The sequence below is a fragment of the Pseudomonas sp. B707 genome (genome assembly GCF_022496685.1).
Taxonomy (GTDB): Bacteria; Pseudomonadota; Gammaproteobacteria; order Pseudomonadales; family Pseudomonadaceae; genus Aquipseudomonas; species Aquipseudomonas paraglycinae.
The window spans coordinates 1-111,595 of the sequence record NZ_WTVE01000036.1 but is presented as its reverse complement, the minus strand read 5'-3'; the positions used below and the strand labels follow the sequence as shown (position 1 = coordinate 111,595).

Below are 111,595 nucleotides of genomic sequence, written 5' to 3'. Positions count from 1 at the left end.
GGGAGCCGATCTTCGTGCTCTTCAAATCCTGAGTTCGACCCGGTATTTCAGGTCGGTGTAACTTGCCCAAACACCTCGGTCAGCCCCGTCCATAGGGGAAATGGGAGCCGATCTTCGTGCTCTTCAAGTCCTGAGTTCGACCCGGTATTTCAGGTCGGTGTAACTTGCCCAAACACCTCGGTCAGTCCCCTCTCCCTCCGGGAGAGGGTTAGGGTGAGGGCGGGGCCAGTGAGTCAAAAGGTGTAGTCAGCCGTGACAAAGAACGAACGAGGCTCACCCAGAATCCACTGCTGGCCCTCATTGTATTGGCTTTGCGCGTACGTCCGGTCAAACAGATTGTTCACCTGCAATCCCAGCGTGGTGTTGCGCAGGGCTTTCCACGACAGCGTCGCATCGATCACGGTGTAGCTCGGCAGCTCGTTACGGTTGGCCATGTCGGCGTAGCGCGCATCGACGTAACGCACACCGGCACCGGCTTTCAGGTCATCGGTCAGCGCCTTGCTCAGCCAAAGATTGGCGGTGCGCCGTGGTACGTCCACCGGGCGATTGCCGTTGCGCGACACGGGGACGCCACCGACCACTTCTTCGAAATCGTCGTACTTGGCTTTGACGATGGCGGCGTTGGCCTGCAGCTGCCAGGCGTTCGGCAATTGCAGATCGAGGCTGGCTTCCAGGCCGTTCGACGATTGCTGGCCGACCTGCTGCTTGAGCGTCGGGTTGCCCGGATCGTCGGTCAGCAGCTTCTTCTTCACGATGCGATACGCCGCCAGGGTGAACTCGCCGCGCTGATCCCAGAACAGCTGCTTCAAGCCGATCTCGGTTTGCCGCGCGGTGGATAGATCATATTGCTGCTGACTCGGGCTCAGGGAAATCAGACCGCCGATGCCATCGGTGCTGGTGGCGACCTGGCCATAGAACGAAGTGTCCTGCGTCAGTGCGAACACCAGGCCGGCCTTCCAGTTGTTGCCGGTCAGGGTCTTGTCACTCTGGCTGCCGTCGACCAGGTTGTTGCGATCCACATGCACGTAGTCGCGGCGCACACCGGTTACCAACGACCAGCGTTCGCTCAGTTGCGTGCGGTTTTCGGCGAACACCGACATCTGTTTGGTGGTGCTGTCGAATTGATCGCGATACGGGTCGGCGCTCTCGAAATAACCGGTTTGCGGGTGATAGCGATCCAGCGGCTGACCGTTCGGCAATACGTCATTGAATGGCGAGTTGCTGTCGAGCTGGAAGCGTATGCGGTTGTAGTCGACGCCGGTCACGGTCTGGCTGTCGAGGCCGAACAGCGAATGCTTGAAGGTGAAGGTCTGGCGGTCGCCGACCTGTTCCTGTTTGTGGCCGATGCCGAAGTAACCGCTGCGGCTGAGTTGTTGGCTGCCAGCGTCGAAGTTGTAGTTCTCGGCGTTCTGCCAGCGGCGTTGGGCCTTCAGGTAGTACAGCTCGTTGCTGGCGCTGACCGTATCGTTGATCTGCCAGTCGGTGGTCAGGCGCGTCCATTGATCGTTGTAGTGCTGCTTGTCGTCGCGCACGTTGTAGTTTTTGTTGCGCAGGCCGTCTTTCAACTGGCCGTTGATCAGCGGCGTGCCGAAGTAGTTCTGCGGGCGCTGGTCGCCGTAATCGTGAGCGAGGGTGAAGGTCAGGTCGTCATTGGCCTGCCAGCGCAGGGCGGCGCAGATGAAGTCGCTGAATGAATCACCGCGATCGACCCAGCCATTGCTGCGCAGGCGGTTGAGGTTGAGGCGATAGCTCAGGGTGTCGGTCAGCGAACCGCCGCTGTCGAACGCCTGTTGCTGGCGGTCGAACGAGCCGTAGCCGACGCGCACGTGGTTTTCGATTTCGCCTTCGAACGGTTTCTTCGGGATCACGTTGACCACCGCACCGGTCGCGCCTTCGCCGTACAGCACCGAGGCCGGGCCGCGCAGGACATCGACGCGCTCCACCGACCAAGTGTCGACCGGGAACGTCACGGTGCCCATGCCGGTGTACATGCGGTTACCGTCATACAACTGCATCACCGAACTCTGCCCAGTAAAACCCCGAGCCTGCAACGAGGTGCCGCCATCGCCCGGCGTGCCGGTGCGGCTGATGCCGGTGCTGCGCGACACCGCGTCCTGCACGCTGCGATCGCCACGGGCGCGGACTTGCTCGCCGCTGAGGCTTTCGACGCTGGCCGGGGTTTCCATCGCGCTGAGGTTGAGACGCGAGCCGGCACTGGTCGGCGTGGTCAGGCTGACGGTCTGGTCGTCATTGGCCGGGGCGGTGATGGTGCCGGTGGGCAGCGTCAGCGGGGCGTTGTCGGCGTGGGCGCTGTTGTTCAAGGCGAACAGACAGAGGCTGGACAAGAGGTACTTGTTCATCGGGGCGGTGAATCACTTCTTCAAAAGAAAAGCCCGCAGGCTCATGACGGTGCATGGCTGCGGGCGGAGCAGCAAAAATTTGCGTTATACAGTAACACTAAAAAATGCCGGAGTTTAAGCCCCGGCAGTTTAAAGATCTGTCTAAATCGCGCATCTCGCCTGTTTCATGATGAAGTTGAGGCAGATTCAGCTTGTCGGCCCAGACGCGACACCAGCAGCCGATCCAGCAACCACACCACCACCAGCGAAGCCCCCACCAGCGGAAACACCACCGCCAGAACCAGCATGATCGCCACCCCGGTTTTCCACTTCGGCAGATCGTGGCGCAGCGGCGGCACGCCGAACTTGCCGTGTGGCCGGCGCTTCCACCAGATCACCACGCCGCTGACAGCGCTGAGCAGGATCATCAGGCAGATCAGCAACACGATGATCTGGTTGAAGGTGCCGAACATCTTGCCTTCGTGGAGCATCACGCCGATCTCGGTAGCCCGGGCAACAGCGCCGTACTGCTCGAAGCGCACGTCGGCCAAAACTTTGCCGGTGTACTGATCGACGTGCAGGGTCGCATCGTTACGCGGGTCGTCGGCGAATACCGCGATGGTGAACACGCCGGTGGCAGTGGTCGGCAGGGTGATGCTGTAGCCCGGCTCGACCTTGCGCTCGATGGCGATGTTTTGCACATCCTGCAGGCGGATGGTCGGTGCAGCGGGGCCGTGTTGCATGCCGCCGTGGGCCATGTGTTCGGCGTGGTCGCCGGACATCGGCATCGGGGTGTTTTCCATCGCCCACGGTATGGTCTGGCGGGCGGCGTTGTTGAGGCTGCCAGCCTCGACGTCGGAGGTCGGCACGTTGTCCCACATCGCCGCCGGGAACACGTTCCACACCTGCGCGTACTGCTTGCCCCAGAAGCCGGTCCAGGTCATGCCGCTGAGCAGCATCACCAGCAGCAAGGCCGCGCCCCAGAATCCGGTCACGGCATGCAGGTCACGCCACAGCACGCGGCCGCGACTGCTCAGGCGTGGCCACAAAATTCCCGCTGCCTGACCTCGCGGCCACCACAGGAAAACCCCGGACACCACCAGCACCACGCCCCAGCCGGCGGCCATTTCGATCAGTCGGTCACCGACGGTGCCGATCATCAGTTCGCCGTGAATCGCCCGGGCGATGGCTTGCAGGTTCTGCTTGGCATCCTGCTCGCCGAGGATGTCGCCGTGGTACGGATCGACGAATACGTTCAGTTCATGGCCGGCATTGGCCACGACAAACTGCGCGCTGCGCTCGGCATTCGCCGGTGGCAGGTACTGGGTGACCTGGCCCTGTGGATAAGCGCTTTTGACCTTTTGCAGCAAGTCATCGGCCGGCACGGTGTGATGCCCGGCGGGGACGTTCAGCAGGCTGCTGTACATCAGCGAATCGAGCTGCGGCTTGAACAGGTAAATGATGCCGGTCAGGGCCAGCATCACCATGAATGGCGCGACGAACAATCCGGCATAGAAATGCCAACGCCAGGCCAGGTTGTAGAAATTCGGTTTGGGCTGTTTCATCACGTGTGCTCCGCTTGGCTTGGATCTTCTCGTTGTCTGTTGCCGCCCGCTCCCTCAAGGGAGCGAGCGCCCTTGAGGGTTAGAAACTCATGTCCACCTTGGTCCAGAGCGTGCGCCCCGGTTCATTGATCGCTTGCGGGTCGTTGGCCGGGTAGCCGAACCCGGCGTTGCCCGCCAGGTTCAGGTGTTCGGCGTAAGCCTTGCCGAACAGGTTGTCGACGCCGGTACTGACCTTCCAGTGTTTGTTGATCCGGTAGGCGCCGTTGAGCGAGAACACGCCGAAGCCCGAACTCTTGTCGTAATCCTTGCCGACCACGTTGCCCTTGTTCTGGTCGATACGGTTTTGCGCGGCAACCACCCTCCACAGTGCGCCGGCGCTCCAGTTGTCTTCGGTATAGGTCAGACCGAAGCGCGCATCCAGCGGCGGCATCTGCGGCAGAGCCTTGCCGTCGCTGCTGTTCTTGCCCCAGGCGTAGGCCAGGGTCGCATCGGCTTTCCAGTTGTCGGTGAGTTTGTAGGCGGCACCGAGTTCGCCGCCCATGATCCGCGCGTCGATGTTCTCGGCGCGGGACGTGCTCATGCCCATCATCCCGGGGGTGTAATCGAAGAGGATGTAATCGCGCACCTGGCCGATGTAGCCGGAGGCCCAGGCTTCGAGGTCGGCGTCCTTGTAGTTCACGCCGAAGTCGAGCTGAGTGGTCTTTTCCGGTTTGATCGAATCGAACGCATTGACCGAACCCGCCGGGCCGGACTTGGGCGAAAACAGCTCCCAGTAATCCGGAAACCGTTGGGCGTGACCGAGGCCGGCGTAGAGCGTGGTCGGGCTGTCGGCCAGCTCATGCTCGTAACGGACGAAGCCGCTCGGCAGGGTGTCGGCGCGGGTATCGCCGGCAGTCGGGTTCGGGCGCGACATCATTCCCGAACCGGTGGTCTGCCGGAAATCCCTGGCCGAGGCACGGTCGACCCGGGCGCCGGTGATCAGCCGGTCGCGGTCGGCGGCGTACCAGGTCATTTCGCTGAACACCCCGTAGTTATGGAAGTCGGCGTCCTTGGTGAACGGCTGATCCTTGTAGGTATCGATGCCCATGCCGCTGCGCTGCCGGTGTTCGTTGGTCTGCGCGTCGAGGCCGGTGATCAGCTGGATATCGGCCCAGCGCCAGGTGGCCTTGATCCGTGCGCCGAGGGTGCGGCGGTCGACGTTGGACGCCATGGGACCGGCCATCATCCCCGTGCCGGACGGCGTGCGCAGGGTGTAGTTGTCCATCACGTGGTCGGCGTAGTTGTAGTAGACCTGGGCTTCGAGCTTCTCCAGCACATCGGTGATGTTGGATTTCTCGACGCGCAGACCGAGGCTTTCACGCAGGAATTGCGAGCCGTCCATGCCGCGTCCGGCGTAGCGTGCTTCGCCGTCGCCCTTGCCGGCGGTGAGTTCGATCAGGGTGTCGGCATCCGGGGTCCAGCCCAGCGCCACATCGCCGTTCCACTTGTCATAACGCGAGGCAACGATGTCGTTGTTGCCGTCGCGGTAGTCGTCGGAGTGCGCGGTGTTGCCGATCACCCGCACATAGCCGAGCGAGCCGCCGGCCGCTGCATCGACGACTTTGTCGAAGCGTCCGTGGGAGCCGGCCAGCAGGCTGGCGTTCACCCGGGTGCCGAGTTCGCCGAAACTTTCCGGTTCGCGGTCGAACAGGATCGTGCCGGCCGAGGCGCCCGGCCCGTAGAGCACGGTTTGCGGGCCTTTGATCACGGTGAGTTTGTCGTAGGTCTCGGGCGAGATGTACGAGGTCGGCGCGTCCATCCGGCCGGGGCAGGCGCCGAGCATCATGCTGCCGTTGGTGAGGATGTTCAGGCGCGAACCGAACATGCCGCGCAGCACCGGGTCCCCGTTGGTGCCGCCGTTGCGCACCAGGGCGAAGCCGGGAATGGTCTTCAGGTAGTCGCCGCCGTCGCTGGCCGGCACTGGTTGGCGCGGGTCTTTCGGGTTGGTGACGATGGTCAGCGGCGAGCTCGGGGCGATGGCGGTGATCACCGTCGGGCTCAGCTCATCAGCGTGGCCGGCATGTTCGTCGGCGTGGACCAGCGGGGACAGCAGGACGCCGCAAAGGACGGCGGTAGCGTGCCTGAAACGAACGCGGGATTCGTTCAGGGCAAAGGACGCCGGGGCAGAAGCCGGGCGCGGGACAGCAGAAAACCTGGACATGACAATTTCCATCAAACAGTCGTAAACGACACGGCCGGCAGCCTGAGGCTGTCTTCTCAACCGTGTGCAATTAGAGGTGGGTGTTTACGCTGCGACGGGCGGGGCGCGGGTGCGGGCGCCGGGGAAGAAGGTCTGCCGGGCATGGCCCAGACGCGGGGAGGGCGGGGTGAAGGTGTTGACGAGTGGAATGCTGAAAGTGGCGAAGCTGCCGCCACCGGTCAGCGCTGGGCAGTTGAACAGCAGGCTGCAATAGCCGCACTTTTCCCACAGCACATGGTGCGAGGATTGCGGTGGGCAGTGTTCGGTGGAGGGCTGTGCACTGTGCCCGGAATGATCCATGCCCGGCATGTCCATCGACATGTCCATGCTCATCGGCATGGAGGTCGAGGCGTGCTGATCCATCGGCATCGACTGGGAAATCAGCGGGCCGATGAAGATCATCAACATGGCGAACAGGGCGATCCTGCTGCCGCGGGTCAGGTGTTCAGTCTGACGGCGTTGCAGGGAGGGCCTGGCGCTCAGGGGGCGCATGGGCGGAGTCTGCCGGAACGGTTACTGGGCGTGCGCGTGGGCTTGCGTGGCTTCCGGCGGCTTCTTCTGCACGGCCACTTCGACGGTCACGTCACCGGCCTTTTCGAAATGCAGGGTCAGGGGAAAGCGCTTGCCGTCGGTCAGCAGACTGCGGTCGGTCGGATTCATCAGCATCACGTGATAGGCCATCGGCGCGAAGGTCACGTTTCCACCGGCCGGGATGGCCACGTTCGACACCTGTTGCATCTTCATCAGATCACCCTGCATCACGTGCTCGTGCAGTTCCGCTGTCGGGGCGATCGGCGAGTCGACGCTGAGCAGGCGGTCAGCCGTCTTGCCACCGTTGTGAATGATGAAATACGCGGCAACCGTCGGCGCGTTCGGCGGCAGTTCCTGCGACCACGGGTGGGCGATTTCCAGCTCGCCGGCCTTGTATTCGTGGGCATGGGCGAAGCACGCAGGCAGCAACAGCGCAGCGATGACGATGAGTTTGTTCAACATGGCAGTTCTCCAGAACGATTTGAAACGCAGGTCAAATGCGGGAACAAATCAAACCAGAGGGGAAGCGCGGGGATTGAGGCTCGGCCATTGCTGGCGCGGTGTCGGAGTTTGCAGCACGGCGGGCGCCACGCTGCGATTGCTTTCGTATCGAGCGAAATACAGCTGCGGCGATTGCCCCGGCAACGCCACCACCGGCGCCGATCCGGAACAGCACCAGCAATGCTGCATGGTCGAATGACTGTCACCACTCTGCGGCGCTTTCTGATCGAGGCTGCCGATGTCGATCGCCACCATCTTCGTCCCGCTGCCGGTGCAGAAACTGCTCCACAGCAACTGCTCGGCCGGCGTCTGCGCCGCCTGCGCCATCGCTCCCGTCAACGGCATGGCGAGCATGTTGAACAGCACTGCAAAGCAGGCGATCCAGGCAAATGCGAGCCGGTGTCGGTTCATGGGACAGATCCGTAGGGTGGGCGATCAGGCGCGGCTATTTAGCCTGATCAGGGCCGATAAGTAAAAAAGCGTCGTGCGGTTTGGTGTCGCAGAGGATTCAGCCTGCTACGGCATGCAGCCGCAAACCCAGCGCCTTCATGACTTTCATGATAGTCGCGAATTCCGGATTTCCAGTGCTGCTCAGCGCTTTATAAAGGCTTTCACGACCCAGACCTGCATCCCGCGCAACCTGAGTCATGCCTTGGGCGCGGGCAATGTCATTAAGCGCTGCACGGATGAGAACGCCATCGCCAGCATCTTCGTCAAAACAGGCGTCCAGGTAAGCCGCCATTTCCTCCGGCGTTTTAAGAAACTCTGCAGCGTCGAAGCGGGTGAATTTTTCGGTCATGACTTACTCCTCATTACCGATGCTTTGCGCCATCCGGATGGCGCGTTTGATATCTCGTTTTTGTGTCGACTTGTCGCCCCCCAGCAGTAGCAGATAAATCACGTTACCTTTACGTGTGAAGTACATCCTGTAACCGGGACCGTAATGAACGCGCATTTCATAAACGGCACTGCCAACGAACTCGCAATCACCCATATTTCCATGCTCTGCACCTCGAATTCTGGCGATGATGCGAGCTTTGCCGTTGGTGTCTTTCATCGAGTCGAGCCAATCGGCAAATGCAGGGGATCGTTCAAATTCGATCATGTCGAAATCGTATTCCTTGGGATACAGACTGACAAGCCGCATTTTTCTTGAAGGCAGCAGTGCGCTTCAAGAATTTGCTCGCTGCAAATCTGTGTGGATTAAAGGAATCGAAATCTTGGCGTGAGGTGGCAGGGGCGAACAGTCGGCTGGTTCCTGAAATTTTGCCGGTCAAATCAAGGATTAGCTCGAAATCAGGAATTATCTGACGTAGAGAGGGCTTCCAGGACTTCAGACGTACTCTTGAACTCCCGATCAACCCCCGCCAACACCGGCCGCTTCAACACCAGCACCGGCACCCCAAGCTCCCGCGCCACTTCCAGTTTCGGCTCGGTTGCGGTGCTGCCGCTGTTCTTGCTGATCAGCACGTCGATCTGCCGGCGTTCGAACAGTGCCCGCTCATCTTCCAGCAGAAACGGCCCACGGGCGCCGATGACTTCGCAGCGTTCGTTGCCGGGGTAGACGTCGAGGGCGCGCAGGGTCCAGAACTGGTGCGCGGGGATTTCGTCGAGGTGTTGCAGCGGTTCGCGGCCAAGGGTGAACAGTGGGCGGCGGAAGGGTTCGAGGGCGGTGATCAGTTCGGCCCAGTCGGCGACTTCGCGCCAGTCATCGCCGGGTTGCGGTTGCCACGCGGGGCGGCGCAGGGCCCAGCAGGGGGTGCCGGTGAGTTGCGCAGCGGTGGCGGCGTTCTGGCTGATCTGTGCGGCGTAGGGGTGGGTCGCGTCGAGCAAAAGTGTGATGCCTTCGTCGCGAATGAACTGCGCCAGACCTTCGGCGCCACCGTAGCCGCCGACGCGCACCTGACACGTCAGATCGGTCGGCACCCGGCCGACCCCGGCCAGGCTGTAAATGTGTTCCGGCCCCAACGTGCGCGCGATGGCCAGCGCTTCAGTCACGCCGCCGAGCAACAAGATTCGCTTCATACAAAGGCTCCCGCATGGCCAACGATGCCGCCCTGACGATCAATCGCAAACACCTCGACCTGAACCTGCGCCGGCACCACGCTACGGGCGAACTCCAAAGCATGGCGGCAGACTTCATCGCCCAGCGCAACGCCCGCCGCACTGGCCATCGCCAATGCCTGCTGACTGGTGTTCGCCCCGCGAATGGCTTGCTGCAAATCGTCGTCGGCACCAATCGCCGCCGCCCATTCGGCCAGTTGCGGCAAGTCGATGCTCGAATGGCGCGAGTGCAGATCCATGTGCCCGGCCGCCAGTTTGCTGATCTTGCCGAAGCCGCCGCACAGGCTGAGTTTATCCACAGGCACTTTGCGCAGGTGCTTGAGCACGGCGCCGACGAAGTCGCCCATTTCGATCAGGGCGATTTCCGGCAGGTTGTAGACCCGGCGCATGGTGTCCTCGCTGGCGTTGCCGGTACAGGCGGCGATGTGCAGGTAGCCGTTGGTTTTCGCGACGTCGATGCCTTGATGGATCGAGGCAATGTATGCCGCGCAGGAAAACGGCCTGACGATGCCGCTGGTGCCGAGGATCGACAGGCCGCCGAGAATGCCCAGACGCGGGTTCATGGTTTTCAGCGCCAGGGCTTCGCCACCCTCGACATTGACCGTCACCTCGAAGCCGCCGCGATAGCCGGTTTCTTCGGCGAGCAGCGTCAGGTGATCGCTGATCATCTTGCGCGGCACTGGATTGATCGCCGGCTCGCCGACGCCCAGCACCAGCCCCGGCCGAGTGACGGTGCCGACGCCTTTGCCGGCAATGAAGCGGATTCCCGGCTCGGCCATCAGCCGCACTCGCGAATAAAGCAGGGCACCGTGAGTCACGTCCGGGTCGTCGCCCGCATCTTTGATCGTCCCGGCTTCAGCGCCGTCTTCGGTCAGCCGGCAGAACTCCAGACGCATCTGCACCTGCTTGCCCTTGGGCAACACGATCTGCACGGCGTCCGCCACCGCTCCGCCGAGCAGCAGGCGCGCCGCGGCGAGGCTGGTGGCCGTGGCGCAGCTGCCGGTGGTCAGGCCGCTGCGCAAGGGCGCGGGTTGTTCGGCGGTTTCGTCACGCATCGAGGGGTTTGACCAGATCGAGCAGGGTGATCGGCAGGGCCTGGCGCCAGGTGTCGAACTCGCCCAGCGGCTGCGCCTGGGCAATGTGGATGCGGGTCAGTTCGCCGCCGTGGCGTTCGCGCCAGCTCATCAAGGTCATTTCGCTTTGCAGGGTCACGGCGTTGGCGACCAGTCGGCCGCCGGGTTTGAGTTGTTCCCAGCAGGTGTCGAGCACGCCTTCGCGGGTCACGCCGCCGCCGATGAAAATCGCGTCCGGGCGCTCCAGCCCGGCGAGAGCTTGCGGGGCACTGCCGCGAACCAATTGCAGACCGGGAACGCCCAGCGCATCGCGGTTGTGTTCAATCAACTGTTGTCGGCCATCATCGGCCTCGATGGCCAGAGCGCGGCAGCTCGGGTGAGCGCGCATCCACTCGATGCCGATCGAACCGCTGCCGGCGCCGACGTCCCACAGCAGTTCGCCCGGTGTCGGGGCGAGGCGGGCGAGGGTGATTGCGCGCACGTCGCGTTTGGTCAGTTGGCCGTCATGCTGGAAAGCCGAGTCCGGGAGGCCGGCGAGGCGCGACAGACGTGGTGTATCTGGATCGCCCAGGCACTCGATGGCGATCACGTTGAGGTCGGCAATGAGCGGATCATTCCAGTCGTTGGCGGTGCCGTCGATGCGGCGCTCGTCGCTGCCGCCCAGATGTTCCAGGATGCTCAGGCGACTGGCGCCGAATCCGCGCTCACGCAGTAACGCGGCAACAGCCGCCGGACTTTGTCCGTCATTGCTCAGCAACAACAGGCGCACGCCGCTGAATAGTTGTGCGTTGAGGGCCGCAAGCGGGCGAGCCACCAGCGACAGCACACTGACATCCTGCAACGGCCAGCCCAGTCGGGCCGCCGCCAGCGAGCAGGACGACGGCGCCGGCAGAACCAGCATCTCGGCCCCCGGCACCTGCCGCGCCAGGCTTGCGCCAACGCCGTAGAACATCGGATCACCGCTGGCCAGCACGCACACCGCTTCACCGCGATGCTCGAGCACCGGGGCCAGGGAAAACGGGCTCGGCCACAACTGGCGCTCGCCACGGATGCACACCGGCAACAGATCCAGCTGACGCTGACCGCCGATGATCCGCGAAGCGCCCATCAAGGCGCGCCGGGCATTCTTGCCCAGGCCCTTGAAGCCGTCTTCACCGATTCCTACTACTGTCAGCCAGGGTGACATCTGTAGCCCCTCAAAAAAGTGTCCGCAAACGCGCCGTTCCGACGGGCAGACTTTTCATGCCGTCGGACAAAGCAGGCATAATACCGCGCCTTCGCCCGCGAAGCGCCTTTCCCACAGAGCTGCCAGCCCTTGAACGAACGTCCGATGTCCAACGCCATACGCCCCTCGGCCTGTCCGGGGTTGCTGCGTATCGTCCAGGCGCTGGACGGCGGGATCTGCCGGATCAAGCTCGATGGCGGTTCGATCACGGCCGATCAGGCCGATGCGGTGGCCAATGCCGCCGAGCGGTTTGCCGGCGGGGCGATCGAGGCGACCAACCGGGGCAATCTGCAGATTCGCGGGATCGGCGAGCAGTCCGCCGCGCTGATCGAAAGCCTGCTGGCCGCCGGTCTCGGGCCGCGAACCGCCGCCGGCGACGACGTGCGCAACCTGATGCTCAGCCCCGTCGCCGGCATTGACCGACAGATGCGCTTCGATACCCGTCCATTGGCCGGGCAGATCCTCGAGACCCTGCAAAGCCATCCGCGCTTCCACGAGCTGAGCGCCAAGTTCGCCGTGCAACTGGACGGCGGTGAAGCGCTGGCGATGCTCGAACATCCCCATGACCTGTGGTTGTCGGCATTCGAAGATCGCGGCGACACGCTGCTGGCGTTCGGCCTGGCGGGTTGTCCGACGGATCGACCGCTGGCTGCCGTGGCGCTTGCGCACGGACATGCGCTGGTGGTCGCGGTGCTGGAACTGTTCCTCAATCTGGCCCGACCGGAGCAGACGCGAATGCGCCATCTGCTGGATGAATGCCCGGCGCCGGTGTTCCTGGAAAAACTCGGTCAGCGGATCAGCCTGAAAGCCGCTGCTGATTGGCAGCGCGAAGCCGGACCGGAGGGTTTGCACCTCGGCATCCACCCTCAGCAATCGGCCGGTCAGGTCTATGTCGGTGCTGCCCCGGCGCTTGGCCGCCTTGATCCGGACATGCTGCGTGGCGCCGCACACCTGGCCAGAACCTTTGGTGACGGCAGCCTGCGTTTCACCCCTTGGCAGAGTCTGTTGCTGCCCAATGTGCAGGAAACCGATGCGGTTCAAGTGCTCGACAAATTGAGCAAGCTGAACCTGCTGACCCGCATCGAAGACCCCCTGTCACACCTGATCGCCTGCACCGGCGCCAACGGCTGCGGCAAAGGCCTGGCCGACACCAAACACGATGCCCGCCTGCTGGCTGCGCTGTTGCCACACGCCGTTGATGTGCACCTGTCCGGTTGCCCGCGTTCCTGCGCCGCCGCACATCGGGCAGCGGTGACTCTGCTGGCGGTCGGCCCCGGCCACTACGATCTCTATTTTCGCGATGCAGCCCTGCCGGGTTTCGGCGCGCTGCACGCTCACAACCTTACTATCGAAGCGGCCGCGACCCTGCTCGCCGCCCGCTCACGGAGCCCCCTTGATGCTTGATTACATCCGCGACGGTCAGGAGATCTATCGCAACTCCTTCGCGATCATTCGCAGCGAGGCCAACCTGGCTCGCATCCCGGCCGACCTGGAAAAACTCGCGGTGCGGGTGATCCACGCCTGCGGCATGGTCGAGGCCATCGACGGGTTGCAATTCTCCGAAGGCGCCGGCAAGGCCGGGCGCGATGCGCTGGCCGCTGGCGCGCCGATCCTGTGCGATGCGCGGATGGTTTCCGAGGGCGTGACCCGTGCGCGCCTTCCGGCCAACAACCAAGTGATCTGCACCCTGCGCGATGACAGCGTGCCGGAGCTGGCGCGCGAGCTGGGCAACACTCGCTCGGCAGCGGCACTGGAACTGTGGCGTCCGCATCTGGAAGGCAGCGTGGTGGTGATCGGCAACGCGCCGACCGCGCTGTTTTATCTGCTGGAAATGCTCGACGCCGGCGCCCCGAAACCGGCGCTGATCCTCGGCTTCCCGGTGGGCTTCGTCGGCGCCGCCGAATCCAAGGCCGAACTGGCCGCCAACAGCCGTGGCGTGCCGTTCGTGATCATGCAGGGCCGCCTCGGCGGCAGCGCCATGGCCGCCGCTGCGGTCAATGCCCTCGCCACGGAGATCGAATGATGCAGGCTCAAGGACGTTTGATTGGCCTGGGCGTCGGCCCCGGTGATCCGGAACTGATTACCGTCAAGGCCTTGCGCCTGCTGCGCGAATCGCCGGTGGTGGCGTACTTCGTGGCCAAGGGCAAGAAGGGCAACGCGTTCGGCATCATCGAAGCGCATCTGCAGGACGCGCAGAATCTGCTGCCGCTGGTGTACCCGGTAACCACCGAAGTGCTGCCGGCGCCGCTGTCCTACGAGCAAGTGATCAGCGATTTCTACGATGACGCGGCAGAAGAAGTGGCCGCGCATCTGGAGGCCGGCCGCGACGTGGCGGTGATCTGCGAAGGTGATCCGTTCTTCTACGGCTCCTACATGTACCTGCACGATCGCCTCGCCAGCCGTTACGAAGCCGAAGTGGTGCCGGGCGTCTGCTCGATGCTCGGCGGCGCTTCGGTGCTGGGTGCGCCGCTGGTGTATCGCAATCAGAGCCTGTCGGTGCTGTCCGGCGTGCTGCCTCACGATGAACTCAAGCGTCGCCTGGCGGATGCCGATGCGGCGGTGATCATGAAACTGGGGCGCAACTTCCCGAAGGTGCGCGACGTGTTGGCAGAGCTGGGTCTGGCCGAGCGTGCGCTGTACGTCGAGCGCGCGACCATGGCCAACCAGAAGATCGTACCGCTGGATGAGGTCGAGCCGATGTCGTCGCCGTACTTCTCGCTGATCATTGTGCCCGGCGAACGGTGGCAAGGCTGATGACCCATTCCACACCGGCCATCGTCATTCTCGGTCAGGGCGCACTGGGCACGGCCCGTCGTCTTCAGCAGGTCTATCCGGCCGCGCAGATTCATGGACTAAAAGGGCGCGTCGAAGGCGCGGAGCTGACTTACAGCGACTTCGGCGCAACCCTGCGCGAGCTGTATCAACAGGACACGCCGATCATTGCCCTGTGCGCGGCCGGCATTGTCATTCGCACCCTGGCGCCGCTGTTGCTGGAAAAAGGCGTCGAGCCAGCGGTGCTCGCCGTGGCTGAAGACGGCAGCGCCGTGGTGCCGCTGCTCGGTGGCCTCGGCGGGGTGAATGTCATGGCCCGCGAGATCGCGGCTGCGCTTGAAGTGGCAGCGGCGATCACCACCAGCGGCGAATTGCGTTTCGGCACCTGCCTGCTCAACCCGCCCGGCGGTTATGCCCTTGGCGATCTGGAGCAAGGCAAGCGTTTTGTCTCCGACTTGCTCGCCGGCCACAGCGTACGCATCGACGGTGCTGCGCCGTGGCTTGAGCAGGCGCAACTGCCGGAAGATCCACAGGCGCAGCGCTCGATTCATGTGGGCAGCGATGCCCGCGCGGCGAACGCCAGTGAGTTGCTGATTTATCCGCGTAGCGTGGCGGTGGCGGTCGATATAGATGTGGCCGATCTACCGGATGTAATTCGCGATGCGTTACTTCAGGCCGGTGTGGCAATTCAATCGCTGGCCTGTCTGGTGGCGGCTGACGTTCAGATGGCCAGCCCGGCATTGCGTGAAGCCGCGCTTGAACTGGCTGTGCCGTTGCGTTTTGCCGCGCCGGCGAGTGACATCGGTGAACTGGCCCGCGATGCAGTCCCCGGCGCCCGAATCATCACAACATCCCGCGACCTTGCCATCGCCGTGGCCGAACAGCCGCTGGATGTTTCGCAGATCGGTCGTCCGCGTGGTCGCCTTGCTGTCATTGGCCTTGGCCCGGGTGCGGCAGAGTTGATGGTGCCGGCGGTGAAAGCCGAACTGGCCCGCGCCACTGACGTGCTGGGTTACGAAACCTATGTGCGCATGGCCGGCCCGTTCCGCGACGATCAGGTGCAGCATTGCACCGACAACCGCGAAGAAATGCAGCGTGCCCGTCACGCCTTCCGGTTGGCCGCTGAGGGTCGTTCGGTGATCGTGGTTTCGTCCGGCGATCCGGGCGTGTTCGCCATGGCGGCGGCGGTGCTTGAAGCATTGCACGAGTCGACGGATCCGGCGTGGCACAGCGTCGATCTGGAAATCCTGCCGGGTGTTTCGGCGTCGCTCGCCACCGCCGCTCAGGCCGGTGCGCCGCTGGGCCATGACTTCTGCGTGATGTCGCTGTCGGACAACCTCAAACCGTGGTCGATCATCGAGAAGCGTCTGGATCTGGCCGCCGAGGCGGATCTGGCATTGGCCTTCTACAACGCGATCTCCCGTGCCCGTCCGTGGCAACTGGGGCGAGCACTGGAAATCGTCGCGCAACACCGCACACCGCAAACACCGGTGGTGCTGGGCCGCGATATCGGTCGGCCGGGGCAGACGCTGCGCGTCACGACACTGGGCGCGCTGACTCCGGAGCAAGTGGACATGCGCACCATGGTGCTGATCGGTTCTTCCACTACCTGCACTTTCCCTCGAGCCGAGGGCGGGGAGTGGGTTTATACGCCGCGCTGGTACGGGGAAAAACCGGCCGGCTGATATCCCCGCACTGTCGAGTGGCAATGATCGATAAAACAAACAAGGCCGCGAATTCGCCATTCGCGGCCTTGTTTTTTTTATGTGTTTTTTTAATGGCTTGTTTATTTCGATAGTTGGCTCGATGTTATTGAATATTTCCCTGGACATTGTTTGAAGTGTTTTGTGTGTGTTGTTGGTTTTTGTTTTGTACTAGTTTCAATTTTGTGAAGCTTGCTCAAGTTTTTATATTGATGATTTTTAAGTGTTGCAAGTCTTGTTACTTGCAGTGCAGACGTGTGCCAGCCGATTGGCAGTGCACATGATTCACCACTCAGGGAAGTATTAAAATGCAGGATGCTAATGTTGATGTTGTCGATGGCGGCTATGTGAAGTTCGTCAATCTGTTCAAGTTGTCTGATCTTGAACAGGCGCTGTTGCCCTACAAGAATACTGTTCGTCATGACGAAGTGATCCGTTACTACTTTGCTTGTGTCGGTTTGCTTGATTCGCCAAGGCTTCTGCAACCGCTCGCGCTATTCAAGCGGGCGCTTGCAGAGTTCGATGGCCTGCGGGTACGACGTGAAGTGGAACAGGCGCCTGCTCCGGGCCTGGACAGCAAGAAGACACCTGATCTTTCAGAAATCGGCGCCAGGGTCGCCGATTTTGAGTCGCGTCTGAGTTACAGCGTCGAACTGATGAAAACGCCCGCTACGCAAGTGCCGAATATCCTGCACTTCATCTGGCTGGGTGGCGGCATCGGCGAGATTCAGCGCGACTACATCAATGTCTGGAAGCAGGTATTGGCTGGTCAGGGTTATCAGATCAACGTCTGGTATGACAGTGATGCGCTGCTGGCCTGGCAGGCCAATCGCTTGATGGTCGAGGTGGCGAAGGCGGACGCCATGGAGCACGGGGGCGTCGATAGCACTTCCGATAAGATATTGGGCGAAATGTATGTGGCCCGCGCTATTGCGTTGAAGCAACAAATGAGCGAACACATTGATGCGGCAGTTGCGAAGGGCGAATCAGCCGATGAAGCAAGGGTGCAGTTGTTGAGCCTTGCTTATGGTCAGAATTCTCAGGACTTACGGGTGTTGAAGGCAAAGAACCGGGAAAGTATTGATGCGCTGGTCGGAGGTGACGTTCGCGTGCGCGATCTGGCGGGTTCGGAAATACCTTTGAAGTTGCGGGATATTTACCAGCGGGAAATGCGCATGCGGGGCAACCTGGCGGCGGCATCGGATATCGTAAGAGCAGAGGTCTTGTACTTTGAGGGCGGCAGTTACACCGATGTCGATAACTTGCCGCCGTTGCTGAAGGAAATTGCAGGTGTCGATATAAGCGACTTTGGTGAGGATGCTCGACTTGGTGTTTTGCAGTTGATGCTGGATCAGAACCCTGACTGGATGCCAGGTCGACAAGCGTTGCGGGGGCAATACAGAGACAAGCTGTTGCAAATACCCGAAGAGCATCGCACGGTACTGCAAGCGTTTGCCAAAAGCCGGCCGCCTTTGACCCAGGTGTTTCAGCCTCCACAGGATCTGCTTGTCCGTCCCTACGCATTGCGCGCGGTGGCAAAGGGAAACACGATCAGCAATGCCTACATGATGGCGCATGCCGGCTCGGCGGTACTTGAGTCCGTGCTCCAGCGCTTCAGGTTCAACTATGAATTGATCGATGACACCGCACGGTTGGCCACTGACAGAGGTATCAGTCTTCAAGAGCATGAAGCCATGGATACACTGGCTGGTGAAGTGCTGGAAAAGTCTTACGGGCCTTTGTTTGATTTGCCCGGAATGGAAGCCATCTTTGCGTCTTATCTGGCAAATGCCGCAGCCGGATACCACAACGAAGGTATCCGACCAAAAAATGAGGGGACCATTTATTTGACCGGACCGGTCGCGATCAAGGATGGCACCGGCGATTTCGAAAAGGCATTTTTAACGCCCGAGGGCGCGCAGGCGTCACGGCGGGAAATGGCCATCGCACCTCTGCAGACGGTCAATCAACTCACTGAAGAGGAACTGGATCACTCCTGGAAGGAAAACGAAACCGATACTCAGAAGTGGCTCGAGACTGAGCAGCAACGCTGGCGCGATGGCCAATTCAAGACCCGCTACGCCGGGAACATCGCTGAGTTGTTGAAACAGACGACCGTCGAATTCGAACTCGGCTGGCCGCTCATCGAAGGACGTCATGTCCTGAATACCGAGCTGTTGCAGCGGATGGCTGATCACCTCGGCGAGCCGTTCACCAAGGCGATGACGAACGGTCACGACGGCACCCTTGTGTTCGCTGAAAGGTTGCCGCTGAGCTTCGATGATCGTCAGGCCATCCGCAATCAGGACACTCGCCTGCGGCCACCGGCATTCCCGAAAAATCCGGTTGCCCAGAGCCTCGCACTGGATGAGCTGTTGATCGGGTTGGGCGCCGGTTCCTGGCAACTCGAACAGCTCACCCCGTTGCAGCGTTTGACCATCGGAGCATTGCTGGGCGCTGATTCACTGGACGCTCAAAGCTTTTCCGCCTTGCGCAGTACGCTGGACAATCTGATCAACAGCCTCAGTGAGCGCGGTACGGCAGGGCGCTATGCGGCGATTGAACAGCATCTCTATCAGCACCGCGCACCTGCGTTCATGGCAGGCATGTCCAGTGTGGGTGATGAATTGCCCGCGCATCCGGTCACCGCACTTGGCCTGAAAAAGAATGCCTTGGCCAACACTGCGACACTGTTTGACTGGGGGCGTCAGGTGGCGCAGATCCAGCGGCTCGCCACTCAGGAACACCGCGAACAGGTTCTGGAGCGGCTGGAACAGGTGCTCAGTCAGTTCGAGGCCGGCACTGTCAAAATGGTGCCTCAGGATTTGTTGATGCACGGGCCGGGTGACACTGCGGCCGGCCGCTGTTTTCCGCTGGCGCTGGCGATGGGGGCCGCCCTCACACAGGGCGAGGGAGCGACCCGGCAATTGCGCGAGCGATTCTTTCTGGCGGTGCTTGAGCCGGAGCACCCGGACTCGAAGGCGTTTCTGGCCGCGCTGGAGGAAATGCGTGGCGTGAACGCAGCCGATGTGGGCACGGCGCTGGGGCGGGGCGATCTGGACAAGATGGTCGCGACACTCGAGGCGTCCGTGGGGCCGCGAACCCTGATGCTCAACTCGGATAACCACTCGATGCTGGTGGCTCGGACTGTACACGGGAGTACGGTCATTTATCACTTCTACGATCCGAACTTCGGCCTGTTCCAGTTCGACAGCTCCGTAACCTTCAGAATGGCCCTTGGGCAATTTTTCAAGCAGGCACAGATCGCCCGTCATTACGCCGTGTACGGCAAACCTGGCCGGCCACAGTTCGATCTGATCGATGTACATGGGGAAAAAGTCGCCGATCTGAACCTGTCGAACGGCAGCAAGGTAAGTCAATTGCTCAGGGACGAGCCGCTGCCGGACAAACCGTTCAGGTCGGTTCGCCAGAGGATGAACAGTGCTCACGGACGAACGCTGATGGAGAACTCGCGGCTGGGCAAGGCACTGTTGTCTTCAGACAATGACTGGTGGGGCGGGGAGATTGCCGACATGACGGCGCGGTTGCAGGAGGGCCATGACTCGGTGACGCCTCTTGTGCCGTTGTTCGACTCGCTGGAAGTGACGCCCGAGGGCAGTTATCGGGTGGGCATGATCGATCCACAGACCGGCGAGTTGGTCGCCACGGTCGTCAGCCGGGATGATCGCCTGCTGCGAATCAAAAATTACCTGACTGACCTGTTTTCGAGCCTGGGGCGCAAGCGTCCGGTCGGTGATGCTGTGGATCCGACCGAGGCAGCGGCAGTGCATACGCTCAATGCCGGTTTCGCGGTGCAGGCCTTGATGAATGCTTTGCGTGGTCGCGAAGGCGAAGACCGCACACTGACAACGGCGGTGCAGTGGCATGCCTACGTCAATTACGCACAACTGGTGCATGGCAATGTGGTCGATGTGGCGGGACTGATCGGTCTGGTGCAGGCCGCGCTGCGCGATGAAAAACTGATCGCCCGCACCACTGCGAAGGTGGTCGGCGAAGCGCTCGAGCCGTTGACCGGCAGATCCCTCGGCGCTGTGGCCGGGCATTTGGGCAACGAAGGCGTCGGCGCGGTGTTGGGTCTGGCCAATGTCGGTTTCGATATCTATCAGTTGGCGACGGCACGTAATGATGTGGAGACAGCCACCTACGCCACCCAGCTGACCTTCGATGCCAGCAGTCTGGCCCTCACCGGCGCGGGGCTTGGCGCAGCGTTTGCCGGTGCGGGTACGGCAGCAGCGGTGCTGGGAGGCGCCGGGGTGATTCTGGGTGGCCTTGCGGTTGGCGTGACTGCGCTGGCGCAGAGCTTTGCCACCATCGCTGAAGAAGCGAAGGCGGTCGGGCTGTTTTTTGCGGAACTGGAGCAGGCGCATCACGGGGACGGATTTCACTACAGCGGCGAGCAAGGTGCCTGGTTGCCACGACCGTCGCTGATCATCAATGGTCTGGACCTGAGCACCGGCAAACTGCTGCTCGACAGCACCCGTCTTTACCCGCTGCGCGATCATTTCGGCGTGCCGGAGTTCGAGGTCGATTACCCGCGAGCGATCCACCTCAGCAAAGAACTGGGCTATCCAGCCGAGATGAAGTTCTCACCGTCCGCCGAGCAGGCCATTGTCTTGCCGTGCACGCCGCTTACCTGCTATCGCTACGAGTACCAGATCCTGCCGTTCGCATCACAGCGCCACGACAAGGGTTTCGACATCGCCCGGCGTCTGGAGAAGAAAAAAGCGGACGGTCAGTGGCTGTTCCTGTTTTCGTTCTACTCGTTCCCCAGCCATTACATTGTCCATCGGATGTACCCCGATTATCGCCCGACCGAGATCCGGGTCACGCTGGATGCGCAGGCGCGCAAACTGGTTGTGCCGGTGATCCCCGAGCCTTGGCGCGAGCAGGTCAGCTATCGGATTCAGGGTGGTGGAGGCACATGCACACTCGTGCTCAACCCCGGCGTCAATGTCGGACTGACGTCAGTGGGCAAACAAAAGGACCGCTGGATCATTGTCGCGCCGTGGGCCGTCGAGAAGGACATCGTGCTGGGCAGCAACGGGCAGTTCGGTATCAAAGGTTGCGAGTTCAAGGTGACGGCGGACATTGCCCCGGAGATTTCCCTGCTGATCGAAAATGGCCGGCTCTTCCGGATTGCCGGCAATAAACGGACTGAACTGGATCTTCTGGAAGAACAGGCGCCCAGAGGCCTGAACGGCCAGGTCCTGCAGGATCATCTGCAAGACCTGGCGCGAGCCCATCGATTGGGGCTGCGCTATACGCCGATCCACGACTATCTGATTCCGTTCGAGAACATCAAGGCGCCGCGTTACACCAATGGCTGGTATGACGCTGTGCAGGACCGGATCCTCTATATCCGCAACGACGAGGTGTTCGACGATGAAGGGCTGTTGTCGGTGGTGGCCGGCGATTCGGCATTTTTCCATGATCCGATTGGCTACGATATCTGTCAGGTCGATGCCGGCACCGGCCTGCTCAGTCATCGCTTTCGTTTGATGTTTCGACGCACCGGCGTCAGCACGATTCGTAGCGTCGAAGCCGATGGGCAGGGTGTCGTCCATGTGGTGCAGGAATACGCGTATGAGGACGGTACGCGTGAGCGCCTCAACTACCTGATTCATGAAGGTGAACTGTGGCTGAGCTCGGTTACCCGTGGACTTGAGCCGGGTTTCCAGACGTTGCTCGATGACGGCACGCCGTTGCCTGCCTGGACATCGGTACTGGGTGATTGGGTATCGCTCAAACCGGTCGATGCAGACAAAGGCTACGCCACGGTCGACTGGCAGTTCGCTGCTTACGTTTCGGTCTGCTGGAAGATCGAAGACAACGCTCGGGACATGGCCTGGGTCCGTACTCGTGACAACCTGATCGTGCGCCCGGTACCGCGCCGCCACCATGCCCGCGCCTGGCCCGACTCGATCCAGAACCTGAACGAGCTGATGCTGCTGACGCCCAGTGATGACGGCGACGTGTTTGTCATCTACGACCGGCAGTTCCAGAGCCTGTGCCGGGTGCAGCGCACCGTGACGCTGGAACAGATTCAGTGGTCGCACCGCTGGGTGCAGCCCGAGCGCCTGAAGCAGGTGACGGCTGAACACAATGGCTATCAGGCCCGCACCGAGGACGGATTGTCATTCGAAATCGGCGCTGACGGTGAAGTGCGTTTTGCGGGTCTGACCGAGTCCTGGCTCAAGGGGCGCAAACAATGGTGGCTGGCGCTCGACGCCATCGCCCGACAATACGCAGTCGAGCAGTTCCCGATTGTCGGCATTGCCAATACTGCCGGGGATGCGCGCTTGCACGCCTGGTACGTGGACAACCGCTTGTTGTTGTGTGACGCGCAACCAACACAGCTCCGGTTGCTGGGCATGACACCGGACAATCAATCGGCGTGGCTGTTCGAGCCCGAAAGTGGCGAGGTCTGGCGCCAGACGTTTATCGATCCGCATCAACTGCAGGCGGCATTCGGAGACGGCTCGCAGTTGTTGCAAAGCTGGATGCTGCCAAAACCAGAGCAGCAGTGGACGGCGTGGCGCTTTGCCGATGTACGGGTCGACGGTGCCGGTCTCTTGGGCACGACGCGCGAAGGCGTGGTGCTGCAACTGGAGCATCAGGAACCACCGCAGATCATTGGCGTGCAACACGATTGGCTGGCGGCCCATGGCGAGCATCTGATCAGAGACTTGCAAGCCTTGCTGGCGAACGCAGCGCATCGTCCATTCATCTCTATCGCTTCTCAGGAGGCCAGTGTGCAGTGGTATATCGCTGACAGTGCACGGCTGATCCAGATTCCCGCTGTCGACCTGCCGGAGGATTACGAGCTACTTGGAACCCGAAAGTACGCTGAAGTCTTGTTGCATGAATCGCGCGAGCGGGTCGTTCAGGGTTATCCGAGCATGCGCCAGATCAAGCCGCTGGATTACGTCCAGCGCACGGGTGACGTGCTGGTGCTCGAGGGACGGGTGGATGCCTACGATCTTCTGCCGGTGATCCCGGACGATGTGCGCACGCTGGTTCTGCGGGTAGGGCGCGGTTGGATGAAGTGGCATCTGTCCGAGGCGCTGATGCGCAAGCTCGATTCGTTGGTGGTTGATTGCCGTTATCCGCTGGTGGGTTTTCCCGCGGTCATGAGTCGCTTGATCCTGACCATGGCCGATCCACACAAGCTCGAAGTGGGGATGGTCGACGATCACCTGGTGGTGATCGATCCCGACAGTGAGCACTGTGTGCTGATACGCAATGCGGATGCATCAGATCCCTCGCTGCGGGGCGATGCCATGCTTGAGGTCAAGGGCCTGCGTCCGTGCCAGGTGTCGACGCTGGTGCGCTGGCTGAAGGTGCGCAAGGAGGGCGCCGAGGGCGTGACGCTGAAAGCATTGATCGATCAGGCGGATGCGAAGAAGACCGTCGAGTCTGCGGGTTGACGGTACGCGGGCGCTGACGAAAAAAGACCGCCGACGTTGCCGTCGGCGGTCTTTTCGTTTGAGGGTTCAAGGCACCAGATAGCCTTTGACCCCGGTGAAGATGATCTGCGCCGCCAGTGCGCACACGAACAGCCCCATCAGGCGGCTGACTATCTGCAAACCCTGATCGCCGAGAATGCGTTCGATGCGGTTCGACAGGTACAACACCACGCCAACCGTGAAACTGGCGAGGGCGATGCTCATGATCGCGAACAGCTTGTCGTCCCAGTGCGGCTGGCTGACGCCCATCACCAGCAAAGCACCGATGGTGCCGGGGCCGACGGTCAGCGGAATGGTCAGCGGAACGATCGTCACGTCCTGCTGCACGTTGTCGGTCTGCACGGCCGACTTGCCCTGCGCCATGCCCAGAGCGGAAATGAACAGCACGCTGCCGGCGCCGATGCGGAAGGCGTCCACCGTGATGCCGAATACATCGAAAATCACCCGCCCGAACAGGTACAGCAACACGCTCGAAACCAGGGTGGCGACCGCCACTTTCCAGGCCAGACGGCGTTGCTCCTTGCGCGAGTAACCGCGGGTCAGGCTGATGAAGCAGGACAACACGAAGAACGGGCTGTAGAGCACCAGCATCTTCAGGTAAACACTGAATAACACGTGGAGCATGGCGCGGGCTCGCTGGCGGGGAAAGTCGGGGGGAGTCTAACAGGCGATATCGTGTCTGTCGGCTCACGACGGTTGTGTCGTCGCACGGTTCTGCTGATCACGCTGGGCCACCCAGTGCTCGATCAGCTCACGCAGTTGCGACAGCTCCACCGGTTTGGCCATGTGCCCGTCCATCCCGGCCTGGCGCGCACGCTCCTTGTGTTCGGCGAGGATGTGCGCGGTCAGCGCCACGATCGGCGTGCGGATGCGCTGATTGCCGACTTCCCAGGCCCGCAGTTGCTGGGTGGCGGAGAAGCCGTCGAGGATCGGCATTTCGCAGTCCATCAGCACCAGGTCGTAGCGCTGGGCTTTCATCGCCTGCAAGGCTTCTTCGCCATTGCTGGCGGTGTCCGGTTGCAGGTTGAGTTTGCCGAGCATGCCCCGGATTACCTTGGTCGAAATGGTGTTGTCTTCGGCCACCAGAATGCGGAAATCGCTCGGCACCTTGACCGGCGCCGCAGTGCTCGCAACCTGTGGCTGGAACACCACCTGGCCACGATTGCGCTGGTTCAGTTCGTCAGCCAGCGTGGTCTTGAGGGTGTAGCCGGCCACCGGTTTGGCCAGGATGCGCTTGATCCCCGAGTTGCGCGCGATGATCTTGCTCGGCGCATTGCTGATACCGGTGAGCATGATCAGCAGGATGTCGTGGTTCAGGCTCGGGTCTTCCTTGATCTTGGCGGCCAGTTGCATGCCGGTCATGCCGGGCATGTTCTGGTCGAGCAGGACCACGTCGAAGTAATCACGCAAATGCGCCTTGGTGCGCAGCAGGGCCAGGGCTTCCTTGCCCGACGGCACGGCGCTGACGTTCAGGCCCCAGGCGCTGCATTGCTGCACCAGCACTTTGCGGCAGGTGTCGTTGTCGTCGACCACCAGCACGCGTGCGCCTTGCAGCGGGCTGTCGAGGTCCGAGGTCGGATGCTCCAGGCGATCAGGGTCCAGCGGCAGGGTCAGCCACAGCGTGCTGCCCTGGCTGGCGCCGCTCTTGATGCCGAACTCGCCCTGCATCAGACGGATCAATTGGCGGGCGATCACCAGACCGAGGTTGCCGCCCAGGCGGTTGGCCGACAGGAAGTGCTTGCTGTGCAACTCGGCGTGCATCAGCGCGTCGCGTTCTTCCTGATCCATCGGCTGGCCGCTGTCCTGCACGGCAATGCGCAGGCGGGGGCCGGCGCTACGCTCGTCGAGGGCGACGACCACCAGCACTTCGCCTTCTTCGGTTTTCTTCAGCGCGTTTTCCAGCAGGCTCAGCAACGTCTGGCGCAGGCGCGTCGGATCACCACTGATGACCCGTGGCACTTGCGGCTGGATAAAGCTGATCAGCTCGACGTTCTGTTGTTCGGCCTTGGCGCGGTAGATGCTCAGGCAATCGTCGATCAGCGCGTTGAGGTCGAACTGCACGTCGTCGAGTTCGATCTGCCCGGACTCGAGCCGCGAGATGTCGAGGATCTCGTTGATCAGCGTCAGCAGTTCGTTACCGGCGCTGTGGATGGTTTGCACGTAATCGCGCTGTTTCACCGACAGCGGCGTGCCAAGCAGCAGTTCGGTCATGCCCAGTACGCCGTTCATCGGCGTGCGGATCTCGTGGCTGATCTTGGCCAGGAACTCGGCCTTGGCGTTGATCTCGGCGTTGCTCGCGGCCAGGTCGCGGCTGATGCTGAAACGGCTTTCGGTGATGCTGCGCTGACGCTCGCCGAGGGCGATGCTCATCAGCAGGCCACTGATGCAGATGAAACCCATCAGGGTCATGATCAGGCCTTGCGGCGCGACCAGGGTCAGCCCCAGCAAGGCCGGGAGGATGATCAGCGTGCCGATGTTGAACACCACCATCGCGGCGACGAACAAGCGGGCAGGGCGGTAGCCTTTCTGCCAGTGATAGAACGCCACCAGCAACATGCTCAGCCCGGCCAGGGCCACCAGCGCATAGGTGATGATGTTCAGCGGCAGGGTGTTGACGAACAACAGCAACAGGCTGCAGATCACGATGAACAGGATGTCGCCGATCAGCAGCTTGTTCAGCGGATGCGGGCCGAGCGGGGCGAAGAAACGGTAGGCGAACATCAGGCCCGCCGGAGCGGTCAGCAGCAGGGCCAGATAGGCGCCGGGGGTCTGGATCGCATGCCAGTTCGGCAGCCACGGACCGGCGAGGTTGAGCAACAGCAACAGGCTCAGGCTCAACAGGCCTTCACACACTGCGAGCCACAGGCTGCTGCGCGAGCGGGTGTAGGCGTAGCGGATCAGGTTATGCAGGATCAGCATCGCCAGACAGCCGAACAGCAGGCCGTAGATCAGCGTCTGGTTGTGATTGGCCGCGGCCATCACCGCCGATTGCAAGGTGATGTAAGGGCGCAACTGGTGATCGGAAACCAGTCGCAGGTAGACGTCGAGGGGTTTGTCGCTCTGCGGCAACGGCAGCATGAAGTCGCTGCTGGGCAGCGGCCGCTCCACCTGGGGCTGGGTGGTGCCGGTGTCGCGTTGCTCGATCAGGCGATCGCCGTCGAGGACATACAGATTGAGGTGCGACAGGTCGGGGGCGAAGATCCGCAGCACTTGTTCGTGCTTGCCGGGCGCCAGCCTGAAGCGCAGCCACAGGGCGCCATCGGGTTCGGCCGCGGTCAGGCGGTCAAGTTCGATAGGGCTGAATTGATTGGTGTAGCGGGCGGAGCGGATGTCGCTCAGCTGGAGGTTGCCCTGATCGTCAAGCAATACCGACCAGCCACTGCCTTGCGCGGCCTGGGCCGGGAGCATGCAGAGCAAGGTCAACAGCGTGACGGTGAAGCCTATGGCAATCCTGAGCCAGCGCACGGCGAAATCCCTTCGTAGGTTGATGCCAGAATATAACGATGCGCAGCGTCGGAACAGTCCGGCAAGGGCGATGAGCCCCTGCCGGAAACACAGCGTAGCTTATTACTGAGACTCACCGCGTTCACGGGCAATGGCGCGGTAGCCAATGTCGGTGCGGTAGAAGCAGCCTTCCCAGTCGATGGCCTTGGCCAGTTTGTAGGCCTGCTCCTGGGCGGCGCCGACGCTGGCGCCCATGGCGGTGGCGCACAGCACCCGACCACCGGCCGTCACGACGTTGCCGTCCTTGAGCGCGGTACCGGCGTGGAAGACCTTGCCTTCCAGTGCGGCGGCGGCGTCCAGACCGTTGATCGGCGCGCCCTTGGCGTAGTCGCCCGGGTAACCGCCGGCGGCCAGCACGATGCCGACGCTCGGGCGTGGATCCCACTGCGCTTCAACCTTGTCCAGTGCCTGGGCCAGTGCGGCTTCGACCAGCAGTACCAGGCTCGATTGCAGACGCAGCATCACCGGTTGGGTTTCCGGATCGCCGAAACGGCAGTTGAACTCGATGACCTTCGGATTGCCGGCCTTGTCGATCATCAGACCGGCGTACAGGAAACCGGTGTAGACGTTGCCTTCGTCGGCCATGCCGCGCACGGTCGGCCAGATCACCTGGTCCATGACGCGCTGGTGCACGTCGGCGGTGACAACCGGAGCCGGGGAGTAAGCACCCATGCCGCCGGTGTTCGGGCCGCTGTCGCCGTCGCCGACGCGTTTGTGGTCCTGGCTGGTGGCCATCGGCAGAACGTTCTTGCCGTCGACCATGACGATGAAGCTGGCTTCTTCGCCGTCGAGGAATTCTTCGATGACAACGCGCGAACCGGCGTCGCCAAAGGAATTGCCGGCGAGCATGTCGCGCACGGCGTCTTCGGCTTCGGCCAGGGTCATGGCAACGATCACGCCTTTACCGGCGGCCAGGCCGTCGGCCTTGATCACGATCGGTGCGCCTTTTTCACGCAGATAAGCCAGGGCCGGCTCGATCTCGGTGAAGTTCTGGTAGTCGGCAGTCGGGATCTTGTGACGTGCCAGGAAATCCTTGGTGAAGGCTTTCGAGCCTTCCAGCTGCGCGGCGCCGGCGGTCGGACCGAAGCAGTCCAGGCCACGGGAGCGGAACAGGTCGACGACGCCGGCCACCAATGGCACTTCCGGACCGACGATGGTCAGGGAAACGTTTTTCTCGGCGAAGTCAGCGAGCTGCTCGAGGGCCAGCACGTCGATGGCGACGTTTTCGCACTTGGCCTCAATCGCGGTGCCGGCGTTGCCCGGTGCCACGAAAACTTTCTGCACACGCGGATCCTGAGCCACTTTCCAGGCCAGGGCGTGTTCGCGGCCACCGCTGCCAATGATCAAAACGTTCAAAGAGAGACTCCTTCGGAGAAAGCTGCAAGCTACAAGCTGCAAGCAAGAGCGAGTGTGTGACTCTCGATTACAGCTTATGGCTCTGAATTAATGAGGCTGCAACTGCAAGAAGGAGCGATACCTGACTGCTCTTTCTTGCAGCTTGCAGCTTGAGGCTTGTAGCTGCCGTGTATCAGTGACGGAAATGACGCATTCCCGTGAACACCATCGCGATGCCGGCTTCATCAGCAGCAGCAATCACTTCAGCATCACGCATCGAGCCACCTGGCTGGATCACCGCCGTGATACCGACCTTGGCCGCATTGTCCAGACCGTCGCGGAACGGGAAGAACGCGTCCGATGCCATTACCGAACCCGCCACTTGCAGACCGGCGTGCTCAGCCTTGATCGCGGCGATACGCGCCGAGTTCACGCGGCTCATCTGGCCGGCGCCGACACCGATGGTCTGACGGTTCTTGGCGTAGACGATGGCGTTGGATTTGACGAACTTGGCCACTTTCCAGGCGAAGATCAGGTCGTGGACTTCCTGTTCGGTCGGGGCGCGCTTGGTCACCACTTTCAGGTCGTCGGCGCCGATCATGCCGATGTCGCGGCTCTGTACCAGCAGCCCGCCGTTGACGCGCTTGTAGTCCCAGGCCGGAACGCGATCGGCCGACCACTCGCCGCAGGCCAGCAGGCGTACGTTGGCCTTGGCTGCAACAATAGCGCGGGCTTCTTCGCTGACGCTTGGGGCGATGATCACTTCAACGAACTGACGCTCGACGATCGCCTTGGCGGTCTCGGCATCCAGTTCACGGTTGAAGGCGATGATGCCGCCGAACGCCGATTCGGTGTCAGTGGCGTAGGCCAGTTCGTAGGCCTGACGGATGCCGCCTTCGGCGTCCGGGCTCACGGCCACGCCGCACGGGTTGGCGTGCTTGACGATTACGCAGGCCGGTTTGACGAAGCTCTTCACGCATTCCAGCGCGGCGTCGGTGTCGGCCACGTTGTTGTACGACAGTTCCTTGCCTTGCAACTGGGTGGCGGTGGCGATGCCGACTTCGGCAGGCTTGGCCTCAACGTAGAACGCCGCGCTCTGGTGCGGGTTCTCGCCGTAGCGCATTTCCTGAGCCTTGATGAACTGGCTGTTGAAGGTGCGCGGGAATTCGCTGCGACCTTCAGTGCTGAGGGTGTCAGCAGCCTGATTCACGGTGCCCATGTAGTTGGCGATCATGCCGTCGTAGGCGGCGGTGTGTTCGAACGCCTTGAGCATCAGGTCGAAACGCTGAGCGTAGGTCAGGCCGCCGGCCTTGAGGTTTTCCAGGATGTTGGCGTAATCGCTGGCATTCACCACGATGGCCACGTCTTTGTGGTTTTTCGCCGCCGAACGGACCATGGTCGGGCCGCCGATGTCGATGTTCTCGATGGCGGTCGGCAGGTCGCAGCCTGGCTTGCTGATGGTGGCTTCGAACGGGTACAGGTTGACGGCTACCAGATCGATCGGCTTGATGCCGTGCTCGTTCATGATCGCGTCGTCGATACCGCGACGACCGAGGATCCCGCCGTGGATTTTCGGGTGCAGGGTTTTCACCCGACCGTCCATCATCTCTGCGAAACCGGTGTAATCCGCGACTTCCACTGCGGCCACGCCGTTGTCCTGCAGCAGTTTGAAGGTCCCGCCGGTGGAAAGGATTTCCACGCCCAGGGCTTCCAGCTCCCTGGCGAATTCGAGGATCCCGGTCTTGTCGGAAACACTGATCAAGGCGCGGCGGATCGGCAGGCGGGTAGTCTGGTCGGTCATCTCAATTTCCATCAAAAGCAAGGGAAGTCAGCAAAAAAGGCGACCGGTTTTACGCGGGCGCCTTTCTGGTTTGATTGAATGCTTACAGCAGATCGTACTGCTTGAGTTTCTTGCGCAGCGTGCCGCGGTTCAGTCCGAGCAGCTCGCTGGCCTTGGTCTGGTTGCCCTTGACGTAGTTCATCACGCTTTCGAGCAGGGGAGCCTCGACTTCGGAGAGCACCAGGTTGTACACGTCCGTGACGGACGCGCCCTCAAGGTGGGCGAAATAATTGTGCAGCGCCTTCTCGACACTCCCGCGAAGGGTCTGGCCTTCTTCGCTCGGGGTATTGAGGTGCTGTTTCAAATTCACGTTGTCGCTCACGGGTGTTGTTCCACTCACTAAAGTCTCGGTCATCATCGTCATGCGGCCACCCCTTCTCCGTCCCCTGTCAGGCTCTTGTAACGTTCGGCGAAGAACTCCCGAACGTTGGCGCATTGTGTTTCCGTACCATCCAAACGATTGAAGTGGGCGCGAAATTCCCTGGCGCCCGGCAAGGTTGCGAGATACCAGCCCACATGCTTGCGGGCAATTCGCACGCCCATCACGTCCCCATAGAAGGCGTGAAGGGCGGCCAGATGCTCAAGCAGAATGCGTTCCACCTCGATCAGCTCCGGCGCCGGCAGTTTTTCGCCGGTACGCAGGAAGTGTTCGATCTCGCGAAAAATCCATGGCCGCCCCTGGGCAGCCCGGCCGATCAACAGGCCATCGGCACCGGTCGCGTCGAGCACGTAGCGGGCCTTTTCCGGCGATACGATGTCGCCGTTGGCAAAGACCGGAATCGACACTGCCTGCTTGATCGCGGCAATGGTGTCGTACTCGGCTTCGCCGGTGTACAGGTCGGCGCGGGTGCGGCCATGCACCGCCAGCGCCGTGATCCCGGCCTGCTCGGCGATCTTCGCCACGGTCAGGCCGTTCTTGTTGTCGCGATCCCATCCGGTGCGGATCTTCAGGGTCACCGGCACATCAACTGCCGCCACGACGGCATGCAGGATCTCGGTAACCAGTGCCTCATCCTTCAACAACGCGGAGCCGGCGGCCTTGTTGCAGACCTTCTTCGCCGGGCAACCCATGTTGATATCAATAATCTGTGCGCCCAGTTCGACGTTGGCCCGGGCCGCATCCGCCAGCATCTGCGCATCGCCACCGGCGATCTGCACCGAGCGTGGCTCGGGATCGCCTTCGTGGATCATGCGCAGGCGCGACTTGCGGGTGTTCCACAGGCTCATGTCGCTGGTGACCATTTCCGAGACTACAAGCCCTGCGCCCAAACGCTTGCACAGCTGACGAAAGGGCTGGTCGGTGACACCCGCCATCGGGGCGAGGATCAAGCCGTTCTGCAATGTATATGGGCCGATGCGTACCGCCGACATAGGACTTCCCTGAAGTGGGGCCGGATCATGAGAGTTCGAAAAAGGGTTGGCATGATACCCGCTCTCGATGACTGGATAAAGGCTGAATTGAACAAAATCTGAACAGTTATTCTGTTATTACCGGCGGTTTGGTCGCGCGCTGCGCAGTCAGAAAACTGCCGTCAATCCGGGAGCGGTGAAGCGTTTCACTCGGGCGAGTGGAAACTCAGGCTGTAGTTCACGGCTTTCGGGCCTGGATCGAGGATGTCCAGGGCGATGTGGATCGGCGTCTGCGGCGGCATTTCCGCCATGCCTTCGAGGTCGCCGTTGAGGTATTCGCCGGGCTTGAAGCGACGACTGGCGATCAGGTGACCGTTAAGGTCGGCGAAGCGCAGCTCCAGCAGCGGAAACGGCTGCGAAAACGGCGCGCGGTTATAAATGATCGCGTCCACCACCAGCGCACCGCTGAATTCCGGGTGGCTGCGCACCACCAGGTTGCTGCTCTTGATCTTGGCGATATCCACCTTGGACGGCACCGTGCAGCCGACTTGCGGACACAGTTGCTGGAACCACGGCCGGTATTGATCCTGGCGCGCCAGTTCATCGAAGTGATAGGCGATGTACTGTCCGCCCAGACCGGCGGCGGCCAGCACGATCAGCAACAGCCAGAGCAGGCGGCGGCCCCAGGGCGAGCGGCGTTTTTGCCAGTCCAGTTGCAGCGGATCGTCGGTCAGATCCTGCAAGGCTTCGGCGCGAACGCTGGATTCGACGCGTTCGCGCTTTTTGCGCGGGGCTTCGATCAGTGGCAGTTCGTCGTCGACGTCATCGCTGGCCGACAGGCGTTCGCGGCGGGCATTCGGGTCGATCGGATCGTGCAGACGCAGTTGCGGGATCGGCGGTTCGTCGTCGAGATCCACCGGCTCCAGCGACAGCGAAGGCTCGGTGCGCTCCGGTTTGATTGGCTCGGGCTCAACGGCGTCGGGTTCCTCTTCGACTTCGGGTGCGCGCTCTTCTGCCGGTTCGCTGAACAGGCTGTCCGGCCACGTCGTGTCTTCCGGTTCGTGGCTGTCGCGGCGGGCGCTCAGAGCGTCTTCGCGCGGGCGGCCGAACTCGGTGGTCGGCTGGATTTCCCGTTGCTCGAGGCGGGCCAGTTCTTCGTCCAGATCCAGGCTGTCCAGATCCAGCTCGGCGGCGCTCCATTGCTTCTGGCTGATGGCGCGCGGCTCGGGCGTTTCGACGATGGCCGGCGGCTCGACAGGCGCAGGCTCGCTGATCGGCGGTGGTTCGCTGATCAACGGCGCCACTGGCGTGACCGCTTCCTTGCCTGCGTGTTGCTCCAGCAATTGCTTGGCGGCATTGAACACTTGCAGGCAGGAGCCGCAACGAACCACCCCGCGGGCCACGCTCAACTGAGCGTGGCTGACACGGAAACTGGTTTGGCAATGCGGGCACTGGGTGACGAAGCTGTCGGTCATGCGGCGATCCGGATTGAGCAGGCGGTCATTCTAGCGCCGACGGCCGGTGATGCGCACCCAGCCATCACGATTGGCGATCGGGTCGAGATCGAAGTCCTGCGCGTAGGCGGCAGCGACTTCGTCACCTTGTTCGGCGAGGATCCCGGACAGCGCCAGGCGCCCGCCGGACTTGACCAGACCGGACAGTTGCGGCGCCAGGGAAACCAGCGGACCGGCCAGAATGTTGGCCACCAGTACGTCGGCTTTGACCTGCGGCAAGTCTTCCGGCAGGTACAGCGGGAAGAGTTCGTCAGCGATGTTGTTGCGGCCGGCGTTGTCACGGGAGGCTTCGAGTGCCTGCACGTCGATGTCGGTGCCCACGGCTTCTTTCGCGCCGAGCAGCAGGGCGGCAATCGCCAGAATCCCCGAGCCGCAGCCGAAATCCAGCACGTTGCAGTCTTTCAGGTCCTGGCCGTCCAGCCATTCCAGGCACAGGGCGGTGGTCGGGTGGGTGCCGGTGCCGAATGCCAGGCCCGGGTCCAGCAGCAGGTTGACCGCGTCCGGCTCCGGTGCGGCATGCCAGCTCGGCACGATCCACAGGCGCTGGCCGAAGCGCATCGGCTGGAAACCGTCCATCCAGCTGCGTTCCCAGTCCTGGTCTTCGATTACTTCGCTGTGGTGCTCGGGCAGCGGGCTGCCGGTCAGCAGTTCCAGGTGGGCCAGTACCGGGGCGGCTTCGGTGCCGCCCTCGAACAGGGCCAGCAGGTGGGTGTGCGCCCACAGCGGGGTGGTATTGAGTTCCGGTTCGAAGATCGGCTGATCTTCGGCGTCCATGAAGGTCACCGAAACGGCGCCCACTTCAAGGAAAGCGTCTTCGTAGGTTTCGGCTTGTTCCGGGCTGATGGCGAGTCTTACTTGCAGCCAAGGCATGGCGGGCACCTGTGAAAAAGATTGATTGCAGCCTAGCGGCCTGCGAGAAGCGCGCAAGTTTACGCGAGCGCGACGGTTTTGTGGGAGCGGGGAATGTGTGAGCAGATGAAACCTTCGGAAACAACAAAGCCGCCCGAAGGCGGCCTTGTCTGGTGCGGGCTGAAGCTTAGTGCTTCTCGCCAGCCAGCTTGTGCTCGAGGTAGTGAATGTTCACGCCCCCTTTGCAGAAGCCTTCGTCACGGGTCAGATCACGGTGCAGCGGGATGTTGGTCTTGATCCCGTCAACCACGATTTCGTCCAAGGCATTGCGCATGCGGGCCATGGCTTCGTCGCGGGTCGCGCCGTAAGTGATCAGCTTGCCGATCAGCGAGTCGTAGTTCGGCGGAACGGCATAACCGCTGTACAGGTGCGAATCGACGCGAACGCCGTTGCCGCCTGGAGCGTGGAAATGCTTGACCGTACCCGGGCTCGGCATGAAGGTTTTCGGGTCTTCGGCGTTGATCCGGCATTCCAGCGAGTGACCGCGGATGACCACATCATCCTGGGTATACGACAGCTTGTTGCCAGCGGCGATGCTGAGCATCTCCTTGACGATGTCGATACCGGTGACCATCTCCGAAACCGGGTGCTCCACCTGAACACGGGTGTTCATTTCGATGAAGTAGAAACGACCGTTCTCGTACAGGAACTCGAAGGTGCCGGCGCCACGGTAGCCGATGTCGGTGCACGCCTTGACGCAGCGGGCCAGGACTTCCTTGCGCGCGTTCTCGTCGATGCCCGGTGCCGGCGCTTCTTCGAGAACCTTCTGGTGACGGCGTTGCAGCGAGCAATCGCGGTCGCCCAGATGGATGGCGTTGCCCTGGCCGTCGGACAGAACCTGCACTTCGACGTGACGCGGGTTGGTCAAGAATTTTTCCAGATAGACCATCGGGTTGCCGAACGCCGCGCCTGCTTCGGAGCGGGTCAGTTTCGCCGAGGCGATCAGGTCTTCTTCCTTGTGCACCACGCGCATGCCGCGACCACCACCGCCGCCGGCGGCCTTGATGATCACCGGGTAGCCGACTTCACGACCGATGCGCAGTGCCGTTTCCTCGTCTTCCGGCAGCGGGCCGTCGGAACCTGGAACGGTTGGCACGCCCGCTTCGATCATCGCGTGCTTGGCCGATACCTTGTCGCCCATCAGGCGAATGGTTTCGGCTTTCGGGCCGATGAAGGCGAAGCCGGAGTTCTCGACCTGCTCGGCGAAATCAGCGTTTTCCGCGAGGAAACCGTAGCCTGGGTGAATGGCGGTAGCGCCAGTCACTTCAGCGGCCGCAATGATTGCCGGGATGTGCAGGTAGGACTGAGCGGCAGAAGCCGGGCCGATGCAGACGGATTCGTCTGCCAGACCCAGGTGCATCAGCTCTTTGTCGGCCTTGGAGTAAACGGCGACGGTCTTGATGCCCATCTCTTTGCAGGCACGCAGAATCCGCAGGGCGATCTCACCGCGGTTAGCGATCAGAACTTTTTCCAACTTCGCAGTCATCAAAGGCTCTCCGCAGTTCAAACGATGGTGAACAGCGGTTGGTCGTACTCAACCGGCTGGCCGTCTTCGACGAGGATGGACTCGATCACACCGCTGGTTTCAGCTTCGATGTGGTTCATCATCTTCATGGCTTCGACGATGCACAGGGTGTCGCCTTTCTTCACGGTCTGGCCGACTTCAACGAAGGACGGCGAGGTTGGCGAAGATTTGCGATAGAAGGTGCCGACCATCGGCGAACGGGCAACGGTGCCGTTCAGCGCTGGAGCAGCAGCGGCAGCTGGAGCTGCGGCAGCAGCAACCGGAGCGGCAGCGGCGGCAGGTGCAGCGGCCGGAGCCTGCATCGGAGCCGGAGCGTAGTACTGCTGCGCCGGGGTCTTGCTGTGACGGCTGATGCGTACGGACTCTTCGCCTTCCTTGATCTCGAGCTCGTCGATGCCGGACTCTTCCAGCAATTCGATCAGTTTCTTAACTTTACGGATATCCATGAATCATCAACTCCCAAGGGTCGGTCAGGGGCGTATAGCTTGTTGTTCAAGCTGCTCTAGTGCAGCCTCCAGGGCCAGTCGATAACCGCTGGCGCCAAGGCCGCAGATCACTCCTACCGCTACATCGGAGAAGTAAGAGTGATGGCGGAAAGGTTCGCGTTTGTGCACGTTGGACAAATGCACTTCGATGAATGGGATGCTCACTCCCAGCAGCGCGTCACGTAATGCGACACTTGTGTGTGTAAATGCTGCCGGGTTGATCAGAATGAAGTCCACGCCCTCGCCGCGTGCGGCGTGGATGCGGTCGATCAATTCGTACTCGGCGTTGCTTTGCAGATACAGCAGATGATGGCCGGCTTCACGGGCGCGGCGTTCCAGATCCTGATTGATCTGCGCCAGGGTGGTCGACCCGTAGGTCCCGGGTTCCCGGGTGCCGAGCAGGTTCAGGTTGGGGCCGTGCAGCACCAGTAGCGTTGCCATCTGCGTGTTCCTTGTTATGGGTGAGCCTTCGTCAGAACCCGGCGACTATGCCGCAAAGACTTTGTGACTGTCCAGTTCTCTGCAATAGCCAGCACGATGACCGATGTTTGCGCAAAATATGTGACTGACTGATTAAATCCGGTCATTCGCTTTGGCAACACGTTCGGCGAAGTCGCTGGCGTTGATCTCGCCGATCACCCGCACATCGCGACGTTCCGCCCCGTCCTTGCCGAAGAACATCAGCGCCGGTGGGCCAAACAGGCTGTAGCGGTCGAGCAGGGTGCGCTGTTCGGCATTGCTTGCGGTGATATCGAAGCGTATCAGCCGATAGCCCTTGAGCCGATCGACGACCGTGGCGTCATTGAGTACTTCGTGTTCGATGACTTTGCAGCTGATGCACCAGTCGGCGTACCAGTCGAGCAGCATCGGGGTGCCGGCGGTTTTCGCTTCGAGGAGCACTCGATCCAGTTCCGCCGGGGTGCTGACGGTCTGCCACGAACCACTGTTTTGCGCAGTCGAGCCGCTGTCGGCAAGGCGTGCCGGGGCTATCGGATTCAAAGGATCGGTCTGCCCGCTGAACGCGCCGTACCAGCAGGCCAGCGCATAAAACAGCAGGAACAGGCCCAGCAGTTGGCCGAGGCGTTTGCGCGGCGGTTTGTAGACGAATTCCAGAGCGCCGAGGAACAGGCCGACGCCACCGGCCAGCAGGCCGATCAGCAGCAACGTGATCTGCCCCGGCAACACCCGGCTGAGCAAACCGATCGCCAGCCCGAGCAGCAACACGCCGATGCCGTTCTTCACGTACATCATCCACGGCCCGCTTTTCGGCAGCCACGCTGCGCCGCCGGTGGCCACCAACAGCAGCGGCGCGCCCATGCCGAGGCCGAGCATGAACAGCTTCAGGCCGCCGCCCAGCGCATCGCCGCTGGCGCTTATATAAAGCAGCGCGCCGGCCAGCGGGGCGGAAACGCATGGCGATACCAGCAGACTCGACACCACACCCAATACCGCGGCACCCCACAGCGAGCCGCCTTCAGTGCGGCCGGCGATCCGGTCGAGACGGCTGCTGATGAAGTGCGGCAGTTTCAGCTCGAATACGCCGAACATCGCCAGCGCGAACACCGCAAAGAACATCGCGAACGGCACAAGCACCCACGCTGATTGCAGCCGCGCCTGCAAATTCAGTTGCGCGCCGAACAGCCCCATCAGCGCCCCAAGCAGCGCGAAGCACGCAGCCATCGGCAGCACATAAGCGAGGGACAGATTGAAGCCACGCAAACCACCGACCTGACCGCGTAACACCACGCCGGACAGGATCGGCAGCATCGGCAATACACAAGGCGTGAAGGTCAGGCCCAGGCCTGCCAGGAAAAACAGCGCCAGATCACGCCAGTCCCAACCCGTCACCGGAGCGGGCGCGTCATTCGCCGCTGCGTTGCCCTCGATGCTCAGGCGTTCGGTTTCCGGTGGGTAGCACAAACCCTTGTCGGCGCAGCCCTGATAGGTGACGGCCAGCGTGAAAGCCCGGGGATCATTGCGCGGCAGTTCTACATCGAGGATGCCGTGATAGACCTCGACGTCGCCGAAGTACTCGTCGTGTTTCTGTTCGCCTTGGGGCAATTGTGCGGCGCCAAGTTTTACCTCGGCAGGCTCGGCACGAAACTGGAAACGATGGCGGTAGAGGTAATAGCCTTCGGTGGCGACGAAGCGCAGTTTGACCGATTGCGGCGTGCTCTCGACCAGGCTCAGTTGAAAGGCTTCACGCACCGGCAGGAAATCGGCGCTGTTGTTGACCGAGCCCAGTGTGGCGCTGGGTTTGCTGTCGAACAGACCGGCGGCGCCGGCCGGCAGGGCGAAGACGAAAAACAGCAGGCAGAGCAGACGGCGCATGACAATCTCGCGAATCAAAGGTGCGGGAATGATAGCGGACTTGGCCCTGCGCTGTGTGTCACACGCGGAACGCCTGCACGGCGGTGTGCAGCTGGCCGCCCAGCAACAGCAGGTTCTCGCCTTGCTCGCGGCCCTGGCCGATGCGCAGCAGATTGTCTCCGCCCAACTGGTGAATCCGCTCGCTGTGATCGCGGATCTCGCTGACCGCGCCGCTCTGTTGCGCGGTGATGTCGGCGATGCGGATCGCGGTGTCGGAGATGGTCTGGATCGCGCCGACAATCTTGTCCAGCGCACCGTCCGCCGATTGCGCCTGATTGGCCGTGGCCTCGGCGTGTTCGACCTGCGCGCGCATGCCCTCGACCGATTGCCGGGCGGCGGTTTGCAGGCCGGCGATCAGGGTCTGGATTTCGGCGGTGGCGCCGGCGGTGCGTTGCGCCAGCGAGCGCACTTCCTCGGCCACCACGGCAAATCCACGGCCCATTTCCCCGGCCCGAGCGGCTTCGATCGCCGCGTTGAGCGCCAGCAGGTTGGTCTGGTCGGCAATCGAGCGGATCACCGTCAGCACGCCGCCGATGGTTGCCGATTCTTCGGCCAGGTGTTCGATCATCTGCGCGTTGCCTTGCACTTCGCCGACCAGCGCGTGCAAGCCGGTGAGGCTCTGGCCGATCACTTGTTGCCCGTGTTCGACGGCCAGCCCGGCATGGCGACTGGCGTCGGCGGCCTGGCGCGCATCGCCGGCCACTTGCTGGATGGTCGCTTCCAGTTCGCCGAGGGAGTCACGGATCAGCGCGGTATCGCCGGCCTGATGTTCGGCGCCGCTGTGCAAGTCATTGCTCAGCTCGGCGAGGGTGCGGCTGCTGCCGGCCACTTGCTCGGCATTGCCGCGAATCGTCCCGACCAGATCCACCAGATAGGCGCGCAGGCGATTGAGCGAGGCTTCGATGTCGTGCAGTTCGCGGTTGGTCTTGCCCAGATGAATGTCGCGGCTGAAGTCGCCTTCGGCCCAGGTCGACAGCGCCGGCGCGAGGTTGGTCAGGGTGCGGGCGAGGCGTCGCTGCAGGGTGTCGATCAGCAGCGCGATCAGCAGAATCAGGCCGATCATCACGCCTTGCATCAGCCGCACTTCGCCCTGGATCTGCCCGTGCTGGGCGCGCACCACGGGTTCGAGACCGGCGATGGCCTGCTGCACGGCGGCGATTTTCTGGTGGGTCGCGGTGCTCAGGTCGGTGCGTTTCTGGATCTGCTCGCGGGTGCGCGCCAGTTCCGCCGGGTATCGGCCGAGCAAACTGTTGAGTTCGCGTTTGAGGCCGACACCGGCATCTTCGGCAGCGGCTTTTTCCGTGCTTTCGATGCCCATCATCGCGGCGAAATCGTCGCTGCCGGATTCACTGCTGGCGACCACGCCGAGCAAGGGCAGGGCATCGATCGTCTGGGCCTGGGCGCGGATGTTGCTGACTTCGCGCTCGACATCGGCGGCCAGTTCACTGCGCCCGCTGCTGACCAGTTTGTCTCGGGCCAGCGACAGTTTGCCCAGATGTTGAGAGGCAACCAGCAGAGGCGTGAGATAGGTCGCGTTGCCGCCTGCATAAGTGCTGAGCTGATCGAGGCTGGCGCTCAATTCGCGCTCGGCCTGCAACAGCAGGGCCTGCGGATCGCCGGCCAGTTTGCCGGCGGCCAGCAGGTCGGTCTTGCTGAATTCATCGAGGCCGGTGAGGCTCGGGCGCAAGGTATCGGCCAGCGCCGGCGGCAGCTCGTCGAGCTCCTTCTGCAACTGATCGATGGCCTGGCTGGCGCTGCTCAGGCGCAGGGCGTCGCCGCTGGCGAGGTAATCCTCGACGTTGCGTGCCACGTCATTCTGAAATTGCTGCGACAGCCCCAGGTATCGCTCCATCAACAGATACGGGCGCTCCAAGGCTTTCTGCGACCACCACAGCGTGGCGCCGAGGGCCACGCAGACGGCGACCAGCAACAGAGTATTGAGATTGGTGAGCAACTTCAGGCGCATGACGGCTACCAACGGCAGAATGGTAAGCGCCTGAATTTATTGCGGTTCTGTTACAGGGTTATGACCGATTGGGTCGAATCCGATGAAAAAGTGGCACTTTGCTTTGAGTCGCGCGCGGTCTGCACCCGATTGCGTCCTTCGCCCTTGGCACGGTACAGCGCCTCGTCGGCCTGGCTGGCCATCATCAGGCTGTCGGAGTCGTCGTGCATTTCCACCACGCCGGCGCTGAAGGTGCACCACAGATCCTGCGGTTGGGCCGGATAGTGGATCTCGGCAAAGCGCTGGCGGATTTCGTCGAGCACTTTGTGCGCGGCTTCTATATCGGTGTCGGGCATGACGATGGCGAATTCCTCGCCGCCGTAACGGCCGATGAAATCGGTCTTGCGCAGACGCTGCTTGAGGAACAGCGCCAGGCTCTTGATCACCCGGTCGCCCATGGGGTGGCCGTGGCTGTCGTTGACCCGTTTGAAGTGGTCGATGTCGAGCATGGCAAAGCTCAACGGCTTGTTCTCGCGGCGGGCGCGGAACGAGCAGTCTTCGAGCAATTGCAGAATGTGCGTGTGGTTGTACAGGCCAGTGAGGCTGTCGCGGACCATCCGTGCTTTCAGGTTACGCGCACGGGCGGCGCGGTTGCGCACGGTAGTGATCAGGTGGCGCGGCTTGATCGGCTTGGTCAGGAAGTCATCGCCGCCTTCGCTCATGGCGTCGAGCTGTTTGTCCAGATCGTCCTCGGCGGACAGGTAAATGATCGGCACGCTGACATAGCGGTCGTTGTGACGGATGACCTTGGCCAGCTCGGTGCCGGTGCAGGCCGGCATGTACATGTCGAGGATGATCAGGTCCGGCTGGAAGTCCGCCAGCTCGGCCATGGCCTGGATCGGTTCGATCAGGGTGCGGGTGACGATCCCGGCGCTGTTGAGCAGGCGTTCGGTGTGCAGGGCCTGGGCGCGGGAGTCGTCGATGATCAGCACTTTATAGGGCTCGTACTGGGCGACGCAGGTCAGGACTTCGATCTTCTCCAGCAGGCTCGAGGCTTCGAGGGTGCCGGTGAGGAATTCCTGGCCACCGGCGCGCACTGCGGCGAGGCGGGTCGGGGTGTCGGTTTCGTGCAGGCTGAAGAAAAGCAGCGGCAGTGGTTCTTCCAGACCTTGCTGGGCTTCGGCGGCGAGTTTCAGGCCGACGCCGACGCCGCTGAAATCCACGTCCATGACGATCGCGGCCGGCAGGCGCTCGACCATCGACGAGCGAAACGCCGACACGCTGTCCAGCGCCTGGGCGCTCAGACCGAAAAACTCCAGCTGTTTGGCCAGCCGCTCGGCGCGGTCGTGATCCTGCAGCATCACGTAGATCGGTTTGCGCAGGGGCGGCAGGAAGGTTTGATCAAGCTGATCGCCATGGCGCAGGCCGGTGCGCGACAGACGCTGCATCAAACGGTTGAGATCGGTGATCAGGCCGCTGCTCAGGCGTCCGCGATTGGCGTCCACCGCGTCCAGCGACTGGCTGATGTGGCGGGCCAGCTGCGTGTGCTCGGGCTGTTCGAAACGCTCGGCAAAACGCAGCAGGCGCAAATTGGCCTCGCTCAGTTCGGCGAGATCGGCAGTGGACCACTCACTGCGTTGCAGGCGCTGCCATATCTCAAGAATCTGACGTGCCTGATGAATTACCCGCTGGGCAAAGTGGTGCTTGAGGCGCTCACGGCTGGGGTCTTCTGGCTCGGTCATATCCTGACTACTAGTTAGGGTGCATGCTGAGATCGACTGGTGGCTCTATGCTAGCACCTCTTTTCCCTTACATGAGTGTCGTACGTCAATAATCTGCGGTACGACATCATTCAGTTTCTGACTGCCGGGTTTCAATTTGAACCTGATCGTCGGGGAAGTCCCCATCTACTGGGCATTTTCCGATCTGCACGCCGGTGAATTTATCGGAGTATGAGAAAGGTGGGGCAGGGTGTTTGTGCTGTCGCGTTGCGGGTATCGGCATCGAATTGGTGGTGAATCCGCTATCGGGGAATCCCTTAGGGCGGTCTGTACAGGCCTCGTGTCGGGTAGCGAGATAACGCCTGTCAATATTGACGGGTGCCCGGTCGAGGCACGTTGTTGTATGGTTGTGGTCGAACCGTTGAACCCAAGATTGAAAGGATATCGCCATGCTGGACTGGAAGAACCGCGCGGGCAGCGCGCCTGAACGTGCCGCCGAGCCCAAGTCGGCCACCCGCAGCTATGTCGGCGGGCTGTTGTTCAGCCGGGCGCTGGCCACGCTGGTCGCCATTTACCTGTTGGTGACTATTGCCCTTGGCTGGTACTGGAGCCAGGAGCCGGCGCTGTTTCCCGTGGCGCAGAACGCTCAGGTTGCCGCCGAGAAAGAGGGCAAGCAGATGGTGGTCGGCTACACCACCGTCGAAACCCTGAAAACCGTTGCCGGCACGTTGCTCGACAAGCCGGGCGGCTACATTTCCAACGACCGTTTCCCGCCGGGCCTGTGGATGGACAACATGCCGAGCTGGGAATACGGCGTGCTGGTGCAGGTTCGCGATTTGACCCGCGCCCTGCGCAAGGACTTCGCCCGCTCGCAGTCGCAATCGGCTGAAGACGCCGACCTGGCCAAGGCCGAGCCGCGCTTCAACTTCGACAACAAGAGTTGGATCCTGCCGTCCAGCGAGTCGGAATATCAGGAAGGCATCAATTCCCTGAGTCGTTATCAGGCGCGCCTGTCCGACCCGACCCAGAAAAACGCGCTGTTCTACGCCCGCGCCGACAACCTGAACAACTGGCTGGGCGATGTTGGCACCCGTCTCGGGTCGCTGTCGCAACGGCTGTCGGCCAGCGTTGGCCGGGTCAAGCTCAACACCGCGCTGAAAACCGAGGTGCCGGCGGTGGGTGAAGTGCCGCAGGTCGACGAGGAAGTCGTCGAGACTCCGTGGATGCAGATCGACAACGTGTTCTACGAAGCCCGCGGCCAGGCCTGGGCGCTGTCGCACCTGCTGCGCGCAATCGAGGTCGATTTCGCCGACGTGCTGGCGAAGAAGAACGCGACCGTCAGCGTGCGTCAGATCATTCGAGAGCTGGAAGCCTCCCAGGAGCCGGTCTGGAGCCCGATGATCCTCAATGGCAGCGGCTTCGGTGTGCTGGCCAACCACTCGCTGGTGATGGCCAACTACATTTCCCGGGCCAACGCCGCCGTGATCGATTTGCGTCAACTGCTCAATCAGGGCTGAGTCATGGACGAGAGCGCCAGAGAGGCGGCCCACCGCGCCGCCTCGGATGCCGAGCAGATTGCGTGGGTCGACGAGCAGGACAACCTGCTCGGTTCCCTGGTGCGCGCCGACCTGCGCGAGCGCGGGCTGATCGGCCGTGGCACCTACATCATGCTGTTCAACTCCGCCGGTGAACTTTGCGTGCATCGGCGCACGTTGAGCAAAGCCATTTATCCCGGATACTGGGACGTGGCGGCAGGCGGCATGGTGCAGGCGAACGAGACGTACGCCGAGTCGGCGGCCCGTGAACTGGAGGAAGAGTTGGGGGTGAGCGGCGTCGAGCTGACGGCCCACGACCATTTCTACTTCGAAGACACCGGCAATCGCCTGTGGTGTTCGGCATTTTCGGCGGTGTGGGACGGGCCGCTGATCCTGCAGCCCGAAGAAGTGCTCGAAGCGCGCTTCATTCCGGTCGCGCAGGTCATGCTGGAAATCCAGCAAAAGCCTTATTGCCCGGACTCTCTGGCCGCGTTGAAACGCTATCTGAAGGCTCAGCAAAGCGACGTCGCAAAGAACACATAAATTGGCGCCGATTGGCACTTAGCAATCGGCGTTTTTGCCGTTACACTGCGCGACCTTTTCAAGCTGTGCCGGCCCGCTTTCACGAGCCGATGGCACAGTAGCGCTGCCCCTGCCTGAGTGGGGCTTCGCGGTCGATAGCCTTGCCCAAGGCTGCGATCAGTCTTTGTCCTCCCGAGAGGATTGCCGGTGGCCAAAAAAGCCGCATCCTTCGCCGCCCTGGGCGGCCTGGTATTTTCCACCGACGCAGGTCGTCATTGCCCGGAATGCAGCAAGCCGGTGGACGCCTGTATCTGCAAACAAACCGTGATCCCGGCCGGCGACGGCATTGCCCGCGTGCGCCGCGAGAGCAAGGGCCGTGGCGGCAAGACGGTGACCACCATCACCGGCGTGCCCCTGGCCGAAGACGCACTCAAGGAGCTGGCGACAACGTTGAAGAAACGTTGCGGCACCGGCGGCGCGTTGAAAGACGGGATCATCGAGATTCAGGGCGACCATGTCGAGCTGCTCCTGGCCGAGTTGGTCAAGCACGGTTTCAAGGCGAAGAAGTCCGGCGGCTAGCAGCCTCTGTGAAACCCACCGGCGGCTTGATTCAGCTCCAGCGTTTCTGGGCCTGACGTCGTTTCCATGGTTTTCACAGAGCCTGTTCATGACCGGTTTCTAAACTCAACGCTGTCAGCGCGGTCTACCGCCCCGCTGACGAACCGTCATTTTCATTCTTTAGACTGCGCCGGCCTGAGATCAGGCGACGCACTATGACTTCTTTATAGGGGACTTCGATGTCCGTACGACGCACACGCAAAGACGATGGCAGCCAATGGACAGTTGCGGACAGCCGCAGTGTTTACGGGATTCGCCATTGGGGGGCCGGGTATTTCGCGATCAATGACGCCGGTCGCGTCGAAGTTCGTCCGAACGGCCCAAGCAGCTCGCCTATCGATCTGTTCGAACAAGTCGACCAGTTGCGCAAGAGTGGCTTGTCCCTGCCGCTGCTGGTGCGTTTCCCCGACATCCTGCAAGACCGCGTCCGTCAGCTGACCGGCGCTTTCGATGCGAACATCGAGCGTCTGGAATACCAGAGCAAATACACCGCGCTGTACCCGATCAAGGTTAACCAGCAGGAAGCGGTGATCGAGAACATCATCGCCACCCAGAACGTTTCCATCGGTCTGGAAGCCGGCTCCAAGCCTGAGCTGCTGGCGGTGCTGGCACTGGCGCCGAAGGGCGGCACCATCGTCTGCAACGGTTACAAGGACCGCGAGTTCATCCGTCTGGCGCTGATGGGCCAGAAGCTCGGCCACAACGTGTTCATCGTGATCGAGAAAGAATCCGAAGTCGGACTGGTGATCGAAGAAGCCGCCTCGCTGAAGGTCAAGCCACAGGTCGGCCTGCGCGTGCGTCTGTCGTCGCTGGCGTCGTCGAAGTGGGCGGACACCGGTGGCGAGAAATCCAAGTTCGGCCTGTCGGCGGCGCAACTGCTGTCGGTGGTCGAGCGCTTCCGCGCGGCGGGCCTGGATCAAGGCATTCGTCTGCTGCACTTCCACATGGGTTCGCAGATCGCCAATCTCGCTGACTACCAGCACGGCTTCAAGGAAGCGATCCGTTACTACGGCGAACTGCGCAACCTCGGTCTGCCGGTCGATCACATCGACGTCGGCGGTGGTCTGGGTGTGGACTACGACGGTACGCACTCGCGCAACGCCAGTTCGATCAACTACGACATGGACGACTACGCCGGTGTCGTGGTCGGCATGCTCAAAGAGTTCTGCGACGCGCAGGCTCTGCCGCATCCGCACATTTTCTCCGAAAGCGGCCGCTCGCTGACCGCCCACCACGCGATGCTGGTGGTGCAGGTGACCGACGTCGAGAAGCACAACGACGACGTGCCACAGATCGAGAACAAGGAAGCGCTGCCGGAAACCGTGCAGTGGCTGGTTGACCTGCTGGGCCCGACCGACATCGAAATGGTCACCGAAACCTACTGGCGCGCCACCCACTACATGAGCGACGTGGCCGCCCAGTACGCCGACGGCAAACTGACCCTGGCCGAGAAAGCACTGGCCGAGCAGTGCTACTTCGCCGTGTGCCGTCGCCTGCACAACTCGCTGAAAGCGCGTCAGCGTTCGCACCGTCAGGTGCTGGACGAACTCAACGACAAGCTGGCCGACAAGTACATCTGCAATTTCTCGGTGTTCCAGAGCCTGCCGGACACCTGGGCGATCGATCAGGTCCTGCCGATCATCCCGCTGCACCGTCTCGACGAAGAGCCGCTGCGTCGTGCCGTTCTGCAAGACCTGACCTGCGACTCCGACGGCAAGATCAACCAGTACGTCGACGAGCAGAGCATCGAGACCAGCCTGCCGGTGCACGCGCTGAACGAAGGTGAAGATTACTTGCTGGGCGTATTCCTGGTCGGCGCCTATCAGGAAATCCTCGGCGACATGCACAACCTGTTCGGTGACACCGACTCGGTGAACATCTACCAGAACGCCGACGGCAGCGTGTACCACGCCGGTATTGAAACCCACGACACCATCGAAGACATGCTGCGCTACGTGCACCTGTCGCCGGAAGAGCTGATGACCCACTACCGCGACAAGTGCGCCAGTGCCCGCATCAGCGCCAGCGAGCGCACTCAGTTTCTCGATGCATTGCGTCTGGGTCTGACCCGCTCCTCTTACCTGTCTTCCTGAGGCCAGGTTCCGCTTTCATCTGGTTGTCTGAAATTGTTCCGCTTACTGCGGACGTTTCAGACAACTGGGTGAGACGCTTCTTTTTCTCTTCGCGAAAATGCTTTCGTCCAGACGAGCAAAGTGATGTCGTCTGCTTTTCGCGTAGGTCATTTCCGAATTTGTACTTCGGCTCTCTACTCGGCCATGGCTCTCGGCGAGAATCCCCGCCCGCCCCCCCTGTAGAGAATTCCCCATGTTCGATCCAGCCGACGAGCCGTTGTTTCGTCTCGATGTAGCGGGCCTGTCCGACTCGCTTGAAGTCCTGGCATTCACGGGTTGCGAAGCCATCAGCGAGCCTTTTGCGTTTGAGATCGACTTGCTGGTCGATGATCCGCATCTGGACCTTGCCGGGCTGATGTATCGTTCGGCGCGCCTGTGTTTCGGGCCTTGCGGCAATGGTGTTCACGGGCAGTTGCACAGTCTTGTCCAGCATGAACAGGGGCGCGAGGCCCGGTTGTGCCGGGCGCGGCTGGGGCCTCGGTTGAGTTGTCTGGGCCTGCGCTACAGCCAGCGCATTTTCAGCGACCGCTCCGTGCCGCAGATTCTGGATCAGGTGCTCAGGGAGCACGGTATCAGTGGCACCCGGCGCCGATTTGACCTGCAAGGCGCGTATCCGCCCCGGACGTTCTGCACCCAGTACGGCGAGTCGGATCTGCAACTGGTACAGCGGTTGTGCGGGCAGGCACGCATTCACTATCACTTCGAACATGGGAACCGTGGACATTGCCTGGTGTTCGGGGACGATCCCGCCAGGCTGCCACACGCCGCGAACCTGCGATTCGATTGCGGGGATGGGGAACCGTCGCCAACAGTGCGCCGCTGGCAACTGGGCGAGCATGCCGGCCTGAACGCAGAAGGCTCGCGGCGGACACGTACGGCGCGGGGGCATTCCGATTCGCCAACCCTGCGCAGTGGTCACTGGTTGACGATTACCGGCCAGCCCCTTGCAGAAGCCAATGGGCACTGGCTGGTGAGCCGAATCGAGCATCGAGCCGATCAGTTGCTCGAACCGCCTTACAGCAACCGGATTTTTGCCGCTGACCGGTTGCCGGTGTTCCGATCACCCATTGAACACCTGGGGGCGCGCATGCGCAGCCCGCAACGTGCCTGGGTGGTATCGGTCGAGGAGGCGCAACCGGATGCGGTGCGCCCGGTGGCCGTTCAGTTCGACTGGCTCTATCAGGGGGAAGGGGCCCGCCCCAGCCACTGCTGGCTGCCGCTGGCTCCGGCGTTGGCCGATACGCCGATGACATCATTGCAGGACGGAGCAGAGGTGGTGGTGAGCTTTCTGGAAGGCAACCTTGAACAGCCGGTGATCAGCGGTGTCTTGCAGATCCCGGCACTCACCAAAGCCATCGAGGATGACGCATCGCCGCCACTGCCCGAGCGTCTGGCGAGCGCGGGCCTGCCTCAATGGCTGAAAGCGGCCGAGCCGTTATTGTTGTTGTGCCTGATACCGGGTGGCGGCAGTTATCGCCATTGCGCGGCGTCATTGTGCAGCTGTCGATTGGTCGGCGGGCTCAAGACGAGCGACGCAAGATGAGTGTTTCGACCCCCGGACAGCGTGCGCAGTGGTTGTTGCTGGACATCGCACAGGCGCCGCAGGCAGTGCAGACGCTGCGCCAGGGTTTCGCCGGTGTGCACAGCCTGAAGCTGTTCGACGGGACGGAGTTTCAACCGGTCAGTGACCAGGGCCCGTGGCTGATCGACCTGCGTGACAGCCCGGCGCTGTCGGCGCTCTGCCACGCCGATCCGCTGACCTGGCAAGGGCTGCTGCTTGGCAGCGAGGCCTCGGCGTCGTTGTTGCGCGAACACTTGCAGCGGATGCTGACCGTGTCCGTCGGTCTGAATCACCGGGCACTGCTCAATTTCTACAATCGCCAGACCGCCAGCTACTTTTTCGATGCCTGCAATGCCCGGCAATTGAGCTGCTGGCTTGGGCCGATCGCATGGCTGCGCTGGTTCGGCGGGACCTGGGCCGATCTGGCCGGCGGCAGTCAGGGCTGGCAGCAACTGCGCAATCCGGGGCTGGCCGTGGAGCCGCTGCGTATCGAGCAAAGCCTGACCCGCCAGCAGCGTGAACGCCTGCACCGTTGCCTGCTGGATCAGCATGTCTGGCGCTGGAGTCAGGCGACAGGGAACGACTATCGGCTGATGTCTTCCTTTCAGGAGCAAGGCCTGGAACTGGGGTTCAGCGAGCAGGCGTTGCTGGACGACTGGTTGTGGCTGCGTTTGCAGCATCCACGTGCCGAACTGACGCCGCTGCCGCAAGGATTGCCCCCACGGGAACGGCTCGAACTGTTGCGTCGGCGTTGGCTCAACGACCCGTCGTGAAGCGCCGCTTCAGTGAGCGGCCCCGTTGAACCAGCCATCGGTGCGCCGCAGCCACCACGCCAGCCCTCCGAGCGTCAGGCTGCGCAGCACCATGAACAACAGGAATGAAATCCACAGGCCGTGATTGCCCAGACCTTGCAGCGCCCAGGCGACCGGCAGCAGCAGGATCACGGTCGCCAGCATGCCGTTGCGCATTTCCCGGGCGCGGGTGGCACCGATGAACAGGCCGTCGAGCAAGTAGCTCCAGACCGCGATCAACGGCAGGACGGCCAGGTAGGGCAGGTAGATGAAGGCGGTGTCGCGCACGCTCTGGATGTCGGTCTGCATTTCGATGAATAAGTGGCCGGCCAACAGAAACAGTGCTGCAAAGCCCAGGCTGGCCAGCAACGACCAGCCACCGGCAACCACCAGCGACCGGCGCAGGGCCAGACGATCACGGGCGCCGATGGCGTGGCCGCACAGGGCTTCGACGGCGTGGGCCAGACCGTCCAGTGCGTGGGCGGTCAGCAGCAGGCCGTTGAGCAGCAGCGCGTTGGCCGCGACCGTGGCATCGCCGAGTCGCGCGCCCTGCACGGTGATCAGGAAAAACACCGATTGCAGGGCCAGGCTGCGGATGAAAATGTCGCGGTTGACGGCCAGCAGCGGGCGCCAGCTCTGCCAGACTTTCAGGGCGGCCCAGGCGATGTGACCGGGATAGGCGCGCAATGCCTTGCGAGTCATATACAGGCCGAGCAGGGCGCCGCTCCATTCGGCGATCACCGAGGCCCGGGCCGAACCGACCACGCCCCAGTCCAGGCCAATCACGAACCATAGGTTGAGCATGATGTTGATCAGGTTGGTGCTCAGCAGAATCGCCAGCGGTGCCCGGGCGTTCTGGGTGCCGAGGAACCAGCCGACCAGCGCATAACTGGCCAGCGCCGCCGGCAGCCCGAACAGCCGGGTGTGGAAGAAGTCGCGGGTCAGTTGATCCAGCTCCGCCGACGGTTGCATGAAGTGCAGCGCGACCCCGCTCAACGGTACGCCCAGGGTGCCGAGCAGCAGCGCCAGCCCCATCGCCAGCAGCAGGCCCTGAAGCAGAATCTGCCGCAAGGCCGCACCGTCGCTGCGCCCGGCGGCCTGGGCGGCGAAGCCGGTGGTGCCCATGCGCAGAAAACCCATGGCCCAGGCCAGAAAGGTGTACAGGCTGGCACCTACCGCCACCGCGCCCAGTTGATGGGCGTGGGGCAGATGCCCGATGACGGTGCTGTCGACCAACGCCACCAGCGGCACGGAAATGTTGGAGAGGATCATGGGGGCGGCGAGGGCCCAGACCCGGCGATGGGTCGGGCGGTCGCGCCAGTCGGCGATCAGGTTGGACATGCGGGCTCCTTGGGGAGCGGCATTGTAGCGGGAGGTGTCAGTGAATGATCCAGCTCAGCAGCCACAATCCCAGCAGCAACCAGATAATCCCGGCAATGATTGAGGCATTCATGAACGCGCGGATCGCCGACCACAGCAGCATCAGGCCGACGATCAGCGCGATGATGCTGATGATCGACGTGTCCATGCCCAGCGCCTTCGACAGCCCGTCGACAAAGTTGCCGCCGGCGTTGCCCAGCAGATTGAACAGGCCGCTGAGGCCATCGACGATGAAGCGGATGATCGAGCCGAGCGCCTGGCCCAGCCATTCGAAAAAGCTTTCTACCTGCATGTCTGTTTCCTGATGAAAGAGCTGAGCCTTGGGCCGCAGCGGGTGCGGTCGAGTTCCCTGCAAGCATAGAGGGTTTTAACGGGCGACTGGCGCTTGCCTTCGCCCAGCTTCCCCCCGAAGCTATACGCCTTCAGGAGAGCCCGATGAACCTTGTTGAACTGACCGAACGCCTGCACGCCATTCGCGACCGCAATGACTGGCGGCAATTTCACAGCCCGAAAAACCTGGCCATGGCCGCCAGCGTGGAAATGTCCGAACTGGTGGAAATCTTCCAGTGGCTGACCGAAGACCAGTCCCGCGAACTGCCGGCGGACAAACTCGCCCACGCCGGGCAGGAAGTCGGCGACATCGTTCTCTATCTGTTGCTGCTGTGCAGCGAACTGGGGCTGGACATGAATGAAGTGGTGCGCAGCAAACTCGCCGACAGCGAACGGCGGTTCAGCTGATGAGCGACCGTCATTTCGATCAGTTGGCGACCCGTTTCGCCGAAAAAATCTACGGCGGTGCCAAAGGCGCGATCCGCCTGGCGGTGCTGCAAGCCGACCTCGCCGAAACCCTGCCGGATCGTCCGTTGCGGGTGCTGGACATCGGTGGCGGCCTGGGCCACATGTCGCTGTGGCTGGCCGAGCGCGGGCACGAGGTGACCTTCACCGAGCCGGCCGAGCCGATGCTTGAAGGCGCACGCCAGCGCTTTGCCGACGCCGGGCAAACCGCGACGTTCATTCAGGCGCGTTGGCAGGAACTGCTTGGCCAGCTCACCGAGCCTTACGATCTGGTGCTGTGCCACGCGGTGCTGGAGTGGCTGGCCGAGCCGCACGCGATACTGCCGGTTCTGCATCAGTTGACCAAGCCCGGCGGCTGGCTGTCGCTGGCGTTCTACAACCGCGATGCGCTGATTTACCGGAACCTGCTCAAAGGCCATTTCAAGAAAATGCGCAAGAACGACCTGGCCGGCGAAAAGCAGAGCCTGACCCCGCAGCAGCCACTCGATCCACGGGAACTGGCAACGCAACTCGGCGGGTTGTGGCAGGTCGAAACCCAGAGCGGGGTGCGGGTTTTCCACGATTACATGCCGGTGGAATTCCAGGCCCGCGCCGAATTGATTGATTTGCTCGAGATGGAGCTTGCCCACCGTCGTCACCCAAGCTTCGCCGGGCTTGGGCGCTACTTGCACTGGATCTGCCGGCCGATCTGATCGGAGCGAGATATGAAAGGTCATTCAGGGTTACTGCTGATCTGTCTGGGGTTGGCCGCCTGCCAGGGCAGCAACCCTTACGTGGCGCAGTCGCGGCCGTTGCCGCCGGCGCCACCACAAGCGGCAACCACCTTCGACCGCAGCGCTTATCCCGCGCCCCCTCGTGATTACGGGCGCTATCGCAGCTGGGCGTGGCTCAACGGTCAGCTGCCGCCGGGCACCGCCTGGGCGGACTCGGCGCAAGTGGCAGAAGCCGTGAGCAGTGCGCTGGATCAGCGCGGTCTGCGCCCGTTGCATGACAATCGCCCGGCCGACCTGCTGGTCAGTGCCAACCTGAGCCTGGAAACCCGCCTGCGTCAGGTGCAGGACGATTACGGTTACTACGGCGGCGGATACGGTGGTTATGACCGTTACGGCCGCGGTTACGGGATGTACAACACGGTGCCGATCGTTCGTACCTATCAGGAACAGGTCGTGGTGGTGCGGGTCGATCTGTTCGACGCCGGCAGTGGTCAGCCGGTCTGGAGCGCCAGCGCCGAAACCGGCACTCAAGGCAAGCAAAGTGATCGCACCGACGCGATTCGCGAGGCTGTCGAAAAGGCCATGTCGGCGTATCCTCCCAGTTAGCTTCCTGCAATTGAGAAGCTCCCTCAGGTTCATGTCTTCCACCGGAGAAAAACCATGTTCCGCCGTCTCGCTTTACTGGCCGTGGCCGCACTGCTCAGTGCCTGCGCCGCCAACCAGGTCAATCATGACTTCGACGCCAGCCGCGACTTTGCCGCGTACCGCAGCTGGAGCTGGAAAGCCCCCGCCCTGCAATACCGCCCAGACGATCCACGGATCAAGAGCGACCTGACCGAACAACGCATTCGGCAAGCCGTCGCCGATCAACTGGATCAGCGTGGTCTGCGCCCGGCCGCCTCGGGCGCCCGAGGCGATCTGTTTGTGCAGACTTACCTGATCGTCGAGGACCGGCAGCAACAGGTGACCACCAACTACGGCGGCGGTTGGGGTGGCCCGTGGAACGGTTATTGGGGCGCACCGATGTACAACGAAACCCGCAACATCACCTACAAGGTGGCGACCATCCAGGTCGATCTGCTCGACGGCAAGGACGGCAAACTGGTGTGGCGCGGCAGCGACGAGCAAATGCTCAGCCGCACGCCGAACCCGGCGGATCGCAGCAATGCCATCCGCGAGACGGTGGCGCGGATCCTGTCGAATTACCCTCCGCGCTGAGCCTGCGCAAACAAAACGGGAGTCCATGGCTCCCGTTTTTTATGGGCGGGTGAAACTGGCGCGTTGCCAGCAGTGTCGGTGCAGCGCGTCTACACTCAAATCCACCAATGGAGGTTGCGCCCGGCAGTGCGCCGGCAAAGGAGTGCGCCATGTCGCGTCATCCGCAATGCGGCGGGCCAGCCCGGCAGCGGGGGGCGATCGGCCTGATGGCGGCCGCCACCCTCAGCCTGGCGCTGGTGTTGATGCTGCTGGTGGTGGATACCGGCCGTCTGTATATGGAACAACGCAAACTGCAGCGCCTGGTGGACACCGCCGCCCTGGAAGCCGTCAGCCGTGGCGGCAATTGCCTGCCAGGCCTCACCGCTGCCAGTTACGCGGGGCAAAGCGCGACGCGCAACGGGTTTGTCGCCGATGCCACCAACGTCCTTGTGATCGATTGCGGAAAGTTGGCGACAGCCGCTACCGGCCTGCGCACATTTACGGTGGACGCGACACAATCGGAGGCGGTCAAGGTTGCGGCCAACCGTACCGTCACCACCAGTTTTGCCGGCGGCGTGCAGGCGTTGTTCAGTGGCACACCGGTCAGTCTCAACACCGTGCTTTATGCTTCGGCGGTGGCGGCAAAACCCAAGCCGACCGTCGCTCAGTTGAACATCCGCAGTAACCTGGCCAGCATCAACACCGCGCAATCGAACATCCTCAACCCGCTGTTTTCCGGGCTGCTTGGCGGTAACGTCAACCTGACGGCCGTGGGGTGGAATGGCTTGCTCAACACCGATATCAACCTGCTCAGTTATCTGAACCAACTGGCGATCAACCTCAACGTCGCCGCCGGCAATTACACCCAGTTGCTCAATACCCAGGCCACGGTGACCCAACTGATCCAGGCCGCGATTACGGCGGTGCAGCTCAATGGCGCCACCGCTGAAGTGATTACCGCGCTGGGCCAGCTGCAAGTGGCGGCGATCAATGCCGCACCGGTAAAACTCGGCGACATCCTGCAATTGCAGACCGGCACCACGGCCGCCGGGCTGGATGCCAATCTGCAGTTGCTGCAACTGGTTCAGGGTGTGATTCAACTGGCCAACAGCAAAAGTGCGGTGGCCGCGACCCTGCCGATCAACGTGCTGGGGCTGGCGAATGTCACAGTGCGGGTCAAGGTCATCGAGCCGCCGCAATTCTCGGCGATCGGCGATCCGGCGCTGGCCAGGGCCAACCCCACCGGGCCGAACCGGATTTATGTGCGCACTGCGCAGATTCGCACGCTGCTTTCGGTAAATCTGCCGGTACTGTCCGGGGTAACCGGGTTGGCCAATGCGGTACTCGGACTGGTTGGCACGCTGACACCGACGCTCAATGCGCTGTTGAGCCTCAATCTGGTCGCTACACTGAATTCGGTCGGCTGCCTGCTCGGCGCCGGTTGTGAACAACTGGACCCGAAGCTGCTGCCCTCGCCGCAGATCGACATCAGCCTGGATGCCGGCGGCGCCATCAGTTATGTCACCGATTACAGTTGCCCGACTGACAACACCGGCACCAAAAGCCTGACGGCCCGCACCATCACCTCGGTTGCCGATCTCAAGGTGGGCAAGATCGATCCGACCAACGCCTTTTCATCTGCCGCCCAACCCACCGTCACACCGTTGCCGCTGGTGGATCTGGGCACGGTGACCTGCCACAAGATTCTGGGGATCGGCAGCTGTGACCCGAGCACTCACGTGCCATACGGCGCCGGCGGCATCGCGATCATGGTCAACACCAGCGTGGCGCAGAACACCCAGAACCTGGTGTTTTCCAGCACCACACCATTCGCCACACCGCCCAACCTGAAACTGCCGCCGAGCGTGATTGCCGCCGCGCCCTCAAGCAACATCGTCAACAGCCTGGCAAGCACCCTCGCCGGGATCAATCTGATCGTCTACAAACCCCAGGGCAGCAACCCGCTGGGGGCGATTGTCACAGGCGTCGCCAGCCTGATCAGCGATGTTACGACGATCCTGCAACCGGTGATCACCGACCTGGTGAGTCCGTTGCTGGATCCGTTGCTGAACAATTTGCTCAAGGGGCTGGGGATCAATCTGATGGATGTCGACGTCGGCGCCAACATGACCTGCGGCCAGACCGGCAAGGCGTATCTGGTGATCTAGTCGTCGGGGGCGATCGGCAGTTCGATGCAGAACCGTGCACCGTCCGCCGAGTTGCGCACGCTCAAGTGGCCGCCCATGTTCTCGATGATCCCGTAACTCACCGACAACCCAAGGCCGGTACCGACGCCTATCGGTTTGGTGGTGAAGAACGGTTCGAAAATCCGCTCCAGCAGACGCGGGTCGATACCGCCGCCGTTGTCCTCGACCCACAGTCGCACCTTCTGCTCGTCGCGCTCGGCGTAGATCGCAATCCACGGCTTGAACGTTGGGTCGCACTCGCGTTTGCCCAGCAGCGCATCCCGGGCGTTGACCATCAGGTTGATCAGCACCTGTTCAAGCTGATCGACGTACCCGCGTACCTGAACCTCGAACGCGGTCTCGCTGATGCGCAAATCCACGCCTTTGCCGCGCATGCCTTCGGCCAGCAGTGACAACGTGCCTTCGATGGCGCTGGCCGGGTTGAACAGCTGCTGCTCGATCTCGGAGCGGCGACCGAACACCCGCATGTGATCCACCACTTTGGCGGCGCGCTGCACCTGAGCGTCGATGCGATTGAGTTTGTCGGTCAGGTAATCGATCTGCACATCGCCGTTGCTCAGGCGCTTCTGCACGTTGACGATGGCCATGCGCATGACGTTCAGCGGCTGATTGATTTCGTGGGCCAGACCGGTGGCCATTTCGCCAAGGGTGGCCATTTTTGCGCTTTGCGTGAGTTGCTGCTGGGAGCGGCGCACTTCGGTGTTGTCGCGGCCAACGGCTTGGACTTCGATCAGTTTGCCGTGCTCATCGAACACGCCGCGATCCGACCACACCCACCACGCATGTTCGCGCCCCGGCAATTGCAGATTGATTTCGGCGGTGCTGACGGGAGATTGCGGAGTCAACTGCGCCAGGCGCTCAACGAAGGCCGCGCGCTGAACCTCGGACATCCAGCTGCCCAGGTCGACCCCGGCCAGGTCTTCGGGAGCGCATTCCAGATAGGTCGCCAGCGGCCGGTTGCCGAACGTCAGGATCAGGTCCGGGCGATAGCGGCAGATCATCGCCGGCGAGTCCTCGACCAGAATCCGGTAGCGTTCTTCACTCTGCTTGACCTGCTCGGCGGCCAGCGTCGCTTCGGTGACATCCAGCCACAAGCCGACAGCCTCCACCGGCAGCCCGAGGTCATTGCGCAACAGCCGGGCTTCGTCAAGCAGCCAGTGATAGTCGCCGCGACTGTCGCGCATCCGATAGCGGGCGCGCACCGAGCCTTCGCGCAGCAGTTGCCGGGTGCGTTCGAAATACAGGGTGCGGTCATCCGGGTGAATCCGCTCTGCCAGCGCACTGGCATCGCAGTCTTCCAGGCTCCAGCCCAGCAGCGGTTGCAGGCTGGCGCTGAAAAACGCCGGCAGCAAGGCGCCTTCGACGTAGTGCTGGACGTAAATCACCGCTGGTGAACTGGCGATCAGGTTGTCCAGCCGCGCATGGGCGGCGGCGGCCAGTTGCTGCTGGTTCTTGATGTCGCTGATGTCGAGCATGAAACCCACCAGCCGCCGATGCTCGCCGGTGCCGGTGACTTGCCCCTGAAGGCGATACCACGCCGGCGTCTGGCTCGCGTCGCGAGCATGCAGGCGCACGCACAGGTCGAGGATTTCCCCGTGCATTTGCAATGCTTGCAGGCGGCTGCGGACCTCTTCGCGATCGGCGGGATGGATCAGTGTCAGCCAGGTGTCGAGCGTCAGCGTCGAGCTGTCCTGTTGCAGAGTGGCGGCCAGCGTCGGGGCCAGTTGAATCTGCTCGCTACTGCTGATTTCCCACCAGCCTGTGCCGAGCAGCGACTGCAATGACTCCAGCCGTTCCAGCTGCAGTTGATGCTGTTGTTCGCGCAAGCGACCGAGCAGGGGCCCGGCCAGTGCACCCGCCAGCATCAGCCAGTCGCGGTCGGTCAGGTACGGCGCGGTCTTGTCCACCGCGTAAAAACCGCAGAGCAGCCACGCCATCACGCCTCGATCATCGCTGTAAGGTACGGCGAAGCCTTCGGCATTGCCGAACAGGCCCTGGACCCGCGAGTGTTCGTACTGGCCGTAATGTTCACCCAGGCGTTGCGGGCCGGTGCCATTGAGGCTGTCGAGCGGCGTGCCCAGACGCTGGCCGTCATGCCACAGCGCCGGGGCGTCATGGGCGTGGAATTGCTGATGGATCTGCCAGCCCTGTTCCTGTTCATCGAGCAGGGCAAGTGCCAGGCACGGGATCTGCCAGCGCTGGGCGATCACTTGCAATTGTTCGCTGACGAGCATCGGCAATCGTCCCAGGCTGCAGCTTCGCAACTGCTTGCTGATCTGCTCGGCGATCATGTGGCACGCCTCGCGCTGATGCGCTTGCTGGCGTTCGGACAACAGGTCGGCGATGTCGATCAGTTGCAGCAGCCAGCCATTGCCCAGCGGCTGAACCCAGCCGCGCAGTTGCAAGGTCTGCTCGCCGAGGCCGGGGAAGTCCAAATCCAGCAGGTGGCCTTGCCAGTCCTGCGGCCGACCCTCGATGGCCAGCGTGCTGTGCGCCAGCAGGTAGTCGCGCAACGGCAACGGTTTGTCACGGGGCGTCTGTTGCGTCAGCAGCAGGCGTAACGGGCCAGCCATTTGCAATACGCCGCCTTCGCTGTCGAGGTGGATGTGCAGGCCCGTCAGCGGGGTGCCGAGTGCGTCTGGCAAATCGCTGGCGACCATGCCCCGCTTGAGCAGGCGGCCGAGCAGGTTGTCACCCGGGGTCAAAATTTCAGGCTCGAAATGGCGGTCAGGTTGGTGGGCAGGCTGGGGACCGCGCCGATGCCCGGCAACACCAGAAACGGAATGACCTGATTGAGTTTGCTCACCGGGTAATTGACGCTGACGGTGAGCGTGCCCGCCGTCGGGTCATAGACCGTTGACGTATCAGTGCCGACCACTACATTCAGAGAAGGCAGCGTTGACGACAATTGTTGGCTCAGCGCGGCATTGGCGGTGCTGACCACCACGGTTGAATAGTTGGGAATTGTCGGGTCAACCGCCACGGCGCGGCGTATGGCTTCGGCTGTGGCCTGGTTGAACGTCTGCATCAGCACGAACGGCAGGGCATAGCTGACCAGACCGTAAAACACCGCGAAAAAGATCACGAACACCAGGGCGAACTCGATCGCCACCGCACCTTTTTGCGCCTTCCGAGAGCCGGTTTTCATCCGTGCGTCTACCCTGACAGTCACTGCGTAGTATCAGCATAGAATCATTCAGCAAAAACGGACGGTTTTTACCGCATGCAGAGCCTTGTCCTTCTGATCTGGTTGACGGCTTGCGCGGCCCAGGACGCCCGGCAACGAAGGATTGCCAACGTCCTGACGCTGGGTGTCGGGACCCTTGCGCTGGTCTATCTGCTGTCTTTCGGTACCACCTGGATGGGCGCCGAAGCCGGGCAGGGAGGCTGGGCTTGTGTCGTGGCCCTGGCATTCACGTTGCCCGGGTATTTTCTGGGCCGAATGGGCGCCGGTGATGTGAAACTAATGACAGCTCTTGGTCTTGCGACGGACGGCGTCTCGCTGCTCGGGATTTTTATCGGTGCGGGTGCGGCGAGCCTGATCTGGATTCTGCTTGCGCCAAGAGTCTGGCTGCATATGAGTCAAGGGCTTAGGCATCAACTTCGATGTATGGCGCCATCCATGTCAAAAAAGCTGCCATTTGCGCCGTTCGTGCTGATCGGATTTGTGCTTGCACTACCTTGGATCCATTAGTCGCCAAGCGCCACTAGTCTTATGTACATAGTCGGAAAGTGGGTCTACCTTCAAAGTAACGAGTTATACAGCCAGTGGCTGACAGTACAGGAATGGTCAGCTTTGGCCCGGGCATGGAGCAGCACGTGAACAAGCTTACATCTGCGGTAAAAGTCATCGTTGTCGATGATCAGCCTCTGATCGTCGAAGAACTCTGTGAATTTCTCGAGAGCAGCGGCTACCGTTGTGTTCCGTGCGAGTCCAGCAAGGAGGCGATCGAGCGTTTTACGGCTGACACCGCGATCGGACTGGTGCTGTGCGATCTGCACATGCCGGACATGGATGGCATTCAACTGGTGCAGGAACTGCAACGGCTGGCCGGCAAACACCGGGCGTTCGAAGCCATCATGCTCACCGGTCGGGCGGACAAGCAGGACGTGATCAAGGCCCTGCGCGCCGGGATTGCCGACTATTACCAGAAACCGGTCAATCTGGATGAACTGCTCGAAGGCCTGCAACGCCAGGAAGCGGTGTTGCAGGAACGGCAGAAAACCCTGCAACTTGGCCATCTGAATCAAAAGCTTCAGGACCTTTCGTCGTCCATCGATGATCTCTATCAGGATCTGGACAAGGTGCGTCGCGGCCCGGCTCCTGTCAGTGACGAAGCCACCCGTGGGGCCGGTGAACTGGAGATTCCCGAGATCTTCAATCAGCTGTCGCCACGGCAACTGGACGTGGCGCGCCTGGTGGGCAAGGGTCAAACCAATTATCAGATTGCCTGTGAGCTGGGCATTACCGAAAACACTGTGAAGCTCTACGTTTCGCAAGTGTTGCGTCTGACTCACATGCACAACCGCACGCAACTGGCGTTGGCCTTGTCGCCGAGTGCGGCGGCTCTGCGGCAGCGAGTTACGGCGCACTGATTGATGTCCCCGGCGGCCCTTGGGTCGACCGGGACAGTCGCCAAGGCGTCTTCCTCGAATCAGTTTTTTGTCTCGATTTTGCCCCCGGCATCCGGGTCATAGAAGTCGGGGATTTCGTACTGGTACTTCTTCAGCCAGCGCTGCATCGCCAGCTCACGCTCGGTGGCCGTGGCCGCCTGCGGATCGGGGGACGCGGCCTTGTTGCGGCTTTGCAGCAACAGCCAGCCTTCGGTTTCCTGCTGCTGGGCCGAGGCCGGGCCGGCGTCGATGGCCAGCGCGCCGAGCGGCAGACTCAGCAGGCTCAGGCAGCACAGCGTTTTTAACGTGTTCATGGCACCTCCTTGAGGCTCACTTGATCGTCGCCGGTTGCGCGTCAGCCGCCACCGCGACCTGATTGCCAGCGACGGGTCTGGCCTTGACCGGCGACTTGAGTTTCTCCGCGCGTTCCTGGGCATCGGTGAACTGCTCCGGGGTCAGGTGCGCGCGGCTGACCACTTCCGCGGCCTGCTGCCAGTTGTTCTGATAGAGCAACAGGGTGACCAGATTCAGCGTCGCCAATTGATTGTTCTGCTTCAACTCGATGGCCGTCAGAAACTCGAAACGAGCGTCTTCGAGCCGCAGCTGATTGAGGTACACCACGCCCAGATCGTTGCGGATGTTTTCATTGGTCGGCGCCAGCCGCGCCGCCCGTTGCAGGTGGGCCTGTGCCTGTCCGTTGTCGCCACGGGCGGCATACAGCTGGCCCAGGCCATGTTCGGCGTCGGCGTTCAGGCACGTGCCGAGCAGGCTGCGATACAGCGGCTCGGCTTCGCTGCGCCCCAGCAGGCGATAGACCTTGGCCTTGCGCAGTCGCACTTCGACGAGGTTGTCGGGCAGGCCCTGCAGGTTGGCCAGGCTGGCGTGCAGCTTGCCGTCGTTGACCAGGTCATCGGCCAGGTTCAGCGACAGCTCCTGTTCGGAACTCAACTTGCTGCAACTGGCCGGCGCCAGCATCGTCGTCCACGGCGCCTGACCGTCCGTTGCGCAGCCGCCGAGCAGCAACAGACTTGCCACGACCATCAGTGCTTTCATCCATCGCTCTCCATCGCCATTGTCATTCTCAGGACGCAAACGCCCGGGTGATTGCGGTAAAACCGGGGCCCGCCAAAACGATCAGCAAGGCCGGAAACAGCAGCAGCATCATGACTACCGACATCTTCGCCGACATCTTCGAGATGTATTCCTGCAAGCGTGTCAGGCGCCGGTCATCCAGCAGTTGCTTGAGCGCCAGCAGCGATTTCATCGCACCGCCGCCCTGTTGAATCAGTTGTTGCAGGATCACGCAGGTGTCGGTGAACTCATCCACCGCCAGCATCACGGCCGCTTTGTTCAGCTCTTGCCCGAGTTCCAGGCCCGAGTCGACACGGGCCAGAATCAGGCGCAGTTCGCTGGTCAGCTCCGGCAGTAGTTTTTGCCCTTCGGTGCTGAGCACGCGCAGGGCCTGCTCGACGGCCATGCCGGACTCGAACAGGATCCGCAGCAGCGGAATGAACGTCGACACTTCCACCGAAATGATTTTCTGCCGACGGGCAGCGGCATACGCCAACAGACGTTTGGGCAGCAGATAGCCGACGCCGGTGGCGATCATCGGCACCAGCCAGCCGTTGGGTGCGAGGGGGAAAAATACTTCCTTCAGAAACAGCCCCAGCCCCAGTGTCAGCAGCGGCGTGCCGATCTGGCAGGCGGCAAACAACGAGCGCTCACTGGCGCGGCGCCAGCCGAGACGGCTGAGCAGGGTCTGGGTTTCGCTGTCGATGCTCACCGAGCGCTGGCCGAACCGGCTGCTGCCGAGCGCCCGTAACCAGTTGCCGAAACGGTTCTCGCGCACCAGGTGCCCCTGCAGACGCTGGTTGACCTGACGCACCCGACGCCGCTCGGTCAGCAGGTGATTGCCGACCAGCAACAGTGCCCCGAGCAACAACATGAGACTGGCCAGCATCACCATGTCAGACACTCCTCAACATGCGCCACAGCGCCAGGCAACCGGAGACCTGCAACACCACCGCAACGATCAACATGGTCCGACCGCCCGAGTCGTTCCACATGCCGAGCATGTAGCCGGGATTGGTCAGCATGAAGTAGCTGACCAGAATCACCGGCAGCGATCCGAGTACCCACGCGGTCATCCGGGTTTCGCCGGTCAGGGCGCGCAGTTGGCGGGCACCTTGGTCGCGCTCGCGAATCAGTTTGATCAGGTTCTCCAGCAACTCGCTGGCGTTGCCGCCGTAGCGATGGTTGACCTTCAGGCCCAGGGCGAACATGCGCAGTTCGTCCTGCTCGTAGAGCTCGGCAAAATCACTGACCGCATCCGGCAGGTTCACCCCCAACTGCACGTTGCGCTGCACCCGGCCCATTGCGGTTTTCAACGGATCCTCACTGGTTTCGATGCCGCCCATCACTGCATCGGTCAGGGTCCGGCCGGACTTGAGACTGCGCACGGTGTGGTCGAGCAACTGCGGCAACTGTTCGATCATCCGATTGAGCCGGCGACGATATCGCCACGCGATGTACAACCGCAAAATCAGCGGCGGCGCCAGTATCAGCACCAGCAGACCGATCCAGTCGGCCAGCAGGTAACCCAGCATCATGGCCACGACCCACAACGACAGCCAAAGCCCAAAGTGCTCGTTCGGCCGGCCGAGGCCGGCGCGCAGGAACATCCGCTCCAGCCCGGTCCACGAGGATTTTTCGGCGGCTGCTTGCGGCTGCCCGGCGGCGAGGCGAGAGAGCACCCGCTCGTTGGCAGTCTTGCGCACGCCCTGCAGGAACAGGCGAATCGACAGCCCCAGCAACAGCAGGCAGAGGACGATCAGGATCACCGGTCCGATCATGACGAAGGCTCCATGCGCTCAGCCCAGACTCGACTCGTGCCGCAACTTGTCGCCGGCCGGGTTGACCGCTTCGCGCAGGAAGCCGAAACCGGTGCGTCGATCCAGACGGAACAAGGTGTTGGTGACGTACACGTCTTCACGCACGCCGACTACTTCCACCACTTCACTGACACAGCGGCGGCCGTCGGGCATGCGGGTCAACTGAATGATTACGTCGAGTGCCGCGCAGATCATCTGCCGCAGCGTGCGTTCGGCCACGGAGCGCCCGGTCAGGCCGACCAGGGTTTCCAGGCGCAGCAACGCATCCTGGGCGTTGTTGGCGTGGACCGTGCTCATTGAACCGTCGTGACCGGTGTTCATCGCCGTGAGCACATCGAGCACTTCGACGCCACGGATCTCGCCGAGAATGATCCGGTCCGGACGCATCCGCAGGGCGTTGCGGATCAGGTCGCTGGCCTTGACCTCGCCATGGCCCTCGGCATTGGGCGGGCGGGTTTCCAGACGCACCACGTGGGGATGGCCGAGTTGCAGCTCGGCGACGTCTTCGATGGTCACCAATCGTTCGTGGGGGTTGATCAATTGGCTGAGGATATTCAGCAGCGTGGTCTTGCCGGTGCCCGTGCCGCCGCTGATCAGGATGTTGCAGCGCTTGCCCACGGCCTCCTGGAAGCACTCGAAAATCGGCAGGTCGATGGTCTGCATCGCGATCAGGTCGCTGCTCTTGAGCATGTCCTTGCGGAATTTCCGAATCGACAGGCACGGGCCGTCGAGGGCGATCGGGGGGATGATCGCGTTGACCCGGCTGCCGTCCGGCAGACGTGCATCGACCATCGGCGAAGACTCGTCCAGCCGCCGACCGAGTGGCGCGAGAATGCGCTGCATGACCCGTTCGACGTGGTGCGCATCGATGAAGCGCAGGTCACTCTGATGCAGTACACCGTCGCGCTCGACGAACACCCGGTGCGGGCCATTGACCAGAATTTCGGTTACGGCGGTGTCGCGCAGCAGCACCTCCAGCGGGCCGAATCCGGTCAGTTCATCGACGATTTCTTCCGCCAGCCGCTCCATCTCGTAGCGCGAAATCGCCAGATGCAGACGGGCGATGTATTCGGCGACCTTGTCGGTGACGAATTGCGCCAGCAACTGCCGCGAACCTTCCAGCAGGTTTTTTCCGGACTCCTCGATGGCATCGATGATGTAGCGATGCAGGACCAGTTTCAGGCCTTCGTGATCGGTGTTGCCCGACTGGCCCCGCGCCGGTGCACCGAAGAGTTTTTCCGGGCTCATGAGGTGCCTCGCAACCGGTCGAACCAGGTGACCTTGGGTTTGGCCAGGCCTTCGGAGCGTTTGGCCAGCCGTTCGCCGAGCACCCGCAGGCTCTGGGTGAGTTTCTCCCGGGGCGCCAGTTCAAACAGGCTGACGCCCTGGTTCTTGGCATTCATGCGCAGCTCCGGACTCAAGGCCAGCACCGCGATCACTTCCAGGTTGAAGGTCTTGCCGAGGGTGTCCGCATCCGGCGCGACGTTGCTCAGATAGCGATCGACCAGCAGCCGCCCGTGGTCGAGCTTCATGCCTTTTTCCCGCCACAGATTGAACACCGCCAGGTTGCGCCGGCAATCGAGAACATTCTGGTCGGTGTACCAGATCAGCTTGTCGCAATGGCTGACAAAGGTGCGCAGGGCTTCGCTGTCGGGCTGGCCGGTGAGGTTCACGACAATGTGCTGGAAGTGCTGGCGCAACGCGCTGAGCAACATGAACAGCTCGGCGGCACTGGTGCTCTCCAGCGGTTCGTCATTGTCGGCGTACGCCAGAATCCGCAGCCCCGCTTCGGTGCTGGTGAATGCACTGTCGATCAGTGTGGCGTCGAGCCTGCGCAGGTGGCGCAAGGCATCGCCGAAGTGGAACGAACTCTCCAGCCCCAGCAACGCCAGGCTGTCGCCACGGGGAAGACCGAGATCCAGCAGCAGCGTCTGCTGCCCGCTCTTTTGCACCACCAGCGCCATATGGTTAGCCAGTAACGCGCCGTCGGAACTGCTCTGCACCCCGTACAGAACCGTCAGGCCACCCAGTTGCGTGTTGTGGGGCGCTGGCGGCAGACGCTTGCTCAAGCGGCGCACCAGCCCGGCCACTTCGCTGGAGCGCGAACCATAGGCGACGAAATCCCTTGCCCCGGCGCGCATCGCGTTGAGTACCAACTGGTTGTCCATGCCGTCGCCGAGGGCAACGATCGCCAGCATCGGCTTGGCCTCCAGCGCGCCCTCGATCAGCGCGCTCTGGGCCACCACGTGTTCGCGGTCGAGGCCGACGAACACCAGACTGGCGAAGGTGACGTCCACCAGAGCGAGCAATTCGTCGAGACTGCCGCCACCGGCACTGACCACCTGGCCCAACGGTGCAAGCGCGCTTTGCAGCCATTCCAGATCGGTGCTGTTGCGGGTGATGGCGAGGAAGGTCTGACTCAGGCTCTGGCTCATTGGGACAACCCGCTGCGCTTGTCGAAGTTACCGTTTTCCAGGAAGAACATGCGGTAGAAATTCGGGTCGTAGTTGCGCAGTTTTTCACCCGGCAACGACGGCAGTTGCGCCTCCGCCGAGAGCGGACGCACCAGGTGCGGGGTGACGATCATCAGCAACTCTCGCTCTTCGCGCTTGATCTGCGAGCTTTTGAAAAAGGCCCCGAGCACCGGGATATCGCCCAGCCCGGGAAACTTGTCGACCTGGGAACTGTTACTGGTACTGATCAAACCGCTGATGACAAAACTCTCGCCATCGGCGAGGGAAATGCTGGTGTCGGTGCGGCGAATGGTCAGGGCGGGCACCGTGGTGCCGGCGATGTTCACCGCGTTGCTGAAATCCAGTTCGCTGACTTCCGGCGCGACCTTCAGGGCGATGCGATCGTGGCTGATGATGGTGGGCGTCAGGGTCAGGCGGATGCCGAATTCCTTGTATTCGATCGATACGTTGTCACTGCCGGAACTGGGCACCGGTATCGGAATCTGCCCGCCTGCGAGGAAGCTTGCGCTTTGCCCATTGAGAGCCACCAGGCTTGGCCGCGCCAGGGTGTAGGCGAACCCACTGCCTTCCAGGGCATTGATGATCGCCATGGTCTTGCCGCCGATCCACGAGAAGTTGAACAGCGAGTTGTCCACCGGCAATCGCGGTTGCGGAACGCCGTCGATGGGCGGCAGGGTGCCGGGGGAACCGAACAGGAAATTACCGCGGGTGCCGATCAGCGAAGCCGAGGCCTGCTTTAGCTTGGTGCGGCTGACTTCGACGAAACGAATGTCGGTCTGCACCTGCGAGGGCAACAGCGCATCATCCGACGGCAGCGCACTGGTGTTGGTGAGGGCCGAGGTGGCGGCGCCCTTGACGAACACCATGCTCTGGCGCGGCTCGCTGGAGCAGCCGGTCCAGACCATGAGACTGGTCGCGCCCGGCGCCACGGCGGTCAGAAGGAACGAGGAATTGCCATTGGCATGCACGTCGGCGATTTTCGGATCGCCGATGGCCAGGCGTGTGATCGCCACCGGTGACTGCATGTCCTGTTGCCAGCCTTCGTTGATTTCGATCACCGGCGGCAAGCGTCCGAGGGCCGCGCAGTTGCCGGTGGCCGCGTGCGCAGCATTGATTGAAAGTCCCATCAGCAGCAAGGCCCGGAGCACGGGATTGAAGGTCGGCCAGGAACGACTCTGCATGCACTTGGATCCTTGCTCAGTCATGGGTTTTGTTGGTTGGTCTGATTGCCGCGAATCACTTCCACTGCGGGTCGTGCCGCCACAGCTTGGTCGCCGCTCGACGACGCTTTCGGCGTTGTCCCCAGCGCCAGCTGCGTGAACTGGAAGAGTTGACTGTTGGCGGCGACCAGCTTTTCCGGTGCCTGACTTTCGCCGGCCCAATACTTGGCCAGGCGCTGTTCCTCACTGCTGCGTACGGCCAGGCGCAACGTCCCGACCTGGGTGGCGAGCATCATTCGACTCAACAATTGTTCAGGCACCGCCAGCACCACGGTGCGCGCGGTAAGCCGGCGCTGGTCCTGTTTGATCTTGTCGTCGGCACTCAACGCAGGGGCGGACGGTTGGCCGTCATTGGTCAGGCCGTATTGCTCGCCGACACCGAGCACGCGCATGGCTGGCACAACGATCTGCGCCGACTGCTGCGGATTGGCGGCGTCCTGGCGCAGGAACAACAACACGTCGACGTAATCCCCGGGGATCAACTGCCCGGCTGCGCCGATCACTTCATCGACCGACACGGCCAGCGCGCGCTCGTCTTTATGGATCATGCGCGCCAGTGTGCCGCCGGCCTCGAAGCTTTCTTCGTTGAGCCAGGTGCCGGCGCTCAGGTGGCGCCACGGAGTGCGGCCCACGGCCTGTTCGATTGTGCCGAGGCTGCCGGCAGGGGCGCTGAGCAGTTTTTCAACGGCCAGGTCGGCGGCAGCAAGAGGGGTGAATGGCGGGACGTCACGCACCAGCACCACGACAGGTTGACGGGTCTGGTCTTCGGCGGCAGCGACGGTTGTTTCGACGGTGACCACCGTCGGCGCGGGAGACTCGGCCACCGGAGCGGGTTGGCGGCTGAGCACCAGGCCCCAATATCCGACAACGATGGCGCCCAGTAAAAGCAACGCTGCAAGGCCCATGGTCACACGACTGTTCATGACGGCTCTCCCTTTCCTGCTGCACTACCAGCCCGCACTTCCTACCAAGGGAACATCGCAATCAGGCAGCTATGAACATCCAACTATTTCGCTATTTCCACGCTAGCTGAAACAAGCCAAAACGCCATTTCTGACAGGCAAATAACCCACGAAAGTATGGGTGTTGGCCAATTAGCAGTCGAAAAGCAGGGGGATGACGAAGCGATTAATCCTTTGTGATTAATCCGTTCTTACAGTTGTTGGGAGGGGGTTTGTTGACAATGCTCAAATGGCACGGTGGAACCTTGCCGCTGTAGCGTGACATCGGCGCCAAAGGCGCGAAGGAGTTGACGTATGTTTCGTATGAGTCTCGACTATCTGGCGGCCAAAGTGCGGCTGTTCCTCAACAGTGAAGAAGGTGCTTCGGCGATCGAGTACGCGATTGTGGTGGCGATGGTGGCGGTGGTGGTCGTAGTGTTCGTGACCCCGATCGGCGCCAAGGTTCTGAACATCTTCAACTCCGTTCTGGTTTCACTCGGTGGTACTGCGGTCACCCGCCCCGTACCTTGATCGCGTTCATCCCGTTGACCTTCGAATCCTGCCTGCAGATTTTCCGTTCCGCGTCCCGGACCGGAGAATCGCAGGCGACTCTGGATGCGGCAGTCTGAGTGCCCCGGCACGAAGGAGAACCTCCATGCTATTTGAATACTTGCTGTTGCGCGCCCGCCGGTTTCTGCACAGCAGCGAAGGGGCGTCAGCCATCGAATATGCAATTGTGGTGGCGATGGTAGCAGTGGTGGTCGTGGTGTTCGTGACGCCGGTCGGCGCCAAGGTACTGGCCATCTTCAACAACATTCTGGTGGCACTGGGCGGTACGGCCCAGACCGCACCGGTACAGACACCCTGACTCGATGGCTCGCCAATCTCGCACTACACTCGGTTCCACCATCAGTTTCTCAGGGATTGTCCAATGACTGCTTCTTCACAGCCCCGCCAACAGTTGCTTCTGGTTGACGACGAAGAGGACGCGTTGCTGGAGCTGGCGGAGTTGCTGGAGGGCGAAGGCTTCGCCTGTCATACCGCGACTTCAGTGAAGCTCGCCCTGCATCATCTGACCCGCCATCCCGATATCGCCCTGGTGATCACCGATCTGCGCATGCCGGAGGAAAGCGGCATGTCGCTGATCAAGCGCCTGCGCGAACACACCTCGCGCCAGCATCTGCCGGTGATCGTGACGTCGGGGCATGCGGACATGGAGGATGTCAGCGACATGCTGCGGTTGCAGGTGCTGGACCTGTTCCGCAAGCCGATCTATCACGTGCGGCTGCTGGAGACCCTGGACAATCTGTTTCCCAAGCCAAAGGTCAATGTCTCCTGAGTGCTCACGCAGCTTCTACTTCGAATACGCCGATCTTGAAATTGACGCCATCCCTTTGACATTTTGATGGTGTCGAAATGATGGCTCGTGTACATTCCCCGCGCCCAAACCGGACGACCTGGTGGGTTCGGTAGGGATGCCTGAGTGAATTTGATACCCCCTGCTGAAACTGTTTTTCATGTTTTGGAAGGGAATCTCGATTGAACACTGATCGCTTGTGCCGCTCGTTACTGGCGCTGTCTGTTGCTGCAACTTCGCTGCACGCGGGCGTTGTTGCCGCTGCCGGCGCCAATTTGAGCTACGACCTGAGCGGCGGGCCATTGAACAGCAACCTGCAGAACTATGGTCTGATCGACCTGCGTGGCAACGGGACGATTGCTCCCGGCGCGCCTTCGACGCTGACCTATGGCGCTCAGTTTTTGGGGCTGACGGCAGACCAGTTGCGTAACAACGACAGTATCCGCATTGACGGGGCCAAGTTTGGTGTGGGCATTGCGCTGGGGGCTTCCGGTGTGACGCCCAGCAAAATAGCCGGGAACCTGATCAACAAGGGTTCGATCTCGGTCAATGGACTGGCTGGATCGGGCACCTCCACCGGGATTTCGGATATGGGCAGTGAGCTGAACGGCTCGCTCAGCAACGATGGGCTGATCGAGGCCAGCGGGGCGAGTTCCAGCGGTGTGATGCTGGTGCAAACCAAACTGAATGGCATCGGCAACAACGGCACGATCAGCGCCAGCGGGTCGGACGCGCTGGGGTTGTTTCTTGACGGTGCCACGCTCAAGGGGAGCGTCAATAACTTCGGGACTATTCGCGCCACCGGGGCGAACGCTGAGGCGGTGACGTTTGAAGGCGTGAACTTCAATACCTCTGCCAGTACAGCGATCTTGAACCTGTCCAACTACGGCACGATTTCCGGCGAGTCCATTGGCGTGCACGTCAGCGGTCAGGCAGTGGGTGCGAGTCCTTTCACCATTTATCAACTGTTCGGTTCGATCGAGGGTGGCACGGCGGCAATCCAGGTCGATGACGGCGAAAGCTATTTCGACTTTTTCGGCGGTACGGTCAAAGGGGATCTGATCGGTCTGTCCGGCGTGATCATCGACGGCGATGCGGTTTTCGACGGTTCGACCATCAAGTCCGGTTACGTGACCATCGAGGACGGGACGCTGACGCTGGTGAAGCCGCACACCACGATCATCGGTGACTTCGACATGGAAGAGTCCGATTCGGTGCTGGAAATGTACCTGGGCAATGACACCAATCCGGCGTTGCCGGTGTTGAAGGTCACGGGCACTACCGATATCGCGCCGGGCGCGACGTTGCGGTTGCTGGCGCGTTCCAGTGATTTCCGGGTGACGCCAGGCGGCACGAAATACACGCTGATCAGTTCGGGTAGTCTCGTCGGCGGTAATAACCTCACCGTGACGTCTTCCTCTGCGTTGCTGGATGTGAAGAGTTTCGGGGTCGTGGGCAATGACATCACGTCGGTGGTGACCAACAAGTCCGAAGAGGTGCTGGCGCAAAATACCCTTGTGGCGGGCGGCAGTCGCAATGCGGCAACGGCAGTGGGCCGCGTGTCGAGTCTGTTGTCGCGGCTCGATGAGCAGGATCCCGTGTTCCAGGCGTTCGCCAACGCCAGCACCGATGCGCAACTGGCGCGGTTGTCGGAAACCCTCAGCCCGGATGTCAGCCGTGGGGTGATTCACGCGGCCACCAACAGTCAGACGCTGGTGTCGGGTGTCATCAATGAGCGTTCCAGCCGCGCCCGTAACGCCGGCGTGCCGACAGACAAAGGTGTCTGGCTGCAAGCCTTGAGCAGCGATGCCAACCAGGATGAGCGTCGTGGTGTCAGTGGTTACGATGCCGACAGCCATGGCATCGCCGTGGGTGCCGATGGTCAGTTGAATGCCGATCTGGCGGTCGGTCTGGCGTACAGCTACCTCGACACCGATGTGAAATCCGATCGCGGCAACAAGACCCAGGTCACCGGCCATGCGCTGACCCTGTACGGCAACTGGACCCACGACAACTGGTTCGTCGATTCGTCGCTGACGTATGGCTGGAACGACAACGAGTCCAAGCGCTACATCGCCGGTACCCGCGCCAAGGGTGATTACGACAGCAACGTGTTCGGCGTCAGCGCGCTGGCCGGTTACACCGTGCACCTGATGCCGGATGTGGTGCTGGAGCCGCAGGTCGGGGCGCGTTACGCCAACGTGGGCATGGATAGCTATCGCGAGAAGGGCAGTTCGGCTTCGCTGAATGTCGGCAGTCAGCGTTATGAAGTGGGCGAAATGGGTGTCGGTGCACGTCTGGCCGCTGCGTTCGGTGTGGGCACCGGCAGCCTTGAGCCCGAAGCGAAGCTGATGGCCTGGCATGACGTCATTGGCGACAAGACCGGCACCACGTCGTCGTTCGTGCTGGGTGGCGATTCGTTCACCAGCCGTGGCACCACCCCGGTGCGTGACAGCTATGAACTGGGTCTGGGCGCCAACTACCGGATGGGCGCGTGGAGTGTCGGCGGGTCGTACAACTACGTGACCGCCAGCGGTTTTGACGCTGACGGTTTCACGGCAAAAGTGCGCTACGCCTTCTGATTCAGCGGTCGGTCGTGCTACAGCTGATAGCTGAAACTGATGCTGTAGCGCGGCCGACGGTTGAAGGTGTCCAGCGCTTCATCCGACATCGCCTTGGCCGCTTCCAGGGCGATGTTGTAGTACTTCGCATCGCCGAATCTCAGGCCGACCGCCGCCGATGACAGGTTGTTGGCCTGCACCGGCAATTCATTGAACCAGCTGCGCGAGCGGTCGAGCACGAAGTACGGTTGCAGGATGCGCACCCAGTTGCCGTCGCGGTTGAAGCTGTAGTTGATCTCGTAAGCCACGCCCCAGCCCTTGTCGCCGGATGCCTGATCGTCGGGATAACCGCGACCGAAATTCTGCCCGCCGAACACCGCGCGCTCGCTGTCGGGCAGGGTATCGCGGCTCCAGTACAACGCGGCCGACAGTACCCCTTGCCAGTTGTCGAGGAACTTGTCGCTCTGCACCCCGGAAAGGCGCACCCGGAAGAAGTCGAGGTCGATGGCGCTGTTGTTGGTGTGTGCACCCAGGCTGTCGAAGCCCTGATAGACGCCGCCACTGAGGATCCGCAGTTGTCGGGCATCGGCCTTGCGCCAGTCGCTTTCGAAGGCGAGGGCGCGGATGTCGGTGCGCTCTTCGACGCTCAGCGGGTAGCCGATCACGTTGTAGCGGGTCTTGTCGTTGACCGCGTACAGGCGCGATCCGGCGGTCAGCAGTTCATCCGAGGCGGCAATCAGCGGCAGGGTGAAACCGAGCGAATAACGGTCGTTTTCACGGTGCGGCTTGAGTTCCAGTCCGTTGTTCAATAGCACATTGGTGCCGGGGTCCGCGCGATAGCGTGAGGCCGAAAGGCTCAATTGCGCGCCTTCGTCGTTGATGAACTGGTTGTAGTCCAGCCGGTAGTAATGCTCGTGATCATCCCCCGGTGGAAACAGTCCGCTGAGGCTCAACTGTTCGCCCATCGACGTTTGTGAATTGCTGCTGACGCCGAGCAACGCCTGGGTGCCATTGCGGTTGTCTTCGGTGGTGCTCAGGGTGCTGGTGAACGGCTTGCGACTGGCCTGGGCCACCAGCGTCGTTGCACCGTCGGTGGTGCCGGGCGGCGGCACCTGGGCCTGGATCGTCACGCCGGGAATGCGGGTCATCAGCGTGGTGTAGCGCTCGAACGTCTTGCGTGTCAGCGGGCGTTCGGCCTGGAGCTTGGCGGCCAACCGGTCGAGCAGGGCTTTGACCCGTCCGACGTCGCCCGCGATCTGCACGTCGCGCACGTAACCTTCCACGAGCACGACACGCGCTACGCCGTCGTCGAAGGTCTGTTGTGGCAGGAAAGCGTAGGACAGCAGATAACCGTCCTGCTGATAGCGACGGGTGATCGTGCGGGTGGCTTCGATCAGGTCGGCGAGGCTGCTCTCGCGGCCGATCAGGGGTTTGTAGATTTCGGCCAGTTCGTTCAGCGGATAGAGTGTGCCGCCTTCGATCTGCACGGTCCTGAGGTTGATCTTCGTACTCATCAGCAACGGTTGGGCGGCCGTGGCGCCGGGCTCCGGCACTTGCAGCGGCGCGGCGTTCGGCCGGTAGGCGTCGGCAGGCAGGTTCGGCACCGGCAGGTTGCGGATGGTTTCGTTGCTGTTGAGAAAGCTGGGCAGGGTGTCGGCGAGGGCGGTGGAACTGAGACTGAGCAACAGCAGGGATGCCATGACGCGCATAGGACACTCCATGTTCAAACCCGCAGCACGGGGCAGGGTTTCTCCTAAGAAAAAAGCGGAAGACTCGTGGGAATCTTCCGCCCTCAACCAAGCGTAGGCGCTGTAGGTAAGGCCGTCGAATCGGCCAGGTGCAAATCAGCGATTGCGACCGCCCAGGGCGCCGGTGAGGCCGCCGAGGACGCCACCCAGTCCGCCGCCGGTCCCGGTGGTAGTGCCACCGTTGACCAGTCCGCCGACTGCTGTGACCGTGTTGCCCACCGTGGTGACTGTATTGCCGACCGCGGTGACGACAGGGTTGGCATTGGTGCCGGCGATGGTGTTGCCCAGATTGCTGACCGCGCCGCCGGCTTGACCGGTGAGGCCGGCGAGTGGAGCGCCGAGCCCGGTGGCGGCACCGACATTCTGGGTCACACTGGCGACGGCGGTGGTGACCGGTGCAAGCCCTGCACCGACGTTGTTGCCCAGAGTTGCCAGGGGAGTGGTCGGGCTGGTAATCGGCGAGCCCGAGCCGCCCACCAAGGTGTTCAGCGAGGCGACGGTATTGCCCGCCGCTGCCAGCACACCACCCGGTGCGGCGAGGCTGCCATTGCCGCTGCTCAACCCGGCGCCGACGTTCACGACTGCGCCGCCGACGGTTTGCAGCAAGCCATTGTTGCCCAGACCGCCACCGACGCCCGTTCCCGAACCGGTGCCGTTGGCGACCAATCCACCGGCCTTGCCGACAGCGGTGCCGACATTGCTCAAGGCACCGCCGACGGTGTTGGTCAGGGCGTTGCCGTTGCCGGCGTCGGTGACTTTGTCGCCTACTCCATCGACGGTGCTGCCGACTTTCTGCAGCAGGCCGTTCACGGGAGCACCCAGGCCCGTAGCACTGCCGAGTTTGTCCGTGGTGCTTTCGACCATGGCAATCACCGGCACCAGTTTGCTGCCCACTTCTTTGGTAACCGAGCCGAGCGGGCCGGTGGTGGTCGCGGTGCTGAGCGTGTCGCCGAGCATGGTGACTTTTTCACCGACTCCGTTGAGCAGTGGAGCGACTTTGGTCACCACACCGCCGACCACTGGAACGCTGCCGGTGGCAGTCGCCAGTTTGCCGCTCAGGTCGGACACGCCGTTGCCCACATCCTGGACCACGCCGCCGACAGCCGAAGCGGTGACGCCCAGGCCGTTGTCGGTGGTCGCCAGTTTGCCGATGCCGTTGGCTACACCGTCGCCCAGTGTGGTCACCACGTTGCCGGCGGTTTTCGCTGCGCTTTGCACCACGCCGCCAACGACCGGCACGCCGCTCAGGGAATCACCGACCTGGCCGACACCATCACCCACTCCGCTGACGGTATTGCCGACGTCCTGCACCAGTGTGGTGGTAACCAGAGGCGTCGGAGTGCCCGGATTGGTGGGGTTGGTCGGGTCCGTCGGGTCGGTGGGATTGGTCGGATTGGTTGGATCCGTCGGGGTCGTCGTGCCGCCCGTTCCGCCGGTGCCACCAGTGCCCGCCGTGTCACCGGTGCCTCCGGTACCGCCCGTGCCGCCAGTACCCGCAGTCGAACTGTCGGGGGAAGAGCTGCCGGAGCTGCTGTGATGACCGCCGCCGCCACTGCTGCAACCGGCCAGACCGAGGGAGAGAATAAGGGCCAGTGCTGTTGCCGATTTGCACCACGCCTGGGCTTTCATGTGGGTTTTCATGAGGGTTATTCCTTGCACCTGTCACAACGTTCGTTGACTTCGACGGCTCGCCGGTTCTGTTGCCGGCAATGCCTTCGTCCGTTGTGTTCATATCAATCGCAAGGCTGGATCCACGCCATTCTCAAGTTGGTATTAACGCCTTTATGCAGGTGGCTGCGAGTGCCGCCTAACGACTAATACCGAGGATATAGGCGCGCAAAAAAAAGCCTTGAAAATCAAGGCTGGGTGTCGGCGAAGAAGCTGTTCGCGGCGCGGGAAAACTTAAGTGATATATACACAATTGATCAGGTTTTCCCGGCCTCGATGTCAGGCCACCGGCTGCCAGTTGCCTACCATGTGCTCCAGATCGCCGGCACCGATCAGGCGCAACTCACCACTGGAACCGGCCGCGCTGGCGAACAGGCTCACCTCGCTCGGCAGGCGCACCGGTTTGCGAAAGTGCACGGTGACCTCAAGGTTGGCCTTGGGCAGGTGATCCGCCAGCGCCGCCAGCGTGCGGGCCTTGTTCCACAAACCGTGAGCGATGGCGGTTGGGAACCCGAACAGTTTGGCGCTGGGCGCACTCAAGTGAATCGGGTTGTAGTCGCCGGAGACTTTCGCGTACTGCCGGCCGATGTCCACTGGCGCCTTCCATTGCGCCACTTGCGCGAGGGGCAGCGTCGGCTCCCAGGTCTGCTCGACCGGTTCGCCTTCGAGCTTCACGCCACGACAGAGCATCCGGCTTTCGGCTTCCCACAACGGCCCGAGTTGATCGTCGAGAGTGGTCAGCAGATCGAAGGTCGCGCCCTTCGGATGAGGTTGCAGGTTATGCACCTGGACGCTGACTTGCGCGCGACTGATCCCGCCCATCGGCCGCAATACGCGGATGCGGTTGCTCAGATGAATCAACCCCAGCAGCGGGAACGGAAACTCCTTGGCCGTCAGCAATTGCATCTGCAGGGCGAACGCCAGGATATGCGGATAGGTCGGCGGCAGCAGGCCGTCATCGGCGAAACCGCAGACCTTGCGATACGCCGCCAGACGTTTGCCATCCACCTCGACGGCGCAGCGCAAGCCGCTGTCGGGCAGGGTGGTGCCGGTGATCTTGCGTCGGGTCGCCGCCCGGGCATACAGCCCCGGCAGGCTCGGCTCGTGGTGCAGCGTTTGCCATTCGATGGTCATGTTCAGGCCCCCAGCACGCTTTGGCCGCACACTCGCAAGGCTTGCCCGGTGAACGCGCCAGTGCCCGGTTGGGCCAGCCAGGCCACGGCTTCGGCGACGTCCTGCGGCAGGCCGCCCTGGCCCAGCGAACTCATGCGGCGCCCGGCTTCACGCAGGCCGAACGGGATGTGCGCGGTCATCTGGGTTTCGATGAACCCCGGCGCCACGGCGTTGATGCTGATGCCGCGTTCCAGCAACGTCGGCGCCCAGGCCTGGGCCAGTCCGATCAGCCCGGCCTTGCTCGCCGCGTAATTGGTCTGCCCGCGATTGCCGGCGATGCCGCTGATCGAGGCCAGCAGAATCACCCGGGCGTTATCGCGCAAGGTGCCGCTGTCGAGCAGGGCCTTGGTCAGCACTTGCGGCGCGTTGAGGTTGACCGCCAGCACCGCGTCCCAGAACTCGGGCGTCATGTTGGCCAGGGTCTTGTCGCGGGTGATGCCGGCGTTATGCACCAGAATGTCGAGGCCGTCCGGCAACTGTTCAATCAGTTGCGCAGCGGCGTCTTCGGAGCAGATATCGAGGGTGATGGCGCGCCCGCCGAGACGAGCGGCCAGGGCTTCGAGATCGGTTTTCGCGGGCGGCACGTCGAGCAGGATCACCTCGGCGCCGTCACGGGCCAGGGTTTCAGCGATGGAGGCACCGATGCCGCGCGCCGCGCCGGTGACCAGCGCCTTGCGTCCGGCCAATGGGCGCGTCCAGTCGGTGACCTGAGTGGCGCAGGCCGTCAGACGAATCACCTGTCCGGAGACGAAAGCGCTTTTCGGCGAGAGGAAAAACCGCAGCGGCCCTTCGAGCTGATCCTCGGCACCTTCGCCGACGTAGATCAGTTGCAGCGTGCCGCCGCTGCGCAGCTCCTTGGCCAGCGAGCGGGAGAAGCCTTCGAGCGCGCGCTGCGCACTGGCGGCGAACGGTTCGCGCAGGGTTTCCGGGGCGCGACCGAGGATCACCAGATGTGCGCTGCTGTCGAGGTTCTTCATCAGCGGCTGGAAAAATTCGCGCAGTTGCTTGAGCTGATCGGTGTGCTGCAAATCGCTGGCGTCGAACACCACGGCCTTGAGTTTCGGGCCGTGGCCGGGAATCCATTGGGTGGCGGTCGCCGGCTGCTCGCCGTAGCGGTAGATCGCGTCGGTCAGGCGATTGGCGAAGGTGCTGACCCGCTCGGCCAGCGGCCCGCCGCCGATCAGCAGCGCACCTTCCACCGGCCGCAGGCGCCCGGCCTGCCAGCGTTCCAGCCGCACCGGCGACGGCAGGCCAAGGGCCCCGACCAGACGGTGGCCGATGGACGAGTTGGCGAAGTCGATATAGCGGTCAGACATGGAACGCTCTCCAGAAGATGGGGTTCAAAGTGTGGACTGCGAAGGGCAATCAATCGTTCGATCCACGCAATAAGGCCTACGCTAGAACAGCAGAGTAGTTTGCCCTCGGCGCTTTTGTGGCCCGACCGGGTTTTCAGCGCTCGATTTTCAGACCGGATATTTCACAAGGAGCATTTCATGAGTCAGCTGCGCCGCGTCGCGATCATTGGTGGCAACCGCATTCCGTTCGCCCGTTCCAACGGGCCGTATGCCACCGCGAGCAATCAGGTGATGCTCACCGCCGCCCTCGAAGGCCTGATCGAACGCTACAACCTGCACGGCCAGCGCATCGGCGAAGTGGTCGCGGGGGCGGTGCTGAAATTGTCACGGGATATGAACCTGACTCGCGAATGCGTGCTCGGCTCGCGCCTGTCACCGGCCACTCCGGCCTACGACATTCAGCAGGCCTGCGGCACCGGCCTGGAAGCGGCGCTGCTGGTGGCAAACAAGATCGCCCTCGGCCAGATCGATTGCGGCATTGCCGGCGGCGTCGATACCACGTCGGACGCGCCGATCAGCGTCAGCGAAGGCCTGCGCAAAATCCTTCTGCAAGCCAACCGCGCCAAGACCACCGGCGACAAGCTCAAGACCTTCCTGCAATTGCGCCCGAAACACCTGATCCCCGAATTCCCGCGCAACGGCGAACCGCGCACCGGTCTGTCGATGGGCGAGCACTGCGAATTGATGGCGCAGACCTGGAACATCCCCCGCGAGGAACAGGATCAACTGGCCTTCGAAAGCCACTACAAACTGGCGGCGTCCTACAGCGAAGGCTGGCACAACGACCTGATGACCCCGTTCCTCGGCCTGACCCGCGACAACAACCTGCGCCCCGACCTGACCCTGGAAAAACTCGCGACCCTGAAACCGGCCTTCGAAAAAAGCGCCAAGGGCACCCTGACCGCCGGCAACTCCACACCGCTGACCGATGGCGCTTCGGTGGTGTTGCTGGGCAGTGAGGAGTGGGCCAAGGAACGTGGTCTGCCGATCCTTGCGTACCTGCGGGACGGTGAAGCGGCGGCGGTGGATTTCGTCAACGGCGCCGAAGGGCTTTTGATGGCTCCGGTGTACGCGGTGCCACGGTTGCTGGCGCGCAATGGCCTGACCTTGCAGGACTTCGACTACTACGAAATCCACGAAGCGTTTGCCGCGCAAGTGTTGTGCACGTTGAAGGCCTGGGAGGATCCGGAGTACTGCAAGACCCGGTTGGGACTGGACGCGCCGTTGGGCTCGATTGATCGCAGCCGCTTGAACGTCAAGGGCAGCTCGCTGGCGGCGGGGCATCCGTTTGCTGCGACGGGCGGGCGGATCGTGGCGAACCTGGCGAAGTTGCTGGATGCGGCGGGGCAGGGGCGGGGGTTGATTTCGATTTGTGCGGCGGGGGGGCAGGGTGTGACGGCGATCATCGAGCGCTAGAGGAGCAAAAGCTTGCCCTCACCCTAACCCTCTCCCGGAGGGAGAGGGGACTGATTGGGGGATATTGGAGAGGTTCACCGACGTGAGAGATTGGCTGTGAATCCATAATCGACACTTTTTTTCAGGTCGATGTATGACGCAAGACAACTCGGTCGGCTCCCTCTCCCCCCGGGCGGTCCGACGTTTCGGGAGGGCTGGGGTGAGGGGGCTTTTAAGGTTGCCCCCAATCTCAAGTCCGGAACCTGCGCACCAACCCATCCAGCTCATTCGACAACCCCGCCAGACTCTGCGAATCCAGCCGCGCCGAATTCGCCAGCTCCGCCACCAACTGCGCATCACCATGAATCTGGCTGATGTGCCGATTGATGTCCTCAGCCACCTGATGCTGCTCTTCCGCCGCCGTCGCAATCTGCGTGTTCATGTCACGAATCACATCCACCGACTCACGGATCTGCCCAAAGCTCTCCCGCGCCTCGCCAATCCGCGCTACCGATTGCTGCGACACATCAAGACTGGCACGCATCTGCTGGGTCACCGCGCTGGTGCGTTTGGCCAGGTTGCCCAGCAACCCGTCGATTTCCGCTGTCGAATCCGCCGTGCGTTTGGCTAGTGCGCGAACCTCATCGGCCACCACCGCGAAACCACGCCCTTGCTCACCGGCCCGTGCCGCCTCGATGGCCGCGTTGAGCGCCAGCAGGTTGGTCTGTTCGGCGATGGAGCGGATGGTGCCGAGGATCGACTGGATGTCGTTGCTGTCGCGTTCCAGTTGCTGCATCGACTGCGCGGACTGCTCCAGTTCCTGGCTCAGTTGATCGACACTGTGCACCGCTGCATCAATCTGTTGCTGACCTTCGCGGGCCTGACGCTGGCCGCTGTCGGCCGACTCCGCTGCCTGGCTGCACGAGCGGGCGACTTCGTTGGCGGTGGCGACCATTTCGTGGAACGCGGTCGAGACCATGTCTACCGCTTCGCGCTGGCGCCCGGCGGCTTCAGCCATGTCGCCGGAAACCCGGGTCGAACTCTGCGAAGTGGCGAGGATTTTCCCGGCCGCGCCGCCGATGTGCTGGATCAGGCTGCGGATCGCGGTGAGGAACTGGTTGAACCAGTTGGCCAGTTGCGCAGTTTCGTCGCTGCCACGGATGTCGAGGTTCTTGGTCAGGTCGCCTTCGCCCTGGGCGATGCCTTCCAGACCGCTGGCCACGCTGCGGATCGGCCGCACGATCAGGCTGGCGAAACTGGCGCCGACCACCGCGAAAAACACCGCCAGCACGGCCGCAATGATCGCGATAAGCCAGGTCAGTTGGGTGGCGGAACTCATCACTTCGTTCTGTTTGATCAGGCCGATGAAGGTCCAGCCCAGTTGTTCCGACGGCCAGACATTGGCCATGTAACGCTCGCCGTTGAGCTCGATGTCAACCAGGCCTTTGCCGGCCTTGGCCAGTTGCGCGTAGCCGTCGCCGAGGCTGTCGAGTCGCTTGAAGTTGTGCTCCGGTTGCTTAGGATCGACCAGCACCGTGCCGGTGTTTTCCATCAGCATCAGGTAACCGCTTTCACCGAGCTTGATCTGTTTGACGATCTCGGTCAGTTGCTTGAGCGACACGTCAATGTTGACCACGCCACCCTGGGCGCCCAACTGGTTGGCGACCGCGCGCACGGTGCTGACCAGAACCGCGTCGTCGCCGGCCCAGTAATAGGCCTCGGTGCGCAGGGTCTTGCCCGGGTTGGCCATGGCCGTCTTGTACCAGGGGCGGGTGCGCGGGTCGTAGTTGGCCATCTTCGGATCGCCCGGCCAGAAGGCATAGCCGCCGCTGTTCAATCCATAGGACACGTAGGAGTAGGCCGGGTGGGATTTGGCCAGCCCCTCGAACAGTGCAAACAGTTGCTTGTCGATCTCGCCATCGGAGGTATCGGCGGCGTTGGCGCTCATGCGGCTGCGAACGCTGCCGTCGGCGTTCTTCACCAGCGGCTGCGCCGCCAGGTAATCGACGTTCTGGCTGATGCCGTCGAAAAACAGCTGCATGGCATTGCTGACCTGACGGATCTCGCGCCCGCTGCTGTCGACAAAATCGTCCCGGGCATCGCTGCGCAGGTTCAGTACCACCAGCGTGGCGACCAGCACCACGGGCAAGCAGGCGATGATTGCAAACGCCCAGGTCAACTTCTGTTTGATGTTCATCCGCGCTCCAGATTTTCTTGTAGGCCCACGCAGTGCAGATGACTCGCGGTTATTGGCAGCCGAAAAACGTTGTTTTCCACCCGTTTCCTTGAGTGCGACATCGAAGTTTTTTTTGGAACGATTGTCGGACAAATTCCTCTGTCTCTGAGGAATTCGGCTGCCGGAGGGGGAAATTGAGGCTGGAATGGAAAATTCTTACGAGCTGCATGCGGCGGGATGTCAGATTCTGTCGCAAATGCCCTCAAGTCCTGTCGCCAACAACTTCGGCAGCCTCGGCTATGATTCGCAGCGGTCGATAAAGAGGCGGATCGGCCCGGTTTATCCGGCACGGTGTGTGCATCCACAGGTTCACAGGTCGGCAACCCCTCCCCGTGATGCGAGGATTGCCGTATAACGAATGACATTCGCGTGTTTGGTAATAAAGGACCCACAATAAAAGCTGATGAAGACTCCAAAACGCATTGAACCCCTGATCGAGGACGGTCTGGTCGACGAAGTGCTGCGTCCACTCATGAGTGGCAAAGAAGCAGCTGTTTATGTGGTGCGCTGCGGCAATCAGTTACGTTGCGCAAAGGTCTACAAGGAGGCGAACAAACGCAGTTTCCGCCAGGCGGCCGAGTATCAGGAAGGCCGCAAGGTTCGCAACAGCCGACAGGCCCGGGCGATGGCCAAGGGTTCCAAGTTCGGGCGCAAGGAAGCCGAAGACGCCTGGCAGAACGCCGAAGTCGCGGCGCTGTTCCGCCTGGCCAACGCCGGTGTGCGTGTGCCCAAGCCGTACGACTTCCTCGAAGGCGTGCTGCTGATGGAGCTGGTGGCCGATGAATACGGCGATGCCGCGCCGCGTCTGAACGATGTGGTGCTGGAGCCGGATCAGGCCCGCGAGTATCACGCGTTCCTGATTTCGCAGATCGTGCTGATGTTGTGTACCGGTCTGGTGCACGGTGACCTCTCGGAGTTCAACGTGCTGCTGACGCCGACCGGCCCGGTCATCATCGACCTGCCGCAAGCGGTGGACGCCGCCGGCAACAACCACGCGTTCAGCATGCTCGAGCGTGACGTCGGCAACATGGCTTCGTACTTCGGTCGCTTTGCCCCGGAGTTGAAGAAGACCAAATACGCCAAGGAAATGTGGGCGCTGTACGAAGCGGGTACGTTGCACCCGGCCAGCGTGCTGACCGGCGAGTTCGACGATCCCGAGGACCTGGCCGATGTCGGCGGGGTGCTGCGCGAGATCGAAGCGGCGCGTCTGGATGAGGAGCGCAAGCAAGCCATCCGTGCGGCGGACGACGAGCCCAAGGGCAAGTCCGACGAACCGCCTCCGCCACCGTGGATGCAGTGAGCATCTGAAAAACAAAACCCGGCTTCGGCCGGGTTTTACACATTCAAGGATTGATTGTGATCAGCACTTCCCGCAATGCCCGGCTGATCATCACGGCGCGGCTGATCTCCGATTTCGGCGCGTTCCTCAACATGGTTGCGCTGGCCACTTATGTCTACCTGCTGAGCAACAGCGCGATGAGCGTGGGGATCTTTCTCGCCAGTCGCGTGGGCGGCGGGATTTTCGCCAGCCTGATCGGCACCGCGTTTTATCGTCGATGCAGCGGTCGCGTGCCGTTGATTGCCTTCGACCTGCTGCGCGCCGCTGTGCTTGGGCTGTTGCTCATCGTGCCGGTCAGTCAGCAGGCGTTGTTGCTGCCGCTGATCGCGTTCGGTCTGGGCTTTGGTAATTCGATGTTCGCCATCGGCCTCAACAGCCAGTTGCCGCGCTTGATCGAGCCGGCGCAGTTGCTCAAGACCAATGCCTGGATCACGTCCGCCTCGTCCATGGCGATGGTCGGCGGCAGTCTGGTGTCCGGGCTGCTGGTCGCGGGATTTGGTTTTGAAACGGTGTTTGCGCTGAATGCGCTGACCTATCTGTTGGCAGCAGTGTTGATTGCGCCGCTGCGGTTCAGCGCACCGGAGCCGGTGGTCGAATCCAGCGCTAAACAGGGTGAATGGTCGGCTTTGCTGCAAGGCCTGCGCAGCGCTCCGGTGGTGGCCGCGATGCTGGCGGTGACCATGGCTGACACCCTTGGCAGCGCTGCTCACAACGTCGGTTTCCCGATCATTTCCAGACTGCTCACGCCGGACTCAGCCAGCACCACGCTGGGCCTGATGCTCGCGGTCTGGGCCGCCGGCAAGCTGCTTGGCGCGCGGATCGCCAGTCGCCTCAACGGCTCGGAAAACATCCATCTGGAGCGCCGCTATTTCGGCGGCGTGTTGCTGATGTCCTGCGGCTTCATCCTGATGTTCCAGCAGCACAGCGTCGTTGGTCTGTTGCTGTTTTCGCTGCCGGCCGGACTGGGTGACGGTTTCTCGGAAGTCGGCCTGATGTCACGGCTGCAACGGGAACCGGAGCCCCTGCGCCTGCCGATCTTCAGCTTCCTGACGCTGTTGCAGATGACCGGGTTCGGCGTCGGCATGCTGATCGCCGCACCGTTCTATGAGTGGTGGGCGCCGGGTGCCGTGGTGCTGTTGTTCCACGGCATTCCCCTCGCCACAGTGCTGTCGATGAAAGTCCTGCTGCTCAGGCGCGGGCGGGTTGCGCGCAGCAGCCCGACGCCAGTTCCTTGAGGATCGGGCAGTCCGGGCGATGGTCGCCGTGGCAGTGTTCGACCAGATCCTGCAGGGTGTCGCGCAGTTCGCCGAGTTCGCGGATCTTCTGATTCAGCTCGTCGATGTGCTGGCGGGCCAGGGCCTTCACATCGGCGCTGGCGCGTTGGCGATCCTGCCAGAGCGTCAGCAGCTTGCCGACTTCCTCCAGCGAAAAGCCCAGGTCCCGCGAGCGCTTGATGAACGCCAGCGTGTGCAGGTCATCGTCGCCGTAGACGCGATATCCGCTGTCGGTGCGATGGGCAGCCTTGAGCAGACCGATCGACTCGTAGTAACGGATCATCTTTGCGCTCAGGCCACTGTGGCGGGCCGCTTGGCCGATGTTCATCGGTTGTCCTCCAGATCCTCGGGTTTCCAGGTTTTCAACAGTAGCGCATTGCTCACCACGCTGACGCTCGACAGGGCCATCGCCGCGCCGGCCAGCACCGGATTGAGGAAGCCGAACGCCGCCAGCGGAATGCCGATCAGGTTATAGACGAAGGCCCAGAACAGGTTCTGGCGGATCTTCGCGTAGGTCTTGCGGCTGATCTCCAGCGCCGCCGGCACCAGCCGAGGATCGCCGCGCATCAGGGTGATGCCGGCGGCGTGCATGGCCACGTCGGTGCCGCCGCCCATGGCGATGCCGATGTCTGCGGCGGCCAGCGCCGGTGCGTCGTTGATGCCGTCGCCGACCATGGCCACGACCCCGGTTTTCTTCAGCTCGGCGACAGTGGCGGCTTTCTCCGCCGGCAGCACTTCGGCGTGGACGTTTTCGATGCCCAGCGCATCGGCGACCACCCGGGCGCTGCCGCGGTTGTCGCCGGTCAGCAGGTGGCTGTGGATGTGCTGGGCGGCCAGTTGTTGCACCGCGTGCAGCGCGCCGGGCTTGAGGGTGTCGCCGAAGGCGAACAGGCCGAGTACGCGGGGCGTCGGACTTTGCTCGATCAGCCACGACAGCGTGCGACCCTCGGTTTCCCAGGCCTTGGCAGATTCGCTCAGGTTTCCGGCGTTCAGACCGCTTTCTTCCAGCAAGCGCCGGTTGCCCAGCGCCAGGCGCCGGCCGTCGAGGCTGCCGGCGATGCCGCGCCCGGTCAGGGACTGGCTGTCGCTGACATCCGGTACGTTCAGGCTACGTTCGGCACAGGCATCCAGCACCGCTTTGGCCAGCGGATGCTCGCTGCCGCGTTGCAGCGCGCCGGCCGCTGTCAGCAGGGCGTTTTCGTCACCGTCGATCGCACTGAAATGCGCAATGCGCGGCGTGCCGGAGGTCAGGGTGCCGGTCTTGTCGAACACCACGGCGCTGACTTCATGGGCACGTTCCAGTGCTTCGGCATCCTTGATCAGAATCCCGTGCCGCGCGGCCACGCCGGTGCCAGCCATGATCGCGGTCGGTGTCGCCAGGCCGAGGGCGCAGGGGCAGGCGATCACCAGCACTGCGACGGCATTGATCAACGCGGTTTCCAGCGGCGCGCCGTACAGCCACCAGCCGATCAGCGTGGCCAGGGCCAGCAGCAACACGGTCGGCACGAACACCTGACTGACTTTATCCACCAGTTTCTGGATCGGTGCTTTCGCGGCCTGGGCGTCCTCCACCAGGCGGATGATCCGCGCCAGCACGCTTTCCGCGCCGAGCGCCGTGGTGCTCACCAGCAAGCGACCTTCGCCATTGATTGCCCCGCCGGTAACCTTGTCGCCCGGTTGTTTGGGTACCGGCAGGCTTTCGCCACTGATCAACGCTTCGTCAGCGTGGCTCTGGCCTTCCAGCACTTCGCCGTCCACCGGGAAGCGTTCACCGGGTTTGACCAATACGAGGTCACCGAGGCGCAGGGCGCTGATGGCGACGTCCTGTTCGCGGCCATCGATGACTTGAATCGCCCGCTCCGGGCGCAACGCTTCCAGTGCGCGGATGGCGCTGGCGGTCTGGCGTTTGGCGCGGCTTTCCAGGTATTTGCCGAGCAGCACCAGAGCGATGACCACCGCCGAGGCTTCGAAATACAGGTGCGGCATGCGTCCGTCAGCAGTCGCCCATTCATAGAGACTCAGGCCATAACCGGCGCTGGTGCCCAGCGCGACCAGCAAGTCCATGTTGCCGGCGCCGGCGCGTACGGCTTTCCACGCCGCCACATAAAAACGCGCACCGAAGATGAATTGCACCGGAGTGGCGAGGGCGAACTGCGCCCAGGCCGGGAGCATCCAGTGAATGCCGAACGGTTGCAGCAGCATCGGCAACACCAGCGGCAAGGCGAGGGCGATGGCGCAGATCAGCGCCCAGCGCTCGTGGTTCAGGCGTTGCTGGCGATTGTCGGATTGTGGATGTTCGAGTTCGAAGAGGCTGGCGGAATAACCGGCCTTGCTCACGGCGGCGATCAGGGTTTGCGGGTCGACCGCGCCGAGCAATTCGAGGTGGGCGCGTTCATTGGCGAGGTTGACGCTGACGCTTTTCACCCCCGGCACTTTATTCAGGGCACGTTCGATACGACCGACGCAGGACGCGCAGGTCATGCCGTCGATGTTCAATTCCACGGTTTGCTGCGGCACGCTGTAACCGGCGCGTTCGACCGCCTCCATCAGCGCCGGCAGGCTGTCGCCGGGGGCCTGCACCCGGGCCTGTTCGGTGGCGAGGTTGACGCTGACGGCGGTGGCGCCGCTGACTTTGCTCAACGCCCGCTCGACACGACCGGCGCAACTGGCGCAGGTCATGCCGCTGATGGGCAGATCGAACGTGATGGAATCGGACATCGGTCGTACTCCCTGTAGTGGATGCCTACAGGATCAACCTTGCCATGCTGGCAAGGTCAAGCGCCAGTTTCCGCTACCGGCTGCTCGCTTGTTCGCCTGATCGTTCCCACGCTCCGCGTGGGAATGCAGCCGGGGACGCTCTGCGTCCCAAAGCGTGACGCAGAGCGTCACAAGAGGCATTCCCACGCAGAGCGTGGGAACGAGCGGCAGGCCTTAGTAACCGAGGCCGGTCGGCTTGAGGTACATGCCTTCCTGGTTCATCGCGATGCGGAATTTCAGGATGTCGCCGGCATGCAGTCTGATCTCCTGCGAACCCGGCGCGAGCATGCCCGGGTTGCAGCCCGGCATTTGTCCCGGCAGCAGTTTCAGGCGCAGCGAGACATTGCCCGGCGGCAGGTTGAACGACGTGCTTTGCTCCTGGAACAGGCGCGCCGACAGTTGATCCTGGATGTACACGCCGATTTCGCACGAGGTCGCGACTTCCAGGCGCTCGCGGGAAATGATCAGCACCCCGTAATCTTCCCCGGCGGCATGCACCGAAGGGATTGCGGCAAAGAGGCTGAGAAAGCCAAACAGGCTGAAAGCTGACCAGCGCATGGCTGAATCTCCTGAATTCATGTCATTGATGCATGCAGCTTGGCCGAGCGCGGCGACGATTGCCAGCCCGGCAGTTTTTTGCAGAACTTGACCTTGCCATCGTGGCAAGCCCGAAACTGCCGGCAACCTCACTCAAAGGAGTCATTCCATGCAAGTGTTCACTGTTGAAGGCATGTCCTGCGGTCACTGTGTCAAAGCCGTCACCCAGGCGGTGCAGAGCAAGGATCCGGCCGCCAGCGTGCGGGTCGATCTGGCGGCGAAGGAAGTCGGCGTCGAAAGTGCGCTGAGTGCCGAGCAGGTGATCGAGGCGATCAGCGAAGAAGGCTACGCCATCAAACTCGCCTGATCTTTTTAATAGTTAGCGAGCTACCGGAATGTTCAAGGCGTCCTCGCGCGGCTAGACTGTCGGGCTGAACTCAACTCAACTCCCCGCCCGACCTGGACGCCTGATGAACTTCCGTACCCTTCTGATTCTCGGTGCCCTGACCGCTTTCGGTCCGTTGGCGATCGACTTCTATCTACCCGCGTTTCCCACCATGGCGCTGGCGTTCGGCACCGACGAGAAACACGTCCAGCTGACGCTGTCGGCTTACTTCTTCGGCCTGTCCATCGGTCAACTGGCTTACGGGCCGTTGGCGGATCGCTTCGGCCGGCGGATTCCGTTGCTGATCGGTCTCACGCTGTTCACGCTGGCGTCAGTGGCCTGCGCCTATGCGCCTAATCTGGAATGGCTGATCGGCGCGCGGCTCGTGCAGGCGCTGGGTGGTTGTGCGGGGATGGTGATTGCCCGGGCGGTGGTCAGCGACAAGTGCGACGCGGTGGGTTCGGCGAAAGTCTTCTCGCAGTTGATGCTGGTGATGGGGCTGGCCCCGATTCTGGCGCCGATGCTCGGCGGTCTGCTGGTCAACACGACGGGGTGGCAGTCGATCTTCCTGGTGCTGACGGTGTTCAGTGCCCTCGCTGGATTGGCGGTGGCCCTCGGCCTGCCGGAAAGCCTGCCGGCGCATGTTCCGCGTCAGCCGTTGTCCGGCGCGCTGCGTCAGTACGGTCGGCTACTGGCGGACCCGGTCTACATGGGCCATGCCCTGACCGGCGGCATCGCCATCGCCGGGATGTTTGCCTACATCGCCGGCTCGCCGTTCATTTTCATCAAGTTGTATGGCGTACCGGCCGAGCATTTCGGCTGGCTGTTCGGCACCAATGCGGCCGGGTTCATTCTGGTGGCGCAGGTCAATGCGCGACTGTTGGCCAAGCGTGGCCCAGCGTTTCTGCTATCGCGAGCGGTCTGGGTTTACTTCGGTGCCGGGCTGACGCTTCTTGCGGTCAGCTCTTTGCACACCGAGGCGCTGTGGCCATTGCTGATTCCATTGTTCATCTGCGTGGCCAGCCTGGGCTGCATCAGCCCCAATGCGGCGGCGTGTGCGATGAACGGGCAGGGTGGTCGCGCCGGCAGTGCTTCAGCGTTGCTCGGCAGCATGCAGTTCAGCGTCGCCGCCGGGGCTTCGGCGCTGGTGGGGATCCTGCACGATGGCACCGCCGTGCCGATGGCCATCGTCATCAGCTTGTGTGGTTTGCTGGTGGTGTGCACAGCGACGCTCACCCGGCGCATGCAGAATGCCCGGGCGCTGGCAAAGGCACAGACCGAAGTCTGAACGGAAGAACTCAGCCGACAGCGCGTTGCTGGCCGAGGTCGGGAATCTGGTGGGGCGCGCAGATACGCGCTTCGAGGGTGCGGGTGAAGGCTCGAGCTTCGGCCTCACTGCGGAAGGTCACGGCGTGTTGGTCGAGACGAACTTGCCACTGGGACTTTGCCACTTCTTTTATCAGGATCTTCATTGCTGACCTCCCGTACGTAAAAGATTGCATCGCAGAGGACTCGATTGTAGTCCTGAATACGATCGCAATTGTGACAAAGGTCAAGCATCTGACTGACGGCAAAAAAACACCGCAGCCCCCGAGCCAGCCACATCGGAGGCTGGAGAAGGCTGCGGTCTTGCGAGTTTTAGAAACCTTCTAAAACAATTTTCCCCTTGGCCTTGCCACTTTCCAGCAGTTCATGGGCGCGGCGCAGGTTGCTCGCGTTGATCGTGCCGAAGTGCTCGCCGACCGTGGTTTTCAACGTCCCGCTGTCGATCAGCCCGGCCACCCGGTTGAGCAGTTTGTGCTGCTCGATCATGTCCGGCGTTTCGAACAGCGAGCGGGTGTACATGAACTCCCAGTGCAGCGACAGGCTCTTGCGCTTGAGCTTGGTCACGTCCAGCGCCTTCGGATCGTCGATCAGCGCCAGTTTGCCTTGCGGCGCCAGGGCTTCGACCAGTTGGTCCAGGTGCTGGTCGGTCTGGGTCAGGCTGGCAACGTGGGTCACGTGGGTGACACCGGCGCGTTTCAGTTCTTCGCTCAACGGTTGGCTGTGATCAATCACCAGGTCAGCACCCAGCTCGGTCACCCAGTTGCGGGTCTCCGGGCGGGAGGCGGTGCCGATCACTTTGAGCCCGGTCAACTGGCTGGCGAGTTGGGTGAGGATCGAACCGACGCCGCCCGCCGCACCGACGACCAGCAGGCTCTGGCCTTCATCGGTATTGCCTTCGCGAATCTGCAGGCGTTCGAACAGCAATTCCCAAGCGGTAATCGCGGTCAGCGGCAGAGCAGCGGCTTCGGCGAAACCGAGGGTTTTTGGCATATGGCCGACGATCCGCTCATCCACCACGTGCAGTTCGCTGTTGCCACCGGCCCGGGCGATGGAGCCGGCGTAGAACACCTTGTCGCCGGCCTTGAACAATGTCACTTCACTGCCGACCGACTTGACCACACCGGCCACGTCCCAGCCCAGCACCTTGGCTGCGCCGCCTTCCGGCGCGACGTTCTGGCGAACCTTGGTGTCCACCGGGTTGACCGAAATCGCTTTGACTTCCACCAGCAGGTCGCGCGGGCCGGCTACCGGCTCTGGCAGTTCGATGTCTTGCAGGGATTTTTCGTCGCTGATCGGGAGCGAGGCGTAATAGACGATGGCTTTCATGGCGAACTCCGAAAGTGAATAAAGGAAGGTTTCAGGCGATGACGCGCAGGCGCTTGAGTTCGAAGTGTTCGAGGAACGCCTCGGCCTTGCTGCGGAAATGCTGGATATGGGCGCTGGCATCATGGGCTTGCAGGGCTTCGTCGCTGGCCCACTGCTCGATCATGTAGAAGGCCAGCGGGTTGGCCAGATCCTGGTGCAGTTCGTATTGACCGCAACCGGCTTCGGCGCGGGTCGGTTCGATCAGGGCACGCAGGTGCTGTTCGAGGGCGTTCTGCTGGCCAGGTCGGGCAATCAGGGTGGCGATGGCGGTGAAAGGCTGGGACATGTTCGACTCCGGGACGGGATGAATTCGATGGATGGCATGATTGGCTATTTCTGCCGGAGATAAAACCGGCTAAAAGAGCAGTCTCTTTCAATATTTTTTTGATAATCGGGGCTGACGATGCTGCGTTTCGATGACTTGCAGTTGTTTGTCCGGGCGGCGGATCTGGGCAGCCTGTCGGCGGCGGCGCGGGTAATGGACATGTCCGCCGCCGTGGCCAGTGCCGCGCTCAAGCGGATCGAGCAACAACTGGGCGCACGGCTGTTGGCACGCTCCACTCGCAGTTTGCGGCTGACGGCTGAAGGTGAAGGGTTTCTCGAATACGCCCGGGCGGCGCTGAGCAACCTTGATGAGGGTCGCCGCCTGCTGGCCAGCGGGCAGGATCAGGTCAGCGGAATTCTGCAGCTGTCGGCGCCCTCGGATTTCGGGCGCAACTTGCTGTTGCCGTGGCTCGATGATTTTCAGCGCGAACACCCGAAACTGACGGTGCGCCTGCTGCTGGGTGACCGCATCGCCGACCTGTTTCGCCAGCCGGTGGACATCGCCTTGCGCTACGGCGAGCCGGAGGATTCCAGTCTGGTGGCGTTGCCGATTGCCCCGCACAACCGACGGGTGCTGTGTGCATCACCGGCCTACCTGGCCCGGCACGGCGAACCGCTGCATCTGGAACAGCTCGCACAGCACAACTGCCTGCTTTATATGCTCGGAGGCCGGGTGCACGACCATTGGAGTTTCCACGACGGCAAGCGCGAGGTCGGCCTGACCGTCAGTGGCGACCGCTTCAGTGACGACGCCGATGTGGTGCGCCTTTGGGCTGTGGCGGGAGCCGGCATCGCTTACAAGTCGTGGCTCGATGTGGCCGGTGATGTGCTGGCGGGACGGCTGAAAGTGCTGTTGCCGGAGCTGCTCTGCGAACGCGCTCCGCTGAATCTGCTGTGCGCCCATCGCGCACAATTGAGTAAGCCGGTGAACCTTCTGAGGGAGATGCTCGCCAGCCGTTGCGCCGAATTGAGTAGCCGTTTTCCCGTTTTCCAGAAGTCTGACCATTAGTCGCAGGTAAATAGCGAAATTTCTCTCAGGAACAATCACCAACCACGGCCGCTCCGGCGCAGGACGGCGCGAGCAACCCGCTTATACTAGCGGCCGCCTGATGCCCGCACCAAAAGGCCGATGCGAGAACGATCAGACCGCAACCGGCCGGGTAGGGACGAGGGTCGCGACAGTGCTGCGGTTTCCTTGCTGCGGCGCGCTGCCTCGCTTGGGCTCAAGGTATTTTGCGCGCCTTGGCCGACGACTGATTACTGGTCAAGATGTCTATGAGCTGTAGACGATACGATTCAACAGGGAGTGAATAGATGGAACATGCACCTTGCATCAGCCAGATCGCCACGTTGCTGGCCGATCCCAAACGCAGCGCAATGATGTGGGCGCTCATGGATGGCTCGGCGCGGCAGACCGAGGAGCTGGCGTTGCTGGCGGGGCTATCGCCGTCATCGGCCAGTGCGCATCTGGGGCGCTTGTCCGCTGGCGGTCTGTTGAAGGTCGAGGCGCGCGGTCGCAAACGCTTCTTCCGCCTGGCGGCTCCCGAAATCGGCGCGGCCATCGAAGCGCTGGCCAGCGCCACGTTGGCCAGCGCTCCACGAGAAATCCCCGACGTATTCAAGCGTGCCTCGCCGGTCGTCAGACCCCAGGCGGCGCCTTCGTCACTGCTTCGCGCGCGGTTTTGCGACGACCATCTGGGTGGAACGCTGGCCGCCGACCTGTACCAGCGCCTGCTCGACGCCGGCTGGATCGAGCAGCTTGAACATAGAGTGGTGGTCACGCACAAAGGCTCGACACAACTGGCCGGGCGCGGGGTGTACATCCAGGCGCTGGCCCACCGCAACGCTCAGGTGGCGTGCGCCTGTCCGGACTGGAGCGAGCGTCGCCCGCACATGGGGGGCTCGCTGGGCGCGGCGTTGCTGCAGCTGTTCATGCAGTCGGGCTGGCTGGTGCTGCCCAACGATTCCAGAGCCCTGCAACTGACGGCGGCGGGCCAGCGGGAAATTCATCGTTTCGCCTGTGAAACCGAGCTGGAAATGGCGTTGTAGAGCGCTTTCTTCCACTGGCTTGCTACTGAACGTCGTCAACGGCTGCGAACACGTCGCATCTGGCACAGGCGCGCAACCGCTATCGCGCACACTCGATCCGGGGACTTTTCGGATTGAGGAGGTGGCATGGACACGGGAAACTTCAGCGCGGCAGATCGACTGGAGCGCCTGCCAGTCAGCGGTTATCACCGGATCATCTTCATCATCATTGCCCTGGCGTTTTTTTTCGACTCCATGGATCTGGCGATGATGACCTTCCTGCTCGGCTCGATCAAAGCCGAGTTCGGCCTGAGCAGTGCGCAGGCTGGCCTGCTGGCCAGTTCGAGTTTTTTCGGCATGGTGCTGGGGGCGTCGCTGTCCGGATTACTGGCTGATCGGTTCGGTCGCAAACCGGTGTTCCAGTGGAGCATCGTCTTGTGGGGACTGGCCAGTTACCTGTGCTCCACGGCGCAGACGGTCGAGAGCCTGACGCTGTTTCGCATCCTGCTGGGAATCGGCATGGGTATGGAGTTTCCGATTGCCCAGTCGATGTTGTCGGAGTTGATTCCTGCCCAGCGTCGGGGTCGTTACATCGCCTTGATGGACGGTTTCTGGCCGCTGGGTTTCGTCGCGGCGGGCGTGCTGTCGTATTTCCTGCTGCCGTTGATTGGCTGGCGCGACATCTTTCTGGTGCTGGCGGTGCCGGCAGTGTTCGTGCTGGCGATCCGCTTTTTCATTCCCGAGTCGCCGCGCTGGCTGGAACAGGCCGGCAAGCATGACGCGGCGGACAAAGTGTTGCGCGGGATCGAGGCGCGGGTACAGGCCTCACTCGGTGGTGCTGCATTGCCGGAGCCGGTTCGTCTGCCACGCAGCGTGTCCCCGCCGGGCCATTTCCTTTCGGCACTCAAACAGATCTGGTCACCGCTGTATCGCCAGCGCACGACGATGATCTGGAGCCTGTGGTTCTTTGCGTTACTCGGCTTTTACGGTCTGACGTCCTGGCTCAGTGCGTTGTTGCAACAGTCGGGTTTTGCCGTGACTCAGTCGGTGTATTACACGGTGCTGATTTCCCTCGGCGGGATTCCCGGCTTCCTGATGGCGGCCTGGCTGGTGGAACGTTGGGGACGCAAGCCGGTGTGCATCGTCACGTTGCTCGGCGGCGGAGTGATGGCGTTTCTGTACGGACAAAGCGCGGTGTTTGGCGGCAACGTGGCGCTGCTGATCGGCACGGGGCTGTTGATGCAGTTTTTCCTGTTCGGCATGTGGGCGGTGCTCTACACCTACACGCCGGAACTGTATCCGACCTCGGCGCGGGCGACGGGCTCGGGGTTCGCCTCGGCCATCGGGCGCGTGGGGTCGTTGCTCGGGCCGTTGGTCACCGGGCTGGTGTTTCCGATTACCGGGCAGGGCGGGGTGTTTGCGCTGGGGGCGCTGTGCTTTGCGATTGCGGCGGGAGTGGTGTGGCTGTTCGGGATGGAGACCCGGGGCAAGACGTTGGAAGAGCTGACTGAAGCAGTTGTGCGCTGAGACCTGAAAAGCCGTTCGAACACGGGCGTGTTCGAACGGCTTTGTACTGTTACGGTTTTACCAACCGCGCATCCAGGCTGTTCTGCGCCAGGCGCTTGGCCTGATCCTGGGTCATGCCCAGGTGAGTGTGCAGCGCGTGGAAGTTCTCGGTCACGTAACCGCCGAAGTACGCCGGGTCATCGGAGTTCACCGTGACCTTCACGCCACGCTCGAGCATGTCGAGGATGTTGTGCTGCGACATGTGATCGAACACGCAGAGCTTGGTGTTCGACAGCGGGCATACGGTCAGCGGGATCTGCTCGTCGATGATCCGCTGCATCAGGCGCTCGTCTTCGATGGCGCGCACGCCATGGTCGATACGCTGGATTTTCAGCAGGTCGATGGCTTCCCAAATGTACTCCGGCGGACCTTCTTCGCCAGCGTGGGCGACGGTCAGGAAACCTTCGTGACGGGCACGATCGAACACGCGCTGGAACTTGCTCGGCGGGTGACCCATTTCGGAACTGTCCAGACCTACGGCGACAAATGCATCACGGAACGGCAGCGCCTGGTCGAGGGTTTTCTGCGCTTCGTCTTCGCTCAGGTGGCGCAGGAAACTCAGGATCAAGCCGCTGGTGATGCCCAGTTGCTGCTCGCCATCCTTCAGCGCGGCGGCGATGCCGTTGAGCACCACTTCGAATGGGATGCCACGGTCGGTGTGGGTCTGCGGATCGAAGAACGGTTCGGTGTGGATCACGTTCTGCTCTTTGCAGCGCAGCAGGTAGGCCCAGGTCAGGTCGTAGAAATCCTGGGAGGTGCGCAGCACATCGGCGCCCTGGTAATACAGGTCGAGGAATTCCTGCAGATTGTTGAAGGCGTAAGCCTTGCGCAGGGTTTCGACATCGCTCCACGGCAGGGCGATATTGTTGCGTTCGGCCAGGGCGAACAGCAGTTCGGGCTCCAGCGAGCCTTCGAGGTGCAGGTGCAGTTCGGCCTTGGGCAGGGCGTTGAGCCAGTCGTACATATTCTTTTCTCATCAGGTGCAATGACGGCATTCTACAGATGCCCGCCGAAACAATTGGCAAAACCTGACCAACCGATCCATCACACCGCTTCTTGCTCCCGGCGATAGGCGTAGGTATCGGCGAAGCGCGACAGCAGGAATTCGGCGCAGGTGGTGGTCGGATATTTCGCCGGATGGTGTGCGTCCTGGCAACCGGGCAGGCACTCGATACGCGTGTCCGGGTGCGGTTCGGCGAAGAACGGCATCGAGTAGCGATCCACGCCGAGCGGGCTGATCACCCGGTGCGGAGTCGAGCGATAACGGTCGTTGCTCCAGCGCGCCATCATGTCGCCAAGGTTCACCACGAACGTGCCGTCGATGGGCGGTGCGTCGATCCACTGGCCTTTGACGTTTTTCACCTGCAAGCCGCCGGCGGCATCCTGATACAACAACGTGATGCAGCCGTAATCGGTGTGCGCGCCGGCACCTTGCTGTTCGGCGGAACTGGCGGTGTGGCGCGGCGGGTAGTGGATCATCCGCAGCACGCTGACCGGCTCGTTGAAGCGTGTGTCGAAGAAGTCGCGCTCGATGCCCAGCGCTAACGTCATGGCCCGCAACAGGGTTTGCGCGAGTGCCTGCATGTCGAGGTAATGCTGCTCCATCAGCGTTTCCCAACCGGGAATGGCCGGATGACGGTTGGGGCCACGCAAGGGTTTTTCCGCCAGCACCTCGGGATGATCGGCCGGCAGGTGCAAGCCCATGTCGAAGGTTTCCTTGAGGTCGCTGGGTTTGTCCGGGTCGAGTTGTTCGGTAGCGATGGCGCCGTAGCCGCGATGATGGACGGTCCGGGTGATGTCGATCTTGAGCTTTTCCGCGGTCGGCAATGCAAAGAAGCGCCGGGCGTGAGCGAGCAGGGATTCGATGCGCTGCGCAGAAATCGGGTGGCCCTTGATGTAGAAAAAGCCCCATTCGCGGCAGGCGTGGTCGATCTGTTCGGCGACGGCGGGCCAGGCGTTCTGGTCGTCGGAGTAGAGCGGCGAGATGTCGATGATCGGAAGTTGGTTCATTTCGAATGCTCTTTAATGATCGTTCCCACGTCGAGGCGTCGAACCGTCCGCGTGGGAATGCCTCAATGGACGCTCCGCGTCCGCTTTCGGCAGGGACGCGGAGCGTCCCGGGCTGCATTCCCACGCGGAGCGTGGGAACGATCACAGGGTAGATGTTGGAATTTACTTCGGCATCTCGGCCTTCATGCCTTCGACGTAGTAATTCATCGACGCCAGTTCGGCGTTGGTAGCGCTGACCCTCGCCGGGATTTTCTCGACGCCGGTCTGATCCTTGATCGGCCCGGTGAACGGTTGCAGCGCACCGCTCTTGATGTCGGCGATGATCTGCTCGGCTTCGGCCTTCACCGGTGCCGGCACCAGATCGCTGATCGGCAGTTCGACCGTGCCTTCCTTCAACCCGCCCCAGTAGTCCTGGGATTTCCAGTTGTGGTCGATCACGCTCTGGGTCGCCTGAATGTAGTGCGGCGCCCAGTCGTTGACGATCGAAGTCAGCACCGCTTTCGGCCCGAAGTGCGCCATGTCCGAAGCGTAGCCCACGGCATACACACCGCGTCGCTCGGCGGCCTGGATCGGCGCCGGGCTGTCGGTGTGCTGGAACACCACGTCCACGCCCTGATCGATCAGCGCGTTGGCGGCATCGGCCTCTTTGCCCGGATCGAACCACGAGTTGACCCACACCACTTTGATCTCGGTGCCGGGGTTGTACTTGTTCAGGGCCAGCTGGATGGCGTTGATGTCGCGGATCACTTCGGGGATCGGAAACGAGGCGACGTAGCCGATCTTTTTGGTCTTGGTCATCTTCGCCGCGAGGAAACCACCGACGTAGCGTCCCTCGTAGGTACGCGCGAGATAGGTGCCGAGGTTCTTGTCCTGCTTGTAGCCGGTGGCGTGTTCGAAGGTCACCCTGGGAAACTGCTTGGCGACTTTCACCGTCGGGTTCATGTAGCCGAAAGAGGTGGTGAAGATCAGGTCGTAATTGTCCTTGGCCATGTTGCGGATCACCCGCTCGGCATCGGCGCCTTCGGCGACGTTTTCCACGTAGTTGGTGGTGATCTGCGTGCCGAGTTTTTCCGCCAGCGCCTTGCGCCCCTGTTCATGCTGATACGTCCAGCCGTGGTCGCCGATGGGGCCGATGTAGACGAAACCGACTTTCAATGGATCGGCGGCACTGGCGCTCAGGCTGAGGCCAAGGCCCATGGCGATGCACAGCAGTGTTTGCAGTGGACGTTTTTGCATGAACGCGAACTCCCTTTTGTTGTGTGTGGGGAGGGCAATGCAAAAGACTGACCAAGCGGACAACAAATCGAGTCGAAATCGCGGCGGGGCCTTCGCGAGCAAGCTCGCTCCCATGTGGCAACACGTTGATCAGTGGGAGCGAGCCTGCTCGCGATGAGGCCGGCCGGGCCGAAAAAAGTGCATGTCCGTACAAGGACGCCATCCACTGGTGCGCTAAGGTGTAACGAAACGTTAGCGCCGCCCCGCAGTCAGTAGCTCATTCGCACTCTTCGGCAAAAAGGCCCGTCATGTTCACCATCCTCAAGCAAGAAAGCTTTCTGCTGTTGGCCGTCATTGCCACCTGTGTTGCATATCCGATAGAGCACTGGCTGCTGCACAGCGGCCAGATCGTCGCGCTGACGGCCGGGCTGGTACTGATCGCCTTCATCGTGGCCGCCTCGATGCGTGTCGCCCATCAGGCCGAATTGCTCGCGGAAAAAGTCGGCGACCCGTACGGCACGATGATCCTGACCCTCGCCGCCGTGCTGGTGGAAGTGGTGATCCTGGCGATCATGATGAGCAACGAAGCCTCACCGACATTGGTGCGCGACACGATCTATTCGGCGGTGATGCTCGACATCAACGGCATCCTCGGCCTCGCCGCGCTGATGGGCGGGATCAAGCATGGCGAGCAGTCCTACAACGATGACTCGGCCCGCAGCTACAGCGTGATGATCCTCACCGCCATGGGCGTGTCGATGGTGGTGCCGGAGTTCATCCCCGAGGCCAACTGGAAAATCTATTCGGCGTTCACCATCGGCGCGATGGTGGTGCTTTATGCGTTGTTTCTGCGCATGCAGGTCGGGCCGCATAGTTACTTTTTCAGCTACAGCTACCCGGACAAACGCCGCAAGAAAGAGCCCGTGGAGCAGGAGCCGAAACCGGTCAGCCTGGCGCTGTCGATCGGCATTCTGGTGTTCGGTGTGGTGGTAATCGGCGCACTGGCCGAGGTGATGTCCAAGACCCTTGATCTGGGGCTGGAAGGGACGGGCGCACCACCGGTGATCACGGCGATTCTGGTGGCGGCGATTTCGGCGGCGCCGGAGATTCTGACCGCGTTGCGCGCGGCGTTGGCCAACCGCATGCAGTCGGTGGTCAACATTGCGATGGGCGCTTCGTTATCGACGGTAATTTTGACGGTGCCGGTGATGGAAGCGATGGCGCTCTACACGGGGCAGCCGTTTCAGATGGCGATGACGCCGGTGCAGACGGTGATGATCTTTATCACGCTGATCGTCAGCGCGATCAACCTCAATGACGGCGAGACCAATGCCATTGAGGGCATGACCCACTTTGTGCTGTTTGCGACGTTCATCATGTTGTCGCTGCTGGGGTTGTGATTGATCGTTCCCACGCTCTGCGTGGGAATGCCGCAAGGGACGCTCCGCGTCCAACGCTGGAACGCAGAGCGTCCCGGTATGCATTCCCACGCGGAGCGTGGGAACGATCAGAGGGGGGAGATCAGGTGCCGGCAATCAACTGCCGAGCCGCCTGGCTGTGATCGGCAATCAGGCCTTTGAGATCCAGCCCTTCAACCTGCCCGTCAACCACGCGCCACTTGCCGCCGACCATCACCCGATCTGCGCGATCCGCGCCGCACAACAGCAACGCCGAGATCGGGTCATGGCTGCCGGAGAAGCGCAACTCATCGAGCTTGAACAACGCCAGATCCGCCTGCTTGCCGACCGCCAGTTCGCCGATATCGGTGCGACCCAGCAGGCTCGCCGAACCCTTGGTCGCCCAGCCCAGCACGCGTTCCGGGGTGATCTTCTCGGCGCCATAACGCAGGCGCTGGATGTACAGGGCCTGACGCGCTTCGAGGATCATGTTCGAGGCATCGTTGGACGCCGAGCCATCCACACCGATACCGAACAACGCGCCGGCATCGGTCAGATCGATACTCGGGCAGATGCCGGACGCCAGACGCATGTTCGAGCTCGGGCAATGGCAGATACCGGTGCCGGCCGCGCCGAGGCGGGCAATCTCGTCGGGGTTGAAATGGATGCCGTGGGCCAGCCAGGTGCGCGGGCCGAGCCAGCCGACGCTGTCCAGATAATCCACGGTGCGCAGGCCGAAGCGTTGCAGGCAGAAGTCTTCTTCGTCGAGGGTTTCGGCGAGGTGGGTGTGCAGACGCACATCAAGCTTGTTCGCCAGTTCGGCGCTGGCGGACATGATTTCCGGGGTCACCGAGAACGGCGAACACGGCGCCAGAGCGATCTGGATTTGCGCGCCGTCGCCACGTTCGTGGTACTCGTGAATCAGCCGCTGGCTGTCGTCGAGGATCACCTGACCTTCTTGCACGGTCTGCTGCGGAGGCAGGCCGCCGTCCTTCTCGCCGAGGCTCATCGAACCGCGGGTGAGCATCGCGCGCATGCCCAGTTCGCGCACGGTTTCGACTTGCACGTCGATGGCGTTTTCCAGACCATCCGGGAACAGGTAATGGTGGTCGGCGGCGGTGGTGCAACCCGACAACAGCAACTCGGCCAGCGCGACTTTGGTGGCGAGGGCGAGTTTTTCAGGCGTCAGGCGCGCCCACACCGGGTAGAGGGTTTTCAGCCACGGGAACAACGGCTGATTGACCACCGGCGCCCAGGCGCGGGTCAGGGTCTGATAGAAGTGATGATGGGTGTTGATCAGGCCCGGCAGGATCACGTGTTCACGGGCGTCGAACACTTCATTGCATGGGGCGGAAGGTTGCTGGCCGGCGCCGAGCACTTCGGTGATCACACCGTCTTGCAGCACCAGACCGCCACGGGCATCGAGACCGTTGGCCGTGAAAATGGCGAGGGGATTTTTTAACCAGGTACGGGTCGCAGGCATTGTGGCCGGCTCCTCTGAAAGTGGGGTTCAGGGTTGCCAGCTCAGTGTTGCCCTGTCTGCTGATCCAGGGTCGCCGCGAAGGACGAGGTGCGGAGTTTCGAACAAAATGTTGCGACGGGCAAGCCCGACCCGACCAGACACCGGGATAACCCTGTGGGAGCGAGCGCCCACAGGGTTCAGTGATTACCAGGGAATGGTTTCACCCTTGTAGTTCACGAAGTGGTGGCCGCCCTTGCCGGCAAACGCGTCCACCTGATCCACCAGGCCACGGGTGCTGGTCTCCACGTCGATGTCGGCACCTTCGCCGCCCATGTCGGTTTTCACCCAGCCCGGATGCAGCGACAGCACAGTGAGTTTCTGCTCGCCCAACTGCGTGACGAAGCTGTTGGTCATCGAGTTCAGCGCCGCCTTGCTGGCCTTGTACAGCGCCAGTTCCGGCGCGTCGGGCATGGTCACACTGCCGAGCACCGAACTCATGAACGCCAGCACGCCGCTGCCGTCGCGGATCTGCCCGACAAAGCGCTGGGCCAGATTGATCGGTGCCACCGCGTTGGTGAAGAACAACTGACCGACTTCCGCCAGCGTCGCGCCGCCCGGAGTTTGCACGTCAGGGCCTTTGACTCCGGCGTTGACGAACAGCAGGTCAAAGGTCTCGCCCTTGAGCTTCTGGCTCAGGGCGATTACCGCTTGCTGGTCGTCCATGTCGAGTTTTTCGATCTGTACGTTACCCAGTGCTTTGAGAGCCTCGGCGTTGGAAGGGTTGCGAACCGTGGCGGTGACTTGCCAGCCGTCGGCCAGCAGGGTTTTCACCAGACCCAGGCCCAGGCCCCGGGAGGCGCCGATGATCAGTGCGTGCTTGGCAGGATTCAGTGCGGACATGATTGGCTTTCCTAGAAGGTTGAAAGATCATGGGTTCAATGGACAACGTTGACCGAGCCGATGTTGCAATTCCTGGCGCAACTCACCGAGCTCGGCCATGCGGGTTTCGACCAGCTTGAGTTTGTCTTGCAGCAGTTGCGTGACGGTGGTGTCGGGGTTTGGCGAGTGCCACAACGCGCCAACGCTGTTGCCAATCTCGCCAAGGGTAAAGCCCAGACGTTGCGCCGTTTTGATATAGAGCACCAATTGCACCATCTCCGGCGGATAGTCGCGATAACCGTTGGCGCTGCGTTGCGCCGCGATCAATCCGCGCTCCTCGTAAAAACGCAGCGTGTCACGGCTGACATCGCAGGCCTGGGCCAACTCACCGATGCGCATCTTGCAGGTCTCGAAAGTGTTTGACCCTGGAGCATACTCCAGGCTTTACCGTAGTTGCTCCCTGAATTTTCGGAGCAAGGATGATGTGGACTTCAACGCAGTATCGGCAGGTGGTGCGCGGCAGCGCCTGGTATGACTTGATCGTGACGGCGGCGTTTGTCACGCCGTGGAGTTTTGCTGTGTTGCATGGGTTGCTGACGGCGCTCAGTCAGGCGCTGGAGCTGCCCGGCGAGCTGCCGCCGTTCGAACCTGCACATCTGTTGATAGCCAATTTGTTCGGTTCGGTGGTGTGCATGTGGGCGGTGCTGCGGATTCGTGATCCGCAGCCGGTTTATGGGCGCTATGACGCGGTGACGCGATTTCTCTTCGCCGGGTGGATGACGTATGCCGTGGCCCACGGCGCCAGCTCGTTGGTGGTGGGTTTCCTGGTTCTCGAAGTGGCGTGGGGCATTGCTCAGGCGTTGCCGGTTCGGCCGCTGTCGCGAGCCGTAACGGCTTAGCGCCCGGCCTGCCACGGCTGCCCCAGTGACACCGGCGCATACAACCGCGTACGCAGCGCATCCCGCGACAACAACACCAGCACCAGAATCGTCGCGACGTACGGCAACATCGCCAGCAGACTCGAAGGAATCGCCAGCCCCAACCCCTGCGCCACCAGGTGCAGGATGCTGGCGAGTCCGAACAGATACGCCCCGAGCAATAGTCGCCACACCCGCCAACTGGCGAACACCACCAGCGCCAGGGCGATCCAGCCGCGTCCGGCGGTCATGTTCTCGGCCCACATCGGCGTGTACGCCAGCGACAGATAAGCGCCGGCCAGTCCGGCCATCGCCCCGCCGAACAATACCGCCAGTGTGCGCACGGTCAGCACCGGCAAACCCATGGCACTGGCCGCATCCGGGTTCTCGCCGACCGCTTGAATGATCAGCCCGACACGGCTTTTCACGATCACCCACGCCACCAGCGCGAACAGCGCGAACGACAGGTACACCAGCAGATCCTGGGCAAACAGCATCCGACCGATCAGCGGGATTTCGCTCAGGTAGGGAATCGCCAGCGGCTCGAATCCCGCCAGCGGTTTACCAACCCACGCCGCTCCGACAAAGGTCGACAGGCCCACGCCAAAAATCGTCAGCGCCAGCCCGGTTGCCACCTGATTGGCGTTGAACACCAGCGCCACCAGCGCAAACAGCGACGACAACAGCATCCCGGCGAGCATCGCCAACACAACGCCCAACCAAAGGTTGCCGCTGTTGAACGCGACGATGAAACCAATCACCGCGCCAAACAGCATCATGCCTTCCTGGCCAAGGTTGAGTACGCCGCTCTTCTCGCAGATCAATTCACCCAGCGCCACCAACAGCAGTGGCGTACCGCAGCGCACCATGGCATAGAAAATATTGCTCAGCAGATCGATATCCATCACAGCGCTCCGGCGGTTACGGCGGTGGTAGAAGTGCGCCGCACCCAGCGCAGATTAAGACGTGGCCGATAGAGGATCAGCACGTCACAGGCCAGCAGGAAAAACAGCATCATTCCCTGGAACAACTGGGTGATCGCCTGCGGCAGGTTCAGCGTCATCTGTGCGCTCTCGCCACCGATGTACAGCAATGCCATCAACAGGCTGGAAAACAGAATGCCGATCGGATTGAGCCGCCCGAGGAACGCCACGGTGATCGCCGCATAGCCGTAGCCCGGCGAGACCTGCGGCACCAGTTGGCCGATCGGCCCGGTGACTTCGCAGACACCGGCGAGCCCGGCCAATCCACCACTGATCAGCAGGGCGAGCCAGATCAGCCGCTTTTCGCGAAACCCGACAAACCCTGCCGCACGCTTGTCCAGCCCTAGCACCTTGATCTGGAAACCGACAAAGCTTTTCTGCAGCAACACCCACACCGCGACCAGCGCGAGCAAGGCGAAATACACGCCGATATGTGCCCGCCCGTCTTCCATCAACAGCGGCAGGCGGCTGGCGTCGCTGAACATCGCCGACTCGGGAAAGTTGAATCCGGCCGGATCCTTCAGCGGCCCGTGTACGCAGAACAGCAACAGGTTCAGCGCGATGTAATTGAGCATGATGCTGGTGAGGATTTCGTTGGCGTTGAAGCGCGTGCGCAACCAGGCGGTGAGCCCGGCCCACGCGGCGCCGGCGAACGTGCCAGTCAGCAGGATCAGCACCAGCGCCCAACGGCTTTGCACATCGATGATGTTCACCGCCAGCGCACTGCCGGCGAGGGCGCCGAGCAGCAATTGGCCTTCGGCGCCGATGTTCCAGATCCGCGCCTGATAGGCCACTGCGAGGCCCAACGCACACAACAGAATCGGCAGGGTTTTGACCAGCAGCTCGGAGACGCCGTACAGGTCACTGATCGGGGCGATCAACAAGGTGTGCAAAGTCTTCAGCGGATCATGGCCAAGGGCGACGAACAGCAAAGATCCGCAGACCAGCGTCAGCGCCGCCGCCAGCACCGGCGAGCACCACAGCATCAGGCGCGACTGCCGGCCACGGGGTTCGAGGGAAAGCAACATGGGAAAACTCCGTTAAACCGTGGCCGGTTGTGATTGAGGGGTGTCGAACTGGCCGGCCATCCAGCCGCCGACGTCGCTGAGGCGGGTCAGCGCCGTGTCCTGCAACGCTGACAGGCGCCCGCCGCACAGCGCGCCGAGGCGGTCGCTGATCTGGAACAGTTCGTCGAGGTCTTCGGAGATCACCAGAATCGCCGCCCCGGCATCGCGCAGGGCAATCAGCGCGCGGTGGATGGTGGCCGCCGCGCCGACATCCACGCCCCAGGTCGGGTGCGCGGCGATCAGCAGTTTCGGTTGCTGGAGGATTTCCCGGCCGAGGATGAATTTCTGCAGGTTGCCGCCGGACAGGCTGCGGGCGGCGGTCTGGGTGTCCGGGGTTTTCACGCCGAAGCGCTGGATGATCGTTCGGGCGAGGGTTTCGACCTTGCCGCGCTCTATCAAGCCGTGGCTGACCAGGCCTTGTTGAAAAGCGGTGAGCAGGGCGTTGTCCGCCAGGCTCATGTCCGGCACCGCGCCATGCCCGAGGCGTTCGGCGGGGACGAACGCCAGGCCGAGTTTGCGTCGCGCATCCGGGCGCCGATCGGCGACGGGGTGTTCTCGGAAACGGATGGTTGCCGCTGATTCGCGGGGCAACGTTTGTTCGCCGCTGAGCAAGGCGAGTAACTCGTCCTGACCGTTGCCCGCCACGCCGGCGATGCCGACGATTTCACCGCTGCGCACCTGCAGATCGATGTCGCTCAGGGAGCAGCCGAACGGATCCGGGTTGTGCCAGTTCAATCCACTGACCTGCAAGAACGCCACGCCACCGGTGACCTTCGTGAACTCGCCGATCAATGTCGCGGCTTCTCCCACCATCAATTGCGCCAGTTGCCGATCAGTGCAGTCGGCCGGTACGCAATGCCCGGCCACTCGGCCACCACGCAATACCGTGGCGCTGTGGCACAAGGCGCGCACCTCGCCGAGTTTGTGGCTGATGAACAGAATGCTGCAGCCCTCGGCCGCGAGCCGGCGCAGGGTGATGAACAACTCGTCGGCTTCCTGCGGCGTGAGCACCGAGGTCGGCTCATCGAGAATCAGCAGGCGAATGTCCTGCATCAGGCAACGAACGATCTCGACTCGTTGCCGCTCGCCGATCGACAGGCTGTGGACAAGTCGCTGGGGTTCCAGCGCCATGCCATATCGGCGCGACACTTCACGGATTTTCGCCTCAAGCTGTTTCGGCGAACCGGCCGCTGCACCCATCGCCAATGCAATGTTTTGCGCCACGCTCAAAGTCTCGAACAGCGAGAAGTGCTGGAACACCATGCCGATGCCCAACTGCCGCGCCTGGGCCGGATTGCGCATGCTCACCGGTTGACCCTGCCACAGCATCTCGCCCGAATCGGCCTGGGTGACGCCGTAGATGATCTTCATCAACGTGCTTTTGCCTGCACCGTTTTCACCGAGCAGCGCGTGGATTTCACCGGGGGCGATGCTCAGGTCGATGGCGTCATTGGCGAGGCAACCGGGATAACGTTTGCTGATGTGGCGCAGTTGCAGGCGCGGTGTGGACGTGGGGTTTGGCATGACAGGCTCGGGTCGCTTGGAGTTGTGCCTGTGGATAAAGCAATTTCCTGGCCATTGAGTCAGGAACGCAGGCGACTGCTGTTTGCCAGCCTGTGGCGTAGAGCCTGTGAAATGAATTCGACGTCTTGCGCGGCACCACTTGAGGGCAAAGCCTTTGATCAGGCTCCAGTTTTGCCCGCACCGGGCTGATCAAAAAACGAACAACCTCGCCAAAGCCATGCAGAACCTGCGACTGCGCCAGCCATGAACGGCTTATCCACAGGTTGCTCCACAGTATTTGTGCGCAAGACAAAATCGCGGGCATAAGCACTGCCGGGCTTTCTTCTAAAAGCGATAAACAACGCTAAGCGATTGTTTTTACGTGAAATTGTTCGTTGTGATGGGCGATTGGACGAAAAGTGAGCAAATCCCGCAAAGCCACGTGACAGAAGGGTTACAGCCTCCTGTGCTCAGGTTATCCACAGCCGGGTGCACAGCGGATGTGGGCAAGTCTCGGGTATAAGCAAATCGGCTTGTGCCCTAAAAAATGGCGGGGCTTCAACGCTGCAGCAGGATTCGCCCACGGCTCAGATCGGCCAACTGATTCTGCAACTGCTCGATGTGCGCTTCACCCACGGCCAGTTGCAGCTCGACACCATTGGCGGTGAAGTTTTCCTCGACCACCAATCCGCCCAGATCCGCGACCCGCAGTTTCACCAGCGCCAGTTCGCCAAAGGCGCAGGCGCAACGCACGGGCACGCGACTGATCAACTCGATCTTCGGCGCTGCCTGCAGGCATTTGTTGGCGCCGCCGCCATAGGCCCGGGCCAGACCGCCGGTGCCCAGTTGAATGCCGCCGTACCAACGGATCACCAGCACCGCGACCTGATCGCAGTCCTGCGCTTCGATGGCCGCGAGAATCGGCCGTCCGGCGGTGCCGCCGGGTTCGCCGTCGTCGTTGCTGCGGTATTGATCGCCTAGCTTCCACGCCCAGCAATTGTGCGAAGCGTTCAAGTCGCTGTGCTGCTCGATGAAGGCTTGCGCCTCAGCGGGGCTGCCGATCGGCGCGGCGAAGGTGATGAAACGGCTTTTGCGAATCTCTTCGCGGAATTCGCAAAAGCCGCTGAGGGTGAATGGCATAAAACGACTTATATAGAAGAAGTGAGGCCGCAGCCTTTGAGGATGATGCGGATCAGATTGTTGCCGGCGTCTTCCATGTCCTGTTTGGTCAACTTGCTGCGACCGGTCACGCGGCAGATCTGGGTGGCGAAGTCGGCGTAATGCTGGGTGCTGCCCCACAACAGGAAGATCAAGTGCACCGGGTCGACCGGGTCCATCTTGCCCGCGTCGATCCAGGCCTGGAACACCCCGGCGCGGCCCTGGAACCAGGCGCGGTAATCCTGGTTGAAATATTCGGTCAGGCATTCGCCGCCGCTGATCACTTCCATCGCAAAGATCCGCGATGCTTGCGGCTGGCGACGGGAGAATTCCATTTTCGCTCGGATGTAGCGGGTCAGCGCTTCGGCCGGATCGTCCTCGGCCGTCAGGGTGTTGAAGGTGCTGTCCCACAATTGAAGGATGTTGCTCAGCACCGCCACGTACAGTCCCAGTTTGTTGGTGAAGTAGTAATGCAGATTCGCCTTGGGCAGTCCGGCCTTGGTGGCGATGGTGTTCATGCTCGTGCCTTTGTACCCGTGACGGGCGAACTCGTCTTCGGCGGCTTTGATGATGGTCTCTTCGTTCTTCTGACGAATGCGGCTGGCAGGTTTGCCGCCGTGAGCGGGGACTTCAAAGGTCATAGGCACTTCCGGGTTGGTCTGTGGGGTGCAACCAGTTGCGTTGATAGCGCAACCACCGGCGCGGGACAAGCCCCGGGCGAATAAAACCCCGGTCGTCAGCGGGTGGCTGCGAGGCTTTCGAGAAAGCTTTCCAGTACCAGATGAGGGCGGCGGCCCTTGCGGGTGACCGAAGCCAGGCTCAAATCATAGAAACGGGTGCTGGCCTTGAGTGCGCGCAAGCGACCTTGTTGAACCCAGAGACTGGCGTAGTGATCCGGCAGGTAGCCGATGTAACGCCCGGTCAGAATCAGGAACGCCATGCCTTCGCGGTCGGAAGCGCTGGCGGTGCAATTGAGGGCCTGATAGTGCGCCTGGATCTCTGCCGGCAAACGGAAGGTCGGGGCGATGGCGTCCTGACTGTTCAAGCGCTCGTCATCCAGCTGTTTATCGTCGACGTAAAACAAAGGATGACCAACTGCGCAGTAGAGAAGCGAACGTTCGCTGTACAGCGGTTGGTATTCCAGTCCCGACAACGCGCTGGCCTGCGGCACCACGCCGACATGCAGGCGTCCGTCGAGTACGCCTTGTTCGACTTCGTTGGGGGCGATCATGCGGATCTGGATCTGCACGTCCGGCCCGCGCTCCTTCAATTGCGCGAGCGCGTGGGTGATGCGCATGTGGGGCAGGGTGACGAGGTTGTCGGTCAGGCCGATGATCAGCTCGCCGCGCAAGTGCTGGTGCAGGCCGTTGACCTCAGTGCGAAAACTCTCCAGTGCACTCAACAGCTGCAGCGCCGACTGGTAAACCTCCCGACCCTCTTCGGTCAGGGAGAAACCGGCGCGCCCGCGTTGGCACAGACGCAGGCCGAGACGTTGTTCCAGATCACTCATCTGCTGGCTGATCGCCGAGCGACCGATGCCGAGCACGGTTTCCGCCGCCGAGAAGCCGCCGCACTCCACCACGCTGCGAAAAATCCGCAGCAGGCGAATGTCAAAGTCACTGACCTGGGCCAGTGGATCGGGGCGGCGGCTGCTCATGCTGGTGTTCTCATTGTTTAGCAGAGTTCTAACTGAAGGTTAGAAGAGTTGAATTTCACCGACTTTATCCCCGTGGCAATTTACCTGCAACAACGCTTTCTATCTCTCTGAAGCTTATTGCCCTGCGAGGTTTTGCCCGATGAACATGCCTGAAAACGCGCCGTCGCCACTGGCCAGCCAACTGAAGCTGGACGCGCACTGGATGCCGTACACCGCCAACCGCAACTTCCAGCGCGACCCGCGCCTGATCGTTGGTGCCGAAGGCAGCTGGCTGATCGACGACAAGGGCCGCAAGGTATACGACTCGCTGTCCGGTCTGTGGACCTGCGGCGCCGGGCATACCCGCAAGGAAATCCAGGAAGCGGTGGCCAAGCAGTTGGGCACCCTCGATTACTCGCCGGGCTTCCAGTACGGCCACCCGCTGTCGTTCCAGTTGGCGGAGAAAATCACCGACCTGACGCCGGGCAACCTGAATCACGTGTTCTTCACTGACTCCGGTTCCGAGTGCGCCGATACCGCGGTGAAAATGGTCCGTGCCTACTGGCGCCTGAAAGGCCAGTCGACCAAGACCAAAATGATCGGCCGCGCCCGTGGCTACCACGGCGTGAACATCGCCGGCACCAGCCTCGGTGGCGTCAACGGCAACCGCAAGCTGTTCGGTCAGGCGATGATGGACGTCGATCACCTGCCGCACACTCTGCTGGCGAGCAATGCGTTCTCCCGTGGCATGCCGGAGCAGGGTGGTATCGCCCTGGCCGATGAGCTGCTGAAACTGATCGAGCTGCACGATGCTTCGAACATCGCAGCGGTGTTCGTTGAGCCGATGGCCGGCTCCGCTGGTGTGCTGGTTCCGCCACAGGGCTACCTCAAGCGTCTGCGTGAAATCTGCGACCAGCACAACATCCTGCTGGTATTCGACGAAGTGATTACCGGGTTCGGCCGTACCGGCACCATGTTCGGCGCCACCACGTTCGGCGTGACCCCGGACCTGATGTGCATCGCCAAGCAAGTCACCAACGGCGCGATCCCGATGGGCGCGGTGATTGCCAGCTCCGAGATCTACCAGACCTTCATGAACCAGCCGACCCCGGAATACGCCGTGGAATTCCCGCACGGCTACACCTACTCGGCGCACCCGGTGGCTTGCGCCGCAGGTCTCGCGGCACTCGACCTGCTGCAAAAGGAAAACCTGGTACAGAGCGTGGCCGAAGTCGCACCGCATTTCGAAAATGCTCTGCATGGTCTGAAAGGCGCGAAGAACGTCATCGACATTCGCAACTTCGGCCTGGCCGGTGCGATCCAGATTGCGGGCCGTGACGGCGACGCCATCGTGCGTCCATTCGAAGCCGGCATGGCGTTGTGGAAAGCCGGGTTCTACGTGCGCTTCGGTGGCGACACCCTGCAGTTCGGCCCAACCTTCAACAGCAAGCCGCAGGACCTTGATCGTCTGTTCGACGCGGTCGGCGAAGTGCTGAACAAGCTCGACTGATTTTTCCTTCTATATAGATACGCCAATAGCAGGCGCCCTTCCGGGCGTCTGCGCACAAGAATTCAGGAGTTCCCCGATGAGCGTTATCCCGCATTTGATCAATGGCGAACTGGTGACCGAGAACGGTCGCGCGGTCGATGTGTTCAACCCGTCCACCGGTCAGGCTATCCACAAGCTGCCACTGGCCAGCCGCGAAACCATCCAGCACGCCATCGACGCCGCCAAGGCTGCGTTCCCGGCCTGGCGCAACACGCCACCGGCCAAACGTGCCCAGGTGATGTTCCGTTTCAAGCAACTGCTGGAGCAGAACGAAGCGCGCATCGCGCAATTGATCAGCGAAGAACACGGCAAGACCCTGGAAGACGCTGCCGGTGAACTGAAGCGTGGTATCGAAAACGTCGAGTTCGCCTGCGCAGCGCCGGAAATCCTCAAGGGCGAGTACAGCCGCAACGTCGGCCCGAACATCGACGCTTGGTCGGACTTCCAGCCGCTGGGCGTGGTGGCCGGTATCACCCCGTTCAACTTCCCGGCGATGGTGCCGCTGTGGATGTATCCGCTGGCGATCGTTTGCGGCAACTGCTTCATCCTCAAGCCGTCCGAGCGTGATCCGAGCTCGACCCTGCTGATCGCGCAACTGCTGCTGGAAGCCGGTCTGCCGAAAGGTGTGCTGAGCGTGGTGCACGGTGACAAGGCTGCGGTGGACGCGCTGATCGAAGCGCCGGAAGTCAAAGCGCTGAGCTTCGTGGGTTCGACGCCGATTGCCGAATACATCTATGCCGAAGGCACCAAACGCGGCAAACGCGTGCAGGCCTTGGGCGGCGCGAAGAACCACGCGGTGCTGATGCCGGATGCGGATCTGGACAACGCAGTCAGCGCGCTGATGGGCGCGGCTTACGGTTCCTGCGGCGAACGCTGCATGGCGATTTCGGTAGCCGTGTGTGTGGGCGATCAGGTGGCTGACGCACTGGTGGCCAAACTGGTTCCACAGATCAAGGCGCTGAAAATCGGTGCCGGCACTTCTTGCGGTCTGGACATGGGGCCGCTGGTCACCGGTCAGGCGCGCGACAAGGTCAGCGGCTATGTCGAAGACGGCGTGGCGGCGGGCGCGACCCTGGTGGTCGACGGTCGTGGTCTGAGCGTTGCCGGTCATGAAGAAGGCTTCTTCCTGGGGGGCTGCCTGTTCGACAACGTCACTCCTGAGATGCGTATCTATAAAGAAGAGATCTTCGGGCCGGTGCTGTGCGTCGTCCGGGTGAACAGCCTGGAAGAGGCGATGCAACTGATCAACGATCACGAATACGGCAACGGCACTTGCATCTTCACCCGTGACGGTGAAGCGGCGCGTCTGTTCTGCGACGAGATCGAAGTCGGCATGGTCGGCGTCAACGTTCCATTGCCGGTGCCAGTGGCTTACCACAGCTTCGGTGGTTGGAAGCGTTCGCTGTTCGGCGATCTGCATGCCTATGGTCCGGATGGTGTGCGCTTCTATACCCGTCGCAAGGCGATCACCCAGCGCTGGCCGCAGCGTGCGAGCCATGAGGCTTCGCAATTCGCTTTCCCTAGCTTGTAAGTAGAAGGTCAGTGCAACGAAGGCCGACCTTTTAAGGTCGGCCTTCGCGTTTCGGGGCTTTTTTGACCGATATGACAGATTTATGAAAATAAGGGTTGACGGCAAATTCTGAGTCTCTATAATTCGCCCCACTTCCGGCGCAGTCGAAACGGAAAACTCCTTGAGATTCAATGAGTTAGGTAGGTTTCGAAGGCGGGTCGCTTCAGTTCATCGAAGCCTGGAAGGAGTTGGAAATGTCGACTTGTTCGGCGCTTTTAACGGTTCGATCTTCTCGGTCGAAAGCGGAGAAAAAGAGGTGTTGACAGC

General features: G+C 62.1%; 94 protein-coding genes. 34 read left to right on the top strand and 60 right to left on the bottom strand.

The window, feature by feature from the left end; translation table 11 throughout:
- Positions 1 to 233: 233 nt before the first annotated feature.
- The 11 genes from GQX66_RS27750 to cbiE form a co-directional block, all read right to left on the bottom strand.
- Positions 234 to 2,360: a TonB-dependent receptor gene (locus GQX66_RS27750; RefSeq protein ID WP_240872087.1), complete on the bottom strand. Its 2,127-nt coding sequence runs from the start codon at positions 2,358 to 2,360 to the stop codon at positions 234 to 236.
- 164 nt (positions 2,361 to 2,524) lie between these two features.
- Positions 2,525 to 3,904, bottom strand: a complete 1,380-nt coding sequence (locus tag GQX66_RS27745) for a PepSY domain-containing protein (RefSeq protein ID WP_240872086.1) — start codon at positions 3,902 to 3,904, stop codon at positions 2,525 to 2,527.
- A gap of 79 nt (positions 3,905 to 3,983) precedes the next feature.
- Positions 3,984 to 6,104, bottom strand: a complete 2,121-nt coding sequence (locus GQX66_RS27740; protein WP_240872085.1) for a TonB-dependent copper receptor — start codon at positions 6,102 to 6,104, stop codon at positions 3,984 to 3,986.
- Positions 6,105 to 6,188: 84 nt separating this feature from the next.
- The gene (locus GQX66_RS27735; protein ID WP_240872084.1) at positions 6,189 to 6,635 is read right to left on the bottom strand and encodes a DUF2946 domain-containing protein; all 447 of its coding nucleotides are present in this window, start codon (positions 6,633 to 6,635) and stop codon (positions 6,189 to 6,191) included.
- Positions 6,636 to 6,656: 21 nt separating this feature from the next.
- The gene (locus tag GQX66_RS27730; RefSeq protein ID WP_085655581.1) at positions 6,657 to 7,136 is read right to left on the bottom strand and encodes a copper chaperone PCu(A)C; all 480 of its coding nucleotides are present in this window, start codon (positions 7,134 to 7,136) and stop codon (positions 6,657 to 6,659) included.
- Positions 7,137 to 7,184: 48 nt separating this feature from the next.
- Positions 7,185 to 7,586, bottom strand: coding sequence for a DUF2946 domain-containing protein (locus GQX66_RS27725; RefSeq protein ID WP_240872083.1), 402 nt, complete (start codon positions 7,584 to 7,586; stop codon positions 7,185 to 7,187).
- 97 nt (positions 7,587 to 7,683) lie between these two features.
- Positions 7,684 to 7,974: an addiction module antidote protein gene (locus tag GQX66_RS27720; protein WP_085609233.1), complete on the bottom strand. Its 291-nt coding sequence runs from the start codon at positions 7,972 to 7,974 to the stop codon at positions 7,684 to 7,686.
- A 3-nt stretch (positions 7,975 to 7,977) separates the two neighbouring features.
- Entirely contained in the window at positions 7,978 to 8,280 is a 303-nt protein-coding gene (locus GQX66_RS27715) for a type II toxin-antitoxin system RelE/ParE family toxin (protein ID WP_085611238.1), read from the bottom strand.
- Positions 8,281 to 8,471: 191 nt separating this feature from the next.
- Complete coding sequence (locus tag GQX66_RS27710) at positions 8,472 to 9,200, bottom strand: cobalt-precorrin-6A reductase (RefSeq protein WP_240872082.1); 729 nt, start codon at positions 9,198 to 9,200, stop codon at positions 8,472 to 8,474.
- Entirely contained in the window at positions 9,197 to 10,294 is a 1,098-nt protein-coding gene (locus GQX66_RS27705; RefSeq protein WP_102688354.1) for a cobalt-precorrin-5B (C(1))-methyltransferase, read from the bottom strand. The genes GQX66_RS27710 and GQX66_RS27705 overlap by 4 nt, the downstream gene beginning before the upstream one ends.
- The gene (cbiE, locus tag GQX66_RS27700; RefSeq protein WP_240872081.1) at positions 10,287 to 11,498 is read right to left on the bottom strand and encodes a precorrin-6y C5,15-methyltransferase (decarboxylating) subunit CbiE; all 1,212 of its coding nucleotides are present in this window, start codon (positions 11,496 to 11,498) and stop codon (positions 10,287 to 10,289) included. The genes GQX66_RS27705 and cbiE overlap by 8 nt, the downstream gene beginning before the upstream one ends.
- A gap of 144 nt (positions 11,499 to 11,642) precedes the next feature.
- On the opposite strand from cbiE, the gene cobG reads away from it, so the two are divergent.
- The 5 genes from cobG (at position 11,643) to GQX66_RS27675 (ending at position 23,460) form a co-directional block, all read left to right on the top strand.
- Complete coding sequence (gene cobG / locus GQX66_RS27695; protein WP_276613652.1) at positions 11,643 to 12,941, top strand: precorrin-3B synthase; 1,299 nt, start codon at positions 11,643 to 11,645, stop codon at positions 12,939 to 12,941.
- Positions 12,934 to 13,560 (top strand): precorrin-8X methylmutase, encoded by a 627-nt coding sequence (locus GQX66_RS27690; RefSeq protein WP_011332253.1) that lies wholly within the window; start codon positions 12,934 to 12,936, stop codon positions 13,558 to 13,560. Before cobG ends, GQX66_RS27690 begins: the two co-directional genes overlap by 8 nt.
- Entirely contained in the window at positions 13,560 to 14,291 is a 732-nt protein-coding gene (locus GQX66_RS27685) for a precorrin-2 C(20)-methyltransferase (RefSeq protein WP_129973606.1), read from the top strand. The genes GQX66_RS27690 and GQX66_RS27685 overlap by 1 nt, the downstream gene beginning before the upstream one ends.
- A complete protein-coding gene (cobJ, locus tag GQX66_RS27680; RefSeq protein ID WP_240872080.1) occupies positions 14,291 to 15,994 on the top strand; it encodes a precorrin-3B C(17)-methyltransferase in 1,704 nt (567 codons plus the stop codon). The genes GQX66_RS27685 and cobJ overlap by 1 nt, the downstream gene beginning before the upstream one ends.
- A gap of 326 nt (positions 15,995 to 16,320) precedes the next feature.
- A complete protein-coding gene (locus tag GQX66_RS27675; protein ID WP_240872079.1) occupies positions 16,321 to 23,460 on the top strand; it encodes a TcdA/TcdB pore-forming domain-containing protein in 7,140 nt (2,379 codons plus the stop codon).
- A 66-nt stretch (positions 23,461 to 23,526) separates the two neighbouring features.
- On the opposite strand, the gene GQX66_RS27670 is transcribed toward GQX66_RS27675, so the two are convergent.
- The 14 genes from GQX66_RS27670 to gcbA all read right to left on the bottom strand — a co-directional run bounded on the left by GQX66_RS27670 (position 23,527) and on the right by gcbA (position 42,018).
- A complete protein-coding gene (locus GQX66_RS27670) occupies positions 23,527 to 24,123 on the bottom strand; it encodes a MarC family protein (RefSeq protein ID WP_007951032.1) in 597 nt (198 codons plus the stop codon).
- A gap of 63 nt (positions 24,124 to 24,186) precedes the next feature.
- Entirely contained in the window at positions 24,187 to 26,964 is a 2,778-nt protein-coding gene (locus tag GQX66_RS27665) for a hybrid sensor histidine kinase/response regulator (RefSeq protein ID WP_134021675.1), read from the bottom strand.
- A 102-nt stretch (positions 26,965 to 27,066) separates the two neighbouring features.
- Complete coding sequence (purD, locus tag GQX66_RS27660) at positions 27,067 to 28,359, bottom strand: phosphoribosylamine--glycine ligase (protein WP_007951030.1); 1,293 nt, start codon at positions 28,357 to 28,359, stop codon at positions 27,067 to 27,069.
- A 172-nt stretch (positions 28,360 to 28,531) separates the two neighbouring features.
- Positions 28,532 to 30,139, bottom strand: coding sequence for a bifunctional phosphoribosylaminoimidazolecarboxamide formyltransferase/IMP cyclohydrolase (gene purH, locus GQX66_RS27655; protein WP_134021679.1), 1,608 nt, complete (start codon positions 30,137 to 30,139; stop codon positions 28,532 to 28,534).
- 82 nt (positions 30,140 to 30,221) lie between these two features.
- Positions 30,222 to 30,542: a DNA-binding transcriptional regulator Fis gene (gene fis, locus GQX66_RS27650; protein ID WP_002555375.1), complete on the bottom strand. Its 321-nt coding sequence runs from the start codon at positions 30,540 to 30,542 to the stop codon at positions 30,222 to 30,224.
- Positions 30,539 to 31,549, bottom strand: coding sequence for a tRNA dihydrouridine synthase DusB (dusB, locus tag GQX66_RS27645; RefSeq protein WP_240872078.1), 1,011 nt, complete (start codon positions 31,547 to 31,549; stop codon positions 30,539 to 30,541). Before dusB ends, fis begins: the two co-directional genes overlap by 4 nt.
- Positions 31,550 to 31,734: 185 nt before the next feature.
- A complete protein-coding gene (locus GQX66_RS27640) occupies positions 31,735 to 33,003 on the bottom strand; it encodes a DUF3426 domain-containing protein (RefSeq protein ID WP_240872077.1) in 1,269 nt (422 codons plus the stop codon).
- A 30-nt stretch (positions 33,004 to 33,033) separates the two neighbouring features.
- Positions 33,034 to 33,912, bottom strand: coding sequence for a 50S ribosomal protein L11 methyltransferase (prmA, locus tag GQX66_RS27635; protein WP_007951025.1), 879 nt, complete (start codon positions 33,910 to 33,912; stop codon positions 33,034 to 33,036).
- Positions 33,913 to 34,078: 166 nt separating this feature from the next.
- Positions 34,079 to 35,437: an acetyl-CoA carboxylase biotin carboxylase subunit gene (gene accC, locus GQX66_RS27630; protein ID WP_240872076.1), complete on the bottom strand. Its 1,359-nt coding sequence runs from the start codon at positions 35,435 to 35,437 to the stop codon at positions 34,079 to 34,081.
- Positions 35,438 to 35,454: 17 nt separating this feature from the next.
- Positions 35,455 to 35,922: an acetyl-CoA carboxylase biotin carboxyl carrier protein gene (gene accB, locus GQX66_RS27625; protein ID WP_007951023.1), complete on the bottom strand. Its 468-nt coding sequence runs from the start codon at positions 35,920 to 35,922 to the stop codon at positions 35,455 to 35,457.
- 24 nt (positions 35,923 to 35,946) lie between these two features.
- Positions 35,947 to 36,402, bottom strand: a complete 456-nt coding sequence (gene aroQ, locus GQX66_RS27620) for a type II 3-dehydroquinate dehydratase (protein WP_007951022.1) — start codon at positions 36,400 to 36,402, stop codon at positions 35,947 to 35,949.
- 132 nt (positions 36,403 to 36,534) lie between these two features.
- On the bottom strand, positions 36,535 to 38,292 hold the full coding sequence (locus GQX66_RS27615) for a protein-disulfide reductase DsbD (protein WP_134021683.1): 1,758 nt from the start codon (positions 38,290 to 38,292) through the stop codon (positions 36,535 to 36,537).
- Positions 38,293 to 38,350: 58 nt separating this feature from the next.
- Complete coding sequence (locus GQX66_RS27610) at positions 38,351 to 40,297, bottom strand: methyl-accepting chemotaxis protein (protein ID WP_085746562.1); 1,947 nt, start codon at positions 40,295 to 40,297, stop codon at positions 38,351 to 38,353.
- A gap of 50 nt (positions 40,298 to 40,347) precedes the next feature.
- Positions 40,348 to 42,018: a diguanylate cyclase GcbA gene (gcbA, locus tag GQX66_RS27605; RefSeq protein ID WP_102718619.1), complete on the bottom strand. Its 1,671-nt coding sequence runs from the start codon at positions 42,016 to 42,018 to the stop codon at positions 40,348 to 40,350.
- A 428-nt stretch (positions 42,019 to 42,446) separates the two neighbouring features.
- On the opposite strand from gcbA, the gene GQX66_RS27600 reads away from it, so the two are divergent.
- The 6 genes from GQX66_RS27600 to GQX66_RS27575 all read left to right on the top strand — a co-directional run bounded on the left by GQX66_RS27600 (position 42,447) and on the right by GQX66_RS27575 (position 49,138).
- On the top strand, positions 42,447 to 43,514 hold the full coding sequence (locus GQX66_RS27600; protein ID WP_102688343.1) for a DUF2333 family protein: 1,068 nt from the start codon (positions 42,447 to 42,449) through the stop codon (positions 43,512 to 43,514).
- Between the two features lie 3 nt (positions 43,515 to 43,517).
- Positions 43,518 to 44,075, top strand: a complete 558-nt coding sequence (locus tag GQX66_RS27595; protein ID WP_085746565.1) for an NUDIX hydrolase — start codon at positions 43,518 to 43,520, stop codon at positions 44,073 to 44,075.
- Positions 44,076 to 44,261: 186 nt separating this feature from the next.
- Entirely contained in the window at positions 44,262 to 44,633 is a 372-nt protein-coding gene (locus GQX66_RS27590; protein ID WP_007951016.1) for a translation initiation factor Sui1, read from the top strand.
- 218 nt (positions 44,634 to 44,851) lie between these two features.
- Complete coding sequence (speA, locus tag GQX66_RS27585) at positions 44,852 to 46,765, top strand: arginine decarboxylase (protein ID WP_011332271.1); 1,914 nt, start codon at positions 44,852 to 44,854, stop codon at positions 46,763 to 46,765.
- Between the two features lie 232 nt (positions 46,766 to 46,997).
- Positions 46,998 to 48,347, top strand: coding sequence for a contractile injection system protein, VgrG/Pvc8 family (locus tag GQX66_RS27580; RefSeq protein ID WP_240872075.1), 1,350 nt, complete (start codon positions 46,998 to 47,000; stop codon positions 48,345 to 48,347).
- Positions 48,344 to 49,138 carry a DUF4123 domain-containing protein gene (locus GQX66_RS27575; RefSeq protein ID WP_085748623.1) on the top strand — a complete coding sequence of 265 codons (795 nt, stop codon included), beginning with the start codon at positions 48,344 to 48,346 and terminating at the stop codon, positions 49,136 to 49,138. Before GQX66_RS27580 ends, GQX66_RS27575 begins: the two co-directional genes overlap by 4 nt.
- 9 nt (positions 49,139 to 49,147) lie before the next feature.
- Here GQX66_RS27575 and GQX66_RS27570 read toward each other — a convergent pair whose 3' ends face one another.
- Together GQX66_RS27570 and GQX66_RS27565 are read right to left on the bottom strand one after the other, a co-directional pair.
- Positions 49,148 to 50,497, bottom strand: a complete 1,350-nt coding sequence (locus GQX66_RS27570) for an MATE family efflux transporter (RefSeq protein WP_240872074.1) — start codon at positions 50,495 to 50,497, stop codon at positions 49,148 to 49,150.
- 37 nt (positions 50,498 to 50,534) lie between these two features.
- A complete protein-coding gene (locus tag GQX66_RS27565; RefSeq protein WP_007951010.1) occupies positions 50,535 to 50,828 on the bottom strand; it encodes a hypothetical protein in 294 nt (97 codons plus the stop codon).
- Between the two features lie 143 nt (positions 50,829 to 50,971).
- Between GQX66_RS27565 and GQX66_RS27560 the strand changes: the two genes are divergently transcribed.
- The 5 genes from GQX66_RS27560 to GQX66_RS27540 all read left to right on the top strand — a co-directional run bounded on the left by GQX66_RS27560 (position 50,972) and on the right by GQX66_RS27540 (position 55,409).
- Positions 50,972 to 51,274 carry a MazG-like family protein gene (locus tag GQX66_RS27560; RefSeq protein ID WP_011332275.1) on the top strand — a complete coding sequence of 101 codons (303 nt, stop codon included), beginning with the start codon at positions 50,972 to 50,974 and terminating at the stop codon, positions 51,272 to 51,274.
- Entirely contained in the window at positions 51,274 to 52,023 is a 750-nt protein-coding gene (locus tag GQX66_RS27555) for a methyltransferase (RefSeq protein ID WP_240872073.1), read from the top strand. Before GQX66_RS27560 ends, GQX66_RS27555 begins: the two co-directional genes overlap by 1 nt.
- Positions 52,024 to 52,035: 12 nt before the next feature.
- Positions 52,036 to 52,650 (top strand): DUF4136 domain-containing protein, encoded by a 615-nt coding sequence (locus GQX66_RS27550; RefSeq protein WP_085748621.1) that lies wholly within the window; start codon positions 52,036 to 52,038, stop codon positions 52,648 to 52,650.
- Positions 52,651 to 52,704: 54 nt separating this feature from the next.
- Positions 52,705 to 53,262: a DUF4136 domain-containing protein gene (locus GQX66_RS27545; protein WP_134023488.1), complete on the top strand. Its 558-nt coding sequence runs from the start codon at positions 52,705 to 52,707 to the stop codon at positions 53,260 to 53,262.
- Between the two features lie 149 nt (positions 53,263 to 53,411).
- Positions 53,412 to 55,409: a pilus assembly protein TadG-related protein gene (locus GQX66_RS27540; protein ID WP_129973601.1), complete on the top strand. Its 1,998-nt coding sequence runs from the start codon at positions 53,412 to 53,414 to the stop codon at positions 55,407 to 55,409.
- Here GQX66_RS27540 and GQX66_RS27535 read toward each other — a convergent pair.
- Positions 55,406 to 58,153, bottom strand: a complete 2,748-nt coding sequence (locus GQX66_RS27535; RefSeq protein WP_240872072.1) for a PAS domain-containing protein — start codon at positions 58,151 to 58,153, stop codon at positions 55,406 to 55,408. The two genes, GQX66_RS27540 and GQX66_RS27535, sit on opposite strands and share 4 nt — an antisense overlap.
- A complete protein-coding gene (locus GQX66_RS27530; protein ID WP_085748618.1) occupies positions 58,150 to 58,596 on the bottom strand; it encodes a TadE/TadG family type IV pilus assembly protein in 447 nt (148 codons plus the stop codon). Before GQX66_RS27530 ends, GQX66_RS27535 begins: the two co-directional genes overlap by 4 nt.
- A gap of 75 nt (positions 58,597 to 58,671) precedes the next feature.
- Here GQX66_RS27530 and GQX66_RS27525 point away from each other — a divergent pair, with 75 nt between their 5' ends.
- Positions 58,672 to 59,142, top strand: a complete 471-nt coding sequence (locus tag GQX66_RS27525) for a prepilin peptidase (protein WP_085748617.1) — start codon at positions 58,672 to 58,674, stop codon at positions 59,140 to 59,142.
- A 125-nt stretch (positions 59,143 to 59,267) separates the two neighbouring features.
- A complete protein-coding gene (locus tag GQX66_RS27520; protein WP_085748627.1) occupies positions 59,268 to 60,044 on the top strand; it encodes a response regulator transcription factor in 777 nt (258 codons plus the stop codon).
- Positions 60,045 to 60,103: 59 nt separating this feature from the next.
- Here GQX66_RS27520 and GQX66_RS27515 read toward each other — a convergent pair whose 3' ends face one another.
- The 8 genes from GQX66_RS27515 to cpaB are packed head-to-tail and all read right to left on the bottom strand — an operon-like array spanning position 60,104 to position 67,570.
- Positions 60,104 to 60,376 carry a DUF3613 domain-containing protein gene (locus tag GQX66_RS27515; protein ID WP_085748616.1) on the bottom strand — a complete coding sequence of 91 codons (273 nt, stop codon included), beginning with the start codon at positions 60,374 to 60,376 and terminating at the stop codon, positions 60,104 to 60,106.
- Positions 60,377 to 60,392: 16 nt separating this feature from the next.
- Complete coding sequence (locus GQX66_RS27510) at positions 60,393 to 61,115, bottom strand: tetratricopeptide repeat protein (protein WP_085748615.1); 723 nt, start codon at positions 61,113 to 61,115, stop codon at positions 60,393 to 60,395.
- 28 nt (positions 61,116 to 61,143) lie between these two features.
- On the bottom strand, positions 61,144 to 62,028 hold the full coding sequence (locus GQX66_RS27505; RefSeq protein WP_085748614.1) for a type II secretion system F family protein: 885 nt from the start codon (positions 62,026 to 62,028) through the stop codon (positions 61,144 to 61,146).
- A 1-nt stretch (position 62,029) separates the two neighbouring features.
- Positions 62,030 to 62,914, bottom strand: coding sequence for a type II secretion system F family protein (locus GQX66_RS27500; protein ID WP_085748613.1), 885 nt, complete (start codon positions 62,912 to 62,914; stop codon positions 62,030 to 62,032).
- A gap of 18 nt (positions 62,915 to 62,932) precedes the next feature.
- The gene (locus tag GQX66_RS27495) at positions 62,933 to 64,201 is read right to left on the bottom strand and encodes a CpaF family protein (protein WP_102688519.1); all 1,269 of its coding nucleotides are present in this window, start codon (positions 64,199 to 64,201) and stop codon (positions 62,933 to 62,935) included.
- Positions 64,198 to 65,388 (bottom strand): pilus assembly protein, encoded by a 1,191-nt coding sequence (locus tag GQX66_RS27490; RefSeq protein WP_085748611.1) that lies wholly within the window; start codon positions 65,386 to 65,388, stop codon positions 64,198 to 64,200. Before GQX66_RS27490 ends, GQX66_RS27495 begins: the two co-directional genes overlap by 4 nt.
- A complete protein-coding gene (locus tag GQX66_RS27485) occupies positions 65,385 to 66,608 on the bottom strand; it encodes a type II and III secretion system protein family protein (protein ID WP_102688518.1) in 1,224 nt (407 codons plus the stop codon). The genes GQX66_RS27490 and GQX66_RS27485 overlap by 4 nt, the downstream gene beginning before the upstream one ends.
- Before the next feature lie 20 nt (positions 66,609 to 66,628).
- Positions 66,629 to 67,570 carry a Flp pilus assembly protein CpaB gene (gene cpaB, locus GQX66_RS27480; protein WP_240872071.1) on the bottom strand — a complete coding sequence of 314 codons (942 nt, stop codon included), beginning with the start codon at positions 67,568 to 67,570 and terminating at the stop codon, positions 66,629 to 66,631.
- 342 nt (positions 67,571 to 67,912) lie between these two features.
- Here cpaB and GQX66_RS27475 point away from each other — a divergent pair, with 342 nt between their 5' ends.
- The 4 genes from GQX66_RS27475 (at position 67,913) to GQX66_RS27460 (ending at position 71,527) form a co-directional block, all read left to right on the top strand.
- Entirely contained in the window at positions 67,913 to 68,119 is a 207-nt protein-coding gene (locus tag GQX66_RS27475; RefSeq protein WP_085748626.1) for a Flp family type IVb pilin, read from the top strand.
- A gap of 124 nt (positions 68,120 to 68,243) precedes the next feature.
- Positions 68,244 to 68,456 carry a Flp family type IVb pilin gene (locus tag GQX66_RS27470; RefSeq protein ID WP_085748608.1) on the top strand — a complete coding sequence of 71 codons (213 nt, stop codon included), beginning with the start codon at positions 68,244 to 68,246 and terminating at the stop codon, positions 68,454 to 68,456.
- Between the two features lie 63 nt (positions 68,457 to 68,519).
- Positions 68,520 to 68,927: a response regulator gene (locus GQX66_RS27465; protein ID WP_134023504.1), complete on the top strand. Its 408-nt coding sequence runs from the start codon at positions 68,520 to 68,522 to the stop codon at positions 68,925 to 68,927.
- Between the two features lie 200 nt (positions 68,928 to 69,127).
- Positions 69,128 to 71,527: an autotransporter domain-containing protein gene (locus GQX66_RS27460; protein WP_240872070.1), complete on the top strand. Its 2,400-nt coding sequence runs from the start codon at positions 69,128 to 69,130 to the stop codon at positions 71,525 to 71,527.
- 17 nt (positions 71,528 to 71,544) lie between these two features.
- Here the strand turns inward: GQX66_RS27460 and GQX66_RS27455 are convergent, their stop codons facing one another.
- From GQX66_RS27455 to GQX66_RS27440, 4 genes are all read right to left on the bottom strand, one after another.
- A complete protein-coding gene (locus GQX66_RS27455) occupies positions 71,545 to 73,215 on the bottom strand; it encodes a POTRA domain-containing protein (protein ID WP_240872069.1) in 1,671 nt (556 codons plus the stop codon).
- A gap of 135 nt (positions 73,216 to 73,350) precedes the next feature.
- Entirely contained in the window at positions 73,351 to 74,883 is a 1,533-nt protein-coding gene (locus GQX66_RS27450) for a collagen-like triple helix repeat-containing protein (RefSeq protein WP_240872124.1), read from the bottom strand.
- Between the two features lie 318 nt (positions 74,884 to 75,201).
- Positions 75,202 to 76,056 carry a MaoC/PaaZ C-terminal domain-containing protein gene (locus GQX66_RS27445; protein WP_240872068.1) on the bottom strand — a complete coding sequence of 285 codons (855 nt, stop codon included), beginning with the start codon at positions 76,054 to 76,056 and terminating at the stop codon, positions 75,202 to 75,204.
- A 2-nt stretch (positions 76,057 to 76,058) separates the two neighbouring features.
- On the bottom strand, positions 76,059 to 77,411 hold the full coding sequence (locus GQX66_RS27440; RefSeq protein WP_240872067.1) for a 3-oxoacyl-ACP reductase: 1,353 nt from the start codon (positions 77,409 to 77,411) through the stop codon (positions 76,059 to 76,061).
- A 177-nt stretch (positions 77,412 to 77,588) separates the two neighbouring features.
- On the opposite strand from GQX66_RS27440, the gene GQX66_RS27435 reads away from it, so the two are divergent.
- Complete coding sequence (locus tag GQX66_RS27435; protein ID WP_240872066.1) at positions 77,589 to 78,866, top strand: acetyl-CoA C-acetyltransferase; 1,278 nt, start codon at positions 77,589 to 77,591, stop codon at positions 78,864 to 78,866.
- A gap of 229 nt (positions 78,867 to 79,095) precedes the next feature.
- On the opposite strand, the gene GQX66_RS27430 is transcribed toward GQX66_RS27435, so the two are convergent.
- Positions 79,096 to 81,042, bottom strand: coding sequence for a methyl-accepting chemotaxis protein (locus tag GQX66_RS27430; RefSeq protein ID WP_240872065.1), 1,947 nt, complete (start codon positions 81,040 to 81,042; stop codon positions 79,096 to 79,098).
- Between the two features lie 442 nt (positions 81,043 to 81,484).
- Between GQX66_RS27430 and GQX66_RS27425 the strand changes: the two genes are divergently transcribed.
- The gene (locus GQX66_RS27425; RefSeq protein ID WP_011332300.1) at positions 81,485 to 82,381 is read left to right on the top strand and encodes a PA4780 family RIO1-like protein kinase; all 897 of its coding nucleotides are present in this window, start codon (positions 81,485 to 81,487) and stop codon (positions 82,379 to 82,381) included.
- 59 nt (positions 82,382 to 82,440) lie between these two features.
- Complete coding sequence (locus GQX66_RS27420; RefSeq protein ID WP_240872123.1) at positions 82,441 to 83,655, top strand: MFS transporter; 1,215 nt, start codon at positions 82,441 to 82,443, stop codon at positions 83,653 to 83,655.
- Here GQX66_RS27420 and cueR read toward each other — a convergent pair.
- The 3 genes from cueR to GQX66_RS27405 all read right to left on the bottom strand — a co-directional run bounded on the left by cueR (position 83,609) and on the right by GQX66_RS27405 (position 87,009).
- The gene (cueR, locus tag GQX66_RS27415) at positions 83,609 to 84,022 is read right to left on the bottom strand and encodes a Cu(I)-responsive transcriptional regulator (RefSeq protein ID WP_007958485.1); all 414 of its coding nucleotides are present in this window, start codon (positions 84,020 to 84,022) and stop codon (positions 83,609 to 83,611) included. The two genes, GQX66_RS27420 and cueR, sit on opposite strands and share 47 nt — an antisense overlap.
- On the bottom strand, positions 84,019 to 86,412 hold the full coding sequence (locus tag GQX66_RS27410) for a heavy metal translocating P-type ATPase (RefSeq protein ID WP_240872064.1): 2,394 nt from the start codon (positions 86,410 to 86,412) through the stop codon (positions 84,019 to 84,021). Before GQX66_RS27410 ends, cueR begins: the two co-directional genes overlap by 4 nt.
- A gap of 213 nt (positions 86,413 to 86,625) precedes the next feature.
- Positions 86,626 to 87,009 carry a hypothetical protein gene (locus GQX66_RS27405; RefSeq protein WP_085609268.1) on the bottom strand — a complete coding sequence of 128 codons (384 nt, stop codon included), beginning with the start codon at positions 87,007 to 87,009 and terminating at the stop codon, positions 86,626 to 86,628.
- 148 nt (positions 87,010 to 87,157) lie between these two features.
- Here GQX66_RS27405 and GQX66_RS27400 point away from each other — a divergent pair, with 148 nt between their 5' ends.
- Together GQX66_RS27400 and GQX66_RS27395 are read left to right on the top strand one after the other, a co-directional pair.
- On the top strand, positions 87,158 to 87,355 hold the full coding sequence (locus tag GQX66_RS27400) for a cation transporter (RefSeq protein WP_007958490.1): 198 nt from the start codon (positions 87,158 to 87,160) through the stop codon (positions 87,353 to 87,355).
- A gap of 103 nt (positions 87,356 to 87,458) precedes the next feature.
- Complete coding sequence (locus GQX66_RS27395) at positions 87,459 to 88,661, top strand: multidrug effflux MFS transporter (RefSeq protein WP_240872063.1); 1,203 nt, start codon at positions 87,459 to 87,461, stop codon at positions 88,659 to 88,661.
- Between the two features lie 10 nt (positions 88,662 to 88,671).
- Here GQX66_RS27395 and GQX66_RS27390 read toward each other — a convergent pair whose 3' ends face one another.
- The 3 genes from GQX66_RS27390 to GQX66_RS27380 form a co-directional block, all read right to left on the bottom strand.
- Positions 88,672 to 88,845 carry a hypothetical protein gene (locus GQX66_RS27390; protein WP_011332306.1) on the bottom strand — a complete coding sequence of 58 codons (174 nt, stop codon included), beginning with the start codon at positions 88,843 to 88,845 and terminating at the stop codon, positions 88,672 to 88,674.
- A gap of 166 nt (positions 88,846 to 89,011) precedes the next feature.
- The gene (locus tag GQX66_RS27385; RefSeq protein WP_240872062.1) at positions 89,012 to 90,025 is read right to left on the bottom strand and encodes a zinc-binding alcohol dehydrogenase family protein; all 1,014 of its coding nucleotides are present in this window, start codon (positions 90,023 to 90,025) and stop codon (positions 89,012 to 89,014) included.
- Between the two features lie 31 nt (positions 90,026 to 90,056).
- Positions 90,057 to 90,350, bottom strand: coding sequence for a putative quinol monooxygenase (locus tag GQX66_RS27380; RefSeq protein WP_240872061.1), 294 nt, complete (start codon positions 90,348 to 90,350; stop codon positions 90,057 to 90,059).
- Positions 90,351 to 90,467: 117 nt separating this feature from the next.
- On the opposite strand from GQX66_RS27380, the gene GQX66_RS27375 reads away from it, so the two are divergent.
- The 3 genes from GQX66_RS27375 to GQX66_RS27365 all read left to right on the top strand — a co-directional run bounded on the left by GQX66_RS27375 (position 90,468) and on the right by GQX66_RS27365 (position 93,943).
- The gene (locus tag GQX66_RS27375) at positions 90,468 to 91,397 is read left to right on the top strand and encodes a LysR family transcriptional regulator (protein ID WP_007958495.1); all 930 of its coding nucleotides are present in this window, start codon (positions 90,468 to 90,470) and stop codon (positions 91,395 to 91,397) included.
- Between the two features lie 305 nt (positions 91,398 to 91,702).
- Complete coding sequence (locus tag GQX66_RS27370) at positions 91,703 to 92,437, top strand: helix-turn-helix transcriptional regulator (RefSeq protein WP_007958496.1); 735 nt, start codon at positions 91,703 to 91,705, stop codon at positions 92,435 to 92,437.
- Between the two features lie 126 nt (positions 92,438 to 92,563).
- Positions 92,564 to 93,943: an MFS transporter gene (locus tag GQX66_RS27365; protein ID WP_102688504.1), complete on the top strand. Its 1,380-nt coding sequence runs from the start codon at positions 92,564 to 92,566 to the stop codon at positions 93,941 to 93,943.
- A 49-nt stretch (positions 93,944 to 93,992) separates the two neighbouring features.
- Here GQX66_RS27365 and GQX66_RS27360 read toward each other — a convergent pair whose 3' ends face one another.
- From GQX66_RS27360 to GQX66_RS27350, 3 genes are all read right to left on the bottom strand, one after another.
- A complete protein-coding gene (locus GQX66_RS27360) occupies positions 93,993 to 94,946 on the bottom strand; it encodes an adenosine deaminase (RefSeq protein WP_102688503.1) in 954 nt (317 codons plus the stop codon).
- A gap of 80 nt (positions 94,947 to 95,026) precedes the next feature.
- Positions 95,027 to 95,992, bottom strand: coding sequence for a 2-oxoglutarate and iron-dependent oxygenase domain-containing protein (locus tag GQX66_RS27355; RefSeq protein ID WP_240872060.1), 966 nt, complete (start codon positions 95,990 to 95,992; stop codon positions 95,027 to 95,029).
- Between the two features lie 162 nt (positions 95,993 to 96,154).
- Positions 96,155 to 97,228, bottom strand: coding sequence for a BMP family ABC transporter substrate-binding protein (locus GQX66_RS27350; protein WP_240872059.1), 1,074 nt, complete (start codon positions 97,226 to 97,228; stop codon positions 96,155 to 96,157).
- Between the two features lie 287 nt (positions 97,229 to 97,515).
- Here GQX66_RS27350 and GQX66_RS27345 point away from each other — a divergent pair, with 287 nt between their 5' ends.
- Complete coding sequence (locus GQX66_RS27345) at positions 97,516 to 98,607, top strand: calcium:proton antiporter (protein WP_240872058.1); 1,092 nt, start codon at positions 97,516 to 97,518, stop codon at positions 98,605 to 98,607.
- Between the two features lie 121 nt (positions 98,608 to 98,728).
- On the opposite strand, the gene GQX66_RS27340 is transcribed toward GQX66_RS27345, so the two are convergent.
- The 3 genes from GQX66_RS27340 to GQX66_RS27330 all read right to left on the bottom strand — a co-directional run bounded on the left by GQX66_RS27340 (position 98,729) and on the right by GQX66_RS27330 (position 101,344).
- On the bottom strand, positions 98,729 to 100,087 hold the full coding sequence (locus GQX66_RS27340; RefSeq protein ID WP_129974077.1) for an 8-oxoguanine deaminase: 1,359 nt from the start codon (positions 100,085 to 100,087) through the stop codon (positions 98,729 to 98,731).
- A 183-nt stretch (positions 100,088 to 100,270) separates the two neighbouring features.
- A complete protein-coding gene (locus GQX66_RS27335; protein WP_240872122.1) occupies positions 100,271 to 100,957 on the bottom strand; it encodes an SDR family oxidoreductase in 687 nt (228 codons plus the stop codon).
- A gap of 36 nt (positions 100,958 to 100,993) precedes the next feature.
- On the bottom strand, positions 100,994 to 101,344 hold the full coding sequence (locus GQX66_RS27330) for a MerR family transcriptional regulator (RefSeq protein WP_011332318.1): 351 nt from the start codon (positions 101,342 to 101,344) through the stop codon (positions 100,994 to 100,996).
- Positions 101,345 to 101,427: 83 nt separating this feature from the next.
- On the opposite strand from GQX66_RS27330, the gene GQX66_RS27325 reads away from it, so the two are divergent.
- Positions 101,428 to 101,844: a hypothetical protein gene (locus tag GQX66_RS27325; protein WP_085748601.1), complete on the top strand. Its 417-nt coding sequence runs from the start codon at positions 101,428 to 101,430 to the stop codon at positions 101,842 to 101,844.
- On the opposite strand, the gene GQX66_RS27320 is transcribed toward GQX66_RS27325, so the two are convergent.
- The 6 genes from GQX66_RS27320 to GQX66_RS27295 all read right to left on the bottom strand — a co-directional run bounded on the left by GQX66_RS27320 (position 101,841) and on the right by GQX66_RS27295 (position 108,230).
- Positions 101,841 to 102,767 carry an ABC transporter permease gene (locus GQX66_RS27320; RefSeq protein ID WP_129974076.1) on the bottom strand — a complete coding sequence of 309 codons (927 nt, stop codon included), beginning with the start codon at positions 102,765 to 102,767 and terminating at the stop codon, positions 101,841 to 101,843. The genes GQX66_RS27325 and GQX66_RS27320 overlap by 4 nt on opposite strands.
- On the bottom strand, positions 102,767 to 103,873 hold the full coding sequence (locus GQX66_RS27315; RefSeq protein WP_102688497.1) for an ABC transporter permease: 1,107 nt from the start codon (positions 103,871 to 103,873) through the stop codon (positions 102,767 to 102,769). Before GQX66_RS27315 ends, GQX66_RS27320 begins: the two co-directional genes overlap by 1 nt.
- Positions 103,874 to 103,885: 12 nt before the next feature.
- Entirely contained in the window at positions 103,886 to 105,436 is a 1,551-nt protein-coding gene (locus GQX66_RS27310; RefSeq protein ID WP_102718464.1) for an ABC transporter ATP-binding protein, read from the bottom strand.
- Between the two features lie 537 nt (positions 105,437 to 105,973).
- Positions 105,974 to 106,555 carry a YigZ family protein gene (locus GQX66_RS27305; RefSeq protein WP_102718463.1) on the bottom strand — a complete coding sequence of 194 codons (582 nt, stop codon included), beginning with the start codon at positions 106,553 to 106,555 and terminating at the stop codon, positions 105,974 to 105,976.
- An 8-nt stretch (positions 106,556 to 106,563) separates the two neighbouring features.
- A complete protein-coding gene (locus GQX66_RS27300) occupies positions 106,564 to 107,214 on the bottom strand; it encodes a TetR/AcrR family transcriptional regulator (protein WP_011332324.1) in 651 nt (216 codons plus the stop codon).
- Between the two features lie 95 nt (positions 107,215 to 107,309).
- Entirely contained in the window at positions 107,310 to 108,230 is a 921-nt protein-coding gene (locus GQX66_RS27295; RefSeq protein WP_007958517.1) for a LysR family transcriptional regulator, read from the bottom strand.
- 139 nt (positions 108,231 to 108,369) lie between these two features.
- On the opposite strand from GQX66_RS27295, the gene GQX66_RS27290 reads away from it, so the two are divergent.
- Positions 108,370 to 109,719, top strand: coding sequence for an aspartate aminotransferase family protein (locus GQX66_RS27290; protein ID WP_011332325.1), 1,350 nt, complete (start codon positions 108,370 to 108,372; stop codon positions 109,717 to 109,719).
- A 76-nt stretch (positions 109,720 to 109,795) separates the two neighbouring features.
- The gene (locus GQX66_RS27285; protein WP_240872057.1) at positions 109,796 to 111,289 is read left to right on the top strand and encodes a CoA-acylating methylmalonate-semialdehyde dehydrogenase; all 1,494 of its coding nucleotides are present in this window, start codon (positions 109,796 to 109,798) and stop codon (positions 111,287 to 111,289) included.
- The last annotated feature ends 306 nt before the right edge of the window (positions 111,290 to 111,595 follow it).

Excerpts from the sequence above, each read along its gene's own strand:
- GQX66_RS27750 (WP_240872087.1), bottom strand. The coding sequence starts at position 2,360 with ATGAACAAGTACCTCTTGTCCAGCCTCTGTCTGTTCGCCTTGAACAAC.
- GQX66_RS27745 (WP_240872086.1), bottom strand. The coding sequence starts at position 3,904 with ATGAAACAGCCCAAACCGAATTTCTACAACCTGGCCTGGCGTTGGCAT.
- GQX66_RS27740 (WP_240872085.1), bottom strand. The coding sequence starts at position 6,104 with ATGTCCAGGTTTTCTGCTGTCCCGCGCCCGGCTTCTGCCCCGGCGTCC.
- GQX66_RS27735 (WP_240872084.1), bottom strand. The coding sequence starts at position 6,635 with ATGCGCCCCCTGAGCGCCAGGCCCTCCCTGCAACGCCGTCAGACTGAA.
- GQX66_RS27730 (WP_085655581.1), bottom strand. The coding sequence starts at position 7,136 with ATGTTGAACAAACTCATCGTCATCGCTGCGCTGTTGCTGCCTGCGTGC.
- GQX66_RS27725 (WP_240872083.1), bottom strand. The coding sequence starts at position 7,586 with ATGAACCGACACCGGCTCGCATTTGCCTGGATCGCCTGCTTTGCAGTG.
- GQX66_RS27720 (WP_085609233.1), bottom strand. The coding sequence starts at position 7,974 with ATGACCGAAAAATTCACCCGCTTCGACGCTGCAGAGTTTCTTAAAACG.
- GQX66_RS27715 (WP_085611238.1), bottom strand. The coding sequence starts at position 8,280 with ATGATCGAATTTGAACGATCCCCTGCATTTGCCGATTGGCTCGACTCG.
- GQX66_RS27710 (WP_240872082.1), bottom strand. The coding sequence starts at position 9,200 with ATGAAGCGAATCTTGTTGCTCGGCGGCGTGACTGAAGCGCTGGCCATC.
- GQX66_RS27705 (WP_102688354.1), bottom strand. The coding sequence starts at position 10,294 with ATGCGTGACGAAACCGCCGAACAACCCGCGCCCTTGCGCAGCGGCCTG.
- cbiE (WP_240872081.1), bottom strand. The coding sequence starts at position 11,498 with ATGTCACCCTGGCTGACAGTAGTAGGAATCGGTGAAGACGGCTTCAAG.
- cobG (WP_276613652.1), top strand. The coding sequence starts at position 11,643 with ATGTCCAACGCCATACGCCCCTCGGCCTGTCCGGGGTTGCTGCGTATC.
- GQX66_RS27690 (WP_011332253.1), top strand. The coding sequence starts at position 12,934 with ATGCTTGATTACATCCGCGACGGTCAGGAGATCTATCGCAACTCCTTC.
- GQX66_RS27685 (WP_129973606.1), top strand. The coding sequence starts at position 13,560 with ATGCAGGCTCAAGGACGTTTGATTGGCCTGGGCGTCGGCCCCGGTGAT.
- cobJ (WP_240872080.1), top strand. The coding sequence starts at position 14,291 with ATGACCCATTCCACACCGGCCATCGTCATTCTCGGTCAGGGCGCACTG.
- GQX66_RS27675 (WP_240872079.1), top strand. The coding sequence starts at position 16,321 with ATGCAGGATGCTAATGTTGATGTTGTCGATGGCGGCTATGTGAAGTTC.
- GQX66_RS27670 (WP_007951032.1), bottom strand. The coding sequence starts at position 24,123 with ATGCTCCACGTGTTATTCAGTGTTTACCTGAAGATGCTGGTGCTCTAC.
- purH (WP_134021679.1), bottom strand. The coding sequence starts at position 30,139 with ATGACCGACCAGACTACCCGCCTGCCGATCCGCCGCGCCTTGATCAGT.
- fis (WP_002555375.1), bottom strand. The coding sequence starts at position 30,542 with ATGACGATGATGACCGAGACTTTAGTGAGTGGAACAACACCCGTGAGC.
- dusB (WP_240872078.1), bottom strand. The coding sequence starts at position 31,549 with ATGTCGGCGGTACGCATCGGCCCATATACATTGCAGAACGGCTTGATC.
- GQX66_RS27640 (WP_240872077.1), bottom strand. The coding sequence starts at position 33,003 with ATGACCGACAGCTTCGTCACCCAGTGCCCGCATTGCCAAACCAGTTTC.
- prmA (WP_007951025.1), bottom strand. The coding sequence starts at position 33,912 with ATGCCTTGGCTGCAAGTAAGACTCGCCATCAGCCCGGAACAAGCCGAA.
- accC (WP_240872076.1), bottom strand. The coding sequence starts at position 35,437 with ATGACTGCGAAGTTGGAAAAAGTTCTGATCGCTAACCGCGGTGAGATC.
- accB (WP_007951023.1), bottom strand. The coding sequence starts at position 35,922 with ATGGATATCCGTAAAGTTAAGAAACTGATCGAATTGCTGGAAGAGTCC.
- aroQ (WP_007951022.1), bottom strand. The coding sequence starts at position 36,402 with ATGGCAACGCTACTGGTGCTGCACGGCCCCAACCTGAACCTGCTCGGC.
- GQX66_RS27615 (WP_134021683.1), bottom strand. The coding sequence starts at position 38,292 with ATGCGCCGTCTGCTCTGCCTGCTGTTTTTCGTCTTCGCCCTGCCGGCC.
- GQX66_RS27610 (WP_085746562.1), bottom strand. The coding sequence starts at position 40,297 with ATGCGCCTGAAGTTGCTCACCAATCTCAATACTCTGTTGCTGGTCGCC.
- gcbA (WP_102718619.1), bottom strand. The coding sequence starts at position 42,018 with ATGACCGAGCCAGAAGACCCCAGCCGTGAGCGCCTCAAGCACCACTTT.
- GQX66_RS27600 (WP_102688343.1), top strand. The coding sequence starts at position 42,447 with ATGCTGGACTGGAAGAACCGCGCGGGCAGCGCGCCTGAACGTGCCGCC.
- GQX66_RS27595 (WP_085746565.1), top strand. The coding sequence starts at position 43,518 with ATGGACGAGAGCGCCAGAGAGGCGGCCCACCGCGCCGCCTCGGATGCC.
- speA (WP_011332271.1), top strand. The coding sequence starts at position 44,852 with ATGTCCGTACGACGCACACGCAAAGACGATGGCAGCCAATGGACAGTT.
- GQX66_RS27580 (WP_240872075.1), top strand. The coding sequence starts at position 46,998 with ATGTTCGATCCAGCCGACGAGCCGTTGTTTCGTCTCGATGTAGCGGGC.
- GQX66_RS27575 (WP_085748623.1), top strand. The coding sequence starts at position 48,344 with ATGAGTGTTTCGACCCCCGGACAGCGTGCGCAGTGGTTGTTGCTGGAC.
- GQX66_RS27570 (WP_240872074.1), bottom strand. The coding sequence starts at position 50,497 with ATGTCCAACCTGATCGCCGACTGGCGCGACCGCCCGACCCATCGCCGG.
- GQX66_RS27565 (WP_007951010.1), bottom strand. The coding sequence starts at position 50,828 with ATGCAGGTAGAAAGCTTTTTCGAATGGCTGGGCCAGGCGCTCGGCTCG.
- GQX66_RS27560 (WP_011332275.1), top strand. The coding sequence starts at position 50,972 with ATGAACCTTGTTGAACTGACCGAACGCCTGCACGCCATTCGCGACCGC.
- GQX66_RS27555 (WP_240872073.1), top strand. The coding sequence starts at position 51,274 with ATGAGCGACCGTCATTTCGATCAGTTGGCGACCCGTTTCGCCGAAAAA.
- GQX66_RS27550 (WP_085748621.1), top strand. The coding sequence starts at position 52,036 with ATGAAAGGTCATTCAGGGTTACTGCTGATCTGTCTGGGGTTGGCCGCC.
- GQX66_RS27545 (WP_134023488.1), top strand. The coding sequence starts at position 52,705 with ATGTTCCGCCGTCTCGCTTTACTGGCCGTGGCCGCACTGCTCAGTGCC.
- GQX66_RS27540 (WP_129973601.1), top strand. The coding sequence starts at position 53,412 with ATGTCGCGTCATCCGCAATGCGGCGGGCCAGCCCGGCAGCGGGGGGCG.
- GQX66_RS27530 (WP_085748618.1), bottom strand. The coding sequence starts at position 58,596 with ATGAAAACCGGCTCTCGGAAGGCGCAAAAAGGTGCGGTGGCGATCGAG.
- GQX66_RS27525 (WP_085748617.1), top strand. The coding sequence starts at position 58,672 with ATGCAGAGCCTTGTCCTTCTGATCTGGTTGACGGCTTGCGCGGCCCAG.
- GQX66_RS27515 (WP_085748616.1), bottom strand. The coding sequence starts at position 60,376 with ATGAACACGTTAAAAACGCTGTGCTGCCTGAGCCTGCTGAGTCTGCCG.
- GQX66_RS27510 (WP_085748615.1), bottom strand. The coding sequence starts at position 61,115 with ATGAAAGCACTGATGGTCGTGGCAAGTCTGTTGCTGCTCGGCGGCTGC.
- GQX66_RS27505 (WP_085748614.1), bottom strand. The coding sequence starts at position 62,028 with ATGGTGATGCTGGCCAGTCTCATGTTGTTGCTCGGGGCACTGTTGCTG.
- GQX66_RS27500 (WP_085748613.1), bottom strand. The coding sequence starts at position 62,914 with ATGATCGGACCGGTGATCCTGATCGTCCTCTGCCTGCTGTTGCTGGGG.
- GQX66_RS27495 (WP_102688519.1), bottom strand. The coding sequence starts at position 64,201 with ATGAGCCCGGAAAAACTCTTCGGTGCACCGGCGCGGGGCCAGTCGGGC.
- GQX66_RS27490 (WP_085748611.1), bottom strand. The coding sequence starts at position 65,388 with ATGAGCCAGAGCCTGAGTCAGACCTTCCTCGCCATCACCCGCAACAGC.
- GQX66_RS27485 (WP_102688518.1), bottom strand. The coding sequence starts at position 66,608 with ATGCAGAGTCGTTCCTGGCCGACCTTCAATCCCGTGCTCCGGGCCTTG.
- cpaB (WP_240872071.1), bottom strand. The coding sequence starts at position 67,570 with ATGAACAGTCGTGTGACCATGGGCCTTGCAGCGTTGCTTTTACTGGGC.
- GQX66_RS27475 (WP_085748626.1), top strand. The coding sequence starts at position 67,913 with ATGAGTCTCGACTATCTGGCGGCCAAAGTGCGGCTGTTCCTCAACAGT.
- GQX66_RS27470 (WP_085748608.1), top strand. The coding sequence starts at position 68,244 with ATGCTATTTGAATACTTGCTGTTGCGCGCCCGCCGGTTTCTGCACAGC.
- GQX66_RS27465 (WP_134023504.1), top strand. The coding sequence starts at position 68,520 with ATGACTGCTTCTTCACAGCCCCGCCAACAGTTGCTTCTGGTTGACGAC.
- GQX66_RS27455 (WP_240872069.1), bottom strand. The coding sequence starts at position 73,215 with ATGCGCGTCATGGCATCCCTGCTGTTGCTCAGTCTCAGTTCCACCGCC.
- GQX66_RS27450 (WP_240872124.1), bottom strand. The coding sequence starts at position 74,883 with ATGAAAGCCCAGGCGTGGTGCAAATCGGCAACAGCACTGGCCCTTATT.
- GQX66_RS27445 (WP_240872068.1), bottom strand. The coding sequence starts at position 76,056 with ATGACCATCGAATGGCAAACGCTGCACCACGAGCCGAGCCTGCCGGGG.
- GQX66_RS27440 (WP_240872067.1), bottom strand. The coding sequence starts at position 77,411 with ATGTCTGACCGCTATATCGACTTCGCCAACTCGTCCATCGGCCACCGT.
- GQX66_RS27435 (WP_240872066.1), top strand. The coding sequence starts at position 77,589 with ATGAGTCAGCTGCGCCGCGTCGCGATCATTGGTGGCAACCGCATTCCG.
- GQX66_RS27430 (WP_240872065.1), bottom strand. The coding sequence starts at position 81,042 with ATGAACATCAAACAGAAGTTGACCTGGGCGTTTGCAATCATCGCCTGC.
- GQX66_RS27425 (WP_011332300.1), top strand. The coding sequence starts at position 81,485 with ATGAAGACTCCAAAACGCATTGAACCCCTGATCGAGGACGGTCTGGTC.
- cueR (WP_007958485.1), bottom strand. The coding sequence starts at position 84,022 with ATGAACATCGGCCAAGCGGCCCGCCACAGTGGCCTGAGCGCAAAGATG.
- GQX66_RS27410 (WP_240872064.1), bottom strand. The coding sequence starts at position 86,412 with ATGTCCGATTCCATCACGTTCGATCTGCCCATCAGCGGCATGACCTGC.
- GQX66_RS27405 (WP_085609268.1), bottom strand. The coding sequence starts at position 87,009 with ATGCGCTGGTCAGCTTTCAGCCTGTTTGGCTTTCTCAGCCTCTTTGCC.
- GQX66_RS27400 (WP_007958490.1), top strand. The coding sequence starts at position 87,158 with ATGCAAGTGTTCACTGTTGAAGGCATGTCCTGCGGTCACTGTGTCAAA.
- GQX66_RS27395 (WP_240872063.1), top strand. The coding sequence starts at position 87,459 with ATGAACTTCCGTACCCTTCTGATTCTCGGTGCCCTGACCGCTTTCGGT.
- GQX66_RS27390 (WP_011332306.1), bottom strand. The coding sequence starts at position 88,845 with ATGAAGATCCTGATAAAAGAAGTGGCAAAGTCCCAGTGGCAAGTTCGT.
- GQX66_RS27385 (WP_240872062.1), bottom strand. The coding sequence starts at position 90,025 with ATGAAAGCCATCGTCTATTACGCCTCGCTCCCGATCAGCGACGAAAAA.
- GQX66_RS27380 (WP_240872061.1), bottom strand. The coding sequence starts at position 90,350 with ATGTCCCAGCCTTTCACCGCCATCGCCACCCTGATTGCCCGACCTGGC.
- GQX66_RS27375 (WP_007958495.1), top strand. The coding sequence starts at position 90,468 with ATGCTGCGTTTCGATGACTTGCAGTTGTTTGTCCGGGCGGCGGATCTG.
- GQX66_RS27370 (WP_007958496.1), top strand. The coding sequence starts at position 91,703 with ATGGAACATGCACCTTGCATCAGCCAGATCGCCACGTTGCTGGCCGAT.
- GQX66_RS27365 (WP_102688504.1), top strand. The coding sequence starts at position 92,564 with ATGGACACGGGAAACTTCAGCGCGGCAGATCGACTGGAGCGCCTGCCA.
- GQX66_RS27360 (WP_102688503.1), bottom strand. The coding sequence starts at position 94,946 with ATGTACGACTGGCTCAACGCCCTGCCCAAGGCCGAACTGCACCTGCAC.
- GQX66_RS27355 (WP_240872060.1), bottom strand. The coding sequence starts at position 95,992 with ATGAACCAACTTCCGATCATCGACATCTCGCCGCTCTACTCCGACGAC.
- GQX66_RS27350 (WP_240872059.1), bottom strand. The coding sequence starts at position 97,228 with ATGCAAAAACGTCCACTGCAAACACTGCTGTGCATCGCCATGGGCCTT.
- GQX66_RS27345 (WP_240872058.1), top strand. The coding sequence starts at position 97,516 with ATGTTCACCATCCTCAAGCAAGAAAGCTTTCTGCTGTTGGCCGTCATT.
- GQX66_RS27340 (WP_129974077.1), bottom strand. The coding sequence starts at position 100,087 with ATGCCTGCGACCCGTACCTGGTTAAAAAATCCCCTCGCCATTTTCACG.
- GQX66_RS27330 (WP_011332318.1), bottom strand. The coding sequence starts at position 101,344 with ATGCGCATCGGTGAGTTGGCCCAGGCCTGCGATGTCAGCCGTGACACG.
- GQX66_RS27325 (WP_085748601.1), top strand. The coding sequence starts at position 101,428 with ATGTGGACTTCAACGCAGTATCGGCAGGTGGTGCGCGGCAGCGCCTGG.
- GQX66_RS27320 (WP_129974076.1), bottom strand. The coding sequence starts at position 102,767 with ATGGATATCGATCTGCTGAGCAATATTTTCTATGCCATGGTGCGCTGC.
- GQX66_RS27315 (WP_102688497.1), bottom strand. The coding sequence starts at position 103,873 with ATGTTGCTTTCCCTCGAACCCCGTGGCCGGCAGTCGCGCCTGATGCTG.
- GQX66_RS27310 (WP_102718464.1), bottom strand. The coding sequence starts at position 105,436 with ATGCCAAACCCCACGTCCACACCGCGCCTGCAACTGCGCCACATCAGC.
- GQX66_RS27305 (WP_102718463.1), bottom strand. The coding sequence starts at position 106,555 with ATGCCATTCACCCTCAGCGGCTTTTGCGAATTCCGCGAAGAGATTCGC.
- GQX66_RS27300 (WP_011332324.1), bottom strand. The coding sequence starts at position 107,214 with ATGACCTTTGAAGTCCCCGCTCACGGCGGCAAACCTGCCAGCCGCATT.
- GQX66_RS27295 (WP_007958517.1), bottom strand. The coding sequence starts at position 108,230 with ATGAGCAGCCGCCGCCCCGATCCACTGGCCCAGGTCAGTGACTTTGAC.
- GQX66_RS27290 (WP_011332325.1), top strand. The coding sequence starts at position 108,370 with ATGAACATGCCTGAAAACGCGCCGTCGCCACTGGCCAGCCAACTGAAG.
- GQX66_RS27285 (WP_240872057.1), top strand. The coding sequence starts at position 109,796 with ATGAGCGTTATCCCGCATTTGATCAATGGCGAACTGGTGACCGAGAAC.